The sequence below is a fragment of the Reichenbachiella sp. genome, assembly GCF_965233835.1.
Lineage (GTDB): Bacteria > Bacteroidota > Bacteroidia > Cytophagales > Cyclobacteriaceae > Reichenbachiella.
Map to the genome: position 1 here is coordinate 4537884 of NZ_OZ247585.1, position 115343 is coordinate 4653226.

Genomic DNA, 115343 nt, shown 5'->3' on the forward strand with positions numbered 1-115343 from the left:
GGGCATTACTCAACCACTCTCCATCCTTGGTATAAAGTCCTAGAGAAAAATCGTTGTAGCCTACTTTTGGGCTCGTACCTTCTGCCATGTACATCACCACTTTGAAATCTGAATCGGGAACCGCCGCAAAAGCTATTTCCACCATGCTGCCAGCGGGATTAAGAGCATCGTCGTCGTTTGAACAAGCTTGGGTTAGCACTAAGGCAGTTAATATTATTATGTATTGTAATTTCTTCATCGTTTGAATCCTTGCGTAGTGTAAAGGCAATGAACCACACTACTTGTATTTGAATAAATAGTTATTGAGTTTCTCTATTACAAAGAGAAGCTGTTGATAATCCCTCTAGGGAATGTTGTAATTAGAATTTGGTTATCCAAAAAGACAACCTCAAACGATGGGCGGATGGAAGATACCTGCCAAATATCCGTCAATAACATTATGGCTAGTATCACCTCTCAGGGCTATAAAATTTGAATTGAAGAAGTCGAATTTCGTCGATTCATGAATATTCATTACATCTATTTTACTCAGCTGAGTCAACTGTTTGGCCTTGTGCTCACGTGTATCATTCATTTGTTTTCTGAGTTTGGTCATCAAAAAACACTTTCCTTGACATTCTAGCTCTGGTCTGTTTTGATTTTCGCAAAGGTAAGAGGCTATGTAATCTCTATTCATGGCGAAATCCACAACAGTCCATGTGCACAAGATGGGCTTGTACATCATAACAGAAATGAGCAATATGGCTGTCAATCGCAAAGGCATGATGCAAATGTAGGGAAGTATCTCTATTGAAATATGATCTAGGTCATAGTTTTAAATGAAATTGGTCGTGATGGACTAAATGAGTAGATTCACGATGATTTAAACCCAATCAAAATGACATTATCCGCAGCACAAGAGCGATTCAGAAAGCGCATGCTCAATTCCTGGATTTTTAGAACCTTCCTATTTTTGAAAATTCCATTGGGCTGGGCGTCTGGAATGAAGGTAATCGAATTGGAACCAGATCATGCCTCTACTACAGTAGCACACCGATGGCTCAACCAGAACCCTTTCAAATCCATGTACTTCGCTGTGATGGCCATGGCTGCTGAATTGTCTACAGGCGCACTGGCATTGATGGCCATTGAAGGACAGAGTCCAAGTGTAGCCTCAATCATAGTAGGAATGGATGCCGAATTCGTAAAAAAGGCAACTTCAAGAGTAAAATTCACCTGCAGTGAGGGAAGTAAAGTACTAGAAGCGGTTGAAAAATGTATGATTTCTGGTGAATCAGAAACAGTAAAGCTAAGAACAGAAGGTAAAACCGCTGATGGAACCTTAGTCGCAGTCTTTCATTTTACCTGGTCCTTTAAGCAAAGAAAAATTAAGGTCTGATCCCATCATTACAGAATCAGACCTTCAATATTTTTATCCCTCTTCTTCAAACAAGTCTCCCGTGTAATACTCGATTTGTCCAATGACATCATCGAAAAAGCTTTCAAAATAATTGAAAGCATCCTCTTGAGAATCATCCTTGAATATTAGGTAAAGAATATCCTCCGTACCATTGTATTCTACGTCGGCCACTTTGAAATTATTGACTAATAAATCTAAATCTACCAATTCATTAATTTGAGCTTCAGTGGGGTCCTGAAGAGAAAAGAGCGGAGCTAAATCTGAGGCAGTCACTACCGACAAATGCTCCAGATGAATGCCAGCTGTAAGTGATTTAATATCGTTATCAAAGTCTATATCGTCATATTGATTGTGGGCCAGTTCTAGATCTACTTCTATTCCATAACCACAACCTTCTTCATTAGACACCTCCAGATCCAGTGCAAACTTCGTATCTACCGGACTCTCAAGCACTATGTGAAAATTTGAGGGTTTTAAGAAAATTTCAACATCTACCTTGGTTGGCAAAGGCACATTTCCTGTTCCATAAGCCACTTCATTGATAGTTAAACCAACCACTTCAGTACCATCAACCGTTAGACTCAAAGCCGCGGATGTCGGCAAATAATAGGTACTGTCATCAGTAGTAAACTCTTTATCTGTATAGTTGTCTAAAACCAATGACGCATTATTATTTCCTCCTTCAATGGTAGGAAACTTTAATTCAACCTTTGAAGTTGATGCACTCGTTTCCGTCCAACTACTGTCTGATTTATTGAATTCGAATACACCACCTATATCGGCCATCACTAGTCGGAAGGACTCATCTTCTTCTCCCGTATCAATGATGGATCCAAGGTTTTCCATAACTGCATCCATCCAAGCTTCATCAGGAGTTTCTCCGTTGTTGAGACCAACCATGTCATCTAAAACAACACCCATGGCATCGCCATTCTTTAGATTTCTAATGCAATTGAAAGTACCATCCAAAGCAGTTTGAATATGAGCCTGATCCTCTTCTACCGTGGTCTCATCACATGCATCTCCAATACCATCTTCATCAAAATCCTCCTGTTCGGGATTGGCGGTTTCGGGACAATTATCCAGATAGTCCTGAATTCCGTCCTCATCACCATCACCTTCACAAACATCTCCGATACCATTTTCATTAATATCTGCCTGATCTGCGTTTGCCATGGTGGGACAATTATCTAAATCATCTATGACCCCATCTTCATCGGTATCGGTCTCGCAGGCATCACCAATACCATCACCATCTGCATCGGCTTGATCGGCGTTCGCCACTTCAGGGCAAATATCTACCGCGTTTTCGATACCATCTCCATCATCATCGGGCGTATCGTCTGTAGCATCTAATTCACATGATTGAAAAATTAGCGTTGAGCATAAGACATATATGCTCCAACGCAGAGTTAATTTGGGGAATTGCTTCATTGTTCCTTTCTTTTAAAATTCACTGTCGCTGGTTACGTAAATATAACTATTTCAACAAAGAATTATATTATCGGAGAGTAACTATATATCCTTAAGTAATTTATTTCCAGAGGATTTGCCCAAATCAGCACTTAATTGACTTAGAGATTTTTCGATAGTGTCCACTGCTTTCACTTTGGATTCATGCAGCTTTCTATCACCATCTTCATTGAGTCTTTTGAAAACCAGATTAATATCAATTTGATTGATATCTAATGCTGGTAGGTATATGTAATTCACGCCCTTATCACTAAGGCTCCTTACCAAAATACCAACGTTCACCAGTCTATTCACTGCATTGCTGACAAATCGATGTGGAATTTGTAGTTTTATTGACAAAGCTCTTTTGGTCCAGGGCTCTTCATCCTTTTCAAATGACTTTACTACCGCATGAACAATGAGCAACGCGATTTTGTTCTTCTCTGCCATGCTGAACTTGATATCGGTCTCATCGGGAATGTATTCATCTACTTTCTGTATAGCATAAGACAACTCGCCTCCAATACAAACAATGACCCAACTGAGTTGGCAAAATATAAAGAACAAGGGCAATACAGCTAAACCTCCATAGACTGCTCCATAGTTACCCATAAGAAAAGAGAACATAATAAACCCTTTTTGAACCAGTTGGAATAATGTACCAGCAATCACACCTGCTATGAGGCCATTTACGAATTTGACCTTCGTATTAGGCATGATTACGTAGATCATAGTAAACAACAACCAAATCAGCACATAGGGTGAAAGTTGCACAAAAAATGCAGCTACTGGCGTTACCAGCGCCTCCATTTCATCATTTTGGCCTATCACCTGAAGTTGATTTTGAATGAATATGGTAACTCCGCTGGATAGAATGATGAGTATAGGAGAAATCACTATGAGGGCTAAATAGTCGGTAAACTTTCGAATCAAAACCCGAGCTTTTTGTTTGCCCCAGATGCTATTGAACACTACTTCTATATTATTCAATAGCTTCATAACAGTGAAGAAAAGGACTACAATAGAAACACCGATAATCACTCCCCCTTTAGCATTGGCTAGCAAATTCTGAGCAAAATCGAATATGGTTTCTTTTACTACCTCCTGGCCAATGAAAATTTTATCCAGCTCTTTCCGAATAAGGTTCTCGATGCCAAATCCCTTAGCAATACCGAATATCATAGCTACTACCGGAACGATAGAGAGGATTGTTAGATAAGTGAGTGCCGAGGCCTGAAGTACAATATTGTCCTTCTTGAACTCTTTCGCAGCGATGACCAAAATTTTGATCACCTTGAGCCTAAAACCTTTCCAACCTTCCGTTTCGGTGGTCTTCCAAATTTCGCTTTTTATAAAATCGGCGGCTTCTTTAGTTTTTGAAACTATCTTCTTCAAGTCTTTAAGATACTATATCTGTTTGTTTAAGACATTCTTATCATAAAGATAACTGATAATACCATCCTTTAAGCCCACATCAGGTACCATGATTTTTTTTGCTCCAGCCTTTTTCATTATAGTAATGTAGATTTCAGAAGCAGGGATAATCACATCCGCACGATCCTCATTCAATTTAAGATTAACTATCCGCTCCTCGTAAGGCATACTCTTTAACATTTCAAGTTCCTCTTCAAGCTTCTTGATACCTATATATTTACCTTTTTCCTTATTGGTTAGTTCGTAGAGTTTACGAATGTTACCTCCTGTCCCAATGGCTATAAAGTGCGACTTTTTCCCCTTATTCTCCTGAATCCAACGAAGCATTTCTTCCCAAGCATCTTGATGCTCTGATTTTTTCAAGAGACGTACCGTACCAATTGGAAAAGACTTCGAGATCACTTTTTCTTCACCATGATAAATCGTGAGCTCCGTGCTACCACCACCAACATCTATGTGAAGATATTGTTCCTCTGATTGTAGATTTAAAGCAATCACTCGATTGATAAGTTCAGCTTCCAAATCGCCGCTGATGATATTGATATCTAAATCACATGCAGCCTTTACAGCCTGAGCCAAAGCATTGCCATTCTCCGCTTCGCGCATGGCGGATGTCGCGCAGGCATAGTATTCATCGACCTGATACAGATCTATCATATTCTTGAAGGCCTGCATCAGTTTGACGAACTCACGAAATTTTTCGTCTCCTATCTGGCTATTTTCAAATACATCAGAACCCAACCTCAATGGAAAACGAATGTATTGGAGTTTTTTAAATATAGTCACCCCATCGTAGGTGATCGGGCGGTTGATTTGGAGCCTTACGGCATTCGAACCAATATCAATGGCTGCTAATATCATTTAGTCGGTTTCTTGTCCCTGACCCATTAAAAAAGCTTTGATGTAATCTTCCAAATCACCGTCCAACACATTCTGTACATCAGTACGCTCTACACCAGTTCGAGCGTCCTTTATCAACTTATAAGGGTGTAATACGTAATTTCTAATTTGACTTCCAAAGTCGATTTTCATTTTACTACTCTCAATCTCATCGCGCTTTTCGTTGCGCTTGTCTACTTCAATTTGATATAATCGAGATTTGAGCATTTTCATTGCATGCTCTTTATTGGCCAGCTGAGATCGTTCGATAGAGCAGACTATCACAATACCAGAAGGTTTGTGTGTGAGTTGTACCTTGGTTTCTACCTTATTTACATTCTGACCACCTGCACCACCAGATCTAGAGGTCTGCCATTCGATATCTCCTTGGTTTACTTCAATTTCAATAGAATCATCCACAATGGGGTATACATAAACCGATACGAAAGAAGTATGCCTCCTTCCTCCGGAATCAAACGGAGAAATCCTGACCAATCTATGCACACCGATTTCAGACTTCAGATAACCGTACCCAAATTGGCCATCGAATTCCAGAGTAGCCGACTTCACACCTGCCGTTTCACCAGCCTGGTAGTTCAATTGCTTTACCGAGTAGCCATTTTTTTCGCCCCACATGATATACATCCTCATCAGCATAGAAGCCCAATCCATACTCTCTGTTCCGCCGGCACCAGGGTTGATTTCCATGACTGCACCCAGCTGATCTTCTTCACCGCTCAGCATACGCTTGAACTCCAGCTCTTCTAATACGACCATGAATTTTTCGTATTCGGTGTCGATCTCCGACATCTCTACCTCGTCGGCTTCATAGAATTCATAAAGCGTTTCCAGATCTTCGCACATGGTATTCACCTTAGCAAAACCATCCGTCCAAATTTTCTTGGCTTTGATTTGCTTCAGCATCGCTTCAGCTTGTTTTGGGTCGTCCCAAAAATCTGCCTGAGTTGTGATAGACTCTTCTTCTTCTACTTCTTTTACTTTGATATCGTAGTCAAAGATAGCCCCGGAGATCACTCACTCGGGCCTTTGCTTCTTTCAATTGATCTGATGTCATTGAATTTGGTTTGTTTAAATAGTTGGCAAATTTATCAAACCCTTGCATTTCCTTTCATCTATTATTGACTTTTTCATTCGGATCATACTAGTTTATCTTTTTCATTTGGATTAATTTTGCGCTCCGCCTTTCTCAGATTTTAGAACCAGAAATAATATTTCTTATGAAAACTCTTTTTGAAGCAGAAGACGCTATTTTTCAATTTGATGAAGACAACACCACTTTTCAGTTTGGATGGAAAGGAACGGTAGGATTAGATTCAATGCAGAAGATCATGCGTATGGCTTCCGAAATTGCCAAGGAACATGCTAACGTACATTGGCTCGTGGATAGAAGAGCGCTTGAAGGATACGATGGTGAATGTAGAATTTGGATAAAGAATGATTTTGTAAGCAAAGAAGGCACAGAAATGCTAAAGAAGATAGACAAAATTGCTGTTTTGGAATCAGAATCTCCGATGGCCACAATTTCTTCTAATGTACTCGCTGAAGCTATTAAGAAAGTGAACCCTTCTATCGAATCTAAAGTTTTTGACTACACCCAACCAGCCTCAAATTGGCTAGCAGGAATTGTTGTAGAAGAGCCTGTAGTTGAGAAAAAATCAAAATTGAGAAAGCTCTTTGGTAAGAAATAAGTACGCAGTACAAAGACATAAAAAAAGCCATCTTGATATCAATCAAGATGGCTTTTTACTTTAGATCGAATAAGTAATTATCCGATAGTAATTCTTTTGAATTCAGCCACTGTCAAACCTTTGCTCACGCTATCAAGGTATTGTGAGATACTTAGCTTGTTGTCTTTTACAAAAGCCTGGCTCAACAAAGTGTTCTCTTTGTAGAATTTATTCAATTTACCTAGAGCAATTTTTTCCAGCATAGCCTCTGGCTTGCCTTCTTGTCTTGCCTGATCTTTTCCGATCTCGATTTCCTTTTCAACTACAGAAGCATCTACACCTTCTTTATCCAAAGCGATAGGGTTCATCGCAGCGATTTGCATTCCTACGTCTTTACCAGCTTCTAGTACATCTGTACCATTCGTGTTTTTCAAAGAAACCAAAACACCCAATTTGCTACCCGCATGGATGTAAGGAACAACAGCCTCACCTTCCATTACTTCATAAGCTACGATGTCCAGTTTTTCACCAATTTTTCCGATCAACTCAGTGATTTTATCTGCGAAAGTCAAATCTCCATCAGCTTTCAAAGCCTTCAAAGCTGCAGCGTCAGCTGGCTTGTTAGTAAATGCAGCTGTAGCCAATTGCTCTCCTAAAGCTACAAATTCATCGTTCTTAGCTACGAAGTCAGTTTCACAAGAGAATGCCACCAATACACCTACAGTGTTGTCTTCGTTAGTTTTAACGATTACAATTCCCTCATTAGTTTCTCTATCTGCTCTAGAAGCAGAAACTTTTTGACCTTTCTTTCTAAGAATTTCGATCGCTTTGTCGAAATCACCTTCAGCTTCTACCAAAGCCTTCTTACAATCCATCATACCAGCTCCAGTCATCTGACGCAGCTTGTTTACATCTTGTGCAGTAATTGCCATTATTAATGTATTTATGTCTTTTAAATCGATTTAAACAAAAATTGAACACCGAGTAGATCAATGTTCAATTTTCTTATATTGTGACGAATATTTACTTAGTAATTATTCTGCTGTCTCTGCTTTTTCGTCAGCTGCTGCTTTGGCTGCTGCCTCTTCCTGATCCTTCTTCTCGTCTCTATCTTTCTTTCTCTCAGCAAGTGCCTCTTCCATTTCTTTACCAATGTGACTGATAATCAATTGAATTGATTTGAATGCGTCATCATTTGCAGGAATTGGAAAGTCCACCTGATTTGGATCAGAGTTTGTATCTACCATCGCGAATACAGGAATGTTCAATTTCTGAGCTTCTTTGATAGCAATATGCTCTCTTTTGATATCTACTACGAAAAGTGCTGCAGGTAGTCTTGTCAAGTCAGAAATTCCTCCAAGGACTCTTTCCAATTTGATTTTCTCTCTGCTAATCATCAACTTTTCTCTCTTTGCAAGATTTTTGAAAGCATCGTCTTTCAACATCTTGTCCATAGAAGACATCTTCTTAAGAGATTTTCTAATTGTCGCAAAGTTGGTAAGCATACCACCTAACCATCTGTCGGTTACGTAAGGCATTCTTAGTCTCTTTGCTTCCTCAGTTACGATTTCACGCGCTTGCTTTTTAGTAGCAACGAACATTACTTTTCGTCCTGATTTCACGATCTGCTTGAGTGCATTTGATGCTTCTTCGAGGCATTCAAGCGATTTATGTAGATCTATAATATGGATACCATTCTTCTCCATGAAGATGTAAGGCGCCATACGTGGATCCCACTTTCTCGTCAAGTGTCCAAAATGAACACCAGCATCAAGTAAGTCTTTGTGCTTTAATTGAGCCATTAAGTTTACTTATATATAAAAATAAAATATGATTAACGCTTGCTGAACTGGAACGCTCTTCTCGCCTTTCTTCTACCTGGCTTCTTACGTTCTACCATTCTAGGGTCTCTAGTCATAAACCCTTCTTTCTTCAATGCCGGTCTGTGTTCAGGATTCACTTCTACCAATGCTCTTGATATAGCTAATCTGATCGCCTCAGCCTGGCCCTTATAGCCACCGCCTCCAACATTCACTTTGAAATCAAAGTTGCTATCTTCTTCAACCAATACTAATGGCTGCTTCACGATCGTTTGATAGATTTCAAATGGGAAATATTCTTTCAACTCTCTATTGTTGATTTTGATCTCACCTTTTCCAGGTGTCATAAACAATCTGGCTACAGATGTTTTTCTTCTTCCAATGGTGTTAGTTACTTCCATCTAGATTATAATTTTATCTCTTTAGGACTTTGAGCTTCGTGCTTGTGCTCAGCGCCTTCATATACAAACAAGTTACCAAACAAGGCTCTACCCAGTCTGTTTTTAGGAAGCATACCTCTCACAGCTCTTTCAACAAGAATAGTCGATGATTTAGCCAACACTTCGTTAGGAGTTTGCTCTCTCTGTCCTCCTGGGTATCCAGTGTGTGAGATATATTTCTTATCTGTCCACTTTCTCCCAGTCATTTTCACCTTATCAGAGTTGATAACGATCACATTATCTCCACAGTCGGTATTAGGTGTGTAGCCCGGCTTGTGCTTTCCTCTTATCATCTTGGCCACTTCACTAGCCAATCTTCCCAATACTTTTCCATCAGCATCTACAACTACCCAGTTTTTACTGGCAGTTGCTTTGTTGGTCATCGCTGTTTTATAACTTATTGAATCCACTTTTTTATCGATTTTTTCTAGTCAAAATCCTACTCCCCTCAAAAAGGGACACAAAAATAGAAGTTTAATTTTTGAAATGCAAAGCCTTGCAAAGAAAAAGGCTTAAATACAGAGATTATCGAAGAATACTCCAAGCAATCAAAAGTTCCTTTAACCAGAGTATTGAAAAATAAAAAGCCTGGAAGTGACTTCCAGGCTTTTCAAATCTACATGTATATTGATTACAATTAGTTATGACCAATTGCAAAATTTCCATCCTTGTCATAATGGAAACCAGTACTATCTACTGTTCCTGCATTACCTAAGGCATCAACGGCAATCCAGAAAATATCATAGCTTGCAGAATCTGTTGACATCAACAAATCCATGTCTACAGCTCCAGAATATGAAGTCATCGGCTCGCTTGAAAAATCAGCCAATTTAGTTGGCCCCAATACTGGATCACCAGTTGCAGTAGTATCACTACCGTACTCTCTGATGTAATAGTAAAAGTTAGACTCAATCCCTGTAACACCAATACCACCATCAGTAGCAAAAGCCCCGAAACGCAACCACGCATCAGAACCATCAGTTCTTGCGTTCGCGGTTTCGATCACTTGATCGGCTGTTGTGGTAGGCCCATCTCTATCAATGGTTAAGTCACCCGGTGACACTATATCATTTACAGTCTCATTTCCAGCTAAATCAAGGAACTCGCCTACTATTTTATCGAATGAAATGACTCCTCCGTCATCGATACTATCAGGAATAGTAAAGTTCATAGTCCAAGACAGCATGTCCTCAGAAACCATAACGATCGAATCGTGTACTGCACTATCCTTAGCTGCAAAATTCAAAGTATAATCCCAATGTATCCATACCGCAGTATCAGCAGCATCGGACATTTTAGGTCTCATAGCTTCGCTAAAAGTAACCTTAACAGAGGCATCACTTCCCCAGTTCACAAAATTTGACGTAGGGGACTCAACGTCAGCAATCAAGGCCAGAGTATTATCGACATTAAACACAGAAACTGCTACAGAATCAGCTGTTTCGCCACCAAAGTTAGCTGCCACTTCAATACCCTTCAAATAACCAGTGTTAGCACCATCTCCAGCACCTCCTCTGAAGAAAAGAGTATACTTATCGTCACCCCCTTCAATTGTACCAACAGAATCAATTCTTCCATTAGCTAAAGTTGCCGAATCCAATGTAAAAGTTGGAGCTTTTGCCAAAGGTGCATCAAATGTGAAAGTTGCAGTTCCAGTACTATCCTCACGAATTACACCATAAGAAGAAGTAGTCACAGTAACTCCTACGCCTATCGCAGAAACACGAACATCTACATATCCAGATTCCGATCCAATAGTCGCTGTAACTCTTACATCACCCGGACTTAAGAAAGTTACATTCGCTGTACTGCCACTTCCTGAAACAGATGCCACAGCAGCATCACTTACAGTCCAAGTTGCAGATCCAGCATCTCCTACGCTATACTCTTCAACTGCAGTTGGCAGAGCCGTTGTAGCGCCAGTCACATATATCTGAGGAATGCCTTCCCCAGCGGGTAAATCATCCTTACAAGACACTATAGTTAGCACAAGCAAGGCCATAATCACATGAGTAAATGTTTTTTTCATAATCATTTAAGTCTTAGTTAATCGTGTTATTTCGTGCATAAGCTAAATAAAATAATCTCAGTAATGAAAAAAACAGACATTTATATTAAACGTCAAAAACATCACAGTTCATCTATTTTTTATAATTATAACTTACTAGTCATCAACTACTAGTTTTAAATAACAACTATGATACTACCTATTACTAAGGATTAAGTCGTCATAATTCATGACAATCCAAGAACAAAAAAAAACCGAAAGACGAATCTTTCGGTTTTTCAATTTATTTAGGCTAATAGCCCATCTAAGCTTTTAGTCAATAGTCAATACTCCAGTGTTAGAGTATGTCAATCGTGTACTATCAACATCGCTTTCATAACCAAACTCATCTACTGCAATCCAGAATACATCATATGCAGCAGAATCAGTAGACATCAATTTTGACAGCATTCCATCGGCATCGATTTCACTACTAAACTCCTCCAATGATTTAGGTCCTAAGTTGTGGACACCAGCATCAGTTGTATCGCTTTCGTAAGCTTCCTTAATCAAGTAATGATATCCAGCTACACTACTTGCATCGGTAGCACTAGCCGTAAAATCAACCCATCTCATCTCTCCAACACCTGTTGGTTCAGACTCAGGTTCATTTACACCAGTTGGATTAATAACAGGCCCATCTAGGTCCATTGTATAATTCATCGGCGCTGAAAGGTCATTTACCGGCTCATTACCAGCTAAATCAAGGAAATTTCCTTCAATTTTCACATAGCTAAATGAATTTCCACTTGAAATACTATCTGGTACTGTTAGAGTAGCAGTCCATGTGATCATATCATCAGAAACCATTGCAACAGAATCTGTTTGAGCGGTTGCCCCAGCTACCATATCACGAGTATATGTGTAATATACCCATATCGCAGTATCAGCAGCATCAGTCATAGCTGCTCTTACAGCCTCGTTGAAGGTAACAGATGCAGAAGCATCAGAACCCCAAGTAGCCGTTCCCGAAAGATTTCCTTCCTGCGAAAACTCCGTCATTGTTGGTTGAACATTATCAATAGTAAACAAAGCCACTTCAATTGTGTCAGCTTTATCTCCACCATAATTATCAGCAACAATCACGTCTCTCAAGTATGCCATAGCGGTACCGTTTCCAGTCCCACCTGTAACGCCAACTGTATATTTGTCAGCACTTCCAGCTAAAGCTCCTACTGTCACCAAAGCAGCATCAGCTGTGCCTTTCAATCCAAACAAAGGATCAGAAGCCAAAGGTGCATCAAAGCTGAAAGTAACAGTACCTGTACTGTCCTTTCTCAACAATCCATCTTTATCATAAGAAACGCTAACACCGGCTCCTACACTAGAAACACGAACATCTACATATCCAGACTCAGATCCGATAGTTGCTGTAACTCTTACATCACCAGGACTTAAGAATGTTACATTAGCTGTACTACCACTTCCTGAAACAGATGCTACTGCAGCATCACTTACAGACCAGGTGGCAGACCCAGCATCTCCTACGCTATACTCTTCAACTGCAGTCGGTAGAGCGGTAGTAGCACCAGTCACATATATTTGGGGAATACCTTCCCCAGCAGGTAAATCGTCCTTACATGACACAATGGTCAATGTTAGTAAAGCAACGATTGCTATATTAAGTATTTTTTTCATTTAATCTTTATTTAAAAGTTAGTGATGATTTATTCAACTTCTGGATCGTTTAGTTTAATCCAGAAGTTGAATAAAAAATTGGAATATTCAAACTTAGTTATCCCAACCCACAGGAGTACCCAAATCAACTGTTCCTACCGCAGCAAGATTATCACCGTTAGTACCGTCTTCAGTGTTAGGGTACAACATTCTTACAGGAATGCCTGTAACACCAGGTGCCATATTTGCACTAGGTGTCAAAGCAGGATGGTCCAATCTTCTCCACTCAGCAAATGCCTCAACACCGTTAGTATAAAGTGCAATCCACTTCTGAAGTGCAATGGCATTTAATTTTTCAGCATTAGAAGATCCATAAGCAATAGAAGCGCCATATCCTGGGCTAGAAGCACCCCACTGAGCAACCGAATGATCAATTGCCGCAGCAAATGCAGTAGCATCATTACCTGTGATATACCCACTAACAATCGCCTCAGCTCTAAAGAACTCAAGTTCAGCCATAGAGAACAAATAAGCAGGTGCAGTAGGATCATCCTCGATATTAGTATGGATATCTGAAGTAGAGTTTTTCAACGTAAACGCAGCTCCATCACCAAGGCCGTAAGGCATACCAACTATCTCAGTCGAACCTGGAGCAGGCATCGCATACATAGCCAATCTAGGATCTGATTGAGCGTTCATCGCAGCTACCAATTCTGCTGAAATTCTAAAGTCATCTCTAGAAGAGATTACTTTGTCCTGATAGAATGGGTTCGCTACATCTTGATTTGCATCAAAAGTAAGCATGATATCTGAAGTAGGAAGTGTACCTCCAAATCCAGCTGCAACAGCCGCTGAATTACCTACTCTCATACCCATTCTAATCAACAGCGCGTTACCAAATGCTTCCCAAGCAGCCATGTCGCCACTAAAAAGAATGTCACCCGAGGTAAATCCATCTACAGACGTATCAATGCTATTCACAGCATTGGTAACAGTACTAATCATACCTGTATAAATGTCTGCCTGAGCATCATAAGCAGGGAATGGATATTCTCCAGGCTGGAAAGCCTGAGAGTAAGGAACATCACCCCACAAATCTGTAATCGTTTGGAATCCGAAAGACATGTAAATGTCAATCACAGCCAACTGATTTGCACGCTGCGCGTCAGATAGGTTCTCATTTTCCTCTACCAACGCTCTAGCCACTGACAAGTCATATAGACCTCCAGTTGGAGCCGCCACATTTTGTCCAGAGTAAAGGTTACCCCATCTGAAGTTAAAATCTGATGTAGCAAACGAATAGCGCTGCTCCTCAGTATACTCGTTTTGAGCCATGTGCTGAACCATTAGTTCACCAAACTCAAAGTTTAAATCTCTGTCCCAATAAGTATATCCCACATTGAATATACCATTAGTCAAAAGTGTACTTGCCGGCACCTCAACTGGAGAGTTTGGATCAGTATTGATATCATCAAACCCCTCTTCGCAGGCACTCACAAAAAGCGTGAGCATAGCAAGTCCTATATATTTTAATTTATTTACTATTTTCATAATCTTCGATTCTAAGAATTAAAGTTTAAAGTTAACGGAGAATCCAACAGAACGAGTAGAAGGAACCTGAGCATTTTCAAGACCTTGTCTGTTACCTGTACCTGTAGTAGCCTGAGGATCCAAGTATGGAAGATCGCTGCTCAATACAGCCAAGTTTCTACCAAAAGCTCCAACAGTCAAATCTCTAATTGGGAATCCACCAAGAACGTTATTAGGAATTGTATAGCTCAAAGAAACTTCTCTCAACTTGATAAAGCTGGCATCATATACGTTTGGTGCAGCTACATTCCAGTAAGATTGGAAATAACCTTGTGCATCAATCGCTGTAGTATTTGCACTTCCATCAGCATTTACACCAGGGAAAATGTAGCCATTCTCTCTAATATCCACACCGTCTTGCCATACACTTTCAGGAGTCATACCTGAATAATTAGCCCACTGCAAAGAAGTTGAGTGAACCACTCCACCTTTTTGGAAGTCAATCAAAGCAGATGCAGAGATGCCTTTCCAAGTGAAAGTGTTTCTGAATCCTCCAGTGTAATCAGCAATAGCTGAACCTAAGAAAGTTCTATCATCTTGAGCGATTGGGTTTCCGTCAGCATCAACCAAAACACCACCGTTCTCGTGTCTTTCCCATGCCTGACCATAAAGTCCCATGTAAGACTCACCTTCTACAATTCTCAAGTCAGCTGCCCAAGTACCGCCCATTGCGATTTCATCAACTCCTTCAGCCAATGATACAACTTCGTTGTTGTAAGTAGCCATGTTGAAGTTAACATCCCACTGGAAGTCACCCATTTTCAAAGGCACAGCATTAATCATCAATTCAATACCTCTGTTTCTCATAGAACCAGCATTTACCCACTTAGCAGTGTAACCAGTTGTAGAAGAAGAAGCTACTTGCATGATTTGATCATCAGTAGTTCTATCATAGTATGCTAAATCGAATCCAACTCTGTTGTCCAAGAAGCTCATTTCAACTCCTACTTCGAATTCAGTAGTCAACTCATTAACCAAGTCAGGGTTGTTTCGCGTATCTGGAACAGTATATCTAGAATATGGCCCAAAGTTCGGAGCTAATGGGTTGTAAACATCATCTAACTGGTATGCATTCGCATCGTTACCAGCTTGACCGAATGCCACTCTAACTTTACCCATTGACAACCATGAAGGCTGAACAATTTCAGAGAATACGAAACTAGTCGTAGCTGATGGGTAGAAGTAAGATCTGTCAGTCTTGCTCAATGCAGAAGACCAGTCATTTCTAGCTGTCAAATCCAAGAACACAATGTTTTTGAATCCAAGAGAAGCTGTAGCAAATACAGAATTAATTTTCTTCTGATCTTCATAAGTATCTATTTTAGGTGACTGAACTGAGTTTCCTAAGTTCCAGAAACCTGCTAGTGCCAAACCTCCAACAGTCTCGTTGATTGTTCTGTTGTAGTTCTGCTTCATGATGTTTCCACCTAGACTTGCACTAATAGAAAGATCATCCAACGTTTTGTTGTACATGATCATACCCATATAGTTCATTTCAGCAAAGTGACGAGTAGTCTCTCTGTACTCAGACTGGTCAACCCCACCTGGAGCAATACCTTCGTAAGCCTGAGAAGAATAACCATCTCTCATTACTTTACCACTTACTTTGATATCGTCAGTGATGTCATAAACTAACTCCATGTTTCCATAGAATCTATTACGATTATCGTTCTGAAGGTTTTTGTATCGTACCCAGTAAGGGTTGTCAAAGTAGTTAGGAGCGTGGTTGTAGCTCAACAAGTTACCAGAAGCATCTTTAGTGATACCTCGAGCATTCCAAGTTTGTTGTGTTACACCATCATCCAACGTATAATCCTTCAATCTGTCCATGTCCAATTGAACCTGGTACCATTGAGTAAATGCTTGCATTGGGTTTTTGTTGTCATACCCAGTTACGTTTCTACCTCTCACATCAGTATAAACATATGATCCCGAGAAATTAGCTGTTAATTTTTCGCTCAAGTTTTGAGTTGCACCAAATGTGATTGTATTTCTACTCAAATTAGAATTTGGAAGAATACCATCTTGGTTAACATTAGTATAACTCAATCTGAAAGATCCGTTGTCGTGTCCTGAAGTAATAGAAACAGAGTTGTTCATAGTTACACCAGTCTCAAAGAAATCCTTGTAATCTCCCTCTGCTGCAGTCCATGGTCTTGTTTCACCATACTGAGCATTATTAGGATCCCAAGAATCCCAGTGTCTTACGTATCTTGTTCCATCATACTTAGGTCCCCAAGAACCATCTTTACCGTACGCAGGAGCATAGTTTAACTGTCCATTTTCGTAGAATTCATTGAATCCTGAAGCAGTTCCATAAGAAGCACCTCCACCATATTCTCTCTGGTGATCGATCAATCTGAAAGCATTGTCGAATGTAACAGCAGAGTTAACACTTACTCCAATACCTTTTCCTTTAGATCCTTTTTTAGTAGTAATAACAATTACACCATTACTACCTCTAGATCCATAAAGAGAAGTTGCCGCAGCACCTTTCAATACAGACATAGACTCGATGTCAGCAGGGTTAATATCAGAAGCAGAGTTACCATAGTCGTAAGAACCGCTACCAAATCCTCTCTGTTGAGAAGAAGTTGCAAAGTTTCTGTTGTCCATTGGCACACCGTCAACTACAAATAGAGGCTGGTTTCCACCAGTCAAAGAGTTTACACCTCTAATAGTAATTCTAGAAGAACCACCCAAAGAACCAGTAGTACCATTAATCTGTACACCAGCTACTTGACCTTGAAGTGCGTTAACAATGTTTACCTCTTTTGCTTTTTCGATATCATCTCCGCCAACTTCTTGAACAGAGTATCCTAATGAAGCTTTTTCTCTAGAAATACCCAATGCTGTAACAACAACTTCCGTCAATTGCTGAGCATCTGGTTGCATCACTAGATCAATTACACTTCTAGAACCAATTTCAACCTCTTGAGTCGCAAGACCCACAAAAGAATAAACTAGAGTTCCACCTTCTGAAGGAACTGATAACTTATAGTTACCATCCAAATCGGTAGTGGTACCGGTTGTTGTACCTTTAAGTACAACCGTCACGCCTGGAAGGGTAGAATCGTCTTCTGCAGACGAAACCTTACCAGAAACTGTCCTGTCCTGTGCGGAAGCTTGAACCATCAAGCCCGATACGAACAAGAAAATCAGTAATAGTTTTCTCATAATAAAATATGGTTTAGTTAAAAAATAAAATAAAAAATCTTCGCCCATCTCATGATGTTAGAAGTTGGTTTAATTCTTTATTTCAAAAAGCGAACTAACTGCCCTGAAATTGCTAATATCTCAATACAGCCAATTCTAGTAATGGCAATATTACTATTTTGGCAACATTTATGAAACTTTATTGACAATATTTAAACTGATGTTGCATTTGGCGACATTTCTAAAACAACCAGGAAAAAGATAATATTTTTCCATTTTTTAAAAACTAATTGAACTTATTAAGTTTTTTCATAATAATATGCATATCCTTTGGATAATCGCATATTTTCAGAATAATATTTTTATTAACATTTGTTAGTTTTATTGAATAAGAATGCAATCCTACCCGGCTGAACAATGGCCTTTCTTCTTCGTGCTGCTTTTTCTTGAAATCCTTTTTCAGTGAAGAAAGGAAAATAGCTTCTCCACCATACATCGTGTCTCCACAAATTGGAAAGTCAAGATACGATAAGTGAGCCCGGATCTGATGAGTACGCCCGGTCAATGGTTTTGCTTCAACTAATGTGTAATCTCTAAAGAACTGTTTAGGCCGAATCAGGGTTGTTGCTTCTTTACCTCTGCGCTTATCAAAAACCACCTTCCCTGACCCAGAAGTTCTAAGCGGAACATCAACTTGTATCGCCTCATTCAAAAAACGACCTTTGACCAAAGCATGATATATTTTCTCTACATCTCTTTCTTGAAATTGTAAAGCTGCATGTCTGTAAGACTCATCATTCTTTGCTAGAAGCAAAGCCCCGCTTGTTTCTTTATCCAATCGGTGACATACTTGATAATTACTATCAATTGCTCTAAAAAGGCTTAATACATTTGATTGATCGTTTCTATCCTCAAGTGTAGATAAATATGGGGGCTTGTTGATAATAGCATAATTTTCATCCTCATAAACAATCATTTCATCAGCATTCCAAACATTCTTCTTCATGATGGCAATGTAATTAGTGAATTCTAGGAATAAGAAAAGATGTCCAAAAAAATCTACTTCGATTGATAAAGCTCAAGCTCAAAACTAAAAGAGGAGCCTTGGCCAATATTGCTAACCACTTTAACCTCGCTCGAATGGGCCTCTACAATATGTTTGACAATCGAAAGTCCCAATCCAGTACCTCCTTGAGCCTTTGACCTACTTTTATCCACGCGATAGAATCGTTCAAAAATACGATTAAGGTGCTCAGGTGGAATACCGATACCATTATCATGAACTGAAATATCAAGTTTTTCTTTGTTTGGAGTTAATGTCACAACAACTTCTCCATTTTCATCCGAATACTTAATAGCATTAGAAATAAGATTGACAAACACCTGATGAATTCTCTGGTTGTCCGCTAAAACCAAAATTTTATTCTCTTCTCCACTATTCAATTTCAACTCAATTCCTTTTTTGGCAGCACGATCTTCTAGTTGATCAAAAATTTCCTCAACAACCTCACAAATATTTGTTGATTCGAATTGCATAGTAATATCTCCCGCCTCCATATGAGATACCGTAAGCAGGTCCTGGACCAGCGCATCTAAACCGTCGAGATTTTTAGCCGCCTTTTTTAAGAATTTCATTCGAATAGACTTATCATCTATTGCTCCATCCAACAAAGTGTGCACAAATCCCTGTGCAGCAAAAATTGGAGTTTTCAATTCATGAGATACATCAGCTAGGAATTGACGCCTGAATTTGGCCATCTGTTTTAATTCATCTATCTCCGACTGCTTGACGTGCGCATAAGAATAAATCTCTTGTTGTATTTGATTTAGGGAACTATGACCGTAAGATCTTTCTGGCTTCAAAGTGGCCAAATCATTGTTTCGAATTTTCTCAAACATTTCGTAAATGTTTCTCAGCTCTTTGAAAAACAAAAATTCAAGTACGACATTAATAAGAATGTAGCTAGTACCAAAACTTATAATTGGCACCATCCAAAAAACGAAATTGGGAAGCTCCGGGATCAGAAGAAGACTTACCCCTATAATAATGGCAATACTGGCGGCCAGTATCAGAGCGAGCCCTTTGGAATTCAATAACATCGAGCGATAATTAGTCTAACTCAAATTTATACCCTACGCCTTTAATAGTGGATATATAACCATCGCCTATTTTCTCACGAACCTTTCTGATATGAACATCTACAGTTCGGGCTAATACAAAAACGTCAGTTCCCCAAATATTAACCAACAGATCATCTCTGCTAAAAACTTTACCCGGGTGCTGGGCTAAAAAGAACAAAAGTTCAAATTCTTTTTTTGGTAAAGTGAATTCCTTTCCGTCTTGAGATACCACATAACTACGTCTGTCAATCACCAAGTCGCCTGCCGTGATTTTTTCATCCTCGTCCACTTCTTTTTTTGATCTTCGAAAAATGGCATTGATTCGACTCATCAGTGCTCTTGGCTTGATGGGCTTGGTAAGGTAGTCATCTGCACCGCTATCAAAAGCAGCAATTTCGGAGTACTCTTCTACCCTTGCGGTAAGAAACAATATAAATGTACTCGCTAGCGATTTGACTTCTCTCAACTGACGACAGGTCTCCACCCCATCTTGACCCGGCATCATGATATCCAATAGAATCAAGTCTGGGACAAAAGACTGAGCAACCTCTACTCCCTTAATTCCATTATCCGCTACCTCTACCTGATATCCTTCTTTCTCAAGATTATATTTCAATAGGTCTAGAATATCAACCTCATCATCTACAACTAGGATTTTTTTATTACCTGACATAACTAGTAAGTGATTAAACTTATATGCATGAAATTTAGATTAATAATTTCTTCACGCAAATTCACAAATAATATTTGCTTAACCTGCCGATCCTTGAAGACATAACAATTATTTAATACAAAGGAAATATAACTAAAGCCCCTCACTATTCTCGATGTAAAACTTAATGAACCCCTTCAGATCACCATCAAACTCATTATAAAGTTGTAGATCGAAGGACTCCTTCTTAGAATCATATCTCTCAAAGGCCATAAAAAAAGCATTATTCGGGAGCTTATTTTTAAATCTACCAGTATACGCCTTGGAGTTGTTGAACGGTATAGAGTCTAACTCTCTCACCCACTCTTTAATGTACGATTCCTTTGCTTTTTCTTTTTCTAACAATATCATTTCATTCGTAAAGCCAGCGTATAACTCATTCAATTCTGAAACTCCTTTTAAGCAATGTTTAACAAAATTTTGTGCGTCATTTTCAGACTTTTTGTACTCATCAAATAAAGTACTTTGTTTTCCATATTTTTTTATCAAGAACAGCATGGCTCCTTGTTCGCCAATAAACGATGCCAAATTCTCATTGAACGTTAAAGAATCTTTAAGAAAGACGTTAGCATGTGTGATTTCATGTATAAATAACTCAGCCAACTGTCCTTCGTTGCGCTCCAAATTATTTGATAAAATAGGGTCTTTAAACCATCCCAATGTTGACCATGCATTAACTGGTCTAATGCGAGTATCGAACCCTTTTTCTTTCAGCTTTTGCTCTTCATATTTTGCCTTTTTCAAGTCAAAAAAACCCTTGTAAGAAACATCCCCAACTATTGGAAAGGACCACTCCATTGAGTGCAGGGCAAATGGCTCACAAGCGGTGAGATTCCATAAAATATCCTCTCCCTTTTGATCATAAATAGTTGTGTAAAGTCCCTCTGAGTCTTAGCCCAATTCCTCTTTTGCGAAAGCCTTAACCTCTTCTACCTGTAGCAATTTTGCCTTCAATTTTTGATCCCCTGATTCTTTTAGAAATTCATCCACAGGCCTGGCATTCCAAAGTACCTCTAACTGACCTTGTCCCTGCATGAGAAGATAGCTCACAAGAGGAGCTTTAGATACTAAAAAAAACACTGCTACTACCAGAATCAACCACTTCCAATTTTTCTTCATTCGGTTTGTCAAAACATGCAAAATTGATTCATTAATTCAGTACAATTATAGACCGCAACTTCCAAAAGTGAAAGAAATACTGATTTACTAATTTTTTTAGTATTTACTTTAATTTGTCAATTAAATCAATATATATTTGCTAATATTTTTATAATTAATGTGTCGGGCAGAATATTCGAATAGTCATCATTTTCAAATAACTTGCGCTTCCATTTAGAACCTGAAAACAATCTCATCATGAGTGAAAATAACGAAAAACTAAAAGCGCTACAGTTAACCATAGATAAGTTGGAGAAATCATACGGAAAAGGGGCCGTTATGAAATTATCTGATGAAAGTGTAATAGACATCCCTTCTATCCCAACTGGCTCTGTAAGCCTAGACATTGCACTCGGAGTAGGCGGTGTCCCCAGAGGTAGAATCGTTGAGATTTATGGTCCGGAGTCTTCAGGTAAAACTACCCTTACGCTTCACTGCATTGCCGAAGCTCAGAAGCAAGGAGGCATGGCTGCATTTATTGATGCAGAGCATGCTTTTGATAAGGTATATGCCGAAAAACTAGGAATAGATACTGAAAACCTCCTTATCTCTCAACCAGACAATGGAGAGCAAGCTTTAGAAATTGCCGAACATTTGATTCGCTCGGGAGCTATCGACATTATTGTAATTGACTCTGTAGCTGCTTTGGTGCCAAAAGCTGAACTAGAAGGAGAAATGGGCGATAGCAAAATGGGACTTCAGGCTCGATTGATGAGTCAGGCCCTAAGAAAGTTAACCGGTGCGATTAACAAAACTGGTTGTACTTGTATTTTCATCAACCAGCTGCGCGAAAAAATTGGCGTGATGTTCGGAAACCCTGAAACTACAACAGGTGGTAATGCCCTAAAATTCTACTCTTCGGTTAGACTAGATATCAGAAGAATTGGTCAAATCAAAGAGAGTGCTGACAACGTGTTAGGAAACAGAACCAGAGTGAAGGTGGTGAAAAACAAAGTAGCTCCACCATTCAAAGTTGTAGAATTCGACATCATGTACGGAGAAGGTATTTCTAAAGTAGGTGAAATTATTGACTTAGGCGTAGAACTTGGGATCATCAACAAAGCTGGCTCATGGTTCTCTTACAAAGGCAATAAACTTGGTCAAGGTAGAGATTCTGTGAAGAACTTACTTCTTGATAATCCAGAATTGATGGAAGAAATGGAAATAGGAATCCGTAATAAAATCAATGGTGTAGAGGAAGAAGTTTCGGCTGAAACTGAGGCATAACCCATATAATATATCAAATTGAAAAAGGAACGCTTGAAGAGTGTTCCTTTTTTATTGCTCCTTATGTCAAAATAGCTCAGACATTAGCTACTAAAAAAAATGGCTATGCGCCGAAATTTTATAATTTTGCCGTTCAATTTTTTTAATGACGAGCAATGTCCATTTCTACAAAATATAATCCAGCGGAAGTTGAAGGGAAAATCTACCAAGAATGGCTAGATAAAGGTTTTTTTCATTCAGAGCCAAATCCTGAAAAAGAGCCCTATACCATCCTCATTCCTCCTCCAAATGTAACGGGTGTGCTGCATATGGGGCATATGCTCAACAATACCATCCAGGATGTATTGATCAGGAAAGCCAGAATGGAAGGAAAAGAGGCTTGCTGGATCCCAGGCACGGATCATGCGTCTATTGCAACCGAGGCAAAAGTAGTAGGCATGTTGCGTGAACAAGGCATTAAAAAATCGGATCTAACCAGAGAAGAATTCCTATCACATGCCTGGGAATGGAAAGAAAAATACGGTGGTATTATTCTAAATCAGCTACAAAGACTAGGTGCTTCTTGCGACTGGGATCGAACTTTTTTCACCATGGATGAGAAAAACTCAGATGCTGTACAAGAAGTTTTCATCAGTTATTTCAAAAAAGGATTCATATACCGCGATTATAAAATGGTGAACTGGGATCCCACAGCCCAAACCACCATTTCAAATGAAGAAGTAATTTATAAGGATGTAGATGCTGCCCTTTATCATGTCAAATATGCGATTGAAGGGTCAGATGAGTTTGTAACTATTGCAACTACTCGTCCTGAAACCATCTTGGGTGATTCAGCAATTTGCATCAACCCTAACGACGAAAGATATACACATCTCAAAGGCAAAAAGGCCATTGTCCCTTTAGTAAATCGTGTAATTCCTATCATTGAGGACGAATACGTGGACATCGAATTCGGGACGGGATGTTTGAAAGTGACACCCGCGCACGACACCAATGACTATGATTTGGGGCAAAAGCACAATCTGGAGACTATTGACATTCTTAATGACGATGGTACACTGAATGAAAAAGCTCAATTCTATGTGGGTGAAACCCGAGAAAGTGCTAGAAAGTTAATTTCTAAAGAATTAAAAAACTTAGGCAGCCTAGTCAAAACTGAAAATCTAAGACACAAAGTAGGTTTCTCCGAAAGAAATCCTGATACGGCCATCGAGCCTAAGCTTTCTCTACAGTGGTTTGTAGACATGCAAAAACTAGTGACACCAGCACTAGAAAATGTAATGAATGACAACATTGAATTTTTTCCTGAAAAGTTCAAGAACACCTACAAGCACTGGCTAGAAAACATTAAGGATTGGCCTATTTCTCGCCAACTATGGTGGGGGCAACAGATTCCTGCTTACTACTATGGAGAAAACGGAGTAGCCGTTGGTAAAACACCAGAAGAGGCGTTAGAAATGGCTAGAAAAGACACTGGAGACCAATCACTCACGCTTGATGATTTAAAACGAGATGAAGATGTTGTAGATACCTGGTTTAGCAGTGCTCTGCTACCCATTTCGGTGTTTGATGGATTCAGAAACCCAGACAATGAAGAATATAAATATTATTACCCTACTCAGGTTCTGGTAACAGGATGGGATATCATCTTCTTTTGGGTGGCTAGAATGATCATTTCAGGCTATGAATTTGGTAAAGACAAACCGTTTGAAAAAGTTTATTTCACAGGAATGGTGCGTGATTTACAACGAAGAAAAATGTCCAAATCTCTGGGCAATTCTCCTGATGCTCTTGGTCTTATTGATCAATATGGAGCTGATGGCGTAAGGGTGGGTATGCTCTTGAGTTCAGCGGCCGGCAATGATTTGCTATTTGACGAAAAGTTGTGTGAACAAGGACGGAACTTCTCCAATAAGATTTGGAATGCTTTTAGATTAATTAAATCATGGGAAGTTCAGGATATTGCGCAAGACCCAGCAGGAGCCGTGGCTGCTTCCTGGTTTGAAAACCGATTTAACGAAGCACTTGAAGAGATAAACGATTTATTCTCCAAATTTCGTTTATCTGAAGCTTTGATGGCCACCTACAAATTGGTTTGGGATGATTTCTGCTCTTGGTATCTGGAGATGATCAAACCGGCCTATCAGCAGCCTACCGATCCGAAAACAGTTGATCAGGCCATTGGATTCATAGAGCAGTTGATACGTGTTTTGCATCCATTTATGCCATTTATTTCAGAAGAAATCTGGAAAAGTATCAAGCAACGAAATGAAGACGATTACTTGATTATAGCGCAATGGCCTACGCAAGCATCATTTGACAAAAATGAGTTGAAGCAAACTGCTGAAATATTTGAAATCATTTCTAACGTAAGAAATGTAAGAAACAGTACCGGCATCTCACCAAAAGATGCACTTGACCTGTTCATCAAAAAACAAGAGATCGTTGAGTTCAGCGCTTATGAAGTTGTAATTAAAAAACTGGCTAACGTAGCTTCCATTACAGCTACCGATGAGAAAGTTGAAAATGCTGCTAGCTTCATTGTAAATAGAACGGAATTCTTCGTTCCACTTGGAGAGCATGCAAATGCAGAAGACCAGAAAGAGGAAGCTGAGAAGGAAATCAAAAGACTGAAAGGTTTTATAGTGGGTATTGATAAAAAGCTCAGCAATGAAAAATTTGTAAATAATGCCCCAGAGCAGGTAGTGGCTATGGAAAAAAAGAAAAAGGCTGATGCTGAAGCAAAAATTGCAATATTAGAAGCTCAATTATAAATTAAAGCCAAAAGCAGGTGTTTTCATTGGAAGTATTCTAATTTATAACTACTTTAAAGAATTATAAAAATCAATCCTTCTCAGAATGAATATTAAACGCACCGTCCTGGCACTAGCCTTAGTTACCGCTTTCTCATTATCTTCTTGCACTGGTGAACTTGAAGCCGAAAATGCACAACTGAAAAAGGAACTCGAAGAAACAAAACTGCAGCTTAAGGAGCAGACTAAACTATCTGAATTTGCTAAGGAGCAGGCCACAACCGCCAAACGCAGAGCTGATGAGGCTGAAAAAGCATTAGCTGAATGTAACGGGGAAAACTAAGCCTAAAATCTTGCGGCCATGAGCAGGTTAAGGTCTTTGAACCTTAACTTGAACTTTTCAGACAAATGATAATTGGTCATATACCCTTTATAAGTATATACTCCTTTCATAAACCATTTATTTTCGAAGATCATCTGATCCACCCCTCCATTATTGGCAATACTATTCAATATTGGGGTGAAAATATTGCTAAGTACTTTCGTCGAAGTTCTTGGGACTTTTGAAGCTATGTTTGGTACACAATAGTGCTTCACGCCAAACTTTTCAAAAACTGGGTTTTTAAGATTAGTGGGACGGGAAGTTTCAAAACACCCTCCCTCATCAATACTCACATCGACCACTACCGCACTACTTTTCATGGCCTTTACCATGTCTTCGCTCACAATTTTCTTAAGTACGCCCTTATCCGCTCGCACCGCCCCAATCACTACATCAGCTTCCATTAGAGCCTTCTTAAGCGCTACCTGATCTATCGTAGAGGTAAATATTGGTGACGAAAGGATATGCTTGAGTCGATGTAGTTTGTACAGATGTTTATCAAAAACTTTTACCGAAGCTCCCAATCCTAGTGCTGTCCTAGCGGCGTATTCGGCTACAGTGCCTGCCCCCAATATCACTACATTGGTCGGAGGCACGCCAGTAATGCCACCAAGTATTATTCCTATTCCACCTTGATTGGTCGTGAGATACTCAGCTGCTGTAGGTATTACAACCGCTCCTACTATTTCACTCATTGCTCTAACGATCGGCAGACCTCCTATTTGATCTTCAATAAACTCATAACCTATTGAAGTAGCTTTCTTTTGATTCAATAGAGACAACCGTTGCCCAAGATCTTTATCCGCATGAATGGTAGAAATAATAGTTTTACCCATGCTCATCATTTCTATTTCCTTCTTAGTTGGAAACTCTACTTTGATGATCATATCAGATTTAAATACCTCACTCGCACTCTTGGTGATATTGGCGCCAGCCTCAGTGTATTCTTTATCAAAAAAATTAGCTGCGTTACCTGTCCCAGCCTCGATGAGCACTTTATGCCCCTGGCTTGTTAATGCTCCAACTGCTTTTGGTGTGAGGGGAACTCTGTTTTCGTAGGTTGAATTTTCTTTTGGAATGCCAATATTCAATGACTTATTGGACGTTCGGATTGCGGCCAATTTTTCCTGAGGATATAATTTAGATTCTTCTACCAGCGCGGACACGCTACTTCCCATCAAATGCTTATTCATGCTTACTGAGGCTGATCATACGATTCCTTTCAGCATCTAAGTTAATACTAATTTTTAGGTTTTTTTGCGGAGTGAGTGATGGTATCTTCTCAGACCATTCTATAAAGCATGGACGACCGGAGTAGAAATACTCATCCGCTCCAATATCGATAGCTTCTACCTCATCATTGATTCTATAAAAGTCAAAATGATAAAATTCTTCTGCTTTTTCATTTTCATACACATTAACCAAGGCAAAAGTGGGTGAACTGGTTTCATCTACAATTCCCATTTGTTTACAAATGGCCTTTATCAATGTCGTTTTACCAGTCCCCATTTCACCCTCAAAAAGCCAAATAGATTCATTATCGGCATAATCAATGATTTTCTGAGCGACGGTATCTATTTCTCCCAGATCAGATAGTATTAGTTGCACTGTTATTAACTCTTAGGTGTTAGGTGAATCAAAGGAACAATCATTTCTTCCATAGAAATCCCCCCATGCTGGAAGGTATCCTTATAATAATTTACAAAGTGATTGTAATTATTTGGATATACAAAGAAATCATCCTTCATTCCAAAAATATAGGAACTTGAAACATTTTCTTTAGGCAGATGAAGTTCCTCAGGGTTTCTACAGATAAATACCCCTTCAGTATCATCCACATTTAGATTCTTACCTACCTTATATCTGAGGTTTGTGTTGGTTTTTTTGTCTCCCACAATCTTGTATGGCTTCTTGACGCGAATGGTTCCATGATCCGTGGTGATAATTACCTTCACATCCTTTTGGGCCAAAATCTGAAGTAGCTCCAATAAAGTAGAATGCTTGAACCAGGATAAAGTCAGAGACCTGTATGCCGGCTCATCTGGTGCCAACTCTCTGATCATTTTCATATCTGTACGAGCATGAGACAATACATCAATGAAGTTATATACAATCGCATTCAAGTCATTGTTGAGCAGATTGTTTACGTTGGTAACAAGCTGCCTACCTTGCTGCTTTTGCAAAATCTTGTGATAGGAGAAACTGATATCATGATTGTTTCTTTTCAAATTTCTTCTGAGAAATTCCTCTTCCTGCATATTCTTCCCTTCTTCCCCATCTTCCGAAATCCAAATATCACTGTGCTTCTTGGCCATTTCGTCTGGCAACATGCCACTAAAAATTGAATTTCTTGAATACGCTGTTGTTGTTGGGAGTGTGGCGTAAAAAGGCACTTCCTTTTCTACATTGTAGTATTCAGAAATGATAGGTTCAAGGATTTCCCACTGATCGTATCTCAAGTTGTCGATCAAAAAGAAAAACACCGGCTTCTTTTCTTCCAATAAAGGAAATACCTGTTCTCGCATAATTCGATGAGAAAGCAGCGGTTTTTCGGCATTTGGATCATTGAGCCAAGTGGCATAATGAGAAGTAATAAATTCACAAAACTCCGAATTGGCCTCATCTTTTTGCATGTTAAGCACCTCGGCCATCGCGCGCTCTTCGGTATCGTCTATTTCAAGTTCCCAATAGACCATTTTCTTGTAAACATCAATCCATTCTTGAAAATCGAGATTTTCGTTTACTGCAGAACTTATGTTTCTAAAATCCTGCTGGTAACTCATGTTGGTTTTTTCAGTCACCAAACGCTTGTTGTCGAGGATTTTCTTTACAGAAAGTAATATCTGATTTGGGTTGAGGGGTTTGATTAGATAATCAGCAATCTTTGCGCCAATCGCCTCCTCCATGATATGTTCCTCTTCACTTTTCGTGATCATCACCACGGGTACGTTGGGGTGATGGGTCTTAATCTCTGCAAGCGTCTCCAGACCAGTAAGTCCAGGCATATTTTCGTCAAGAAAAACTACATCAAAAACATTTTTGTTCATTTCATCCAATGCATCCGAACCACTGTTGACCGGTGTCACATTGTATCCTTTGTTATTCAAAAAAAGTATATGAGGCTTTAAGAGATCAATCTCGTCATCGGCCCATAATATTTCATAATTTCGCATATTGTGTATTTCTTTGAATAAATCGAATGTCTAACTTGACTAAGGTTCAAAATAAGGGAAACCGGAAACAACTACCTACTAATCACATCTCAATTTGATGACTAATAAAAACAAAATCATTAATGATCCGGTCTATGGCTTTATTACTATTCCCAACGACCTGATTTTTGAAATCATAGAACATCCCTTCTTTCAACGCCTACGTCAGATCAAACAGCTAGGTCTTACGAGCCTTATTTACCCAGGGGCATTGCATACTCGTTTTCACCATGCTATTGGGTCAATGTATTTGATGCAGCAAGCGTTGTATAGCTTGCGCTCAAAAAGGATAGAAATTTCGGACGAAGAATTTGAAGCATGCCTGATTGCTATTTTGCTGCATGATATAGGACACGGTCCATTTTCTCATACATTGGAATTCAATCTGCTCAACAATGTAACTCACGAGAAAATATCTGTTCTCTTTTTCGAACGTTTGAATAAAGAATTTAACGGTGCGCTGACCACAGCGCTACAAATATTCACCAACCAATACCCAAGAAAATTCTTTTACCAATTGGTCTCCAGCCAACTGGATATCGACCGACTAGATTATTTAAAAAGGGACTCTTACTTCACGGGAGTATCGGAAGGACACATTGGATCAGAACGAATCATTAATATGCTCAATGTGTATGATGATGAAATCGTAGTGGAAGAAAAGGGAATCTATAGTATAGAGAACTTCCTTAGTGCCCGCCGATTAATGTATTGGCAAGTTTATCTTCACAAAACAGCTGTAAGTGGAGAGGAAATGCTCATAAAGCTCATTACCAGAGCAAAATACTTAACGCAAAATGGGATTGATGTAGAAGCCACCCCTGCGCTGAAAATGCTACTCGAGCGAAACATAGAATTGAAACATTTCGAGGAAGATCCAGAGATACTGGATTTGTTTGCACTTCTCGACGATAGTGACATTTGGGGGTCTATGAAGTTTTGGAGAGAGCACAAGGATACTGTCCTATCGGGTTTAAGCACCAAACTCCTCGAACGAAAGATTTTCAAAATCATCTTGGCCAGCGAAAAGCCCCTAGACGAATGGGTTGAAACACTCAAAAGCCAAGTCCAGAAAAAATATAAGTTAAACAACGAGGAATTAGACTTTTATACTGGATCAGGACAAATTAGTAATTCGGCCTACATATCCAGTGGACAGAAAATCAAGATTTTGACTAAGAAAGGACTTGTTTTGGATATTGTCAAAGCCACAGACCTACCGAACATTAAAGCCATGAGTAAAATTGTAACCAAACACTTCTTTTGCTGGCCGGAGGTATGAGGCGTACCAAGGTTTGACATTCATTAACGCCACCATCATAAAATGGCCTCCGTATCCTGATGTGCAATCCAATTATTGAAAGCCAAGTCTCCTTTCTTTCACGAAGATTTCTCCGCTGCGCTGCGAAATGACTTGAGTATAGAACTTATGAATCATCTCACAGTTCGCCTATCGGTAGACAAGATTTGTGGAGGAGTTTATGCAAAATCAAATTTCAAACAGTGCCTACGTATCTTGAAGAAATTTCCACTAAATTGCCACCTTCAAATCAAATCAAACAATTGTTAATAATATTAGAATGGAAAAAACCGAATCAGTAGTTCCGGCATATGATCCAACGATGCCAGCGGCTTTTGACATCAATCAAATCACAAAAATTTTACCTCATCGTTATCCTTTTCTATTAATAGACAAGATCTTTTATAAAGATGATACGACAGTAGCTGGTATCAAAAATGTGACTTTCAACGAACCATTTTTTCAGGGGCATTTCCCTGACAATCCAGTGATGCCTGGCGTGCTTCAAATTGAAGCTATGGCGCAGATCGGAGGTATCTTGGTATTGACTTCCGTACCAGACCCTGAGAATTACTGGGCCTACTTTATGGGTGTTGAAAAATTCAAATTCAGAAAAATGGTATTGCCGGGTGATACATTGGAGATTACTTGTGAATTGCTAGCTCCCATCAGAAGAGGTATCGCTAAAATGAAAGGCACTGCTAAAGTTGGAGGCAAACTTGTTTGCGAAGGAGAAATGACTGCCACTATCGTAAGAAAAGATGCCTGACCCAAATTGACAACATCACAAGCCTAAGATTTCCTCTACAAAGAGAGAATATTGATCGAAATGTGAGGAAGTGATTAGGTATAATATCCAAAATGATATATTTTTGATCAATTAGGATTTTAATTATTTTAAAACACACAACAACAATGAAACATTTTTTAAACATTTTAAAGTACTCGCTGGTTCTATCACTCGTAGTAACTATGGCGAGTTGTGGAGGTGGAGATGACGACGACGGAGGTACTGACGTAGATCCTACGATCGCCATAGCGGAAGCTCTTACCAAAGGTCAGGCTTCTTTTAGCAATGTTACACCTCCAGATGGTGCATCTACGCTAGACTGGTCTTCAATGACTTTAACATTTACTGGCAGTGTAGATGGAGGAACATATGCAACTACAAACTCTCCCAATACTAATGTTTGGCCTGCCAATGGCAACTGGGCATTTAAAGAAGGTACAGATGGCAAAGTAATTGTGAGAGATGGCACAACAGATGTTACTGTTTCCGTAGGAACTGCTGAGCTGACTACGACTTTCTCAGTTGATCAACCTGCCACAGGCGGAAGAATAAAGCAAATTGGCGGAGAATGGGATTTTGAATTCGCGTTCCCTCAATAAATAATATTCAAATTGACTAGTCCTAAATAAGCGTTACAGATTTTAGGATAAAATATTAGATAGCATCGGGTTTTAACTCGATGCTATTTTTGTTTCTATAGTTTCTGATCTTGACCTTGTTTTGCTGATGCATAAAGGCTGGTGTATTCATCCAACAGCTCCAATGCGGTCGATCATGGTTGTAAATATAAATACTTTGCTTGATGAGTTTGTCCATCAGTTCTACATCTGAAGTGGTGATACCTAAGATAAATTCGTGTTTCAATATTCCATTGATTCTCTCTGCCACAGCATTTTGATATGGGTCATAAGTTTCTGTCATACTACAAGTAATTGTTGCCTGATCAAGTAACTGCTGATAGGCATCGCAACAGTATTGTAGACCTCTATCAGAATGGTGTATTAATTCTCTCTCAGGATATTTCCGATTGACAATCGCCATTTTAAGAGCCGACAGAGCACCTGAAGCATCCAGGCTTGTCGATACATTATATCCCATGAGCAGCTTTGAGTAGGCATCGGTAACCAACGATAAATACATCGGGTTTTCTCGTGTACCAATGTAGGTGATATCTGAGACCCAAACCTGCTCTGGGCACTTAACTACCAATCCATCAACCAGGTTTTTGTGTTTTCTAAAACGATGATGTGAGTTTGTGGTGATGTGGTATTGCTTCTTTGGCATTATCTGTAAATGATTAGCTTTCATAATGGCAAATAATCTGTCTCGTCCAACATTTAGCTCTCTGAGTTGCTCGTAGAGTAAATGATATAATTTTCGAGTGCCAATACGCGGCATTTTCATACGTACTTCTTGAATCATAGCTACTACTTGAGTGGCTATTTCTTGTTTTTGTTTTGTCCTTTTAAGGGAACGATAATAAACCTGTCTATTGACCCCCAACAGCCTACAGGCCAGGGTTACCCCTTCTTTTTGTTCAGCTTTGAATCGATCAACTGCTGAGGTAAGGACTTTTTTCTAATAGGGATCTTCAACTCATCTTCTGCGATATCAATCATCATATCGAAAATGATAGCCTTCTTATCTGTGAACTCCAGCTTCTTTTCCAGAGAGGCTTTTTGCTTCTCCAGTAGTCGCACTTTGGCTTCAAGTTCTAGTAGTTTTTGTTCTGGTGATTTCTCCAAGGGCAAACGGGATTTGTGTTCCCAATCTAATCCCCCATGCTTTCTTAACCAATCGCGAACAGTACTTTTTGCCTGAATGCCGTATTTGTTTGCAGCTTGCGTGATATTAAGTAGTCCACTTTCTACTTCTTCAACCACTTTTAGTTTAAAACTCAGCGTATAATCCTTCTGAGTTCTTTTTACGTAAGGCTTGTCTTTCATTTAGTTACACTCTTTGTGTAACGCTATTTCAGGACGAGACAAATAAAACATTAAAAACCTCTTGAGTTAACTCAAGAGGTTTTTTTGTGTCTGTACATTTTTAGGTAGTATAGAAAATACTGCTTATCGCATCCCGATAATATCGGGGATCAAAAGTGGGACAACCCTGCTGCTTTAAGTGTTCCGCAAGGATCACTTGAAACAATTAATCTTCATCAAGTCTCCAGACTTGATAAACCTAAAGAAAACAAATCTTAACCAACCCTTTTCCTCCGCTATAATCAATAGCACTTGAATATCTATAATGTTCCGGCTCGTTCACCAACCCTGCTTCTACCGGATTCAGATGAATGTAGTTTAATTTCTCATCTTTAAATTGATTAGTCTCTAGTTCTTTGGGCTGATTATTCTGCCGAATCGTCGTACCGCACCAAAATTGGTAATGCTTGTTATTAGCATTTTTCTTACCAGCCGATCTAAATAGCCAAAGCATCCAGCCCCTTCTACTTTCCTAATTGTTGTTTTCTATAGATGACAATATAGTAGAAGCCGTGTATTTCTTAAAATCTCGAAGCGTATCTGACAACCTGCCCTCTTTGGATGCAATGATAAGATGAAGATGGTTTGACATTAGGCACCAGGCATATATTTCTAATCCTTTATCCTTTTGGCAATAGTTGAGACTATCTACAACTATCTGCGCATACTGCCGTCTGGGAAACACATCGATCCATTCGACTACTGCAAAAGTGATAAAGTAAATGCCAGATTAATTTCTGATTTTATATCCTGATGAATTCATGGTATAGGTTGGTATTAGACCATCAAAATAAAAAATAATTGCTTAACAAGTCTGAAGACTTGATTTTTGATTTCTCCTTTCAAGTCTCGCTTCGCTCAGACTTAAAAGAGCTGGGATCGAAAGTGGGACAACCACTCTATTCTTCCTTGTTGATTGTTTTTCCAACCACAAATACAAACCGTTCATCATTTCTAATGATGAACAGAGTGTCTGAATTTCTTTTTTTACTGATTACATCTCCAACATTTAAGAAATCTCCTAAGAATTCTGCTTTAAATTGAAAGTTTCTTGTATATGGAAGGCATATTTTTTGATTGTTGGCAAGGCTAATAAGAATAAATCCCATATGGCTAAACACCGAATCAACCAGATTCGGTGTTATCATATCCTCTTTATTAATTTTTTTGTATTCACTAGAATATGCATTACTGCTAAATTCTTCATCTGAAATTTCTCTTAAAAAAGAGAATGTCGCTCCAATAAATAAAACTATAAATACGACACGTATCAAAACAAGTCTGGAGTTTTGTGTCTTCATTTAAGTAAAATTTCAGTTCTGCCTTCGTTATAATTAAAATTAAATGGAATTCCTTTAAAAGGGAATCCTACTCCTCCACTTCCCGAAATAGCAATTGTTCGTCCACCATCGAAATCAGGCTCACTAACTGCAATACTAACTCCAATATCTATTAACTTGTAAGTTGCTGCAACAGAAAATTCCTTTCTCAGGCTTTCAAGTGAACCCATATTAAAATTATCCATATCACCAGTATAATAAATTAACCCGCCCTCTATAGCTAAGGAACCATCAATTCCAAACATTCCTCCTCCAAAATCCAAATACCAATTAAACTCACCCTCCGAGTTACCATTTACAATACGTACCATTCCAAAACCTAAATCTGCACCAGGTCCTGAAAACCAGTCAACATCAAACCCTCCGAATACAGCTGCGGGCTTCAAATATCTAAAAATAGCATATAGTGCTTCGGCCGTTTCCAAACTGGTTCCTGCAGTCTCGACCATAGATTTAATAAATCTTTTTCGTGATCTATTCTCTTGCCACCTTTCGCCATAATGATTAAACATTAACACATAAGCACCAGTAACAGCGCCATCCGCAAAATTGCCTCCGGCAATGGTGGCAGAAGCCCCCCCAGCAGTAGATGAAATGGCTAGTTCTGCTCCAAAACTATCCATACTTGAACTCGCTGATGCCGCCAAACTACTTATGCCTCCTGAGGAAAATCCATGCCAGAAATTGCCTCCTCTTGAAAAACTCATAAACCCTTGTGCTGTGGCATGCGAGGCTGCGCGGGCCAATTCATTTCCAAAACCTTGCCTGGCCGCATTATCAAATGCCGTCCCAATTCCGTGAGCTAACGTGGCTCCAGCGACCCCATAAATGCCACTGACCGTGGCGGCAAACAGTGCATCTCCCAAGCTAGCACCATCAATGAGAGAACCAGCAAAAGTACCTATAAAGGCTCCAGCTCCAGCCGCTAATTGATATCCAATAATTGGTGTTAAAAATATTGTTGTTGCTATATTTAAAACTGTCCCTATCGCACTTCCCCATGATAAATATCCGCTTGGATCCGTCAGCGACAGTGGATTATTCAACACATAGCTGTAGCGGTTGTAGCTTTGCAGATTGTCCGGGAACTGGGTAAACGGGTCCGCACTTAAAAATCTTCCCAGTACCGGGTCATAAACCCTGCCGTTCATGTTGATTAAGCTGAAGAGGTGCAAGTGTTCATGACCGGTATAGCCTCGGTCGTACTCCTGATCTACCGAACCGGCCAAGACATCCCAGGTATCTGCATCCCTGCGCTGGCCCCAGGCGTCGTAGCTGTAGCGTTCCAGTACTGTAGCCGAGGCATCCATGATACCGGCTACCGAACCCAAGTGGTCTTTTAACAAATAGTGGGTTTCACTGTTGGGGCCTACAATGGTATGAATGGCTACTGTCCCGCTACCGCCTTTGATATAGTGTAGTTCGCGGTCTTCGCCCTCTTCATTGATTTCCTTTTCATAAATCCCACCCACAAAAACCTTGGTAGTAGTCAATGACCCATCGATAAAAGTCTTGGTCACTTTTCGTTCATGACCTGAACCGTAGATAAACTCTAAGGCTGAAAAGCCCTCTGTAATCAATGATACTTTGTTGAAACCCGTATAGGTAATGTTTTGAACGGTAGATGGGATTGAGCCACCTATGTTATCCACACTGCTTACCGCATGGGGTTTAGTGCCATCATAATGATAGTACCCTACATCAGATTTGTAAGTCAGGTTGCCCAATTCATCGTATGACATATCCAAAGCCCCATAGGATTTGCCTGTAATTTCTGACTTGATCAGCCGATTAAGGTTATCGTAATTGAAAGTTTCGGTAAGCCCTAAGCCACCATCTGCCAAGTGATCTGATCTTGAGGTAAGATTCGACAGCAGGTCGAAGGCGAAACTCATATCTTGCAGCAATGTCTGGTTGTATGATACCTGAATTGAATTTAGCTGGCCTGTTTTAGGGTTAAACCCATGCGATACCGCTGCGCCATTTCCAAGCACATAGCTCTCATACTGTCCTCTGGCGTTTTGATAAGTCGCTTGCCAGTAAGTGGTAGGTCCGCTCGGGTCTTTTACACTAGACAGGAACCCCTGGGCATTGTAAATATGCTTCACTTCAAATCCCGAAGGGTAAGTCAATACATCCAGCTTGCCATCTGACAGATAACTATAATAAGTACTATACGCCTGGCCTTCTATTTGCTCGGTCTCTTCTATGACCTGGCCGTTGCTATCATAGACATAAGATTTTGTAATACCATTGCTTTGCACCACACTGGTCAATGCGCCTTTCCATTGGGTATCATACACCCAATTGGTGCTTTCCACCACACCCGCTTTAGTTATCGTTCTGGTCAGCGGTCTACCTAAGTTATCATAAGTAAACTCTGTCACGGCCCCTTCTGCATCTGTTTGCTTGAGCAACTGGCCAAAAGCATCGTAACTATCATAAGTAATGACTCCCAAGTCCGGGTCAATAACCTTTGTCTTATTACCCAATAGATCATATTCCAGTGTTGTGGTATTCCCTTTGGAGTCCGTTGCCGTATGCAACAATCCACTGGAATAATAAGCATAAGTGAGGGCTTTCCCTTCATGATTTGTACTTGTCACCAGTTGATCAAAAGCATCTACTGTAGCGGAATTATTCTGTTGTTTGGCATTGGTAGTAATGCTGGAGTAAGCGGCATATTCATTTTTGGTTACCCGATCCCCAGGTGACTCAGTCTTAGTGACCCTGCCAAAGTCATCATAAGTAGGGTAATGCCAATATTGACTGGCTCCCACAAAATAAGGATCCGACTTCTTTTCAACTTGTCCCTTTCTATTATATATCTGATCGACTTGAATGAACTGACCATCAAAACTTTTGGCTTGACTCCTTAGCTCTCTGCCTAGACGATCATAAAAGGTTTTTTGCTCTCCCCCATCGCTAGTAGTAACCGTAATCGAGTATCGCGATCCTGAGGGGCCACCTGACACGTCCCAACTATAGGTAGTTTCAGCAGTATTTCCTAATGGATCTATCACCTTGATCAGGCGATAGAAGTTGTCATACTCCTGAGTGGTCACCAGTCCATTGGCATCAGTACTTGAAAGCATGGTGCCAGACACCTGATGGTAACTAAATGATGAACTATGCCCGATAGCATTAGTCACATTCATCAGCAAGCGGCCATGAGTATCATACTGCGATTGATCTACCCGGGTACCTCCAACACCTGTTACAGTAGACGTAATTACGTTACCAAAAGCATCGTAAGTATAGGTGGTGCTTAGCGACAGGGGGTGACTTGGTTCAATCGTTTCAGTTTTTAAAAAACCAAGCCCATCGTAGGTAAAAGAAGAACTTCTGGTAGATGGGGTTTCTCCAGGAGCAGTTTTGGTCACACTGGCACTTTTCAGACGACTTATGAGCCATTCACTTGTATTTGCCGTTTGGTATTCATTGTCGGTAACCACTGTATGCCCGGAGCTATAAGTCTGGGTCATTTTTGTTATGTTTCCATACGCATCATAGGTGTCATATTTTGTAGTGAGCCTTGAAGTAAGACTCCCAGATCCCGAATCATACTTTTCGACGATCACCTGATCCTGAGCCAGAACATAAGTTTTGGCATGACCATCATCCAAATTTTGATAGGTGATTTCCTGAACAGAAAGTTTATTGCCGTTGTTTATGGACGAAACCACCTGCTTGTCCAGTTGAGGCACATAGAGACCATGCTTATCGTACGAATAGTATTGTTCTGTTTTAGTTTGACTGGTGATGTTTTTGGTAGTCACTTTTTGAAAACCCAAGAAACCGTTGCCCTTTCTATGAATGGCTCCGCCCTCATATTGGTAAGTGGTTTTGCTCAATCCACCTAAGCCATCATCTGCATAAACGCCACTGACCAGAAATACAGGGAACTGAGCACCAATGACAGAAGCATTGGTCAAGGACCTGTCTAACACATGAATATCAGAATTAGTCATTGGGAGGTAATCAATAAGCATCATAGCGCCACGGCTATTGACGATAGATTTCACCAGACTCTTCTCCTTCTTAAAATCCGTCAAAAAACGATAGGGTCTATCCACCTGAGCGCCTGCCCCATGAGAAACCAGCACACCTTTTTTGAACTCAAGAAAATCAGTCGTTCCATTTCCTGTAAAGTCACCTGTAACCAACTTGCTTTCATCAGATTTCGAAAATGACTCAATTTGACTCCAGGAGGCGTTGTTGAATCGATAGATTTTAACTGTTCCAGAACTAGAGGTCGGAAAAAAGCTCAGTTCAGTTCTGCCATCTCCATCAACATCTACAGGAGAAACATGATAGTCGTCCAAGCCTGAAATAACATTCACCTCATCCATTTCGAAACCCAGTCCGGTACCATAATAGATGTGCCAGTTGTATTGGTATATAGGTTCTACACATTCACCATCTTGATTGCAGGTACTGCCATCCGGACAATCATCACAATCTAAGGGTGGCGGTCCACCTCCGGTACATGGGGTACAACTGCCAGTTACCGTTTCTCCCGTCTGAGTGGCATAGGCATGCCTGACCAAAAAGTCTGCTTTCCCATCTCCGTTGAAATCTCCCTGATGAACATTACCAGCTATATTGTCATTGTTAATTTCAGGCAGGTTTTCAGATTGACTAAAACGAAAGGCCTGACCTCTAATTCTTGAACCAGTAGAAAAGTAAATACAAGACTCATTTCCTACCAATGGCTTGTTAAAATTGTCATACATCGTTGAATTCAATTTGAGACCAACATAAATATCAGTCATACCGTCACCATTGTAATCGCCCAGCTGCAACTCATTGCCGTGCAATTTGGTATTGACAAAATCGGGACGGAACTCAATTTGATCATTGAAATTTTGAGGAAAAATGGTGTTGTTATTGAAGAAGACGAGAGCCAGCCAGGCCGGAGCCTGACCTTCAGGTTGGCTCAGGGTGTTGTACATTAAATCAGCATAGCCATCCCCATCAAAATCAGACACGTACATCCAATCATGTTTTGATTCAGTATGGGGAATCCTTAGGTCTGCAGAAGGAGTCGGTGTAAAGCTGCTACCAGTTGCTTCGAATATTTTGTAAGACCTATATTCTCCTGTAGTATCAATTTCAATAAAATCAGTCAGACCGTCTGCATTAAAATCTCCCACATAAAAATCGTGTTCTGGTCCTGATACATTGCCCTCCGCAATAGATACCAGTTCATTTTTTTGATATTCAAACAATCGCCACTTGTGTACCTGAGTATTTAAATCTACATATTCATCAGGCGAGATGACCAACACATCGGCAATTCCATTACCCGTAAAATCACCAGAAAATTGTTTGACCTCCAAGTCCAAATTGGTAGAAAATTCGGCCATCTGCAGACTTCGATCCGATGAAACCTGTAGATCATTGGTTAAATTATTCCAATCAAATTTTATCGGGTTGTATGCCTCTCCAGCACCGTTTTTTTCGGTCACACTTGCCAGATGTGGCACATTATCATAGGTGTCATAACTCAAAGCATACTCTCTGAAAATAGTAGCCCCATATCTACATTTAATCGTAGACATCAACTCGGTGATTTGTTGTCTATGTCCTCCTACGTAGTAAAATGGATCGTCTGCTCTGCCCTGATATTCAAATTCAACTGAAGCGTATGGCTCCATACCCGTTAGATCATTTCCGGTATAGTTTATTTTTTTGGGGAAATAAGATTGGTAGGATTTGGTATACTCAACAGAAATAAAATTTCCTTTGCGATCTTCGACTCGATTGAGCAGCCAACTATGATAACCAATATCGTCCTCTCCAATTTGGGAATCTGCTGTATATCCGTAATATTTTATCAAGCCTGACTTTTCCCACACCTTGAATTTCTTAGGAAAGCCCGAACTTCCCTGCGATTCATACGCCACCACCTTTGCAAAGCGGTTATTCTCAGTTCTGTATTCTGATCCTGCAGCGCCATAAGTACCACTAACCAAGATCAATCTTTCACCATCAATGGCCAGTTTATCTGTTCCATCGAAATCGACCGGATCTTTGACATTATTATCCAGATATTGTTTGGTTGGCGCTCGGGATATAGAAGATAGCCCTGAAAGTGTAAATCCGTACCCCATTATTCCATTCTTGGCCTGACTGTTATAGCTTATGCTTAAGTTCGGCTCCATATCTGCCGTTCCCGGAGATACCAAAATAGGAATGTTATAGGCTGCACCACCTGTAGAGCCTACATTGAATGATCCAGGGGTTGTCCCGGCCACCCCATTGTTGTTACTTCCTCCTTGCGAATTGGTCAGGGTAGATTCATACAACGCTTTGAGTTCAAAATTCCGTAGCTGCCCATTGAATTGTTGGGTGGCATCTGATTTGTAAGAAAATCCATTTTTCAGTTTGATAGATTCTCTGGCTATATAGTGTCTGGACTCACCAGACATATTCTCTTCTAACTCATGATGGATGGCTCTTTCCTGACAGAGTCCTTCACTAGATAGGAAAAGAGCGATAAATAGGTATAATATATATTTCATGGTCGGCTGGTCTTATCTTTTGAGGACTTTTTCTATGTATGACTTTTCACGATTTCTCCACTTGACCACATAAAGTCCCGAAGGTTGTTCAGTGATGTCAAATCGAATTTCAGATTGATCATAATTGTCTTTATAGATCATTCGACCACGTATATCAAAAACGTACAACTCCACCACACCTGAGTATTCGCCCATTCTAATGAAGAAAAGTCCATCACTGGCATTTGGATACAGCATAGTTTCAAATTCTTCTGTGGCAACCTCCTCAATCAACGTACTATCACTCTGCACCAGACTTCTAGACGAAGAAGGAGAATTGCTAATAGAACGCTCCGTTCTGTTACCCACATTGTCATAGTGGAAGTATATGGTTTGTGCTTTAATGTTCCCAAGCGAGAGCACGACCAGCACTACAATTGAGAAAAATATTCTTGTTGAATAATTCATGGCTAAAAATTTAAAATCCAACAATTATTTATTCTCTAATTGAAGAAGTCGCTCCTCGATATCATCGATTCGTTTGTTTTCCTCTCTCAGGCTTGCTATTTCCTTGTCTTTTGCTATCAAATGCAAAGTCAATTCTTCAATTTTCTTCAATAGAATGGCATTCATTTGGCCGACTTTGATGCCGTTTTCTGACACTTCTTGAGAAGAGGGCACTTCTGGCAGGTGCTTATTTTTAGCTATGAATGCCGCCGTTTCTTCCAGGCTTTCTAACTCATAGCCGGCCTCAAAAACATAATCCGGCCACTCGCCTTCGTTCTGGATAGTGACTTCTTCGGCACCTACCTCTCCGGCTACGGATAAAGCAAAAGTGGAATGTTTTGTTGTTCCAATAGCCAAACTTCCATGATATGAAATTTTGTCGGGTCCATCTTGCACAAAGTCTGATTCGATTTCACCACTGCCGTTGAGGTGCAGTCCATCACCCAGTTTGACATCCAGATTTTTGCTGATCGGGTCCCAAACCAGTCCCTGATTAGCGTTGACACGGCTATCGTAGGCGGTTTTCCAATCCACAGCACTTCCATAAGAACCGGTCAAGATATTGGAGCTGCCCAGCACATTCAGGTTACCAGTGATATTTGCATCCTGTAAGAAGTCTGCCGAAAGAGAGAACACTGAGCTTCCACCTACATTTAGATTGCCGGACAGATTGGATACGCCTTCAACAGTCAGATCACTTGAAAAAGTACCACTTCCAGTAGATCCATTTAAAGTGATTCTATTAGGGTTACTTGAATCCCCAATATCCGATGAAAAAGTAGCCACACCATCCTTATCAACATAAAACAATCCGAACCAGTTGGTTTCATCGTTTACATCCTGAGTACCTCTTCCCACTTTGAAAATGGCATCCTCTCCTGTATTGTCTGTATCCATGGCAAAATTCATTGCATTTGGCGAGGTATATGATGAAGTAACAAAGCCATTGTTAAAGGTTACCCTGTCCGCAAAAGTGATCTGGTTTTTCTCCGCTGGGACACCGGTTCCAGCTTTCATGAAGTAGTCAGCATCAGGAGTAGAATTGGTTGAATTTGAAAAATAGCTGATGCCATCGTTGTGGAAAAAGTTCAGGAATTTTCCTGAACCTACGGCATTATCCAAAAGTACCAAGCCTCTAGTGGTGCTACTGGAACTAAACTCTATCGACTCCTGGATTCTAATGTAATCGTCATTCACCGTCTTTTCTCCGGTACCCTCATCCAGGTTGGGTCCGGCCACTTGATCGTTGTCAATAAAGCCCTGATCACCTATGGCCAGGTTACCTTCAATATCTATCACATCGCTCGCATCTATGGTGACATGAGCACCTTCCGGGCAGCCACATTCTTCCCCTTCCGCATGCGGACTACAAGAAAGTACATCTACTGTATCTGCCTCTTGGTAAACCTGGCGAATGACCCATGGCGTCAAGGATTCCACACTTCTGCGTCTTATCTCATCTCCTGCTCCTAAAGACAATACGTATTCATCCTCATTACCCAACTCAGTATTTGTAAGGTTAAAATTTCCTTCCAATTCGAAGCCATTATGAATCACTACGGTACCATCATCTTTTATGGTCAAATCACCCAGTGGGTCAGCAGGATCTGGCACATCTGGTAGTGCTCTACCCCTGAGTACCAGTGGCTGACCATAAGAATGAATTCTGGTAACGGCAGTATTAGCCAACTGTTCAGCCACCAGGTATTTTTCATTTCCTTTCCTAAAATGCAGCGCCCCTTCTTCGGTACTGACGTTAGCCTCTCCGTCATGGTAGAGTCGGATGTAGTCGATGGTTTCGTCTGCTGTGTTGGCTAAGCTTAACTTGCCAATTACAGACAACTTTTCGTCGGGAGAGGTGGTGCCGATGCCAACATGTCCACTTTGCTTAATCACAACTCTATTGTCATTCGATGCTCCCTTTGGTCTAAATTCTAAGTAGTCATTATCGCCGTACTGACCTATATCCCAAAAATTTGAACCACTTCCTTGAATTCGCATAAATGCCCAATTGGTTGCGCTGGTATTTTGAATATAGAAATCAGCGCGACTGCCTCTGAGGTGTAATTTTGCTGTTGGAGAAGTTGTGCCAACACCTACTTTTCCATCATCCCTCACATAGAAATGTGTTTGATTACTATTTCTTACCTCTAAAGCATATCTACTAGAACTATTCGTTCCACCTGTATTAATATGCATACCATAGCCGCTACTATGAGCCAAATACACATTGGAAGAACCGTTTTCAAATCTGGACTGCCAGCTACTTGAATGAGTTTTCTTTACATGTAGTGGGTAAGAAGGTGCTGTAGTTCCTATTCCCACTTTTCCATCTGTTTTAACCAAAAATCTAGATCCACCATTGCCGACTTGAAATGTTCCATCCGTTCTCATCGTTCCGGTGTTATGATAGAAACTCTTATTTCCATATGTTCTTATCCAAGTCGCATCGGTCATGTAAAGGCCTCCGCCATAAGATTGAAAATAAATGCCTCTTTGTCCAGATACTCGCATCCAGCCACCATCCGCATAAATATCACCCTTGGCGTGAAGTTTATAACTCGGAGAAGTGGTGCCTATTCCAATGTTTCCAGACGAGTTGATGAAAAGTCTATCTGCATTGTTTGTCCGAATTCGAAATTGATCATTCCCTCCAAATCCAAAGTAAGTATTTTCATCACCATTGTGTCGGATGTAGTCATTGATATCTATACCTCCTGAAACGTCTAGCTTGTTATTAGGAGTCGTTGTACCGATTCCTAATTGTCCTGAAAAGTTTAAGGTCATTTTTCTTGAACCCACATCGTTATGAGAACTGCTTTGAGAAAAACTAAAATGAAGCTTCCCATCCTCTCTTTCATTAAAAATATTCCAACTTTTATACCCAGCATATAAGGTAGTCAATCTGATACCAGCGTCCACATTGGTATTCCTATCATAGTTTATAATATAAACATCCTTATCCATTCCATATAATGAACCATCTATTGTATTATTTTGGGCTGTAAGTTGATTAATCAAGAAACTTGAAAGGAGTAGGGCAATAATTTTTTTCATGATCGAATAGGTTAAAAAGAATCATCATCAAATCCCTCTTGCTAGAAGTTTTTGAATGACTATCTCAAGAAATTGTAGTGAACTTTTATCTAAAGCCTTGAAGGCCTTTTTTAAGAATTGTATTTAGGTGACAAGTCGGTTTTGATTCATTTATTTGTAACGTAAAATGAATCTCAAAATGCTGGCGCAATGATAAAAACAACCAGGCCTTTTCCAAACCGTTAGTTGAGAAATTTTTACGAGTCAATGACATTAATGAAAATCTTTCTGACAAAAAACTAAATTGTTACGTAGCTTTAACCAAAGCCCTAAAATCATGAAAACATACACGCTCAGCAATGGAGACCAAATGCCAGCCCTTGGTCTGGGAACCTGGAAATCAGAACCAGGAGAAGTTTACAAAGCTATTCGTACAGCTATTTCTGTTGGGTACAAACATTTTGATTGTGCCTATATCTATCAAAATGAAACGGAAATAGGTGCCGCACTGAGTGACGCCATCATGACGGGCGAGGTGAATCGCGAAGAACTATGGATTACCTCTAAATTATGGAATACTCATCATCGTCAAACAGATGTGAAGGAGTGCCTGAATGTGACCCTTAAGGCATTGCAACTAGACTACCTTGACCTATACCTTGTCCATTGGCCTGTTGCGCATAAAAAGGATGTGATTTTTCCTCAAGATGGAAATAGTTTAGTCAGTTTAAGAGATATTCCTTTGGAAGAAACCTGGAAAGGTATGGAAGAGGTACAAAAAGCAGGTTTGGTCAAGCACATTGGTGTCGCCAACTTCAGCGCTAAAAAAATAGCTCAAGTCAATCAATCCGCGTCCCAGAGAATTGAGGTCAATCAGGTAGAACTACACCCACTACTTCAGCAAAAAGATTTGTTAGATTTTTGCAGAAAAGAGGAGGTTATCCTTACAGCTTACTCACCTTTAGGGTCTCGAGATCGTATTCCGCAAATGAAGGCCGAAGATGAGCCAGATCTATTCGAAATTCCTACGGTAAAAGCTATAGCCGAAAACCATAACTGCTCTCCCGCACAAGTGCTTGTTGCCTGGGCAATCAATCGAGACACCGTAGTTATCCCAAAATCTACGAATGAGGCCCGACTAAAACAAAATCTGAAAGCCGCCAATATTCAACTATCTACAGATGAAATGAACAAGATCAGTAATTTGGACAAGCATTTTCGGTATGTAACAGGTGCTTTTTTTGCATTACCCGGCTCCGATTATACCTTGGCCAATCTGTGGGATGAATAGTTTCACCAATCAATAATTAGAAAAGAAACGCATTCAGAGTACTATTTCTACCATTGAGCGAATTGCTTTTTGACTGAAAGTTGTATGATTTACCTTCCTTGCTGAAGGCATGATTATTCCATTTTTTCATTCTAAAAAATCATACATGAATCATTTAAAACATTTACTATTCCTCAGTATTGCCATATTTTGGTCCGCCTGCAGTCCGAAAGAGTCTACAACACAAGAGTCAACTGAAAGCGCAAAACCACCCCTGGATATCATCGCCTATTATAGTGGTTCGGGGTCTAGCATTAGTGACTATCCGATTGACAAGCTGGATCAGATCATATTCAGTTTCATGCACCTGAAAGGCAATCAACTTACTATTGACAATGCCGAAGACAGTATTTCTCTACTACAAATAACTTCGCTAAAAGAGCAATATCCAGACCTTAAGGTGCTTGTATCCCTAGGCGGATGGGGTGGTTGTGAAACCTGCTCTTCTGTCTTCTCTACAGAAGAAAACAGAAAAGCATTTGCAGCTTCAGTTGTCGATGTACTAAAGCAGTACAACGCCGATGGTATCGATCTGGACTGGGAGTACCCGGCCATTGAGGGATTCCCGGGGCATGAGTACAAACCGGAAGACAAACAAAACTTCACGGCACTGGTTCTGGAACTTCGAACCGCCATGGGTGAAGGCTACGAACTGAGCTTTGCTGCAGGTGGCTTCGATAAATTTCTCATCGAATCTGTCGAGTGGGATAAAGTAATGCCATTGTTCAACAGAGTGAATCTCATGTCCTACGACCTTATCAATGGCTTCAGCACGGAGACCGGACATCATACGGCTCTATTTTCTAATCCATCCCAAGAGGTCTCAACAGACTACGCGGTACAGTTTTTAGATTCCATTGGCGTTCCGCTGAACAAAATTGTTATTGGCTCAGCTTTTTATGCTAGAGTTTGGGAGAATGTACCTCCTGAAAACAATGGATTATACCAGTCAGGAAAATTCCTTAAGGGTATTGGTTACCCCCAATTGGACAGTACACTTTCTGCTGAAAATGGATTTCAAATCTACTGGGACAGTGTAAGTATGGCTCCTTATGCCTATAGTGAATCTTTAGGGCAATTTGCTACTTATGACAATCCTCAGTCGGTAGCAGCCAAAGTGAAATATGTAAAGGATAAAAAATTGGGAGGAATAATGTTTTGGGAGTTAAGAAATGATAAAAAACAAAATGGCCTTTTGGATGAAATCCACAAAGCTGTGAACAACTAATTCCAAGACTGACATCTAACTAGATTGACCAATCTGAGCAAAGCCAAATCAAATTACTGATTTGGCTTTACTTTTCTAATCCAATTCTTTTAAATTGCCTCCATTGTTAAGAGACGATCATTAAATCAGTACTATGAAAAATATACTAAATATCGTGTGTATCGCTGTGCTTGCTGCCAGTATTGCAGCTTGTAGCTCAGGTAAGAAAGCCGAAGAAGCCGACAAGGCAACCTTAGAAAACGTAAAAGAAAAAGTAGAAAAGGAATTTAAATACCCAATCCCAACTTCTTTTGAGGTGACAGAACTTCTCCAGGATGCTGGAGCCGCATTCGTTTGGAACATTACTAATCCGGTCGAAAATGTGGATAAATATGAAACACAAAGAGATAAAGCGCTGAATCTGGGTATCTATGGTGCTGATTTGAGTTACGCATGTACGTACAATAGTCAGGAAGAAACTATGGAAATGCTCAAAGCATCTAAAACGCTGATTGACGGATTGGAAATTCCAGGTGTTTTTGACGATGAGATGGTAGCAAGAGTGGAGACAAATCTTGATAACAAGGATTCTTTAATACTTATTGTAACTAAATCTTTTTACAACACTTACTCTGAACTCAACAAATCTGGACAGGACAAAATGTCTTTCCTTGTCGTAGCAGGTAGCTGGATTGAAGGTATTTATATCACTTGTCAATTGGCCATTTCTAGTGACTACGATCCAAGAATGTTGAACATAGTGGCAGAGCAGAAAAACTCAGCAAACAAGTTGGCTGAATTTGCAACCAAATATGCCGACGATCCGGATATTGAGTCTGTGAGACCTTTGTTGCAATTCATGCAAATTATCTATGAAGGTATTGATCCCGCTACAGGAATTACAAAAGGTCAGCTTGACGATATTTCTAGCAACGTAGAAAGTACAAGAAACGAGATTATTGGCTAGTCCAAACAATCAATTCGATTAATTAAAAGGCATCCTGACAAATCGGGATGCCTTTTTTTCTATATTTAAATTCTAAACCCATAACAAAGAACTATTCTGCATGAGTGAATCGATTATCAACGCTTTGATGCGCTTGTTTGCTATTATTGAGAGTGTAAAAGATGAAGTGGTTGATTCAGGCCATATTATCGTGGAGCCCTATTTGGAAGCTCAGCTCAATCACGACCTTGCAGAACAATACCTAAACCTCTATCAAGATTATGTCGAGTTCTATAGACGCGAAGCCTCCTCGTCAGAAGAGGAATTAGAGAACGAAACAAAAAACATCATTCAGGTTACCAAAATCTGTCAACAGCTCAATAAAGAATTACTTCAGCACGAACGTGTCATTGTATTTATTCAGCTAGTCGAACTGATCAATACAGACAAGAAAGTCTCTGATAAGGAAAATGATTTCATGCAACTGGTGGCGTTAAATTTCAACTTACCCAAGCAAGAAATCAACGACATTACCTCTTTTATCCTGGATCCTGAAATAAAGGAGCTATCTAAAGCCAACGGAATGATCATCGACAACAAGGTGACCGAATGGCCTGAAGAGATTGCCTGGATGATGAAAAAGAAAAAAGAGCCAGGCATCAATGAGTTTAGACATATCCATGTTGAAAATCTTTTTGGCCAGATCAAAGTGCTGTTTATTCAGAGCATTGGCACTTTTGTCATACAGTATGACGGCCCACTCAATTTGTATTTGGAAGGAAATAAAATTTCTAAAAACAAAACTTACATTCTAAAATCTGGTGCCATCATCAAGGGTAGCAGTATCGAGCCAATCTACGAATCTGAAATCAGTAAAAAATTCTTGCTTGACCTTAAAAAAGTCAACCTTGTATTGCACGGTGATGACATGCAGTTCAAGTTCAAAAACAGCAACAACGGCATTCAGCCTTTCAGTTTTTACGAAGAGTCCGGTCAGCTCATAGGTATCATGGGAGGAAGTGGTACTGGAAAGTCCACACTTATTAATTTGCTGAATGGAAAATTGGAACCATCTGGTGGAAAAATTAAGATCAATGGCCACAGTATCCCTCGCTGTGTACAATCAGGGGTAATTGGATATGTACCTCAAGATGACCTTTTGTTTGAAGAACTGACTGTCTATCAAAACTTATACTTTAACGCTCGCCTTTCCTTTAGTGATTTTTCTAAAAAAAGACTCGACCAGGCAATTAACAAAGTACTTGAGGATCTGGACATTGATGAAATCAGAGACCTCCAGGTAGGTAGCCCGCTCAATAAATTTATTAGCGGTGGTCAGCGTAAGCGACTTAACATTGCCCTTGAACTGTTGCGTGAGCCCTCCGTTCTTTTCGTGGACGAGCCTACTTCCGGACTGTCTTCTATGGACTCCGAAGTGGTCATGAACTTACTCAAGGAGCAAAGTAGAAAAGGCAAACTGGTGATTGCTATTATTCACCAGCCCTCATCGGATATCTTCAAACTGTTCGATAAGCTCTGGCTGTTGGACAAAGGAGGATACCCAATCTACAACGGCAATCCAGTGGATGCAGTGGTGTATTTCAAGACCATGAATACACAAGTGAATGCGGCAGAAAGTGAATGTAGGACTTGTGGCAATGTGATCCCAGAGCAAATTCTGCATATCATAGAAGCCAAGGAAATCAATGAGGTCGGTGAGGCTACTAAGCAACGGAAAATTTCTCCCGCACAATGGTATGACAAGTATCTTGAAAATTTGGCACCTAAGCTTAAAAAAATTAAGTTTCAAACAGCGCTCCCTCCTTCCAACTTCTTGATTCCGAATCTAGCACAGCAGTCGAATATTTTCCTGCAAAGGATCTTGCTTTCTAAAAAAACCAACTTACAATATATCCTCCTGAATCTTCTTGAACCGCCGCTATTGGCTTTGATTTTAGGCGTGCTAGCTAAGTACTCGATAGGTAATGAATATATCTTTAGTGAAAACAAAAACATTCCGGTATATCTCTTTATGACCGTAGTAGTGGCACTTTTTCTAGGACTATCAGTAAGCGCGGAAGAAATTTTTAAAGACAAAAAAGTACTGGAACGAGAATCCTTTCTGAATCTCAGCCGATTCAGTTATATCAATTCCAAAATCATCTTTTTATTCTGTCTATCGGCGCTGCAGATGTTCATTTTTGTTTGGTTTGGAAATTACTTGTTGGAGATTCAAGACCTGAACTTTAGCTTCTGGCTGGTCCTCTTTTCAGCCGCCTGTTTTGCCAATATGGTTGGACTCAACATTTCCTCTGGTCTAAACTCCATTGTGACAATCTACATTCTCATCCCGCTGATTTTAGTACCACAGCTGTTATTAGGTGGTGCTATGATCAAGTTTGACGAACTACACTATAAAATAGGAGACAAAAAACATGTGCCGCTAGTAGGTGATGCCATGGTTTCTCGTTGGGCTTATGAAGCCTTAGCCGTAGAGCTTTTTAGTAATAATAACTATGAAAAGCATTTCTTTGATTATGACAAGCGTATGAGTGATGCCAGCTTCAATTTTGCCTATCTCATTCCCAAAGTTCAAACTAAACTTCGTTTGGTTTATCAAAACATTCAGGCAGGTAATCGATCAAGTGCTCTTCAACATGAAATCGATATTTGCAGAAAAGAATTGGAGAAAATGCAAGCCAAAGACGCTAATACCCAATTTTACCGTCTTCGATTCTTGAACATGGAAAAATATGATTCCACTTCCCATCATCAAATTATTGCGCAGCTCAATCTGCTCAGAAAAAAGTATAAAAACCTGAAAGACGAAGCCGTAAAAGAACGAGAGTCTCATTATTACGAAATGGTAGAAGCGATGGGGAAAGACGGACTTTTGGAACTTAAAAATGCCAGTCACAACAAAACCCTAGAAAACCTCGTCACTAATCGAGATGAAATAGAAAAAATATATGAGGCTGAAGATGAGCTAATTCAAAAGAAGGACCCCATATTCAAAACACCCGATTCGAACATCGGAAATGCTCATTTTTATGCTCCGGTCAAAGTCTTTGGAAACGTTCAAATCGACACATTCTATTTCAATATCATTATTATTTGGCTCATGACGGCATTTTTCTACATGACCTTATATTACGATGTACTTCGAAAATGTCTAACTTTTATTACCAACAAATTCACTAAATACTAACCACAACATACTCAAATGAAGCTCAATTATTTACTCGCATTGTTTGCAGTGCTGTCATTAAATGTCAGTGCTCAAAAAAAGAAAAAAAATAAATCAACTGCCCCTACCCTGGAGGTATCCGAAAATATCACTGCCGGATTTATTGATTACTCAATAGACAAAGAGATTGATCGCATTTACTTTCATGTATCAAAATTGGATGAAGAGTTTTTATACCTCCCCTCGCTATCCTCTGGGGTCGGCTCTAATGACATTGGCTTGGATCGAGGCAAGCTGAGCAGCGAGAAAGTTGTGAAATTTAAGAAAGCTGGTAATAAGCTCCTACTCATCCAACCTAACTATGACTATCGTGCCATTAGCAACAATCCAGATGAATCTCGTGCCGTTGAGGAAGCATTTGCCCAATCCATTATCTGGGGATTTGAAATATTGGAAAACCAGCATGGGGTTTATAAAATAGACATCACAGATTTTGTTATAAGAGACGCCGTTGGCGTGGCCAGTACCTTGGCACAAACTCAGCAAGGTAATTATTCACTAGACCCAAACCGGTCTGCGCTAAACACGGAAAGAATTAAGAATTTCCCAAAAAACACTGAACTCGATGCTATACTCACTTTTACTGGCAATCCTCAAGGTGACTGGATTTACTCCGTTACCCCTTCTGCAGAAGCAGTAACCGTCACTGTTCATCACTCCTTCATACAGCTTCCTGACAATAATTATAAAAAAAGAAACTTCGATCCAAGAGCTGGTTTCTATGGTATTGAGTATTACGACTATGCAACACCTATTAGTGAATCATTGTCGAAGAAATATACCTGCCGACATAGGCTGGAAAAGAAAGACCCGTCAGCGGCGGTTTCTCAAGCAGTAGAGCCCATCATCTATTATCTAGACAGAGGAGCGCCAGAGCCTATCAGAAGTGCATTGCTGGAAGGCGCCTCATGGTGGAATCAAGCCTTTGAAGCAGCCGGATTCAAAGATGCCTTTCAGGTCAAACTATTGCCCGAGGGAGTTGATCCTATGGATGCCAGATACAATATTATTCAATGGGTTCATCGGTCCACCCGAGGCTGGTCCTATGGTGCTAGTGTAGTAGACCCAAGAACTGGTGAAATTATCAAAGGACATGTAACGCTAGGCTCTTTACGTGTCAGACAAGATTATTTGATTGCAGAGGGTTTGCTCTCACCGTACGCCAATGATGCTATAGATCCAACTATGGAAAAATTAGCACTGGCCAGGCTGCGACAATTGTCTGCTCACGAAGTAGGGCACACTTTGGGGCTTGCTCATAGCTACGCTTCCAGCTCAGAAGGACGAGCCTCAGTGATGGACTACCCCCATCCAAAAATCGACCTGTTGAATGGAAAAATAAATTTGGACAATGCCTATGACGATAAAATTGGTGCATGGGATAAAGTAGCCATCACCTATGGGTATTCGCAATTCGATGCTAATACTGATGAGCAAGACACACTGAATAAAATCATTTCTCAGTCCATTAAAAACGGATTGACCTTCTTATCGGATCAAGATGCTCGACCACAAGGTGGTTCTCACCCTTTTGCTCACCTATGGGATAATGGACAGGATCCAAGTACAGAACTCAACCACCTCATGAACGTTCGAAAGGTGGCCTTGAACAATCTCGGCGAAAACTCTATTCGTACAGGAACACCCTATGCTCAACTTGAGGAAGTTTTAGTTCCAATGTATTTTCTGCATCGCTATCAGGTAGAGGCGACAGTAAAACTGATAGGAGGACAAAATTATAGATATGCGCTCAAAGGTGATGGTCAACTAATTACACAGCCTGTATCAGGTGCCACTCAAACTAAGGCAATCAACTCCTTGCTGAATACAGTACAACCAGAGGCATTAGCCATTCCCGAAGGCCTACTGAATATTTTACCCCCACGCCAGCTTCACAAAGGAAGAAGCAACGAGGTAGTAAATCTAAGAACTAGCCCTAACTTTGATGCATTAGGTGCTGCGGAAACGGCCGCCGACTTAACTTTTTCACTCATGCTCAATTCTGCTCGAGCTTCTCGAATGATCGAATATAACAGTCGAAACAATACTCAGCCGGGCCTTGATTTTTTACTAAACAAAATACTAGAGGCCACTTGGTACCAAAAACCAAAAGCAGGCTACCTAGGAGAAATCCAACATGTAGTAAATCTAAACGTGCTAGGTCACATGATGAATTTGGCCACTAATGAAACTGCTAACCCACAAGCCAATGCTTTAGCGTACCAAGCCATCGATCAATTAAAAACTAAATTAGAGGCCAGGTCGAGTGTTAAAAATAGCACCTTGGCGAACCGTCAATATGCTTTGAGATTGATTCGTGAATTTTACCAAAGTCCTACGCAATTTAAGGTAACACCCGCTCAATCGATTCCTGCAGGTTCACCTATCGGAGCAGGGTTTAGATGCGAGTTATAACTGCACTAGTGGATGTTTGATCCTGTCAAGACCTGCACAATCACTATTAAAATTGATGAACATGACTAAAAAAATCAACCTTCTGATAATTGCCGCTTTGTACCCTTCATTTTGGCTTCTCGCTCAGGAATTATATGTACCCCAAGCCAGTCCAAAAGCGGCCATTGAACAAACTGTGGGAGTTTGTAATATCCGTGTTGAATACAGCAGACCCAGCGTAAAAGATCGCCCCATATTTGGTGGACTTGTTCCCTACGGTAAAGTTTGGAGAGCCGGAGCTAATGCCGCTACAGTACTATCTTTTGATCAGGATATCAATATAGCCGGAAACAAGGTGGCTGCCGGCCGATATGGTCTCTTCATCATACCAACAGAAGAAAAATGGACTATCATTCTTAACAGGCAATGGAATCAATGGGGTGCCTACAACTATGATTCCAATGAAGATGTGCTAAGATTTAAGGTGCATCCATCCATAAAAACGTTCACAGAGATGTGCACCTTCAGTTTTCTCTCAGTAACTAAAACTTCGGCGATACTACAATTGGCCTGGGAAAAGACAGCTATTCATCTACCAATAGAAACGTCCACTCAAGCACAAACATTAGCTGAGATAGATCGAACTACACAGGTGCTAAAAAATGGATGGTACACTTTTTCTGCGGCAGCTCAGTACCATTTCTATGAATTAAAGCAAAACCAAAAAGCTCTAGCATATATTGAAATGGCAATAGTTCTAGATGCTCCTAATCCATCGCCATGGATGCTCAAATCCCAAATACTAGCTACGCAAGGCAAATATGCCGAAGCGATAACTACCGCAGAACAGGCTATTCAAATTTGTAAAAAAACAAGTCACGAATTTGAAATCGATGAGAATGAAGAAAACATACGATTGTGGAAATCACGATTGTGAGAAGTATTCGTCAAGTCAATGCACCTTATGCTAATTAAAAACTATACTTAAACCTTCCAAAAATCATAGTCCCACCATCACCATAGAGGGTCATAGGGTCTCCCCTGAATAACTGAGCGGCCACAAGGAAATCGAAGTTTTCAGCGACAGACCAGGTCACATTAGGTCCAATAAAAAGAGAACCATCCTTCGGGTTGAGCATAGTCGCCAAAGCCGTATTTAATATGGGTGATAATGCGCCAGAAAGCTGAAAGAACAAATTGTGCATGGCAGGGCTCAAGGTCTGCGCACTCAGACTTCGATCCAGATAAAATGCTGCGTAGTCCCCTGATTTCACATTGAGACCTCTGGAGTTGAACAAATAGGCAGTTTGAAAATACAACCCATTAGTGAAAGTATAGTCAAACTCCACTGAACCTACGAATTGAGTTTCCCCAGCTTCATCATTCACTGGCAAGAAATAGGTACCCTCTCCTCGAAAGCCTGCTCCCTTTATATCTCCAGCCCAACCAACGCCGACCACAAAAAATTCCTTCTGATAGCCTGTCATAAATTGGATATCGTAGGTGTTGGTATTGAACTTGTACTTGGCCGCCAAAGTGCTTCCCGAAAGGCTATCCGCCAAAGCGTAAACTAGACTTAAAGACGATGCGGCACTGGTATAATAGTTCACTTGAACAGCATCCGTGCCTGGGCGCTCCTCGTAATCAAAATCGAAGAATGAATATGAGTTGAAAATATCATTTGGATTCCATATTAAGGTTGTGCCCCAGTTCACACGCTGTCGGCCAACGATCACCTCCAGGTCATTTTTCTGATAGGTAAGATTCATTCGATCAAATATGGTATGTAGGACGGTACTAGAGCTATTCGCCCAGACTATGCTCATATCAAAAAATCCAGGGTCATCTCCCAAAGAACTGTAAGCCAACGGAACATCTCTCACCAGCTCGCCCCAGAAAAATCGGTTTCTCATGGAAGTCTTGAAGGTCAAGTTATCATTCCAATACCAGGTATAATTCAAACGGTTATGAAGGAAGTTGTCAGTAATCATACTACTATCTCCTGGCGGTATGATCACCGTATGCATATACTTCATATAACCGTTCAGGGTCATATTTTCATCCTGCGCCTGTGAGGGGGCGCCGAATAAACATGTAATAGCAAGAATTAAATATCTACCCGTTTTCATTGGCTATTTTGCCGTCGTCCAATTTAATCAAACGTTTGGCACGTTTCATTACTCGGTCATCATGAGTGGAGAATATGAAAGTTGTTTCCTCTTTTTCATTCATCTTGAACATCAAATCCAACAGATTGGTGGTTGCCTTGCTATCCAGATTGGCCGTTGGTTCGTCAGCCAAAATAAACTTTGGTCTTGAAGCCAATGCTCTGGCTACAGCCACTCGCTGTTGCTGCCCTCCTGATAGTTGATTTGGTCTTTGGTGGGCCTTATCAGCTATCTCCATGGCTTCCAAAAGTTCCATGACACGCTCTTCTATGCTCTTCTGAGGAAACTGCTGCAACTCCATGATAAAAGCCACATTTTCATAGGCGCTCATGACCGGAATAAGGTTATAAGCCTGAAATACAAAGCCGATATTGTGCAATCTAAAATCAGTCAACTCCGTACTGCTCAACTGAGATATATCTTGCCCATCTACCTTTACAGCACCTGTAGTTGGCGATTCCAACCCGCCCAACAAATTCAAAAAAGTGGTTTTTCCACACCCTGACGGTCCAACGATGGCCGAAAATTCCCCTTTCTCAAAAGAAAGTGAAATGCCGTTGACCGCATGTACTGGTACAGTATCGGGATTATAAACTTTTGTTACGTCTAGGGTCTGAATAACGCTCATAACTAATCTCTTATCGCTAATGCGGGGTTTAACTTAAATGCCCTGATGATTGGAAAAATAGATGAAAAAACGGCCGTGCATACTACCATACCAGTGATTATCACATAGAAACTATAATCAAGTGTAGGATAAACAATAGCCGACATGCCAAACTGCTCCATTCCTTCTTTGAAACTTTCGAAATGCATACCTACTCGACCAAAGTACTCAATGGCGCCCAGAGCGAGTAAATTCCCAATTACTCCTCCCACTAAACAGAGAAATATAGTTTCCAATGTGATCATTTGAGCAATTTTGTTTTTTCTCATACCTAAAGACCGAAGCATCCCTATTTCTTTGGTACGCTCCAAAATCACCATCAACATGGTGTTGATGATTCCAAATATCAAAGCGATGAGCACAATTCCCACAAGAATATAATTGAACATTTGTATCAAAGACCCACTCATGCTCAACGTGGGGTTAATGTCCTTCCAATCCTGCGTTTTGTATTCGGTGAAAGTATGCTGCAATACATTAACTGTACTTGCTAGCACCTCCTGATCTGTAACTCGGATGGCCATTTCGTGTACTTGACCATCATTGATTTTGAGAATATTTTGAAGGTCACATTTCCTAACAAACACATTCCGATCATCGAACATCGTACTGTTGGTGTCAAAAATTCCATTAACCTTAAAATTCTCATACACCATGTTACCTGTCTTATCAGCCAGTGTAAATATGATCTTTGATTTTAGTCTGACCTTCAATTTTTCAGCCAGTCGCTCGGAAATGATGATTGGTTTAAACCGCGATTCAGTTTCTAAATATTGACCGTCGATCATTAGGTTATATACTTCCGTCACTTCTTTTTCCTGAGCAGGATCAATGCCGTAGAGCGTAACCTGAGCACTATTATTGGCGGTCATGGCCATTGCTTCTGTTTTGATTCTTGAAGTGAATGACTTCACATGATCATTATTTTCTAAGACACTTTCCAGCTCCTTCTCGTCCAGGGTCAGTTCCAATTCTTCCATAATCAGATACTCGGCATTATGAATCTGAATATCCGAGATTTCATTTTCAATGGTGCTCTTTATCCACTTGTCCACCATGCCGTTGGACATGCTAGCAATAAACAGTGCACCAAACAAACCGACGGTAAGTGCCAATATCACTGCAGCACTACGTGTTTTATTTCTCCATACGTTTCGCCAGGCAAGTGATATGATCATTGTCTTCCTCGAATTATGTCCACAATATTAAATTTCATAATGTTATTGAGCGGAATCACTGATGCCACAATGCTAACCCCCAACACAATGGCAAACTGTAATAACATGTAGCCTGGTTTGATAGAGATTTGCAGAATAGGCTCCATATTCATCTGACGATACATATCAGCACTTTCTTCTGGCACGGGAATAGGGTTGAGGAAATAGAAATAGACCACTGGAAAGCTGATGATTAAACCCGCCAGTGCGCCCAATCCCGCAATCATTATGGACTCCAATATAACTTGTGTCAAAAGTTTCGTCCTCCTCATGCCAATGGCAATCATGATTGAAAACTCCTTCTTGCGCTCCATGGTCATCATCAAAATGGTTCCGAACAAGCCAAACCCAATCACCATATATAAAATACCGATCATGATTTTTCCAAAGAAATTGTCCGACTCTATGCCTGAAAGGATTTCCCTATTCATGGACCTCCAGCCTCTAGCCTCCAACAACGTAGTATCCATTTTTGATTCGTAGTAGGCCTGTGTCTCTTCTACCTCATCATTGTCCTTAAGCACCAAATTCACATTGGTCAATCTCCCCTCCATGAAAAAGAGATACTGAGCAGCAGCCAATGGTAAAAAAATCATCCGCTTGTTAAACTCCGCCATCGGGTGATCAAATATGCCTTTGATAGGATACTTTCCAGCGGCTGTTACTCCCATATACCCTTGTCCGAGTAGTACTAAAGTGTCGCCTACACCAATTCTTAAAAATTGAGAAAGCTCCTTTCCAATTAATACAGCGTCATCATTATCCTTTAAGTACTCGCCTTCGATAATCTTATTTGCAAGTCCAATCTGACGGTCTTGCACAACTGGGTCTACGCCTTGAATCAAGACACCACGAGTATGTGGTCCAGATGAGGCTAGCACACCACTAGACAATTGTGGCACCCAAAAATCTATGCGTTCGTCTTTATTTAGCGTCTCTTCCAACTCCTCTGGAAACTCCATGCTGTTGAGCAATGTTTTGTCATCCCAATAGAGCTTATCCATCAGTGCTACATGACCAGTGGACGCAGTAATGGCATCATCCAGCATTTTATCGTAGGTTCCTAGTTGCAGACCACGCATCATGGTGGCAATCACTACAGCAAAAGTTACCGACCCTAAAGTGATAAAGGTTCTCTTCTTATTGCGCCACAGGTTGCGCCAGGCCAGTGTAATCTTTCTTCTCATCTCACCCTTTTCATGTTTTGTTGAGAAAAGAAGCTTTCTTTCAAATCGGTATTGAATTTCAGATTCCTATTGACCATGATGGTCTGGTTACCGGGTTTGTTGACAGGTGTCATAACCATTTTGGCCGGTAATTTCCGATCGTCAAATTGGGTAATTTCTGAGGCTTCCATAGTACTGACTAATTCGAAGTCTTCATCATAATATTCGGTCTTCATCTGATAGTATTCGTCCTTCCCTATCCAAATATTGATCTTCCCCCAAACCACAGAGGAGTTTGGCTTGGGAATCATCTCAATCTGGTAGCAGTCAATCCCATCTACTTTCCGTTCTCCAAGCATTTTATGTGTATAATCATCTACCAAACTGTTCATTTTCACCAGATCATCATTGGTAAAATCCGAACCCATCCAGTTTTGCCCCATCATGGACGGTGGCAACTTAATCATACGGCTGATATTCGGAATCCAATTCCACATGTCGGTCTGACGTTTTAAAAATACCTGCCCTTTGTCTCTTGCTGGTCCGGTGATATAGATCAAAAAATACTCTCTTCCCAAACTCCATGATTTCATAGTCATAGTCCGTGTATACCTCGGTCGAACAATTGTCATTTCCATTTCTCCCTGGCTGCTTTTGCCATTTACTTTATCCAGAGATTTTTGAATGATGTCTTTGGGGTCTTGTGCTTGCGCTGTAAAGATCAAGGCACAGATTAGGCTGAATGCTTGGATTGCTTTAATCATGAAATGAATTTAAATCATTTTGTTTAATTCCTTAGTCGTAAGGATTTAGAAAAGGTTCTAATATTCTTGATTAAATTTAATGTTTCTCGAATCATTTCTAAACAACATGAAATCTCTACTAAACCTTCTTACATTACTCATTTTATTCAGCTGCTCTAAAGCACCGAAACAGGAGAGTCAGTCTGAACCCAATCCATCGAAGAAAATTCAAAGACCCCTAGCCGCAGAAAATGGAAAGTTCTTTGAAATGCAAAATACTAGGGTGCTATTTGGAGGAGAAGATAGTACACTGCACTTCGATGTTTCCAACCTTACACTCCAAGAAAATCAATTTCACTATGGAATCGGAAGAGAGGCTTTTCCCGCGCTACTCTCTCCAGAGTTCATAACTATGGAAGCCGCTGATACGATCTGGGCTGACAGTACTCGTTTTTTGGTTGGCTCACTGAATGGAGAGACCAAAGCCTATTCAGTACCTGACCTCACCCGTCATGAAATTGTAAACGACAGCCTGGGAGGAAGGCCTATAATGGCAGCCTACTGTATTCTCGCAGATTTGGGTGCTATTTATGAACGTGACTACAATGGTAAATTGCTGACTTTCGGACTGAGTGGCTATACCTACTTTGACGAACAAGTATGGAACGGACTGGATGGATTCGTGTTTTGGGACAGAGAAACTGAAAGTCTTTGGTGGCCACTGATTGGCAAAGCAGTATCTGGTCCACTTGAAGGGGTAACTTTATTAGAAATGGATCAACAGTATTGGGAGGACATTTCCTGGAAAGAAGTGAAAGGGAAATATTCAGATGTCAAAGTGCTGGCATCCGGTCAGGATTTTGAACGACCTAACAGTTGGCCAAAATATGGAGACGTACAATCTCTAGTCGAGCAGTTCAGAAAATAGGCAGGTAAGGTTATTTCTTTTCCAATGACTATCTTAGACTAAATATTTAAAACCAAACCATGAAAAACTTCACTTTCTTAGTTCTCATCGCTGCTATGTTCATGAGCTGCGAACCCGTCAAAACCAAAGATATGATTAGTGGTCAATTTGCCCACTCTGTCCTCATCTGGCTCAATAATCCTGACAGTGAGGCTGACCGACAAAAAATTGAGAAGGGATTAATGGAACTGATCGAAAACTCAGACTACATTAGATCTGCTCACTTAGGGGTACCAGCTCTTACAGCCAGAGATGTGGTAGACAATTCATATACCTACCACCTTATGGTCACCTTCGGGTCTAAAGAAGAACAGGATAAATATCAGGTAGAGCCTGCGCACAAAAAGTTTCTGGCCGACTGCAAAGACCTATGGAACAAAGTGCTGATCTATGACTCCATGAATGTTCTCGAAGAAGGGGGGAATTTGAAGTAGAAGGGGTGAAAACTTTCGGAGACTAAGCATTTACCCTTAATATAGCTTACCTCCCTTTCCATATAATTCTTTTTTTATCCCGAGGTTACTCCTAGTTCAGATAGTTGAGATAAAATTTAAGTACTTTATAGATAAAGGCCACAAACCTAACTCCAATCACAATTTTATCAATTTTAAACAACCTGATATGTCGCCGCTAAATCGATACTTATTTGTCTTCTTTTTAATGATATGGGGTCGTTCTTTATTCGCTTTTCAATCTTCCGACAGTTTACAAGCAGAAATACTTTACAATAAGGCTCGATCCTTTTTCAACAAAGCACAATACGATAGTTCAGCATATTGTGCGGAAAAAGCAAGCAAGGTCTATGCTCTACTAGGAGATTGGGAAAAACACTTATTTTGTCGAAATACGCTTGGATATTGCAAGACGTATTCCAGAGACTTGGAAGGAGCGGCGAAAATATTCAAAGAAAACATCGAGATAGGGTCTGAAAAGTTGGGCGAAACCAGCTCAGAATATATCATGACCTATGCCCACCTTTCACATCCATTAAAAAAAATGGGGCTTCTCGACAGCGCTCTTTATTGTTCAGAGCTCGCGGTATCATTGGCAGAAAATAACCCTTCCATGGACAGTACGATGTTTGCACGAGTCTATTTAGCAGCAGCCAATGCCCAGTCAGCCAAATTACAGCTCGACGAAGCCATGTCCAGCGTAAAAAAGGGGTTATGGATCAAGAAAAATCAACAGGATAGTATAGACAGTTATACTCAAGAACTTCACAATTCGTTGGCCATTATTTATTATTATAAGAACAACTTCAACCGAGCAATTAACCACTACAGAAAGGCACTTGAAATTGCTTCAGAACTAACACCAGACAACCTCTCCTATCCTGCAATGTACCTAAGCAATATTGGGTTATGCTATATGGTAGACCGCAACCTGGATTCAGCCAGCTACTTATTCGAAAAATCTCTCCAAATCCGAATTGAACTTTTTGGTGAGGAAAGCCTGCAAGCTTCGCGTATATACGAAAACCTTGGGTTCGTTCATAAGGAGAGAGGAGCCTTTAAAAAAGCACTGACCTATTATCAAAAAGCGCTCTCCGTCTACCAGAATAACTATCAGCCACTTCATCCCAGGATTGCCTCTACCTTTGGCAATATGGCCTTTGTGTTTAGAGAAGACAAAGAATACGAAAAGGCAGCAAGATATCTTAGGCAGGCGATTGAATTAAATCAAAAGATTTATGGAGTCGTTAACCGACTGGCAGCCAACTACAAAGACCTTGGTACGGTTTTGATGAAAGCCAATAGGCTTCATGAAGCCAGGTCAGAATTAAACCATGCCCTCGAGATTATATCATCTCAGAACCAAATAGATAGCATAGCTCTGGCAGACACACAAACCAAGATGGCGGAGTTAGAGATACTGGTGGGCAACTATGTTCAGGCAAATGAGTTGTTGACGGACAACCTAAAGATATATTTAGAGAAGTACGGCCTGAAAAATTTTAATGTGGCGGATATGTACATTGAATTGGCCAGTTTAAAAATAAAATCTCAAAAATATGACGAAGCACTATACCTAATACAAAAGGGACTATCCGCTGTTGTCACCAATTTCGAGGAGGATAATATTCATCAAAACCCGAAGTTAGAGGATAATATTCTCAGAGAGAATACCCTACTAAACGTACTGAGAGTTAAAGCCATAGGACTCCATAAAAAATACGAACAAGAAGGAGACCCTCAATTTCTAAACTCCAGTTTAGCAACCTGTGAGTTGGGTGTATCTCTGGTAGGAAAGATCCAAAATGGATTTGTAGATGAAGAATCGAAATTAAGTGCGCTAAAAAGTTCCGAAGAGCTGATTGAATTGGGTATTCTAAATGCCTATCAGTTGGGCAATTCTCTGAAAGGCGACGTTTTCCTAGAAAAAACTTTCTTTTTGTCAGAAAAAAGCAAATCATCTGTCCTTCGCCAGACCATGCTCGAGTCCAAAGCTAGGTCTTTTGCCAACATTCCTGACAGCTTACTTCAAAAAGAAAATGACCTGAGAGCAGACATCTCCTTTCTGGATTCCAAACTACGTGAGGAGGCAGGCAAAGATCCAATCAGATCAGGTGACGAGAATTTAAGGTCTCAACTCTTTGACCTTACAAGGGAGCATGAACAATTGATTAAACGTTTCGAGCAAGATTTTCCAAAGTATTTTGACCTTAAGTACAAAAACCAACCGGCCTCAGTAGAGCAAATTCAATCCGTACTGGCACATGATCAAAATATTATAGAATACCATGTGGGTGACAGCGCAATGTTTGTTTGGGTTTTAAACAAAAAAGGGCTGACAGTAAAACAAATTTCGTTATCGAGATCCACAATTTCCGAATCGGTAGGAGAGTTTAAGCAATCAGTTGTGCAACAGAACCAGCAGAATTACGTGCATCAGGCCAAACAACTGTATGATTTATTGATCAAGCCAATCAGAAATGACCTAGTTGGTCACCGACTAATCATTATACCTGATTCCGAATTATGGGAATTGAATTTCGAGACCCTTCTCAGCTCAGCACCGACTTCTATTGATTACCAGACCTTTGACTATCTCTTAAAGGAATTTGCCATTAGCTATGCGTATTCCGCCAACCTTCTATATTCACAATTCAACAACAAGTTGAGCAGGGATACACGACAGGAAGTACTAGCCTTTTCATTCAACAACAAGGATGAGACTGGAAAAAATTTGACTCTGCAAACACTCAGAAGTGACAACCTGGAAGATCTTCCAGGTTCCAGAAAAGAAATCCGGATGATATCAGAGTTTTTTGATGGCGACTATTTCTTTGGTTATCAGGCCAGCGAAGCCACTTTCAAAGCCCTGGCAGCAGAATATTTCATTTTACACCTGGCCTTACATGGACAAGCCGATAGTGATCACCCTAACAGTTCAAATCTCAAGTTCACCACAAAATCTGACTCAACCGAAGATGGCCGTCTATATGCCTACGAACTCTATAACCTCTCTCTCCCAGCAGAGCTGGCAGTACTTAGCGCCTGCAATACAGGCGTTGGGAAACTCATCAGTGGAGAGGGTATGATGACTCTTGGCCGAGCCTTTACCTATGCTGGATGCAAAAGTCTGATCTATACGCAATGGGAAATTCCCGATGAATCTGCTCCACAATTAATGCAAGGTTTTTATAGTGGTTTAGAGCAGGGTAAGACCAAAGATGTAGCTCTAAGAGAAGCCAAACTAGCTTATTTAGCACAAACCAACCCTGCTCAGGCCAGTCCATTCTTTTGGGGGGGATTTGTACTACAAGGCGTAACCGAACCTTTAAGTGAATCCGATGATAAGTACACAATCATGCTTACTTTAGCCGCTGCACTTGGACTAGGTGCGCTTTCTTATAGACGGTTTAAAGGTTAGCGCATCTTATATTTCCAGTAAATCAATGTTTAACCCTCTAAGGGTAGATTGCATCTACACTTTAATATCATTCCTGCTCTTATCATAAAAAGGTGTAGTCACAGACATACACCTAGATTCTACTTTTTATTTCATTCTACGCCTAGTGGGGTTAATGTGCAATGCTAATATCGTCAATCGGGCGGACGCCCTTTCCTAACATAGGTCCTAGGATCGCTTCGCTTAACCTACGACCAGGAGGTCAGTCATTTCTATAGTATTATATAGTCTTATCATTCACTGCAAATGAGCATTTTAAATACCTCCCAAGATTGCAGTCGCAATACAATTGCGACCGGGTTCAATATTTTCCCTTACTATTACTCTATTTTAAGCAGAACCATTAATATCTAGATCAAACAGGCTCTTCTTATTCAAATCAACTTTGACTCTCCAAAAGTAACTACACCCATCCAACATAAGCCTATACTCATATTTCATACTTTCGAGAGCTTTTAAATTCTTAGACCAAAATAAATTAATAAATATCACTTTCGAGCCTTCCGAAGTTACATAACCTATGTACTGGCGAGTGTACTTTCTCAAGCTCTTATGTACGACAGGACAACTGCCATCTTGATTTATTTCATCCTTATTCAAGGATTCTATTTGATCTTTTAAAATCCCTTCCGCTTCTCGTATTTCGTCAATTGTTGGCACAAACCAATCTACCTTATCCTCTTCATACAATTCTATATCATTGACTACAACAAAACCCTTATACGGAGATTCTATATCATATACTGCTTTCTGAGTTTGGCAACTTCCAATTGCAGGCAAAAGCAATAATGTCAGTATTAATCTAAAATCCAATTTTAATCGGTTTAATTCCATTCTGAGGTAGTGTTTTTGGTTGTACTCTATTAATTGTGGTTCTATTCAAATAATCATGACCGTTGTGTATACTTGTTCCATTATACAACAAACGAGTTACACCTTTTGCAGATCGATATCTCACCCTTAGTGCTTCGCCATTTTCAGCCCTAACGAGGTTTTCCATGTGTGCTGCGTAAATTTCCCCTTGAATAGTATTATCAACTGGTGTTCTATCTATTCCACTTGAAATATTATCATCTGCATGTCCCAATTCATGCGCTAACCCAATGTAAGGATCTCTAGCTTTATTACCATCTGAATTTAAATCTCCAGTTAAACTACTTGGATCAAAATTCACTGTACTTGTTGCAGGGTCAAATGAATTACCATTTCCAGCAGTTGCTTTAGTTACCGTTACATTATACTGTGAAGATTGAAGCCCATCAACTAATTTATTACCTTCCTTACCACCAGAAATACGATTCAAATTATTTACAGCTGTCTTCAAAAAGCCAGTATTCTTTCGATTGCCATTCTTATCAACTTTTGTTCCCTTACCAGTGTACGCCGTACCATCAGCATTAGTAAGGTTTCCATCCTGATACAATGCCTTATTGTTTTTGTCTATCTGAATCCATAAGGAATCCCCATTTACATCAATATATTTTATTGGATTATTGGCGGCATATTGATAGGGGCTAAAGTCATTATACTTTTCACTAAACCTATCCTGAGTAAAGAACCTACCTAACTCTGGCATATACATTCTAGCTCCATAATCTAGAACATTGAAGTCTAGATCATCTTGCAACTCCTTCCCATTATACTTAAACCTCTGCCCCACACTCGCAGGTCTACTGTATCCACCGAAAGTCAACCCAAAAGGATAATAATCATCTTTACTGACAATCGGGGTATGATGCTGGGTCACTGTAAAATCGTCAAAGAACACATCGATGGGTGTATCTTCCTCATTCGATAAGTAAATATAGACATATCCAGTTTGCGTGATCGTGATGCTGTGCTCCAGTTTTTCGTGATCCTCACCAGTTGGATTTTCTTCTGTTACATTGATTCCTGTTTCCTTGGCAAGTTCACTGATCTGCTGATGACCTGTAAGTTCACTGATCAAATTGTAGTATTCATCAAAGACCATATAGTTGAGATAAGCCTCAGGTGCTGATGTAGGATTGGCCTTGCCACTCCAGTCTACAAAAGGATTGGCATCTGCTCCTATGCCGCCTCCATCAACTACTATCCCTCCTGCATTGGATGCAATGTTGGAAACCATGGTATTCATTGCATTTGTCCAGCCTCCCGACTCGGACTGTAAAAAGTACTTGGCATACACTTCCATGTCGATCACATCACCCGGTTTTACTTTCAGCGACTTGCTCAGCCCTTCTCTTTCGTTGGCCGAACCATTCAAGCGAATTGAGGTATTGCCTCCAGCGGTATGGTTGAACAATTCTGCTGTGATCTTTACCATGCCGTCATAGCCTGTGAAATAGTTTGCCTCATTAGCTTGTTTGTCTTGTTCGAAAGCTGCAAAAGATGGATCTATGTCTCCATCTTCTTTGAAGGTGGCTCGTACATTACCTAAATGATCCTTGAGGTGGTATTGGTATTCGTACTCCACAAAATCCCCATTCACATCTGTTTCATAAACAATCCTGCCCTCTTCGTGTTGGATAAATTGAAGCTGACTTGTATCCGTGCCTTTGGACTCATAAATGAAAGCGCCTTGATAGTCTGTTCGTTTGGTTTGGGTACCGTCTTCGTAAACAATCTGGGCGAGTTTGGTGCCGGCTGCATCGTAGATGTAGTCGATACGATCAGACCCATCAGCATTCATTTCCAACCTGATGGGCAGATTCAAATGGTTGTACTCTATCTTTTCGATGCCTTTGTTGGCGTCTGAGATCATGTTGCCGTTGGCATCATACTCATATTCCGTGTTTGCACTGGCGTCATCTTTGAAACCTAAATCTGTTGACCCACTATCATCCACCTTGGTCAATTGATTGCCGACATAGTCGTAGTCCAAATGATCCCAGTCGGTGATGGTACCTTCGTCTGTCATGCCTTTTCGCTGTAAGGCCAGAATATTGCCATTGGCGTCATAATCGATATTGGGTACAGAAAACTCTCCAGTATTGTAATCGGCCGATTTGAGTCTGTTCACAGGATCATAGGTATAATCGTAAGAATTTGTAGCTTCCTCAAATGGGTTCTTCCATGCTTTCGCACCAATGTTACCATTGAATTGACCGGCTTCATCATACTTGAGTTGCATGGCAAAATAATCCTCGGGGTCTGGAGCGATGGGATCATTGATCTGGGTCAACCAGCCTCGGATGTTGTACTGATAGTCTACTTCCTGGCTGAAGACTCCCCCACCTTCGTCATTGAGTTTCTTTTTGATCAGTTCACCCAGTTCATTGTATTCGTTTTCCAAAATCACTTTAGTGACTGCTGTAAAAGAGGCATCGCTGGTCACATCCAGGGTCTGTGTGACTTTCATCAATCGATCGGCATGGTCATGATCGAACTCCTTGGTTATCTCCGTAGTCTCTGAGGTGATTGCACTTTCATGGGTGTGAATCGTCTTTACCACCAGTGGATGAACCAAACTATAGTATTCATTCACGAAAGTGTCTTTGTTGCCTTGATAGTCTTGTGAGATCGTACTGGCCACTCGGTAGCGGCTGTCGTATAAGGTGATCGACTCGTTCCAGTCATGGGTTCCATCTGGAAGATCTACGCGTGCCTTACCGCCTGTCACATAAGTTTTAGCCTTCGGTTGACTGATGGTGACATTTTCGGCCCAATGTCCCGCACCGATAAAGTCGTAGTCGTCATAGTATGTGACGGTCAGGTAGTCGTCTGCTGAGGCTACACTTGGAAAGGCCTCGTTGCCATATCCATGCACAGCACTACCTGCAGTTTCATACCAATCAAAGTTGGCCTGCTCGAGCTGATCATTGACATAAGTCTGCATCAGTGCCCTGGTCGTTCGGGTATTGTCTGTATAAAGCCCGGTCAGCACTGGTCGGTTCAAGGCATCGTATTTGGTAAAGAACCACTGATTGTTGACTCGTTGATTCCCATCCTGAGTCAGCACCAAACGGTCTCTATTATCATAAACCATATATACCGTTCCTGCACCTGGCACTTGTTTTTCTATCATTCGGCTGTACTTGTCATACTTGTACTGAAAAACGTATCTGCTGGTGAAGGTTCCGGTCAGTTCATTGAAGTGAACTGTAATCAGTCTTTCATCTTCACTATAGCAGCCTATTGGACTTGTGTATTGGTATGTCAATCTGTATTCACCAATTCCAGCAGTTTCAGCATCGAAAGTTGCACCTGTCACATAATCACCTTGCCAAATACCTCCAGCAGGCTGTCCGCCTAATGCCACAGCATCTTCGCCATTGTTTACCACAAGATCAGCACCGGCATTAGCCGTACTTTGATCCACGTTTATAGCTATACTACTAGTGAATTTATCACATTGGCTATCTGTTACTTTTCTTCTGTAGTATTTGGTGGCATTCAATGATCCGACGTTTAAAGTTGAGACATTTTGTCCGGTGATGTTACTCCAATTTAAGTCATCGGTTGATTCCTGCCATTGATAACTGAACACACCTGTACCTCCACTGGCATCGGCCAAACTGGTTAGAGTACCACCGGTTTCATCCGGACAAATGGTCTTTTGGCCGCCAATGATTCCTGCGTCAAAATCAGAATTTACAGTAACTAGCACGCTTGGGCTATACGCCGTTAGGCCACATGAAACAACTTTTCGTCGGAAATAACTACTTGCTGTCAAACTTGCTGGTGAATAATCCGACGAATTGGTTGATTGGATATCTGTCCAGTTAACATTGTCAGTTGAAGTTTGCCACTGAAAGGAATAGATGTCATCTCCACCTGTAGGTTCGTTTGCTCCATTTAATGACGGTGAAGATCCAAAACAGACCGTCTGAGCACCAGATATTGTTCCAGCACTGAGCGGAGGCAATACAGAAACAGTAACAACAGAAGTATATTTGGTTGCTCCGCAAGAGGTTACCGCCCTACGGTAATGTGTACTAACGGCTAATGATCCAAGGGTATAAGTTTCTTCTGTGGCCCCTGTCACATTTGACCAATCAGAACCATCGATAGATTCCTGCCATTGATAAGAATAGCTTCCGTTTCCACCATTTGCAGCAGATACGTTGCCTAGGACTTGCCCTGAACTGCTGTAACAAACCGTATTATCTCCATTGATAGCCCCTGGTGTAAGTTCGTCATGAACAATGATCTGGACAGTATTTGAATGCTGGGTCCCACAACCTTCTCCGGAGGTTACCATCCTTCTATACCAGGTGGTCTCCGATAAATTCGAAGGATTGTATGTGGTACCTGATGCCCCACTAATATCCGAGAACCCTTGCGTCGAACTAGCCACGGATTGCTGCCATTGGTATACCAGTGAAGTGCCTCCTGAAGCGGATGTTGAATTTCCCAGTTCGTCAGGGTCATCATTATAACATACAGTCTGTGTGTTGTTAATAATTCCTCCTTGAAGGTTGTCATGTATAGTAACTTTAACCGCATTTGTATACTTAGTACCACATCCAGAACTTGAAGTCACTTTTCTTCTAAACCACGTGGTTTGGGTCAAGGCCGGAGGATTATAGGTGCTGCTGTTAGTACTGCCTATGTCAGTAAATCCTCCACTTGCGCTTGTCGTTGAGCTTTGCCAAGTGTAGGTACGTGTGGCTGCGCCTGAAGCTGAGGCTGTGTTGGACAATGTTGCTGCATTGCCATTGTAACATAAGGTTTGTGCATTACCTATGCTTCCTGCATTTAGATTAGACCTCACCGTTACTTTAATTACATTGGTATACTTAGTACCACAACCCGAACTGGAGGTTACCCTTCTTCGATACCAAGTGGTCTTGGTGAGACTAGGAGGATTATAAGTGCTTCCCGTTGCTCCACTGATGTTGGAAAAGCCACTGGACGAACTTGTCGTAGATTTTTGCCATCGATAAGTTCGTGTAGCACCTCCTGAAGCGGATGCGGTATTGGTTAAAGTACTAGGGTTGCCGTTGTAGCAAACCGTTTGGGCATTTCCGATACTTCCAGCTTTCAAATTACCTCTTACGGTGATTTTTTCGCTGGCGGCGTACTTGGTTTTCCCGCAGGAGGTCACTCTTCTTCTGTAATACCTGGTAGCTGTCAAGTTACCGGGAGAATATGTTTTACCGGTGGCTCCGCTAATATTTGACCAGCTCGAGTTGTTACTAGACACCTGCCACTGATAACTATAGGAAGAAAGCCCACCACTCGCACTCGAGGAGTTACCCAACGTACCAGCTGAAGCCCCATAACATATGGTTTTTGCGCCACTGGTATTTCCGGCGTTTAGGTTATCAGGATTTACACGAACGTATCCAGCATATTTATAACTTGTTCCCCATTTCAATGTTCGCGTATCATAGGAGCGTAAATATACATGCCTGGTCGAATTAAAAGTATAAGTACTACCGTAACCATAACTAAAACTAGATCCATAAGAAACTGTCTGCCAATACCATCTCACATAGCTCGGAGGGTTTGCATTTCTTTTGACTCTGGTAGACCCACAATAATACGATGTCGAAAAGGTAGTAGATGGCGTAGGTGGTGGTGTGGTATTAGAAGGTCCTCCACCGCCGCCAGAACCTCCCCCGGAGCCTCCGCCGCCATCATCTGGAGGAGCAGCCGCTGGCGATGCCGCAGGTGCTTTAAAAGTTTTAGGTTTAAATTCTTGTGCCAGGGATATATTGGAAAAGAGAAGGAATTCTAATAATAGAATTAGAAAAATTAAGGTTGACTTAAATGACATGGTTGTAATATTTTTTTGGTTGGAGGGATTAGTTATTGATCAGCTGGGTGGCTCTTGGAGGAATTACTGTTCGGAGATTCCCCAGGTCATCATAGATATAGTAGGTCTGAAACCAATCATTCTCAGATGAAGGGTCTGCTTCAGAGGCCTGTACCTTTTTGAGGACCACTTGTCCATCCAGGTTTTTAAACTCTTGCACACGACGTCCATTTTCATCCTTGGTGGTCGTTTTATGAAGTTTTCCTGGTGAATAGGTGGCGTTCTTTTTAGGTTGACCGTTTTCCAGGGTCCAGTTGATCACTTCACCTGTTGCATTAAAAGCATAGTTGATCTCAACGGGTCGATGGCCTTGTCCTTTGTTCCAGGCGAAACCTGGTGAAAATGTTTTGACCGGTCGGCTTAAAGGAGAGTTTTCATAATCCGTTTCGGCATAGGCCGTTTGCCCCTCCGATGCTCCATATTGTGTGGTATAGTAGGCCAATTGGTCTTCACCAAAATGCGATTTGTATGTTCCATCGTTTCCAGTTGGTACGGGTAAATATTGCTTTACTGCCCGACCATACTCATCGAGCTGGCCTCCGAAAACCAAGTCGGACGCGTGATGAGAAGCATTTTTTTGTACTACCTGGTTCACCTGTCCGAGCCCATCGATGTATTGAAATCCTTTGCTTATCTCACTGTAGGCAGTAGGAAGACTGGCTTCAACTTTTTCAGGTATTTTGTAAGTACTAGAAGCCACATAGTTGAGGGCGAACTGCGCCTTCGGAGCGGTCAAGTAAATCGTGTTGCTCAGCGCAGAATAATTGCTACTGGTTGTAGCCTTCAGTACGTACAATCCAGCCTGATTGGCTGTTACCAAGCTACCGTCTATGGTCGCACTTCCCTTGTACCAACCATAAGTATAGTCTTGGGAGTAATTTTCTATGGACATGCCTACGTTCGTGCCTGGCCGAACGACTGAAGAATTATCTAGTTTTAGTGTAGGAATAGGGTGAACGTTCACCTCAAGTTCGTCATCCAGAACACACCCTTCATTGTCATAATAAATTCCTATTTGGTGAGTCCCGAGTCCAGCTCGGGCCGCCACCATATTTTTTCCACTGACGCCGGGTCCTGACCAGGTACCTTTATCAGATCCTGATACCACAGCCAGGTCCAACACCGTTTCTTCAAAAACCTCCAGGGTCGTGCTGTTGATGGTTGGCATATCTGTAGGTCCAAAATGGATGATGGCGTTAAGGTTTCGGCCGCAAGCGCCTCTCTGTCCATGAACGGTATATCGACCTTCTGGCACGTTTGTCCATTTTACAAGTCCCATACCTAAATGCTCGGCTACACGATTGCCCTCTATGGTATAGGTGACATCGTTTTCCATTCCACTCATTTCAAATGCACCTGAATTCACTTCCACTGCACAAAAAGTGAAATTATCGATAGTGTTCAGTACATTGGGCATATGCGTGACCTCAACAGGCACGGTCAGCACCGAACTCAAACAACCGGTCACCAGGTTGAGAGATTGCAGCTCAATAGTACGTGACACCGATACGTTAACATCTTCCTCGAACTCAGCAAAGCGGTAATAATCTGAGGTATGTGTTTCTAGATTGTCTTTATCTGGTGGGCCATCTTCTACATTGACTAACACGAACCTTGATTTAGCCCAGGTAATTCCTAGAGGTGGATTCCCTTCTTTCACAAAAGTCTTGTCACCACATTCATTTAATGAAATTGAATAGCTCGGAGGGTCAGGCAGTCCATCTATTAGTCTGGTTTCCCTCATGGGCGTCTGACAGCCATTGTTGTGAATTGCTATCGCCGTGTAATTTCCAGATGAAGTAACATCCGAAAAAGTAATTGCGCTTCCAGATCCGGTTTTGCTCGTGACCGTCGAGCCGTTTTTCTGTAAATGATAAGTAGCATCTGTCTGACTTCCAGACAATTTGAACTGAATCGGTTGTCCACCGCAGGTCACACTTGGTTCCTTCAATTCATATTCTGCGGGATAAGGTTTTATTGTTATACTTTCAGATTCTAATGTACTCAGGCATCCTGTGACCCTATTCATGGCGCGGAAATTCATGGTTTTGGACACAGCGATATCTTCAACGGCATCAAAAGCCGTGTAAGTGTAGTAGCCTCCCGTGGGTCCCTCAAGATTGTCTTTGTCGGGTGCCTGATCAGGTACGGAACGATACGTGAAATTGCTCTTTGCCCATACTGTACCTTGCGGTGGCGTTCCTGGTGTTATTGTTTTATTTCCACAATTGTTAGAAGAGAGCGTATAGCTCGGTGGTGACGGCTTGCCGTGCAAGGTCCAGGTGTTGTTCATCTGTCTGGAGCACTTCGAGGTATTATGCACTGCAGTAACTGAATAGGTTCCTACCGCCGATACGGCTCCGAATGAAATTGAACCTCCGGTGCCCGATTTAGTGGAAACTGTGGTAGTACCCTTTTTGAGATGGTAGGTTACCCCAGTCTGACTTGCACCCATCTCGAAAGTGACAGCGCTACCGGCACATTGGGTTTCAGGGTCTTTTAAGTCATATCGATTTGGCTCTTGGGAGTGGACAGTAATATGACCTCCAGATGAACTTAATATTCGCCCCTCACTCCAATAAAGGCTTCGACGTGCAAAAATGTAAAATATATCTGAGGAGGCCAGCCGTGTAGTAACTGTAGCATTTCTACCACTAAAAGCAGCCCCTTCTATCCCCGCTGTCTTTTGTGCTAAGGTCATAATAAACCATTCAGTATCACTGGGCTCGCTTTCCGGAGCCAATATATTTACCGTTCCACAACCGGTGCCATTGATAACAAATCCGCTGGGTGGCATAGGTGGTGTAAGATTTGGTGGACTTCCACCGCCTCCATTATCATCATCACCTACATCTACAGCGCTGGCTTGATTCACAGCTCCCTGTATGGGTGCTTTGCCTTCAATCTGGGAAAAAGCCATGTGTGTGAAAATCAGAGAAACTACCAAAAACAATAGACTAGATGCTATCACTTTTTTATTCAAGTGTATATTTAAATTCTTCATGATTCTATCAGTTAAATGTGGTTGGATTATGGATTGGAGCTTTCTCCCTGGTATTTGTACTCTTGCTTTTTCAGGATATTGCCGTCCTGATCTTTCACAAAAAGTAATCGCCCAAAATCATCATAGAGATAGTAGGTGGTCATTCCCTTGGGGTCCGTAATTGAGGAGACCCCAACGTCTTCTTTGTAGGTAAATGACGAGACCATAGCCTGATTGAGTCTGCTGTCGGTTCGAAGTACGTCCAATGCTGAGCTCAATGCTGCATCAGTTTTGTCCTGCAAGGAACTGATACCCGCATCACCACCTAAAACATTTCTCACCACCGCATAACTCGCATTTTCAATCTTGGCAATCAGGTGCTTTTGATTGTAACCCCATACATAGGCTACATACATGTCGTCTTCTTTTTTACCAGACAAAATATTGCCCTTATCATCTCTCAATAGGACAGTATAATTCAGGTCATAGCCTGAAAAATCAGTACCATTGGAAGAAGGGGTGAACGTACTCCCTGTCTCTGGAAAATATTGGTAGAACCGCTTGGGCCGAACCTTCGTACCGTCTTGCTCAAATTCGACTCCCTGTGCAGAGACAACCGCACCCTCTCGTTCAACAATAGTCTCTATCGGAATAGCCACCATGTTCTGATTGCGCATCTCGGTGACGATTGCTCCGACACCAAAGTCATCTGCATAACGATATTTGGTTTCAACACTTCTTCCTTTGCTGTCGGTAGTAGATTGATTGGACAGCTGCATATGGTCCGCATTGTCGTAGTGAAAAGTCGTAGTGCTGACATTGCCTGGTGACCCTTTTTCGTAGGTAGACTCAATGCGTTCGCTGAGGTAATGCCATTGGGCACTGGTTCTATATTCGGAAACGTCATAGTATCTATAATCATCCAGGTCGAAACTAACGTTATCACCGCCAACACCTACTGAAACAGTAAAATCCATGGTAACATTCCGATATTTCCTGGCCACATAACCGCTGATCTGTGCATCATGCACGTTGTTATGTGAATAGGTATTATCCACTGTTCTGGCTATTTCCAGTTTATGGTTCTCATATTTTTCTATGGTAGTATTTTTTTCTCTTCCATTCGAGAAGCTCCATAAGTTGGAATTGGGTGTACCGGCCAATCGATCTCCATTCATCAAATTGGCTTGTTCATTGGTCTCAATGTTGTAATGGTGAGTGGTAAGGCCGTTTAAAATATTATTGCCTTGAATTTCAGTTACTGTTTTATACCCTACAGCACCAAAGGATGAAGACAAAGAAGTACTGCTATTCGAAGAAAGTGTGGCATAAATGCATTTGTCTCCCTTGAGGATGTCTTCCTTACTGGAAAGCCAAACATCTGGCTTGGGTTCATTATATATGGCTTCAGAACATTTGATGCAATTAGTTGGCCCATAATAATAATTGGTCGTTCTAGGGATGTTAACGCCGTCGTATGCCGTGACGTTCTTTACTCTCATTCCGCCCCCAACGGCGATATTTCTGGTCACACTCTGTCCTCCAATATCTCGAAAAGGGCCATCGTAGTAAGAAAAGGAAACAGCCGCATCCAGGCATTCAAAGTTCACTTTCAAACTGGCTTCATACTCAAAATCTTTTTCCAATCGAGCCAGTATTTCACTATAGGCTATATTTTGGGTAAACTCAATTTGTTTACCAATCACATGTTCAAAGGCCAGTGAATTATCTCCTTTCACATAAAAATCAACATATTCATTAGTGGTCTTATTCCTTATTTTAAAGATTGCTTTGAGCTTGTTTTCAGGAATCGCATTCAGGTCACACAGGTTGTCGGCAGAATTGAATTGAATACTGCCATTAATGATCACATCGTGATCGATTGATATCAGGCCTAAGTCCTCCTTTTTTTCGTTGAACAAACTACCGTCTCCTTCTGAAGCGTTGCCTGTGATAGCATTCATTTGGAGATGTCTTACGGGAGGAGGAACTTTAGAACTTTCTGTATTATAGGTGGCATAAGTACTGTGTGCCTCATATTGAATTTCCTTATATCCGCCGGTAGGATAAATAATTTTACTGAGTAAGCCTTTGCGGGCATTGCTTTCGCTAAAGTTTCGGTCACCGCCGATTTTGTTGAATACGCCTGCGGCAGTTGCTAACATACTCGTTCCTTCGTCAAAATCTTTCGATGAAAAGACGGATTCAACTTCGTTGGGTACCAGAAACTCATTGCTCGCTCCGTTGTAAAAGCCCCACCAGTCTTTGGCGTAGGTCGTTCTGGCTGGTAGCTGATCAGGATCTATGTAGTCGAATTGGTAAGAAGGCTTGTGTGACCCGTTGTCAGACCATTCGGTCAAAGAAGTCAAAAAGAGCCTATTAAAATCTATGTCCGAGGTATGTACGACCCGATGGTTGTTCATGCTATTGCTTTCATAGACTTGATAGCCCAGGTTGAACCTTTTGATCAGGGCATCCTCTGAGTCCAGAATTTTTATATCGTCCAGCTCTACAAAGTCAGCTGATCCACTGCCCATCCATTTGGAGTAATCAAAAACTACTACACCGTAGGCTGAAGTAGACCGAATTTTCTTCAGATTTGAGGTCTTAGTATGTACAAGCGTCTGTTTAGGGATTTTGGGTTCATTGGGATCTCCCATCCCGCAACCTGAAGGGGAAGCTACAATCACCTCGTGGATGAGCTTTTTAAACGTTTCGCTATTGAGCGAAAAGTAACGGTAATATCCTGGCTCGTAGTCGAAGTATATCTTGTCTCCTTCTGGATGAACCATTTCGCTCAGGTACCAGGCGTTTTCAATGCTATAGGGAGGCGACATTGCTCCACTTTTGTACAGGCTGTGTTCACTGGCCTCATTTGCACCAAACAGATATTGAACACCGTTTTGGTCTGTAATTTTGAACACAGGATTTGCATTGACCGCATCCAAGAAAAAGTCTGGTAGAACCTCAATTCGTAGTGCTGCAGGTTTCACCATTACCACGGCATTCGAGTGGTCCAAATAAAACTGTCCACTGTGTCCATTGAAATTGTATGAAAATAAATCCGGCTCAACGTCTGCATCTCCTGATACTATAGCACGAACAAAAGTCAGCATCTCCTCTGAATCCACCGCTGCATCTGGTTTGACTACTCGGTTTCCATCATCGGGTAATCCTCTGGATTGCCGTGTGATGACTCCACCTGCATTTAGAGACCAGCCAAGACCCACATTGGAGGCCAATTCATCCACCCTTATCCCATCGGATCGATACTCCAGCGAGATTGGCACTGACAAGTTTCCTGCCTGGAAGACATGTAGCGGAATGCTTGATTGAATGGTTCCTGTGAAGAGGCCAACGTCTACGTTACCATATTCCGCCAATGCGGCTGCATTTGGGGATAGCGGGATCTCTGGTCCGTGGTCCGGGTCCTGGGCCAAACTAGGGGTGACGCAGGCCAACATTGAAATAATGAGTAGGGAAAGGTGTTTCATAATTCTAGATGCTTATAGGTTGATAAGTGAGGACTAAACAAGCCAAGGGCTTTGATATAAAATTTGGTTTTCATTGGTGATTATCTTGTCATCACCCTATAATGTCTTATCAGCCAAAAGGTCAACACTAAAAATTCACTTTTTTAAATTGGACGGGAATCGTACGCAAAAATGAGGTAGGGATGAGTTCATAATAATTCAAAAAGTAACCTTATTTTTGGGCCTGTTGAACGGAATAATGGAATGAAACTTGACCTAAATGAAATGATTCAATCCTTAAAAAAGGATGACAATTCTTGTCTCAAGGTGTTTTTTCAAGAATATGGAGACTACTGCACAAAGAACCTGATAAAGAAAACCAGTTGTACTTCTGAAGATGCTGATGACATTTTCGTGGATGCCATCATTAATCTAAGGGAGCGACTGCTTTCTGGTAAAATTTCTTACCTAACTAATATTAAAGGTTATCTATACTCGACCTGCTATAACATGTGGTTGGTTAAGTATAGAAAACACAAGATTCACGAATCGCATGCGGAGAATATAAGGGACTTTTATGACGAACCAGCTCTTGCCTATGCAGACAAAGAAGAACTCATAAATTTGGTAACTCATGCGATTAACACCTTAGGAGAAAAGTGCCAAAATATTATTAAATTATTCTACCTAAGTAAGTTGACCATGGAGGAAATTGCATCGGAAATGGGTTTTGCCAGTGCTGGTGTAGCCAAGACTATTAAAGGCAGGTGCTACAAGAAATTGATAGAAGAAGTTAGAAAACAAACTGAAAAAAATAACGTATTCAGCGATTGATGAATAATTTATCAGATAATGATCTAAAGCTGATTGAGGGCAAAGTTGATGAAACTCTTAATGAGAATGATTCTGCTCAGTTTACTCAAAGACTGAACGAATCAGATTCTTTTAAAGAGGAATTTGAGTTGCAAAAAGCCGTGATAGATACTTTAATTAAATCTAATCAGAGAGATTTAAAGGATGAATTGAGTTCCTATCTGGTAGAACCTAGACAAGTTAAAAAAATAAAAACCAGCCAATTGCTAGCAGCTGCAGTCTCTATTTTAATCATTTCAGTCTTTGCCTATACAATCAATTCAAATTCTTCTTCCAACCATGCGGAGTTGTTTCAAGAACACTTTGAAGTGTACCCTGCTCCACCAGTGACAAGAGGGAGTAAGAATTTAGAAACTCGAGTTGAGATCTTTGAAGAATACAGAAATAAGAATTTTGCCAAAGCAATAAAAGTGTTTGAGTCAACAAACATTATAGAAAAAAGTCCTCTTTATAAAGCTTCCTGTCATTTGAAATTGAATGAAACGTTAAAAGCAATCTCCATCCTTGAGATAGCATCTTCGTCCGAAGACAAAAGTATTTCACAGACTGCTGAATGGTATCTCGGCCTGGCTTTTTTGAAAAACAATCAGTTAAAAAAATGTAAAGAGGTTTTGAATAAAATAGTGTTGAATGAACAACTTTTCCATAAGGAAGCGGAGTTAATTCTAGGCGAACTGGGAGATTAATTCGCCGTCGCAAAAACAGCTAGTTTTTCTTTTTTGTCAAAAACTTCGGAGGATTAAATCTTTTACCCACAAAAATCTTGGCATTACTAACGCTACGCTCTAGATAGTCCTCGGTTTCATCGCGCTCTCCGGCAAACACACCTGCCGCAGAAAAACCACAATAAAACTTGGGCGCATTGTAGCCCATAGCTATTCTAGTAGCTACTCTTCCTGTGAACTTTGCTTCGGTATCGGCAGGAACACCATTAAGTGCCTGTGATTTTTTAATTTCTGGGCCCAACCCAATCACCAAGCTTAGCGATATAAATACACGATGTCCCAAGACCAGATTATAACCATACCCTCCAGCTAAACCATATCTAATATATTCACTACCTCTAAAATCTTGAGACAGGTCAAATTCGCTTTCCGCTTCGGAAATTATTAAACTGGAATCTGCATCCATACGGAAGTAACTAAAAAATGGGCCCGCCAAAAATGATCCTGTACTCTTTATCTGACGCTCATTATAGATAAAAGCAGACCTGAAGGAAAACTTCCCATGATTGAATACATACAATAAGCTTGCTCCATATCTACGGGTGCTTATATCAGGCCGTATCGGATACGGGCCTTCGGGGTCGAAATTAGGAATATAGTCTTCGGGGTTATCTAGATAGTAGCCTTTGTATTTTTGAATCGTGAGATCTCCTGCAAATTTCCTGGTATAAATACTTGATTGAAAATCAAATCGTTTCGTTTTTCCAAATTGATCATTGTCATTATTAACTCCTCTAAAATTGAAGGCAACATCTAGCCCAAACCATCTATATCCTACTCCAAAACCTAGATTAAGACTCTCATTGGGCTTATACTCTAGTTTATCTTCTGTTTCATGATTAACATGCGCAATGGTATTGGATTTAAGGCTTCCAAAAAGCTTTACAGATAGCTTATCAGAATAGTCTACGATGAACTTATCGTTGACTGGGCGAGTCTCTAGAAAACTGAAATCCTCTTCTTGAGCATATAAGCTAAGAGCACTAAAGAGAAGCAAATATGTGAGAGTGGCCTTGCACATTTCTTTGTTCAAATAATATTGAACAATAAAAATACAGTGTCCAATGCTACTATCCCAATTCTTAATACTGCCCGGTACTCAACATCACCAGCGTGCAGCCAAAAACAGTCTCTATCCCTTGTGCCTGAGCAGCTTGTGCCAGTTCCATATTTTCTGTGCCAGGATTGAAAATGATACGCTTGGGCTGAAGACTCAGCACATATTCGATCCACTCCTCAAGTCGAGTTGTTCCAATATATAAAGTAACCGTATGAACATTTTCAATTTTTGGCTTCGTTTTCAAATCCAGAAATTCTTGTTCAAATAGTTCGCCTTTCTTGATACTTACCAATTCAAAAGATTCACCTTGATTTCGTAATCTTTCAGCAGCTAAATAGGCATATCGGGAGGGATCTGTGGTCGCTCCTAGCACCACGGTCAATTTCTTGTTTTCAGACATTTATGTATTGCTCAATTAACTTTTCAGCGCACTTTTCTCCATCAATGGCCGCAGACATAATGCCTCCGGCATATCCCGCGCCTTCTCCACACGGAAACAATCTTTTGAGCTCAATATGTTCCCACGTGTCTTTTTTTCTTGGAATATGAACTGGTGAGGAGGTTCTGCTCTCTACTCCTACCACCACGGCATCATTGGTTACATAGCCTTTGGACTTTTTACCAAAATCCCTAAACCCCATCTGAAGGCGTTTGAAAATAGTATCTGGCAATACTTCAGAGAGCTGCGTAGATACCAGTCCGGGCTGATAAGAACAATCAGGAAGGTTCGATGAAAGTTTACCTCCGATAAAGTCATTCAATCTTTGAGCTGGTGCTTTTTGTTGTCCTCCTGTTACTTCGCAGGCCTTTTTTTCTATCTCAGATTGAAAGGCCAAAGCAGCGAAATTACCATGCTGTTGATAGTCCTTCAAATCGGTATTTTCTACTGCAACCACAATACCGGAATTAGCAAATTTCGAATCTCGTCTAGATGGGCTCATACCATTCACCACCACTTCGCCCGGAGCCGTAGCAGAAGGAACTATAAAACCACCTGGGCACATGCAAAATGAAAATACGCCTCGTTGTACATTGTTGAGTCTGGTTTGTGTGGTCAGTGCGTAGGGAGCTGCGGGCAAATACTTACCTCTATGGTCACAGTGATATTGTATGCTATCTATGAGCTGCTGAGGATGTTCTACTCTTACGCCCAGAGCAAAAGGTTTTGATTCTATGGTAATGGCTTTCTTTTCAAGTAATTCGAAAATATCTCTGGCCGAATGGCCCGTAGCCAGAATCACACCTTCCCCCATGTGTTTAGCTCCATTCTCCAGAACTATGCCCTTGGATTCACCATTTTGAATCACGAAGTCAACCACGCGACTATTAAAATGAATTTTCCCTCCTCGAGATTCAATAGTATCCCGAATATCAGCTATCACTTTTGGCAGTTTGTTGGTTCCAATATGTGGATGGGTATCTTTCAAAATATCTTCACTCGCTCCATGAGCTACCAACATTTCTAGAATTCGACGAACGTCACCCCTCTTTTTCGATCTGGTATAAAGTTTACCATCCGAATAGGTACCAGCTCCTCCTTCTCCGAAGCAATAATTGGAGTCGGGATTGACAATATGCTCTTTGTTTATTTTGGCTAAATCTCTTCGTCGATCTTGAACGTCCTTACCTCTTTCAAAAAGTACTGGCTTTGCTCCCATCTCCAAACAACGCAGTGCTGCAAATAGTCCCGCCGGACCAGTGCCTATAATCAGAACTACGGGTCGATTCGACACATTGGTTTCTGGCTTTTGATACGTTAATGACCACGGATCATTTTCACCTTCATATAAGCCAATTTCCACATCGACCGAAACTTTCTTTCCCCGGGCATCTATTGACCGCTTGAGCAATTTCCACTGGGCACCTCCTTTTATTTTAGGAGAAACAAAAGCATCCAAATGGTTTTCATCTAAGGCAATTTCCGGCTTTAGTCTGTATTTGAGAATTTTATTCATGAGAGGAATTTATCGGGACGAAGGTATGGGATTCTTGGTCTTTTTGAATCCGAGATAACCAATATTTATTCCAAAGAAGATCGGTACATAGGTACTCGATTGCTCCACCTCTTCGAATATAGGATCGTAGGTAGTTCCGCTGTATTGTGCCGAATAGTTGCGCTTACCAATTCCAACACCAAAATATACGTCTATGGTTAACCCAGCATTCGCAGGATCTTTTAGCCAGCGATCACCAATGAAAACGCCATAGTAGTATCTATTCTCTTTTGATTGAACTTCAGAAGTGGTTAATGTACCTCCATCACTCACATTCGAGCCATGATTGATAAAATCAGCACCAATGAGATGTCCAAAATAAAACATACCCAAAGTTTGATCTTCGCTGTAGAATTTTTGTCTGAACGCGAGACTCGAGCCTCGTGAGAACACATCTCCAGTTGGCATATTCCCATGATTTTCAAAAAATGGCTTTCGATGATAGGTGTATATCAGCTCATACCCCTGTCTCTCCTGCAAATAATATTCAACGGCAAGTGGCATATATCCCAGCAGCGAATAGAGTGGATTTGATCCAAAAATTACACCTTTGTATTCGTTGACTCTTGGGGTGAAATACCGTGATTTTTTGTTCTTGAATTTATACTCTGGCTTCTCATACTCTTCGTCGTTGGCCTGCTTAACAAAAGTCTCGCTTTTCAAAAAGACAGGATTGTTTTCTCCATAAACAGGCAAATAAGTACCGGCCACTTCACCATTTCGTTTATACAGTGTCCATTCCCCTTCTCTTCTTCCTTGGGATAACTGACCCTTCATTTTTAAGTTGCCATTAAGGTAATACCCCTCATATTGACCTTTACCATTCTCATCAAAAATCGCAGAACCTTCTATGTTTCCCTCTTCATCATAATAAGTCCATTTTCCAAAATTGTAGTCTCCTTTAAACTGCCCACTGACTTTGAGATTTCCACTGATGTAATATTCTTTGTACGCTCCAGTACCTTCATCAAATTCCCCCACACCTTTAGTCTCCCCAGACTCATAAAACATTTTCCAATAGCCATCTTTGATGCCATTTTTTTGAAGACCTTCGGCACTTTTTGCGCCATCCGGATAGTAATAAATCCAATTACCTAAGGTCTGACCGTTTTCATACCCGCCTTCAGCAGAAAGATTACCATTTTTATAGTAGTATTTCCATGGCCCGGTTTTGAGTCCTTGCTTGAAATAGCCTTCAGCCATTTTCTCACCTGAATCAAAGTAATAGACCCAAAGACTGTCACTTTTCCCAGCCTTATTGAGCCCTTTCATCTTCAATTGACCCGATACATAGTATTCCTTGTATATGCCACTTCCGTTTTCGAAATCAGCCTGTGCTTTCAATCCACCACCTTCATAGTAGTAACTCCAAATACCAGTTCGAACACCGTTGTCATACTGACCTTTACTCTTTAGGCTACCTGCTTCATAATAGTAAGACCATTCTCCTCCCTTCTTGTTATTGGATAAAATTCCTTCTGAACGCAGATTTCCATTCTCAAAATAGTCAGACCAGATACCAACGGTTGTACCATGCAAAAACGAACCAGTTTGTCGAATCTTGCCATTTTCGAAATAGTAAGTCCAATCCCCGGAAGCTTTATTATTCGAGTAACTACCTTCAGACTTTTTTGTACCTGAAAGATAAAAAGAAGTATAAGGGCCATTAAGCTGATTCGATATGGTATCGTCTACCGTCAATATTTCCTTGATCACTTTGTTGTCTTGATCGTAGTACGTTTTGAGCACCACACCTTGAGCGCAGAGCAAAGAGCTTATCAGTGAAAACGATATGTAAAGAATTAACCTCAACCTTTTTTGTTAAATACAGTTTCGTCAACCCAGCTCTTACCCCAATTGTCCTTCTCCTCTTTGCTCCACAACTCTGGGAAGAAAATAACCCGCTGAAATCTTGGTGGCAAGTATTTTTGCCAATTGGTGCCCCCAGTAGCTGCAATGACTTCAGGATCCCTTTGTAAATAACGCACAGCAGATTTATAATGAGCTAGTCTCCATTGCACATTCGACAATTGATCCAACTTTCTAAGTGCTTCCTGAATTTCTTGAGCTTTATCTACCGACTTATAGTTTGATTCATACTTTTTCCAAATATTGGCCGGCTTGTACTTTTTGGCCAACTGTAAGAATTCTGCTGAATATTTGTTTTCGAACTGCTTTAAAGTCAGGGTCTTTTTCCCAGTTGCTAACTCAGTTGCTCCTCTTTTCCAGTACAAATGATTGTACATTTCTTCCAAATCATCCACTTTCATTTCAGGCCTTTTGGACTCCTCCACTAAATTCAGCAAATCCGTACATGATATTTCAAACATTCGAATCTGAGCAGACTGAAACCCACTTGCAGGTAATAGTGACATTCTAAAGTCCAGAAATTGTTTCTGATCCATGCCATCTATCATTACATCAAAAGAATCGACCAAATGCAATAGATACCTATTGATTCGATTGACTCTAAGTAAAAATCGATCTGCATCTACTTCATCATCAAAGGCCAATTGTTCAATTTCATTAAGGATCAACTTGAAGTAAAGCTCTGTGATCTGATGATAAATGATGAAAATTTTCTCATCAGGAAATTGGGTTTTTGGGTTTTGCAAGCTCAGCAAAGTATCCAAATGGATATAGTCCCAATAGGTGAGATAATCAGCATGCAAAAGTCCATCAAGATAGGACGATAAGTCCTGTCCCATGGCTTCATACTTTTCTTCTAGTTTCTGGAGCTGATCCAATATTTTGCTATCAAATTTCGAATTTGTCATCTGGGTATTGTGTCGTTTAATGTTGTAAATTTGGGTCTAATTTTGAACAACCTACAAAGATCAAAAGTAATTATTAGACAAACTACATGGAATCCATGTGATAATTACTCAAAAAATTGCCCTAAGCTGACATAGATCATTTTTTTCATCCAGGTTAAGTTTTTTATTGATACGATTTTAACTTGTTAGAAAGAATATGACAGATTGCTAGCAGCAAATTTCATAATTACCTAAAACGGTAATATTTTGAGCCCTGAATGATTTAGTAAACAATTTTAAACAACAGCCCTTCTTATGAAATCAAATTTCACTGACGAATTCGAATCTCCAGATTTTTATCAAATCGATGATTTATTGACCGAAGAACACAAAATGATCCGAGGCTCTATTCGGGATTTTGTAAAAAAAGAAATTACACCAAACATCGAAGATTGGGCTGAAAGAAACCACTTCGAATATCCGATGGTCAAAAAATTTGGAGACATCGGTGCCTTTGGCCCAACGATCCCTACCCAATATGGCGGTGGAGGTATGGACTATATATCCTATGGTTTGATTATGCAGGAAATTGAAAGAGGAGACTCCGGCATGCGCTCAACTGCTTCGGTTCAAGGTTCTCTGGTTATGTATCCGATCTACAAATTTGGAAACGAAGAACAACGCAATAAATATCTACCAAAATTAGCTTCTGGCGAATGGTTGGGATGCTTTGGTTTGACGGAACCAGATCATGGATCCAACCCTAGTGGCATGGTGACCAATTTCAAAGATATGGGAGACCACTACTTGCTCAACGGAGCCAAAATGTGGATCTCTAACGCACCTAAAGCAGATGTGGCAGTTGTATGGGCCAAAAACGAAGAAGGTAGAATTCACGGCTTGGTTGTGGAAAGAGGTATGGAAGGCTTTTCTACTCCTGAAACACATGGCAAATGGTCTCTACGAGCAAGTTGTACCGGTGAACTTGTTTTTGACAATGTGAAAGTACCAAAAGAGAATTTGTTGCCCAACAAAAGTGGATTGGGGGCGCCTATGATGTGTCTGGACTCCGCCAGATATGGTATTGCCTGGGGTGCCATTGGGGCAGCGATGGACTGCTATGATTCAGCTAGAAGATATTCACTCGAAAGAGTACAGTTTGATAAACCGATTGGTTCGTTCCAATTGATTCAAAAGAAATTGTCCGAAATGCTGACTGAAATCACTAAAGCGCAGCTACTTAACTGGAAATTGGGTAAAATGTTTGAAGAAGGAAAGGCCACTACTCCAATGATCTCCATGGCCAAAAGAAATGCGGTAGCGACTGCACTAGACATTGCCAGAGAAGCAAGACAAATTCATGGTGGCATGGGAATTACAGGGGAATACCCGATGATGCGCCATATGATGAATCTTGAATCTGTAGTGACTTACGAAGGGACACATGACATTCATTTGCTCATCTTAGGACACGAGATTACAGGAATTCCTGCATTCAAATAATCACTTAAAGACTTTACTCATCCAAAGCACTAAACTTTGGGTGAGTAACTAGTTAGAATCCATAAGATTCATTCTCAGACAGAAAATCTTGGTCTGTAAACGTAGGATTGATCATCACATTTGAATACTCATATTGTTCGTATAATCCGTTACCATCAATCACTTCCATTTTGAGAGGAATGAAATTTTCAGCATCGATGACGAGGTTCAGTTTCGGAGAATAGTCATTGGGTATTTTGATCACCTGACCAGCTTCAACATCTTCATAATCTTTGATTTTCGGATTGCATTCAAGAATCATATAAGCACTGAGCTTATATTTTTCAGCCACATCTTCTATTGTCTCCTCATCCCCAATCACGTAATCTATGATTTCAAAATAGGGATTATCAAAGGAGATTTTATAACCTCGCCGCTCTTGTTGATCGACCATTCCCTTGTACACCACCATTTCATCAATCTCATTCAAATATTTAGCACAGAGAAACTCCAAGATAGAAACTACATGATCGAATCCTGATTGGAAGATGGTATGGTGCTGATCATTTCGCATGATGCCATCCATCGGATTCAATTTTAAATTCAACCATGGAAAACCATTCGGGTTAATTAGTGCCTTATCATTATTTTCATTTTTCACATAAAGCACTTCCATTCCATCGTTGGGAAAAGACTGTCGCAAATAAACCTTATACGGGCTTTTCTGCATTTTGGTAAATGATACCTGTTTTGTCAGTTTACCATCTATTCGCTCTTGCTTGGTGATAGTATAGGTCAGAGATTCAATTTGACTTGAAGTATCAAACATTTTCTTGGCAATTTCATACCCTGAAAGAGAATCTGCTAATTGAGCTGAAGCAAAAAAGTTAACAAAAAGCAGAAAAAGAGAGCAGTAGCCAGTCCTTGTCATAATTGGTATTAAATAAGAAATCTGGCCCGTCCAAATTTGAATTGAGTCACAAGCTAAGAAAATTTAATGGTTCATCGACAATAGCCATAAAAAAACAGGTGCCACTGAGGTGACACCTGTTTTCATTTTTAACTGTTTTTGACCATTGGGGTTCAGAAGCGTCTCTTCTGACCTCATTTTATTATGAGTACATCTATAGGATGATACTTCTAGTCAAAAAGTTGCACTCGAGTATATATTTTTTAGATTTTTATTGGGACGACCACTTTTGTAAAATCCCAAATCATCGCCAGTTCTGCGCCATTTCCACTTTCACTTAGCTTTATTAAAAACTGCTCTGCACATGAATCAGATTGCTGTACAGGCACAGTCACCTTAGCTATATCCAAGGTATAATCCGGTTCCCACAACCCCCACTTTTCTGTTTCGGCATTGAGTACCACATCCCACTCCTGCGCTCTGGGAATAGTATACAAGCGATAGCTGCCGGCTTGAACAATATTAGCACCGAAGGTAAAGTCTTCAGAAAAAGTAATAATTGTAGGTTCGTTAGCACCAGTTCGCCAATACGTATCATAAGGCAAAAGCTCCCCGAAAATTTCCCTCCCCTTTTTATAGGGCCTACAATAATTCACATTAATCTCGAAAGTTTGAGTTTTCAGTTTTGCAGTGGCTGGCGGGCTATGTTTTCTAGTGGTGGCAATCTGATATATGACTACCGCAGCAAATAGCAGCACAACGGCACCGACCACCCAGAGTATTTTTTTAATCATAGTTTAGTTTTAGCGATATAGATAGGGTTAGTACTCCAAATCGAATCACTGAGTTACAGCTGTCTTTAAATATCTCTTCCAATTGTCCAAATCGTCCGTTTTTTTGATTGAAAAATATATTCAGTGCTATGTTATATTAATTAAAGGGTTAATTTTGAACCTTGCATAAAGCGCAAATCACATCTCATGATAGAATACAATACAATTAGAGAGGATGTCACTCTAAAAGAATACGGACGAAACATTCAAGACTTAGTCGCTCATCTCAATACGATCGAAGACAAAGAAGAAAGATCGAAAAAAGCTGCTACGCTGGTAGAATTGATGAAACAAATCAACCCAGCTATGCAAAACACTCCTGAAGTGGAACAAAAACTATGGGACGATCTTCACATCATTTCAAACTTCACTGTTGACATTGATGGACCGTTTCCTACACCCAACAAAGAAATTTTAGAAAAGAAGCCCGAAAAAATGGGTTATTCTGGAAAAGATATCACTTTCCGCCACTTCGGTAAGAACATCGAGCTGTTAGTAGACAAGGCTATCACACTTGAAGATGCTGAGGAACAAGAAGCCGCCATCATTCATATTGGCAAGTTGATGAAAACTTTCATTTATTCTTACAATAGAGATTCTATTGAAGATGACGTGGTTTACAAAAACATCCGCAAACTATCCAACAACAAATTGGACATCGATATGGAAAAAGTGAAGGCCGGAAGTCTATTTGAGCCCATCAGAAAAGAAAGACGTAACGATCGCGACAACAACGATCGAAACAGAAATCATAGAAACAAAAGAAATTCCAATCACAAAAGAAGAAGATAAATGGCTTCATTCCGGGTCGTTGGAGGTAAAGCTCTAAATGGCGAAATAACCCCTCAGGGCGCCAAAAACGAATCGCTTCAAATTTTATCGGCTGTACTTCTAACCAAAGAAGTCGTTACTATTCATAAAATTCCCAACATTAGGGATGTAAATAAGCTGATAGAATTGCTCCAGGAAATGGGAGTAAAAGTCAAGAAGTTGGGAGAAGAGTCTTACTCTTTCCAAGCTGACGATGTAGATATCCATTTTCTAGAAACGGAAAAGTATCGTCAAATGGCAAGCTCACTTCGAGGATCAATCATGATTCTTGGTCCTATGCTAGCACGATTCAAAAAAGGAAAGATACCACAACCTGGCGGAGATAAAATAGGAAGACGGCGGCTGGATACCCACTTCGATGGATTTCAAAAGCTTGGCGCCAAATTTAAATACGAAAAGAAAACAGGCTATTATAATATAGATGCTTCTCATCTGGAAGGCACTTATATGCTGCTCGATGAGGCATCGGTAACCGGAACGGCCAACATTGTAATGGCCGCCTCTTTGGCCAAAGGAAAAACAACCATATACAATGCGGCTTGTGAGCCTTATCTCCAGCAGCTTTGTAAAATGATCAACCGGATGGGTGGCAAGATCAGTGGCGTAGGCTCTAATCTTTTGACTATTGAAGGAGTAGAAGAACTGGGTGGTACAGAACACACCATGCTTCCAGACATGATTGAGATTGGAAGTTTTATTGGTTTAGCGGCTATGACCCAATCCGATCTAACCATCAAAAATGCTGGAATTGAGCATTTGGGAATTATTCCTGATATATTCAAAAGGTTGGGTATCAAAATGGACTTTAAAGGGGATGATATTCATATCCCTGCCCAAGATCACTACGAAATAGAGACGTTCATTGATGGATCTATTATGACTATTGCTGATGCCATCTGGCCTGGATTTACTCCGGATTTATTGAGTATAGCCTTAGTAACTGCAACCCAAGCAAAAGGAACCGTCTTGATTCATCAAAAAATGTTTGAAAGCAGACTGTTTTTTGTAGATAAACTGATCGACATGGGAGCTCAAATCATACTCTGTGATCCGCATAGAGCGACTGTCATTGGGTTAAACAAATCTGTGCCATTACGTGGAATTCAGATGACTTCTCCCGATATTAGAGCTGGTGTTTCCTTGCTTATTGCTGCCATGTCAGCCGAAGGCGAAAGTTTAATTCACAATGTGGAACAAATTGACAGGGGATATCAAAATATAGATCAGCGTCTAAATGCTATTGGAGCTATGATTGAAAGGGTTTAATCTAATTAAATCTTCAGTAGCGTAAAATGAGAACATTAACCTTAAGCCTGGTATTACTACTAAGCTGTCACTGGATTTATACGCCAGAGATAAAAAACGGATATCCAAAACTAGAGCTGTTATCAGTTCATCAACTGGAAAAAACCGACACGCTAAATTTTGATTTTAGTGGCATTGCACAAGTAGATAATTCCATCTATGTGGTGGCCGATAAGCCCTGGAATACATTCCTTTATTCCATATCATTCGATCAAAAAAACTGGTTTGTAGATAGTGCGAGAGACATTTCAAGTGTTGAGCGATTAGATCTAGAAGCCATTGATTATTGCCAAGGTGCCTTTTATTTAGCCAACGAATTTACGGGATCAATTAATGTTTTAAATCCTGAGTCGAACGATTTGACTAACCTGCCCATCAATTTTGAAGATTACAATCTAAAACCTGGAACCTGGAAAAATGCAGGATGGGAAGGGCTAACAATTGATTGTGACAAACAAATCATGTATTTGGTAAAGGAGCGTCAACCAAGAAACATTATAAGCGTGGATATGAACAGCTGGAAAATTTTGGAGCAGTTTGATATTCCCCAACAGGATAGCAATGATTTTTCGGATGCCAAATTTCAAAATGGATTCCTATACCTGCTTGAAAGAAACGGAAACTATATCACCAAAGTGGATGTGCTAAAAAAAGAAGTTGTTGAAAAATATCACTACAAACATATAGCAAGTCATCCCGATGGTAAACTCTACACCAACGAAAAGTACGGAATGGCCGAAGCCCTTTTACTTTTGGATGATGAAATCTGGGTAGGTCTCGACAACAACGGCCATATGGCTAGCGAGCACGCAAAAAAGACCTATCAAATGAAGGGCAATGCCCCAGTAATTTTAAAGTTTAAAAGACCAAAGGGATTTTAACAAAGCGCCTTGATATGCTTGAACAGTAAATGTGGATTGGATAAAGCTTTGAATCCCCATCCAAAAAAGTTCAAGTTTCTTGTTGATAAACAGATGTAAGCCATTTTTATACAGCAAAGGTTCTGAATCACCTTGTTTCCTTCCATTCTGATCAAGAGATTTTTATAAAAACTCATTTTTGACTTATAGCCTGCCATATGAGAAAGGCTAGTTTTCTGTATCCTATACTCGCAACCTACAAAATCTAGTTTCTTACATCGAATATCTTTGTCAACAAGGGTAAGCCAAAACATCAAGTCCTCTCCATATTTCAAATCAGTAGGAAACCGAATTTCCTGAATAACTTCTCTTCTTATCAAGAAAGTATGAATCTGAGGGGTGTATAGGAAGATGTGTTCTACAGGCTGGCTGTACATGGGATAAGTGTTGAGCAAATTCGTTTGCTGTCGATTATATCTCTTCAATTTGCTGTTAGTGAGGTCATCCCCTACCACCACTGATCTACACGAAACCAAATCAAGACGGCTTTCAGATAGCGCATCCAGTGACTTGCTCAACATGCCTGGTAATAAAATATCATCATCATCAAGAAACAAGACAAATTCACCAGTAGCCAATTCAAGCCCTTTGTTCCTAGAAGCTGCAGCACCCAGGTTTTTGTTATTTCGAACAACATTAATTTGATCGTCCCCTCTAGCTAAGCGCTCTAAACCTGATAAGTATTTTTCTTCTGAATAGTCATCAATGATAATAACCTCCAATTCCTTCATACCTTGTTTCAACACAGAATCAACGGCTGTTTTCAACAAATCCGGTCTATTATGAGTAGGAATGACGACAGATACTTTTTTCATAAAAAAGGAATGTGACTCAAAAAAAGTCAAAAAAACGAGAACCTGTTACTTTTGCGCTATGAATAGCATAGAGGAGTTTGTAGAAAAGGTAAGAGAGACCATAAATTCAAATCGGTTTACTAAACTCACACTGAGTAAACCAAGATACAAATCCAATGGATTACAAAACATATTCATTCGGGCAATAGACTTGAAAGGAGATCAAAAGCTCTCATTCAACTATCGTCACCTTACAAAAGATCTTACCAAAAATTTCGAAATAAAAGATGGACTGGAGGAACTAGAGAGCCATTTGACTGAAAAATTCAAACATGCTACTTTACTTACGGGCCAGGCCACTTGGCAGTTAATGATTAATAAAAAAGGCAAAGTTACTATCATTGAATCAGAGGCCTCAACATCGACCAAGTCCACCACACACAACAAAGAAAAACAAAAACGAGCTCCGTTAGACGCTCCGTACCTATTTGAGTTAGGCATTACTACATCCAATGGTGAACTCATTCCAAAAATGGCTGACAAATACCGCCAGATTAATAAATACCTGGAGATTATGGATCACCAGATAGAAGCCAATATCAAAAAGAAAAAACTAAAGTTGGTGGACATGGGCTCAGGCAAAGGCTATCTCACATTTGCCCTTTATGATTTTCTTCAGCGAGAAAAGGGGCTTGATGTCACCATCACAGGTATTGAACTTCGTCAAGAGTTGGTTGATTTCTGTAACCAAAAAGCAGAAAAATGTGGTTTCGAACAGCTACAATTCATCAATCAAAGAATTGAAGAATTTGAGGAAGAGAATATAGACATCTTGATCGCTTTACACGCCTGCGACACTGCCACAGACGATGCATTAGCTAAGGCCATCACGGCAAAGTCAGCACTCATCGTATGCGCTCCTTGCTGTCATAAGCAAGTCCGTCAACAAGTAAAAGGCAAGACGCAAGAAAATCCATTATTGAAATACGGTATTTTTCAGGAGCGACACTTCGAAATGGTCACTGATACGATTAGGGCACTCTTATTAGAGCAGCATGGCTATCAATCCAAGGTCTTCGAATTTGTTTCTAATGAGCACACTAGAAAAAACATCATGCTCATTGGGGCCAGGTCAAAGCAAACTAACGAGCAAGCAGCAAAAGAAAAGATAGATGCCCTAAAAAAAGAATATCATATAGACTTCCAGTATTTGGAGCAATTGATTTAAATTAGTCATAACCCATTCAACCGGCGAATTCAGCTTTTATTCTACTTGAAAAGGAAATAGCCATGTTTGCTCTGTCCAAAATAATACTACCAAGATCAACATGGTCTTTGGTACTACTACTCACGACATTAAATATCACTTCAGCTGCCCATGGTCAAACCATGGACCAGCTTAAGGCATACATTTCAAATTGTGAAGATGCCAAGTGCCTTGATACCTTGCTACTCGTTGACTTAAATTCCTTTACGAATGAGACTCACAATAGTAAAGTTCTACTCAAATCAGCACTAAATAAAGCAGATTCCTTCAGTTACAATACTATCATCCCAAAACTAGCTACTCAATTAGCGCTTATCTTCTATTATCAGGGACAGTATGACTCCAGTTTTCACTACCGAATATCTGGTATTAAACAACTTGAAGAGATGGGAGATTGGGCCATGGCTGGTAGGGAATATGCAGAATTAGGGTATCAATATAAGAGAATAAATCTAGCCAAGGGATTTGAATATATGCGATTAGGGATCTCCCTATTAAAAAGCAATCATGATTCTATTGGATTGGCTAATGCTCATAACAATTTTGGAGTTCTTCACGAAATGGATGAAAATCTTGATAGTGCATTACATTACTACAATTCCAGCTTGAACTACAAAACAACTTTGAATGATTCACTTGGAATTCCCTATAGCCTAGAAAACATAGCCAATATTCAAATAGCTAAACAGTCGTATGCACTTGCTGAGGAAAATTTGACAAAAGCTCTTCAATATAGATTAGCTGTAGATGACCAACAGGGATTGTTGGGCAATTACATAAACCTGGCAGAACTTTACTCACATCAGCAAAACTTCAATAAGGCAATATACTTTTTCAATAAAGCCTTACTAAAAGAAAAACAGATAGGACATCCATATGCTGCCCAATATTGCTATGAAAAATTGACAAAAGTATATCGTCATCTAAATCAATTTGAAAATGCGCTCAATGCCCATATTCAGTATTCAAATATAAAAGACAGTATTTCCAATGTTCAAAATATTAAAAATGTCGAGTCGCTTACAATTCAATATGAGACAGAGAAAAAAGAAAAAGAAATAGAACTTTTATCCGTCGAAAATCAACTTAAGCAAACTGAAGTTCAAATAGCCAATAATCGTTTCATTGCTACAGCAGGTACTTCTGGGCTCCTACTCCTTTCAGCCTTCCTTTTATTTAATCGATATCAACACAAGCAACGCGCCCTTCTCGCTGAAGCAAAAGCGATAAACCAAAAACTAGGATTTAAATCTCTAATTGAAGGGGAAGAGAAAGAACGCAAACGCATTGCTCAAGAACTCCATGATGGATTAGGGCAATTACTTTCAACAGCACGGCTCAACGTTTCCGCCATGGAAGACAAAGTGGAAAAACTCGTGACCAAGCAATGGGAAAATTCAATAAAGCTGATAGATGAAGCTGTGACAGAAGTACGGCACATCTCTCATAATATGATGCCTAATGCACTTATCTCTATCGGTTTTGAAGCGGCCATCAAAGAGCAAATTCACATCATCAATGATGCCGGCAAAGTGAAAGTACATGCAGAATTACCAATGGATAAAATTAATCTATCTGAAAGTGAAGCTATTGCACTGTATCGTGTGATTCAAGAAGTGCTGAACAATGCACTGAAGTATGCCGAGGCTAAAAATATTTGGCTGACCATACATCATGATCAAGCGCTTGTTGTTACCATAAAAGACGATGGTAAAGGATTCGATACTAGTATTATAAATACATCAGACGGTATTGGGTGGCAAAACATTCACTCACGAATGGAAATTTTGAACGGTGAGGTTCATATTAAATCCAATTTGGGTGAAGGTTCAGAAATCTCATTAAAACTAGCAGTCTGATGGAAAAAGAGAATTACGATATACTCATTGTTGATGATCATCAGATGTTCATCGATGGTATTGAATCATTACTCATTGGTCAGGATAAGTACAGAATAAAATATCACGCCAATGCTGGGCAAACTGCGTTGGATTTACTAGCCAACCATGAGATAGATATTCTGATCTCAGACTTGAGCATGCCAGGGATGTCCGGCGCTGAGCTGGTGAAAATAGTAAAAGAAAAATATCATGACATAAAGGTTCTGGTACTCTCCATGCACAACAATCGTGAAACCGTGGGGGAAATTCTTATGTCTGAAGCCGAAGGTTATATTTTAAAAAACACGGGCAAAAAGGAACTTCTTAAAGCACTCGACCGCATCACCGAAGGCAGCACCTTTTATAGCAAAGCAGTCATGTCCTTGATGCTGGAAAAAATACAAAAACAAAAACAAGTCGCTGAAGAAACCCGGTGTCTCACGGAGCGTGAATTAGAGATTTTACAACTCATAGTGCAAGAGTTCTCCAGTGAAGAAATTGCCGATCGTTTATACATTAGCAAGCGTACAGTTGACACGCATAGGAAGCACATTCTGAAAAAAACAGAATCTAAAACCATAGTAGGTCTGATCAAATTCGCTTTCCGAAATGAGCTGGTATCACCTTCCTAAGAAACAGTCTCTAATTGCTGCAACACCTGCTGAGCCTGAATAATGTGTCGCTGATTGTGACCTATTAAAAATCTAAACGCATCTCCCAACTTGAAAGTCACAATAGACCCTATAGCAGAGGTAATTTTGTTCTTGTTCAGGTCTAATGATTTACTCTTTTCTAGTGCATCTATCAGATAGTCCTGATCTTCAATAAATTTAGATAACGTATCATGTTGAACATTTACCTCCGGAACAAACTTTCTCATTGTTTTCATAGGTGATGGAATCGTACCGTCTTCCTTGGGCTTGATCATCTTCACAAAGTAGTTGCCCATCCATCCTGGTTTAAAGTCAGGTCGATCTGATTGAGGTGCATTGGAAAGCTTTTTATCAAACTGAGCAATATAATGTGCATCGGCAATGTTGAGGTGCTCAATACATTCCAGCACACACCACTTTTCAGGGCTCGGTTTAGCAAGTAATTCTCCTTTCCCTAAGGAAGAGAATCTTAAGGCTTCATTTTTCACCTCTTGGGTATCAGCAATGAGTGAGTTGATCAGTTCTATCTTGTTCATATCGCTTTTTTGGTAAAAGTAGTAGGTCCTTTGCTCTGAAAAATTGATCTAAATCAAGAAAGCCTATTCAATCCTTTTTTTCGAGCTTTTGTTTTCTCATTCTACTAAATGTCTCTGGTGTCATCCCTACATAAGAGGCCAAATGTTTTTGAGATACCAACTGAAAAATGTGTGGGCTTTGCTGAAACAATCGGTCAAATCTTTCTTCTGCCGAAAAGCTACGCACCTCAACCTGTCGTCTAGCTATGCCTATCAAGGCCTGAGCATTAAAAATTCTACCCCACCGTTCAACAGATTTATAGCTATCAAACATGAGCATTAGGTCTTCATATCCAATTCTCAACAATTCTACTGGTGTGGTAGCCTGCATACTCCAGTCCGTAGGTTTTTGTTCCAAAAAAGAGTCATAAGCACCTGAAAAATCTCCATCGTAGGAAAAACCAACACTCACATCAATACCATTATTAATCATAAAAGCCCGAAGCACTCCAGTATGAACAAAGTAAAAATACTTTTCTGTTTGACCGACTTGAATAATATAATCTCCTTTTCGTACAGATAGCGGTTTCCATCTAGATGAAAAATCTGCCCATTCTTCTTCAGTAAGAACTGAGAGCTGATTGACCTTTTGCTTTAAATGTGACTTTGCATCCATATATCAAGGTAAATCTAATTCGAAAAGTCTTTAAAAATACCAATAAGTCTCAGACTTAAATATCCCTATCAATACGGATTGAAGCGCATCTCATATCTAACAATCTTTGATTGTCTAATAACTTTTCTGTTGATGCAATTATCAGAACGTGAAAAAGAAATCCTGGCTTTGATTGTTAAAGAGTTTTCCTCTCAAGAGATAGCTGAAAAGTTAGAAATAAGTATAAGGACCGTAGATACCCATCGAAAGCACATAGGAAAAAAACTTCAAACTAAATCACTTATTGGACTAACAAAATACGCTATTCAAGAAGGAATGATAGACGGTTTTCGGTATTCTGGAGAGAAATAGCCTAGATATACCTACAACTAGGTATTCCATTAAGTCGATCCAAGACTTAATATTACTTAAGCAAAATCATATGAAGCATGAAAGTCTTAAAGCTGGTATTTTCAATCTTAATCTATTTGCTCACCATTACAATACTTGTATGACGTTCAATTCGGCAAATAGAAATTGATTAGTAGCTCTTAAAGTTACAGGTGGAGCTAGTGAGAACCTCCTGACTGCAAAGTCGGGAGGTATTTTTATTGCTCTGATTGCTTGTCTGATTGGCCTATAGGGGCGAAAAACATAATCAGTCCCAAACAAATAGAAGCTACTAATATCAAATACATGTAATCTTGAAAGGACATAAACTAACGCTTTGATATAAAAGTCCTAAACCCTACAATACCATTACCACGCATTACAGTACCTCATCCAATTGACAATGGAAGACATTTCGGGCAATTAAACTTTGCCTTACGATAAGGGCGATAAATTCAAATTTCCGCCATTGGTATAATAAATCCCCTCTCAGTTTTATTCCTTATCAGTTTTTATATTTTTGTCGGTCACAACTAAACAAAAAATTAATTAACCCCAGCTTATGCAGCAACTCAACGATTTTTTACTTCTCATCGATAGTTTTATAGGAAGTGCCTTTTGGTTTCCTTATGCCTTGCTTGGCACGGGACTTTTCTTCACCATTTATTTAAAATTTCCACAAATCAGATATTTCGGCTTTGCCGTTAAGGTTGTCAAAGGAAAATTTGACAAGTCTGATGATGAAGGTGACACTTCTCATTTTCAAGCCCTGGCCACAGCACTGTCCGGCACAGTAGGCACTGGAAACATAGCTGGGGTGGCTTTGGCTATTCATATTGGAGGGCCAGCAGCGCTCTTTTGGATGCTGATGACGGCTGCTGTAGGTATGTGTACAAAGTTTGTAGAGGTGACTTTGTCTCACAAATACAGAGAAAAAACAGCTGATGGCACGATGGCTGGTGGCCCAATGTATTTCATGAAGAATAAAATGAACATGAAGTGGTTGGCAGCTGCTTTTGCGGTTGCAACTGTACTTTCTTCGTTTGGCACCGGCAGTTTACCTCAGGTAAATAGTATTTCAAACTCACTAAATGCCACTTTCGGAATTGATCACATGGTTACCGGGGGTGTATTAGCCTTTCTATTAGCCATTGTTATTATCGGTGGTATTAAAAGAATTGCAGCTGTAACAGAAAAACTGGTACCAGGAATGGCTTTGATCTATTTTATTGGAGCTTTTGCTGTTATCTTCTATAATATTGGAAATGTAGGATCATCTTTTGTTTCAATTTTTGCAGATCTTTTTACCGGGTCTGCCGCCTCAGGTGGTTTCCTTGGTGCATCTATCGCATTCGCCTTCAATAGAGGTGTTAATCGTGGACTCTTTTCAAACGAGGCCGGACAAGGTAGTGCACCTATTGCTCATGCCTCTGCCAAAGGTCATGAACCAGTATCTGAAGGTATGGTCGCCATTTTGGAGCCCTTCATTGATACTATTGTTATTTGTACAGTAACTGGCCTTGTGCTACTTTCTTCCGGGGTTTGGAATGAAAAACATGTAAATGACTTTCAGGTTTCTGATATGAGCATTCTTGTTGGCTCTGAATACACCGATCAAACTGACCAAGGAAAAACAGAGTTGTTTGGTCATATCTCTGGTGAAGCACCATTGCCCGTATTTAGCGGAGAGTTGGATGTTGTGAATGGCTCAATTCAGAATAAAATCTCCATTATCAACGCCAGATCCCTAGCCGAAGACATAAACATTCTTAAGGATGGTCAGCCATTTTCAGGTACAATTAATATTCTAGATGGTAAGCCTAGTGACTTAAATGTGACCTTTACTGGAAAATCTCTTGTACATAGTGCTCCGCTTACAACTATCGCCTTTACTAGAGGTTTCTTTGGAGACTGGGGGCAATACATTGTTTCTATTGGACTTTTGCTATTTGCATTTAGTACGGCCATATCCTGGTCATATTATGGAGATCGAGCCATGACATTTCTTTGGGGGAGCGGATCAGTAAAGTACTATAGAATGGTTTATGTGGTAGCCTTCTTTTTCGCTGCTTTTACTGACACTACCATTATTTGGACGCTCTCAGCTATCACCATAGCAGTGATGACTCTTCCTAACTTGTTTGGGTTGATCTATTTGAGAAAAGACATGAAATCAACACTAGACGAATTCTGGGTCAATTTCAAAAAAGAATATCCGGACGAAAAGACGCCGGAGTAAAAAATGAACCTAAAGCCCATCGAATTTCGTTGGGCTTTTTTATTACTCAAGCAATTTAACATGGCCAAAACACATACCTATCAAAGTCAACTTATTTGGACGGGCAATAAAGGAGAAGGAACCAAAAGCTACAAGACTTATGATCGTTCTTATACGGTGCAAGCAGCAGGCAAACCTGCCATCGAAGGATCATCAGACCCTGCCTTTATGGGAGATCCTTCCAAATACAATCCAGAAGAGCTGTTTTTGTTTTCATTGACCAGTTGTCACATGCTTTGGTATTTGCATCTCTGTGCGGTAGAAGGCATTGTCGTCACTGATTATCAGGATCAAGCTGAAGGCATCATGATCGAAGGTGCAGATGGAAGTGGTGCTTTTTCAGAAGTTCTGCTCCGTCCACAAGTCACTATTGCAGACAGGTCTAAAAAGGAATTGGCCTTGCAGCTTCACCACAAGGCCAATCAAATGTGCTTCATTGCAAATTCTTGCAAGTGTGCCGTCAAACACGAAGCATTGATCCACTAAATTCCAAAATCAGCTATCTCTTTGCAGTGATTCGATCCCAGGTGAAAGTATGTACTTCCACAGGCTCACTGTCATATATATTATCAAATATTTCTTCTACTACTAAAAAGCTGGCCTTCTTGTGATCGTTTTCATACCCTAACATAAAAAACTCCCACACTTCTCCATCTAGCTCAATGTCGAGCTCATAAACAGATAAGACTTCTAAATCACCACCAAATTTATCAATGAACTCTTTTGCCTTATCCTCATCTACTGGTTTCGCCGTACTTCGCCACAGTTCCCCGGACTTTACAAATGCTCTCACATCCAAAGTACCTCCGTACTTGTGATGATGAGGATGTTGGTGTACCACAAAATGATCAAAATCCTCAAGCGCTGGTTCGCTCTTGAACTTACCTGAATAAAACTGTCCTTGGACATTTAAAATTGATATCAGGCTAATGATTAAAAATGTGGTTAAGGTCTTCATCTTCTAATGGTTTGAAAGTATTTTATCAGGCTCTCAAAACGCTAAACTAGCTACCCATTACAAATCAGGCCATTTTTTTGCATTTGCTAAGCGCGCAATCGATGAATGAGGAAAATTTTTCGACAGGAAATTAAGAAATATTAAAATAATACAATTATTTATTGTTTTATTTCTTTCTAGGCCGATTTATTGAGGGAATAGTACTGTAAATACTCTTTATTCCAGATTGCTAATTTCACCTGAATAGGAAATCAAGTTTCTTTGAGTACTTCTGACCGATAAGGTAGCTGATCTATTGGCCTGAATGGTAAAAATACAACTGAGTCCTTCCCCTCTCGTGGATTTAACTTTAAAGCTATAAACTATCCTATACTTCTTTTCATTGATCTTCACTACCTCTTCCTCGACCACCATGTTTTCAATCTTTATCCCAACATCACCGCTCATGGTGGCCACTTGAGCTTCACCAAAATATGGTAAGCTTGCATTTACTGTATCTCCTCTTTGTATATAAGAATTAGGATTACTTGTTAAGTTAATTCGTCTTCCTTTTTGGGTATTAGCCCATTCTGCCACAAAACGAAAATTTCTCTTTTCAAAAAAATCTTTTAGTTCAAGAAAGGACTTTGCTCTGAGCTCCTTCTTTTTCTGTTTCTTTTCAGATTTGGATTGAGCTTCAGCGACTTGGCTAAAACCTATTAGTAAAGTAAAGATGATTATGTACTTCATAGGAATAATAATTCACGTGTCAATAGGATACAATTTAACAAAATGTACATCCGTTTTCCAACCAAATAAAATATATACGGGTCTTGCATATAAACTTATACGCAATGAAAAAATTAACCTTTATTATTTTAATAGCCACTTTGGGCTTCGGGTGTGATGAATCAGTTTCTTCATCAGAATGGTCAGGCCAGATTGAAAGTGATTACATTATTTTCGGTCACTTCTATGGATTTTGTGGAGGCGAGAATTGCATAGAAATTTTTAAGCTGACTCGAGAAGACTTATTTGAAGACACAAATGACTTCTATCCAAATAGCGATCAGCTATATAACGGGAAATTCAAGAAACTTGATCAAGCTCAATTTGATAAACTTAACAACTTAAACTTCAACGTCCCAACAGAGCTCTTGAATCAAACCCAAACAATAATCGGAGCACCAGATGCAGCCGATGGCGGCGGTCTCTATTTTCAGCTATCTGATGGTCGTTTTTGGCTCATAGATATGAACGAGGAATCTTTACCCGAATACCTTCATCCACTTCGTAATCAAATTAGACTAGCCATTTCATTGATCAATGAGTAAGAGTTGAGCTACTTGACATTCGTTTGAAAAACCAATTTCTGTCTATCAGACTGATCTGATATAGCGTCTTCAATACAATCATGGATACTCTCTTTACCAATTTGGTCAATCAATCCTGTCCTGTAGAGTTTATCTCTGACGGGACCAATAATGCTTACCATATGAAATTCAATTCCACATTCATTGAGGTGGTTTACAATATCTTCAATTCCATCGATGCCGCTGGAGTCGATGTCGATCATACTCTGTGCATCGAGTATAAATTTTTTCATAGTGGGCTTCTCCTTTATGAGGGTCTCCACTTTTGATTTCAACGAACTCACATTGGCAAAAAACAATCTTGCGTCAAACCTCAAGATACTGACCTCTGGGTCATCAATGGCTACCTCAAAACGATCTAGGTTCCTAAAGAAATTAGTGCCAGCCACTCGACCCAAAACTGCCATATGTGGAGCTGATGTTTTGTAAATCAAGACCATCAAGGAAATTAAAATACCAAAACCAATACCCCATTCAATACCCAAGACAAGGGTTCCTAAGAAAGAGGACAATAACATCACAAAATCATAGCGATCAGTTTTCCAAAGGTTTTTTGCCAGTTTAAAATCTATCAAACCCAGTACTGCTACAAAAATAATTGCACCAAGTACAGCATGAGGCAAAAATTGAAATACGGGCATCAGGAAAAGTAAAGCCAGTATAACAATTAAGGCAGCTATCACAGAAGCCAAAGTGGTTTTCGCACCTGATGATTCATTAACCGCTGACCGACTAAAACTTGCCGTAGCCGGAAAGGTCCTAAATAGCGATCCTATTACATTTGCGATTCCTAAACTAACGAGCTCTTGATTCGGATTTATATCATATTCAGTCTTGTGTTTAGACTGAAGTCGTTGACCGATTGAATAAATCTCCACGAAACCCATTAATGCCAAAGTAATGGCTAGTGGTAAAAATTCCCTCCACGGTAAACCGCTAAGCTTTGGCAGAGAAAATTCAGGTAGCCCACTGGGCAGGTACCCCACTAAACTGACGCCTAAATTGTCCAGTTTTAGGAAATAAGAAATCCCCATTCCTAAAAGAACTACTAACAGACTTAATGGAATCTTTGATGTTAATTTTTTTCCAATGATCAAGATAAAAAGACTCCCCAATGAAATCCAAAGTGTTGGAAAATGAACTTGATCAATATGCGAGAGGTAAAACAAAAATTCATCTAGCAGGCCAGAAACACCATTCAGTGGCATACCAAGAAGATATTTAAACTGCTTGATAGATATAATGACAGCCGCTGCAAACGTAAACCCAAGGATTACTGGTTTAGAAAGAAAATTGGCTATAAATCCGAGCTTCAGAATGCCCATGCCCAATTGGATTGCACCAATCAAAAGAGTCAAAGAAACAACAATCAGAATGTATTCACCTGAGCCCTCGACAGCAAAGGCACTTGCACCCGCTACCAAGATCAAAGAATCCATGGCCACCGGACCCACTGATACATGTCTGGACGAACCAATAAGTGCATACACAATAGTGGGTATTATTGCCGTATACAAACCATAGATAGGAGGCAAACCAGCAATCATGGCATAAGCCATCCCCTGTGGGATAAGCATAACCCCTACCACCAATCCAGCAAAAAGGTCATTTTTGAACCATTCAATGGAATAGAGTTTGAGCGACTCAACGATAGGAAAAAGATTTTTCATTTACGAGTTCGGTTAACAAGGGCAAATGTAATGGTTCGAAGATTTACCAAAAGTAACCATTGTTACACTCATAGAATCTCGATCATATTACGATGTAATTCTATCTGACCTTCTTGTTCCAATTTTTTAAGTAATCTGGATATCACCACACGAGATGTGTTTAAATCTGTGGCAATCTGTTGATGTGTTTTTCGAATAGTAAAATCACCTGCGCTCTGCTTGCAATCCAGCAAATAATTCATCAATCGTTCATCTAACTTCATAAACGCCAACGAATCCACCGCATTTAACATTTCCTCAAAACGCTCATTATAAGAACCGAACACAAATTGCCTCCATGAGGTATATTTCATCCAGCCATCCATATAATGTAATGGAATCATAATTACTTCTGCATCCTCTTCTACTATAGCTTTGATTTCACTTTTCTTTTGGTTCATGCAACAAGTCAAACTCATAGCACAAGTGTCTCCTCCTCCCAGAAAGTATAAAAAGAGCTCTCTCCCCTGTCGATCCTCTCTTACAACTTTTATAGCTCCAGACAAGACGAGTGGAATATCTGTAACATTGCTACCAAAATCTATTAACACTTTGCCCGCTTTATACCTCCTTACTTGTCCCAAATGGTTGATTTCTTCAACTAACTCTGACTCAAATTTTTCAGCAAAATGATCAAGGGTTTTGTGCATTGTATTTCGTATCTCTTAGAGTTAATGAATTCGTTTCAAATTTCTGGATAAGATTTTAATTATTAACAATATATATCTAAATTTGCGCACTCATTTCCTATATAAGGAAAAATGAAAGCAGACAGACAATATAAAATCGACATTTTCGGGCTCAAAATAGGGCTTCATGAGTTTGATTTTGAGTTTGACAAGAAGCTCTTTGAAAATATTGAAGACAGTGTAATTGAATCTGGCCACGGAAAATGTACCGTGATACTGGATAAAAAAGAAAGACTGATTTCAATGGATTTTAAAATTGAAGGAGTGATTGAATTGATTTGTGACAGAAGTCTGGAATCATTTGATTACCCCATCAATATCGAAGAAAACTTGATCGTGAAATACGGTGAGGAATACGACGACAGCGAGGATGAACTTTTGGTGATTCCAGATACACAAGAAAGTCTCAATGTAGAATTAAACATCTACGAGTACTTAACGCTAGCTGTTCCGATGAAAAAAATTCACCCTGATTTTCAAGATGATGAAGACGATGAAGAGCATGAATTAGCGTTAGTATATACATCAGAAGATGAAGAAGCTGACGATAAAGAAGACAATGAAGTGATTGACCCAAGATGGGCAGCACTCAAAAATGTTAAGGATTTAAAGAAATAAAATAAAAGAAAGATGGCACATCCAAAGCGTAAAACCTCGAAGCAGAGAAGAGACAAGAGAAGAACGCACTACAAAGCAGAAGCTAAAAACTATGTAGTTTGCGCTACAACTGGTGAAGCTCACTTGCCTCACAGAGCCTACTGGCACGAAGGCAAATTGTACTACAAAGGCAAAGTAGTGATCGAAAAAGAAGTATTAGCTTAATATTTCTTTTGAACTTTTATAAAAAATATGGAGTCTGCTTTTCAAGCAGACTTTCTGTGTTTTATATGATGTATGCGCGCATACTATTTTGATAGTCCAATCAGACTACCAAAAGCCAATTAATTCATTAAATTGCCAACGCTTTTTGGCTCATTGCCAAATGGCTTGACCAGTTCAAAAGAATAAAAATTTCAAATGACTAAAATAAGAGCAGCAATTACAGGTGTTCACGGTTATGTTCCAGACTATGTGCTGACTAACCAAGAACTAGAGACCTTTGTAGATACAAGCGATGATTGGATCACCTCTCGAACAGGTATCAAAGAAAGAAGAATCCTAAAAGGAGAAGGCAAAGGAACCTCTGTAATTGGAATCGAGTCATCTAAAGCACTACTAGAAAAAACTGGCACGGACCCGAAAGACGTAGATTTAATCATTTGCGCTACGGTTACACCAGATATGCCTTTTCCTGCTACAGCCAACATTATAGCCGACGAAATTGGTGCTATCAACTCTTTCAGTTATGATATCGGAGCAGCATGTTCTGGTTTTCTATATGCACTGACTACTGGCTCACAGTTTATCGAAACTGGTAAATACAAAAAAGTACTAGTTGTTGGGGCAGATAAGATGTCGTCGATCATCAACTATAAAGACAGAACCACATGTATCATTTTTGGTGATGGTGGTGGTGCCGTTTTGCTCGAACCAACTACCGAAGAGGTAGGTGTCATGGACTCTATCTTAAGAGCTGATGGCTCTGGTGCACAATACTTGCAAATGCCCGGAGGGGGTAGCAGAATGCCAGCTACAGTAGAATCTGTTCAGGCAGATAAACATTATGCCATGCAAGAAGGATCTGCAGTATTCAAATTTGCGGTGACAAATATGGCGGATGTAGCTGCAGAGATTATGGAAAAAAACAATCTCACCGGAGACGATATTTCCTGGTTAGTTCCTCATCAAGCCAATAAGCGAATTATAGATGCTACGGCTCGTCGCATGGACGTAAACGAAGACAAGGTCATGCTCAATATTGAAAAATATGGCAATACAACTAGTGGCACCCTGCCTCTATGTCTTTGGGACTATGAGAAGCAATTGAAAAAAGGTGACAATGTAATTCTTGCTGCTTTTGGTGGCGGATTCACCTGGGGATCCATCTATTTGAAATGGGCGTACGATTCTAAATAAGACAACATTAAAAAGTAATAAAATGGCTTCAACCGCTGACTTTAAAAATGGGATGTGCATCGAATACAACAATGGGTTGTATTTCATCATCGAATTTCAGCATGTAAAACCAGGCAAGGGACCAGCCTTTGTTCGAACAAAGTTGAAAAATGTCAAAACCGGAAAGGTAGTAGACAACACTTTCACTTCTGGTCATAAAGTAAATACTGCACGTATTGAAAGAAGAAACTACCAGTTTCTTTATAAAGATGACTTGGGGTATAACTTCATGGATAATGACACCTACGAGCAAATCAATATCGAAGAAGAATTGATTGACGCCCCTCAGTTTCTTAAAGATGGAGAAAATGTAGACGTTATTTTTCATGCGGAAGAAGAAATGATCTTAGGCTGTGAATTACCTAACCACGTGATCATGGAAATCACTTATACTGAACCCGGGCTGAAAGGAGACACTGCTACAAACGCATCAAAACCTGCAACCACAGAGACTGGTGCGAGTATTCAGGTTCCCCTTTTTATTGACCAAGGAGATGTAGTGAAGGTAGAAAGCAAAACAGGAAATTATGTAGAAAGAGTAAAGAAGTAATTCTTACTCTTTTTTTATGAGCGTCATCCCATTTTTATATCAGGTGAATCTCATTAATTTTAACTAAATAAAACAATTGAGGGCTATTATGCTCTTTTTAAACATCACTAACTAATTGATTTGGTTTGATCATTCAAACTAGAATAAAACGAATAAACACTTAGCAGATGAAGGTAAAAGAAATCAAAGATTTGATAGACTTCTTGTCAAATTCAGGGCTCGAAGAAGTAAAAATAGAAACTGAAGAGTTTAAGGTTAATATCAAGAGAAGTAACGAAACTCAAGTAATAGAAAGAGCTGTTGCAGCTGCGCCTGCGCCTGTTGCAGCACCTGTGGCTGCCGCTCCTGCCCCAGCAGCTCCGGCTCCGGCCGCAGCAGCACCTGCTGCTCCTGCTGAAGACAGTGCTCCTGCCGGCAACTATGTAGAAATCAAATCACCAATGATTGGTACATTCTACAGAGCAGCCAATCCAGAGTCTCCAAACTTCGCAAATGTTGGGGATAAAGTATCTGCTGGTTCAACGGTATGTATAGTAGAAGCTATGAAATTGTTCAATGAGATTGAATCTGAAGTATCTGGTACAATTGTTAAAGTATTGGTAGACGACTCTCAGCCAGTAGAATACGATCAGCCATTATTCTTGGTTGACCCGTCATAATTGATTTTTTGAAATTAAAGACTGACACGTGTTTAAGAAAATACTAATTGCCAATAGAGGCGAGATTGCCTTAAGAATTATTCGTACTTGTCGTGAAATGGGTATCAGCACTGTAGCTATATACTCGACAGCAGACAAGGAAAGCTTGCATGTAAAATTTGCTGATGAAGCGGTATGTATAGGACCGGCACCAAGTAAGGATTCTTACTTGAACATGAAAACCATCATTTCAGCTGCTGAAATTACTAATGCAGACGCAATTCACCCAGGATTTGGTTTTCTTTCGGAAAACGCTGAATTCTCTCAGCTTTGCGAAGAGTACAACATCAAATTTATCGGAGCTAGTGCTGAAATGATCAGCAAAATGGGAGACAAGGCTACGGCCAAAGACACCATGAAAAAAGCCGGCGTTCCTACAATTCCAGGATCTGATGGTTTGCTAAGCTCTGTAGCGGAAGGTAAGAAAATCGCTAAGAAAATTAAGTATCCAGTCATACTGAAGGCAACAGCTGGAGGCGGTGGCCGTGGTATGAGAATTGTGAAGGATGAAAGCGGTTTTCAAAAAGCCTGGGACGATGCTCGTCAAGAATCTAAAGCTGCCTTTGGTAACGACGGCATGTACCTCGAGAAATTTGTAGAGGAGCCTCGTCACGTAGAAATTCAGATTGTTGGAGACAGCAACGGAAAAGCTTGTCACCTTTCGGAAAGAGATTGCTCAATCCAGAGAAGGCATCAGAAGTTGACAGAAGAAACGCCTTGTCCTGCTAATAAAATGACACAGGAACTTCGTGAGAAGATGGGTCAGGCAGCTATATTAGGTGCAGAGGCCATCAAATACGAAGGTGCGGGTACGGTAGAATTTTTGCTAGACAAGCATGGAGACTTCTTCTTCATGGAAATGAATACGCGTATTCAGGTGGAGCACCCAATTACCGAAGAAGTAACAGACTTTGACTTGATTAAAGAACAAATCAAAGTGGCAGCGGGCGTGAAGATTTCTGGCAAAAACTACTTCCCTCAACTACACGCTATCGAATGTAGAATCAACGCTGAGGATCCAGAAAAAGATTTCCGTCCTTCGCCTGGGAAAATTACACACTTACACATGCCAGGTGGCCATGGTGTAAGAGTAGATAGCCACGTATATGCTGGCTACACCATTCCACCAAACTATGACTCTATGATTGCGAAGCTGATTGTTTCAGCACAAACAAGAGAAGAGGCTATAGTGAGGATGAAGAGAGCATTGAGTGAATTTGTGATTGAAGGAATTAAAACTACTATTCCGTTTCACCTCAAATTGATGGATGACGAAATCTATAAATCCGGTCAATTCACCACTGCTTTTATGGATACTTTCGACTTGACTGATTTGTAATTATTTAATTCGAAATACAATATTTACTTTAGTAACCACGCTATTTCCATGGCGTGGTTATTTTTTTAATATGAAGATAAGATTCATTTTCTTTCTGGCTTTGCTGCTCCTACTCACTTTAGACGGTTGGTCCCAGGATTCGCTCACTCAAAAGAGAAGGGAAATTCACTTTGGTATTGGCCCAGCCTCCTACGGCGGAGACTTGGGCAAGGCTTATTCAGGTAGTTCGCTTTTGGTAAACATTGGATTTAAGCTCAATAAGGACAAAAAATTAAATGGAAACTTTAGGCTATCAATTGGCTCTGTAACTGGCCAGGAGTTAGATTATAGCACCACAGACAACACCGGTGTGCCTGCTACCCCTAATACTTTCTTCAAAAGCTCTTTTATTGGGTTAAACTACGAAGCCCATTACAACTTTCTCGACAAGAAAAAATACAAGGTGTATTTATCACAAGGTATTGGCCTATTTAGGTTTAATCCTAAGGATGAATCCAACAATAATCTTGTTGATATGCCGGACACCAGATCCTTGGGAGAAAGCTACCGTAATTTGATCATCCAACTTCCCACCCAGCTTGGCGCTAAATATTATTTACCCAATGACTTTGCCATAGGTGTACAATTTGGATTTATGAACCCCATAACGGATTATCTGGATAATTTAGGAGTATGGGGAAATAAGAATGGAAATGATAATATTCTTGTTCTTCAATTCGAATTACACGCTCCAATTTCATTCTGATTCTTATATTTGAGTCAATGAAGTGGCTACACAAAATTTTTCTTTCCTTTTTACTCTTTATCACTCTAGTTGGGATGACAAGTGCTCAAAAAGCACTTGGACTTTATGTAGGATCTGTAACCAATAAATTTGAAGGGGATCGGGTAACTAGACTCTTTGAGGTAGGTTTTAGAGTCCATAGCTCAGCATCCGCCGGCTTGGTGTTCGACTTGCCCATAAAACCTGACGTGTACATCACTTTCATTCCAGGTTATAAAAATATATCAGGAACGATCTACGAAGCTAATGAAGCGTACGATGAGCAAATTGATGCAGGCATTGAAGTACCTACAGTTCCGAAGACCGTAGACCTGTCTACCATGAACCTCAATTATTTAGCCTTACCTGTTTTACTAAAAATCATTTCAGACAATGAACACTGGCAGTTTATGGCAGGACTTGAGCCTGCATGGAATTTTAAAGCTTCCTTAAAGGATCTGAATACTGGGGAAAAAGAAGATGTCAAACACTATGTTCGAGATATTAATCTCTCAGCAATTTTTGGGTTTGGCTATCGATTTAAGATTAAAAATACCCGATGGGCCTTTGACCTGATGTATACTCAAGGGCTACTCAACATGTCGCATGGACAAAAAGTACTGGAAGGGGTTGTTCCAAGAGTAAAGTCTACGACAGCCGAAACCAGACTTACCTGGTACTTTATTAGTCAAAATAAGAAGAGAAAATGAAAAAACTAGCATTTGTTCTCACGCTATTCGTTTTTCAGTTTCATCTGGTTTCAGGCCAATCTGAAACAAAGATTCCAACATTAAATGGGCACCCATTTACGGGGCTTGGGACGATGAAATCCCCATACACCAATACTTCTTTCTTTCTTGAGTTAGGATTGGGTGAAACTGGAGTGTTTACCACAGAAGGAGTACCCGTTGGAGACAGCACCGTGTTCAACCTTAACGGCGAGTTACTTTTTGTCAACCTCAGATTTGGTTATAAGCAAAGAGTGAAAAAATGGATTTCATTTTTCTTCAATGCAGATTATTCGGCAAGATTAGGAAACAGTGCAGAAAGCATATATGTAAGCGGTGTCAATACCATGATCACTATTGAACCTGGGGTTTCGTTCTCTATTTTAGAAAAAGAAAAGTTTGTTCTCTCTGGCTATGTCAAACTTACGAATACAGAGTCCAGTATTGTGGATGTAAGTGGATTTGTAGAAGACCTATTTGCTGGAAAAAAATATGCCAGTCTAACCAGGGATGTACCTGCTCTCAACGGCGGTGGTGGACTAACAGGCATATATGCTATAGGGCCTAGTATTGCCTTTCATGTTGATGGACAATTGGTTTATGGAGAAACATTGGAGAGAACTCCTCCTGAATTGCAATACTACATAGGGTCTAACGTTTCACTGAATTTTCAGAAATGGCTGAACCTGCCCATTACTTTTACCACTGGAGGATATGCGAACACGCTCACCAATGTATTTTCCACACAGGGGAATCTTACTTCATCATTCCTAATGAAATTGACCTACACAGGATCGGAGAGTTTTGCACTTTCAATAGAGAGCTACAATGGCCGCACCCCGATTGAAAACACCAACAATCGTGTTCAACTCCGCGGGGTAAGCTTTTCATCCAGATTTTATTTTTAAACAAAAAAGGCAGCCTGATAGACTGCCTTTATCATTTCATACTTTCAATCAATTTTATCTACCCATGCTCTGCATGTTAATTTGCTGCTGTTTGTATCCTGCAGGAATCTTAAATTGATCAGCTGAGATATCTTTTTTTGCTAAGGACTCAACAATATTTTCGTTGGCCGCCTGACCATCTTTATAGGCAATAGTTTTAACGGGAATTCCTTCTTTTAGAATTGGACTACTTTCGTCGAAATTCAATTGTGAAAAAGAACCACCAGTTGGCAATAGGGCCACCACCTCTTGCAAATTCTCCTTGAAATAATTCATCATCTGCTTCATAACATCAAATTGATTCGCTGATACGCCCAAGGTACTGTATGACGCAATATTCATCTGTAACGCCTTATTTCCTTCATTCAACCCATCATAACCAACAGTCTTCCATGATCCTATTTTATCATTTTTTCCGTTCATCTTATAGGTCATCATATCCCCTGTTTTCGGGTTTAGAATTTGATCGAACTTTGCTTTTTGTTCGGCAGGCATGTTAGCTGCAAACTGCTGCATCATCTTAGCCATCATTTTTATTTGCTCCTTCAGCTGAAGTAAAGTCGGCTTGTCAAATTGATAATACTCTTTTTTCTTATTGTCGATGAACGTGAATATTTCTGTTTTTCCATCGAAGATTATTGAACTGTTATCAGAGCCTGAATTTTTTACCAACATTTTATTAGCTGTCAAATAAATTTCTGAGGTGGCTACCCCACCGCTTTCAAGCGTTTTTGTTTTGGATAAAATAAAAATGCCATCCTCTGCCATCACAGACAGACTCAAACATACGGTCAGTCCAAATACGAATAGTTTTTTTAATGCGATCATTCTTTATAAATTTTTAGTCTTTATAGTTCACTGGTTCAAACGAAGTAAATGCCTCTTTTGGCACCTCATTCAATACTTTTATATCTGTCAGCTGCCCTTTTCCTCTTCCACCAGACAGCATGATGTTTCCATACTTTTGATAATCCTCCCAGGGTGTAATGAAAGAAGGATGCGGCTGCTCAGAGGCCTTAAAAAAAGCCCATTGCGTAATCAAATTACTTTCCTCATCCACCCAAACATTATAAATATTGTTTGGAGTATCACCCACATTTTCAAAAGCCAACTGAAGCACGAAGGACTCTTTTCCTATTTCCGTGGTATCATTTCCTAAATAATACAACGATACACCAGAGTCCTTCAACTTATATGGCATCACCAACCAATACGAGTCATTGATCCAAATACTTTTTGCTTTCTTCAAATAGCCTGCCAAAGTATCAGGCTCACTTATTTCCTCTCCATTTACAGCCGCTCGTCCGTTCAGACTATTGATATTAACCAGGAGCTTCTCATCACGATCCAAATAGTCTATTCTCACATCTCCGGTATATTTATCCCAAAGTAATTGACGCTTACCAAAAAAAGTCCAGCCAATATATCTTGTTTCATCCCAGGCCTTTCGGCCTCCCATAGCAGTCATTACTTTATCCGCTATGATAATGGCCTCCGGATCCGACGCTTCGTAGTTGAATCCCTCCGCAGGATGATTAACATCTTCCGCTATCTGCATATTATTTTCGGACTCACTTTTTTTTGTACTACAGGCAGCCAACAAGGCCATAGCAATTACAACAAATAGGTTTTTCATACAGTTAAAAATTATACATTTCAGTTTTCTTAAAGACCATCCATAGGCTAAGTTTCACGATCTCGCCCATATTACGACAAGCCATAAATTTAGGTTCGTGGTAAAATTCGGACAGGTCCTTCTTCAAAGTAGCCACATTTTTAGGAAACGATATGGTATCATCGATCATCGCTCTCATCAAATCGACCACTCGATACTTCGCCACACGCAATCGATTTGCTATCAGCGATCTCTCCTCTTTTTGATATTGACGGACAGTTTCTGGAGTCATATGCTTGAGTCCCATATTGATCAACGCATTGTTCTGCTTGAAATACTGCGGCAAATAAATGTTTTTCCTGCCTTCATACGACTGTTGATCAAAATCAATGGCCTTCAATCGGTAAGATATCTGCTCAAAATCAGGAATAATATTTACGACAAAATTGCTCGAGTGCATATCACCAAGCAGGCGAACAAAACAGCGTTCATTGAACTTGACAAACTCTTTAGCTAAGCGTATCTCATTCAAATTTTTGTCCTTGAGATATTCCTTAATGAACTGATCTCCAGGAATACCTGCAATATGTTCTTCAATCAATGTGTTTTTATGCACTACATAATTGATCCGATTAGGTGACAATAAATGCTCTAATTCCAGTCCATAAATTCGTGAGGCATCAGCATTTTTGATATAGAAGTAGTCAAAATTATCATTGATACGGTTGACTATTCTTACGCGGAAAGGTTTCGTGTTTCCGTATTGACAAATATCCACTCGTTCCACCATCAAGTGATCCATCACGCTCACATCACCATCTGCTTTGATTTCAGAATAGATTTGTTTCAAATCATGATGAATCATCGCCATATCGGATTGTGGATAGAAGACGGTCTCCCACAAAGTATCTACCCCCTGATTATCATATAAGGGAATAGAATTATCATAGCGAAGCAGTGATTCATACTCGATGGGTACAGCGATTGTCCGCTTGTACTTATGCAAGTAGGTTCTCAGTTTTTGACTGATCGTGAACGGAATCTTTTTCTTACTAATAATCGCCATGACGAGGTAATCTAACCACTAATATAAATAGGGTAGTTACTTACCAGACGTATAAGATTGAAAATTATTCTATCTAGGAAAGCTAAGTGTAAACTCAGTTCCTTCATTGACAACAGACTGAACGGAGATATTGCCGTTGTGCTTTCTCATAATCTGCTTGGACAAGCTAAGACCAATACCAGAACCAGATTTTTTTGTAGTAAAGAATGGAATAAAGACCTTCTTTAGGGCCTCTTCGTCTATACCTGTTCCATTGTCTTTAATTTTTACCGTGATACGATCATCACTCTCGACAGCGGCACATACGGAAATTTCCTTAGGTTTTTGTAGCTCATCATTCTCCCCCATGGCCTGGATGGCGTTTTTGATCAAGTTGATTAATACTTGTTCTACCTGTTCTTTATCCACTCGAACCATCAATTGTTCTGGCTCCACACTTAGGTTTATTTTAATATTGTTTTGTTCGATATCAAACCGAAGTAAATTCAATATTGGATTGATCAGGTCGCAGATCAGTATGTCTTCCAATTGTGGGATTGGAATCCTAGTCAGATTTCTGAAGTCACTCACAAACTTGATAAGTCCTTCACTTCGCTTATGAATGGTCTGAAGCGCCATGTGAAAGTCTGAAAGATCATCTTTAGAAATATCCTCAACTTTGAAGTCATCAGCGTATATCTGAGACTCCAATTCTGTTTCCACTGTTGCCGCCAATGAAGAAATGGGCGTCACCGAATTCATGATTTCATGCGTCAAAACTCTAATTAAGTTTTGCCAGGCATCCATCTCCTTCTCTTCCAATTCGCTTTTGATGTTTTGGATAGAAATTAATTTGAATTCTTCATCACGACGCATCAGTTCGATAGCATATATCGCTAACTGTACTTCCTCACCTTTCTTCTCGATTTTCATCAGGTCTCGCCCACCAGTCTTTAGTTCCAATAGACTATTGACTAATTCCTCACTTACACTGCTCAGTTGCTGTACATTTTTCAGGAGGTCAACTCCCAATAACGATTTCGCTGTTGAGTTTATTATCT

General features: G+C 40.2%; 93 protein-coding genes and 2 pseudogenes (2 of these 95 cut by a window edge). 39 read left to right on the top strand and 56 right to left on the bottom strand.

The window, feature by feature from the left end:
• Positions 1-238, bottom strand: the 5' end (the start) of a protein-coding gene (locus ACO6S2_RS19205; RefSeq protein ID WP_422360181.1) for a FixH family protein. Its footprint begins 560 nt before the window's first position; only the first 238 of its 798 coding nucleotides appear in the window; the start codon lies at positions 236-238; its stop codon lies beyond the left edge, outside the window.
• A 150-nt stretch (positions 239-388) separates the two neighbouring features.
• Positions 389-763, bottom strand: coding sequence for a hypothetical protein (locus ACO6S2_RS19210; RefSeq protein WP_422360182.1), 375 nt, complete (start codon positions 761-763; stop codon positions 389-391).
• Between the two features lie 114 nt (positions 764-877).
• Between ACO6S2_RS19210 and ACO6S2_RS19215 the strand changes: the two genes are divergently transcribed.
• Entirely contained in the window at positions 878-1378 is a 501-nt protein-coding gene (locus ACO6S2_RS19215) for a DUF4442 domain-containing protein (protein WP_422360183.1), read from the top strand.
• Positions 1379-1411: 33 nt separating this feature from the next.
• Here ACO6S2_RS19215 and ACO6S2_RS19220 read toward each other — a convergent pair whose 3' ends face one another.
• The 4 genes from ACO6S2_RS19220 to prfB form a co-directional block, all read right to left on the bottom strand.
• A complete protein-coding gene (locus tag ACO6S2_RS19220; protein WP_422360184.1) occupies positions 1412-2833 on the bottom strand; it encodes a thrombospondin type 3 repeat-containing protein in 1422 nt (473 codons plus the stop codon).
• 81 nt (positions 2834-2914) lie between these two features.
• Positions 2915-4246, bottom strand: a complete 1332-nt coding sequence (locus ACO6S2_RS19225) for a YihY/virulence factor BrkB family protein (RefSeq protein ID WP_422360185.1) — start codon at positions 4244-4246, stop codon at positions 2915-2917.
• A gap of 12 nt (positions 4247-4258) precedes the next feature.
• Positions 4259-5146: a phosphatase gene (locus ACO6S2_RS19230; protein WP_422360186.1), complete on the bottom strand. Its 888-nt coding sequence runs from the start codon at positions 5144-5146 to the stop codon at positions 4259-4261.
• Positions 5147-6239, bottom strand: a protein-coding gene (gene prfB / locus ACO6S2_RS19235; protein ID WP_422360187.1) for a peptide chain release factor 2 whose coding sequence is annotated in 2 segments (ribosomal slippage) — positions 5147-6178 and positions 6180-6239 — 1092 coding nt in all. Because the reading frame shifts where the segments join, the coding sequence is not laid out codon by codon here. It abuts the gene before it with no gap.
• Positions 6240-6402: 163 nt separating this feature from the next.
• Between prfB and ACO6S2_RS19240 the strand changes: the two genes are divergently transcribed.
• Positions 6403-6873 (top strand): STAS/SEC14 domain-containing protein, encoded by a 471-nt coding sequence (locus ACO6S2_RS19240; RefSeq protein WP_422360188.1) that lies wholly within the window; start codon positions 6403-6405, stop codon positions 6871-6873.
• Between the two features lie 77 nt (positions 6874-6950).
• On the opposite strand, the gene tsf is transcribed toward ACO6S2_RS19240, so the two are convergent.
• The 12 genes and pseudogenes from tsf to ACO6S2_RS19300 form a co-directional block, all read right to left on the bottom strand.
• Positions 6951-7784 carry a translation elongation factor Ts gene (gene tsf / locus ACO6S2_RS19245; RefSeq protein WP_422360189.1) on the bottom strand — a complete coding sequence of 278 codons (834 nt, stop codon included), beginning with the start codon at positions 7782-7784 and terminating at the stop codon, positions 6951-6953.
• Positions 7785-7886: 102 nt separating this feature from the next.
• A complete protein-coding gene (gene rpsB / locus ACO6S2_RS19250; RefSeq protein WP_422360190.1) occupies positions 7887-8654 on the bottom strand; it encodes a 30S ribosomal protein S2 in 768 nt (255 codons plus the stop codon).
• Between the two features lie 32 nt (positions 8655-8686).
• Complete coding sequence (rpsI, locus tag ACO6S2_RS19255; RefSeq protein WP_422360191.1) at positions 8687-9073, bottom strand: 30S ribosomal protein S9; 387 nt, start codon at positions 9071-9073, stop codon at positions 8687-8689.
• A gap of 5 nt (positions 9074-9078) precedes the next feature.
• Positions 9079-9522: a 50S ribosomal protein L13 gene (gene rplM, locus ACO6S2_RS19260; RefSeq protein WP_422360192.1), complete on the bottom strand. Its 444-nt coding sequence runs from the start codon at positions 9520-9522 to the stop codon at positions 9079-9081.
• A gap of 227 nt (positions 9523-9749) precedes the next feature.
• Entirely contained in the window at positions 9750-11141 is a 1392-nt protein-coding gene (locus ACO6S2_RS19265) for an Ig-like domain-containing protein (RefSeq protein WP_422360193.1), read from the bottom strand.
• 291 nt (positions 11142-11432) lie between these two features.
• Positions 11433-12797 carry an Ig-like domain-containing protein gene (locus ACO6S2_RS19270; RefSeq protein WP_422360194.1) on the bottom strand — a complete coding sequence of 455 codons (1365 nt, stop codon included), beginning with the start codon at positions 12795-12797 and terminating at the stop codon, positions 11433-11435.
• A gap of 93 nt (positions 12798-12890) precedes the next feature.
• Positions 12891-14327, bottom strand: a complete 1437-nt coding sequence (locus tag ACO6S2_RS19275) for a SusD/RagB family nutrient-binding outer membrane lipoprotein (protein ID WP_422360195.1) — start codon at positions 14325-14327, stop codon at positions 12891-12893.
• Between the two features lie 18 nt (positions 14328-14345).
• A complete protein-coding gene (locus ACO6S2_RS19280; protein WP_422360196.1) occupies positions 14346-17543 on the bottom strand; it encodes a SusC/RagA family TonB-linked outer membrane protein in 3198 nt (1065 codons plus the stop codon).
• A gap of 265 nt (positions 17544-17808) precedes the next feature.
• Positions 17809-18528: an RluA family pseudouridine synthase gene (locus tag ACO6S2_RS19285; RefSeq protein ID WP_422360197.1), complete on the bottom strand. Its 720-nt coding sequence runs from the start codon at positions 18526-18528 to the stop codon at positions 17809-17811.
• A 53-nt stretch (positions 18529-18581) separates the two neighbouring features.
• Positions 18582-19622, bottom strand: a complete 1041-nt coding sequence (locus ACO6S2_RS19290) for a sensor histidine kinase (protein WP_422360198.1) — start codon at positions 19620-19622, stop codon at positions 18582-18584.
• 10 nt (positions 19623-19632) lie between these two features.
• On the bottom strand, positions 19633-20316 hold the full coding sequence (locus ACO6S2_RS19295) for a response regulator transcription factor (protein ID WP_422360199.1): 684 nt from the start codon (positions 20314-20316) through the stop codon (positions 19633-19635).
• 132 nt (positions 20317-20448) lie between these two features.
• Positions 20449-21474: pseudogene (locus ACO6S2_RS19300) on the bottom strand (aminopeptidase).
• A 237-nt stretch (positions 21475-21711) separates the two neighbouring features.
• Here ACO6S2_RS19300 and recA point away from each other — a divergent pair.
• From recA to ACO6S2_RS19315, 3 genes are all read left to right on the top strand, one after another.
• Positions 21712-22740 (top strand): recombinase RecA, encoded by a 1029-nt coding sequence (gene recA / locus ACO6S2_RS19305; protein ID WP_422360200.1) that lies wholly within the window; start codon positions 21712-21714, stop codon positions 22738-22740.
• 155 nt (positions 22741-22895) lie between these two features.
• Positions 22896-25514 (top strand): valine--tRNA ligase, encoded by a 2619-nt coding sequence (locus tag ACO6S2_RS19310; protein WP_422360201.1) that lies wholly within the window; start codon positions 22896-22898, stop codon positions 25512-25514.
• An 85-nt stretch (positions 25515-25599) separates the two neighbouring features.
• Positions 25600-25836: a hypothetical protein gene (locus tag ACO6S2_RS19315; protein WP_422360202.1), complete on the top strand. Its 237-nt coding sequence runs from the start codon at positions 25600-25602 to the stop codon at positions 25834-25836.
• A gap of 2 nt (positions 25837-25838) precedes the next feature.
• Here ACO6S2_RS19315 and ACO6S2_RS19320 read toward each other — a convergent pair whose 3' ends face one another.
• The 3 genes from ACO6S2_RS19320 to ACO6S2_RS19330 are packed head-to-tail and all read right to left on the bottom strand — an operon-like array spanning position 25839 to position 29048.
• The gene (locus ACO6S2_RS19320) at positions 25839-27068 is read right to left on the bottom strand and encodes an alanine dehydrogenase (protein WP_422360203.1); all 1230 of its coding nucleotides are present in this window, start codon (positions 27066-27068) and stop codon (positions 25839-25841) included.
• Entirely contained in the window at positions 27061-27483 is a 423-nt protein-coding gene (tsaE, locus tag ACO6S2_RS19325) for a tRNA (adenosine(37)-N6)-threonylcarbamoyltransferase complex ATPase subunit type 1 TsaE (RefSeq protein ID WP_422360204.1), read from the bottom strand. The genes ACO6S2_RS19320 and tsaE overlap by 8 nt, the downstream gene beginning before the upstream one ends.
• Positions 27484-27488: 5 nt before the next feature.
• Complete coding sequence (locus ACO6S2_RS19330) at positions 27489-29048, bottom strand: PglZ domain-containing protein (protein ID WP_422360205.1); 1560 nt, start codon at positions 29046-29048, stop codon at positions 27489-27491.
• A gap of 97 nt (positions 29049-29145) precedes the next feature.
• Between ACO6S2_RS19330 and ACO6S2_RS19335 the strand changes: the two genes are divergently transcribed.
• The 3 genes and pseudogenes from ACO6S2_RS19335 (at position 29146) to ACO6S2_RS19345 (ending at position 31776) form a co-directional block, all read left to right on the top strand.
• Positions 29146-30369, top strand: a complete 1224-nt coding sequence (locus ACO6S2_RS19335) for an HD domain-containing protein (RefSeq protein WP_422360206.1) — start codon at positions 29146-29148, stop codon at positions 30367-30369.
• Positions 30370-30688: 319 nt separating this feature from the next.
• Positions 30689-31156, top strand: a pseudogene (gene fabZ / locus ACO6S2_RS19340) (3-hydroxyacyl-ACP dehydratase FabZ); the annotation flags it as partial.
• 146 nt (positions 31157-31302) lie between these two features.
• Positions 31303-31776, top strand: a complete 474-nt coding sequence (locus ACO6S2_RS19345; protein ID WP_422360207.1) for a hypothetical protein — start codon at positions 31303-31305, stop codon at positions 31774-31776.
• 55 nt (positions 31777-31831) lie between these two features.
• Here ACO6S2_RS19345 and ACO6S2_RS19350 read toward each other — a convergent pair whose 3' ends face one another.
• The 8 genes from ACO6S2_RS19350 to pilV all read right to left on the bottom strand — a co-directional run bounded on the left by ACO6S2_RS19350 (position 31832) and on the right by pilV (position 44572).
• Positions 31832-32680 (bottom strand): IS3 family transposase, encoded by an 849-nt coding sequence (locus ACO6S2_RS19350; RefSeq protein ID WP_422360208.1) that lies wholly within the window; start codon positions 32678-32680, stop codon positions 31832-31834.
• Between the two features lie 17 nt (positions 32681-32697).
• The gene (locus ACO6S2_RS19355; protein ID WP_422360209.1) at positions 32698-33123 is read right to left on the bottom strand and encodes a helix-turn-helix domain-containing protein; all 426 of its coding nucleotides are present in this window, start codon (positions 33121-33123) and stop codon (positions 32698-32700) included.
• Between the two features lie 238 nt (positions 33124-33361).
• Entirely contained in the window at positions 33362-33616 is a 255-nt protein-coding gene (locus tag ACO6S2_RS19360; RefSeq protein ID WP_422360210.1) for a hypothetical protein, read from the bottom strand.
• Positions 33617-33634: 18 nt separating this feature from the next.
• Positions 33635-33847: a transposase gene (locus ACO6S2_RS19365; protein WP_422360211.1), complete on the bottom strand. Its 213-nt coding sequence runs from the start codon at positions 33845-33847 to the stop codon at positions 33635-33637.
• A 214-nt stretch (positions 33848-34061) separates the two neighbouring features.
• Positions 34062-34463: a hypothetical protein gene (locus ACO6S2_RS19370; protein ID WP_422360212.1), complete on the bottom strand. Its 402-nt coding sequence runs from the start codon at positions 34461-34463 to the stop codon at positions 34062-34064.
• Positions 34460-41029, bottom strand: coding sequence for an FG-GAP-like repeat-containing protein (locus ACO6S2_RS19375; protein ID WP_422360213.1), 6570 nt, complete (start codon positions 41027-41029; stop codon positions 34460-34462). The genes ACO6S2_RS19370 and ACO6S2_RS19375 overlap by 4 nt, the downstream gene beginning before the upstream one ends.
• 12 nt (positions 41030-41041) lie before the next feature.
• Positions 41042-41476 (bottom strand): T9SS type A sorting domain-containing protein, encoded by a 435-nt coding sequence (locus ACO6S2_RS19380; RefSeq protein ID WP_422360214.1) that lies wholly within the window; start codon positions 41474-41476, stop codon positions 41042-41044.
• 24 nt (positions 41477-41500) lie between these two features.
• Complete coding sequence (gene pilV / locus ACO6S2_RS19385) at positions 41501-44572, bottom strand: shufflon system plasmid conjugative transfer pilus tip adhesin PilV (protein WP_422360215.1); 3072 nt, start codon at positions 44570-44572, stop codon at positions 41501-41503.
• Between the two features lie 316 nt (positions 44573-44888).
• On the opposite strand from pilV, the gene ACO6S2_RS19390 reads away from it, so the two are divergent.
• From ACO6S2_RS19390 to ACO6S2_RS19415, 6 genes are all read left to right on the top strand, one after another.
• Positions 44889-45842, top strand: coding sequence for an aldo/keto reductase (locus ACO6S2_RS19390; RefSeq protein ID WP_422360216.1), 954 nt, complete (start codon positions 44889-44891; stop codon positions 45840-45842).
• A 145-nt stretch (positions 45843-45987) separates the two neighbouring features.
• Positions 45988-47109 carry a glycoside hydrolase family 18 protein gene (locus ACO6S2_RS19395; protein ID WP_422360217.1) on the top strand — a complete coding sequence of 374 codons (1122 nt, stop codon included), beginning with the start codon at positions 45988-45990 and terminating at the stop codon, positions 47107-47109.
• A 133-nt stretch (positions 47110-47242) separates the two neighbouring features.
• Positions 47243-48055 carry a hypothetical protein gene (locus tag ACO6S2_RS19400; protein ID WP_422360218.1) on the top strand — a complete coding sequence of 271 codons (813 nt, stop codon included), beginning with the start codon at positions 47243-47245 and terminating at the stop codon, positions 48053-48055.
• Between the two features lie 100 nt (positions 48056-48155).
• Positions 48156-51242, top strand: a complete 3087-nt coding sequence (locus ACO6S2_RS19405; protein WP_422360219.1) for an ATP-binding cassette domain-containing protein — start codon at positions 48156-48158, stop codon at positions 51240-51242.
• Positions 51243-51257: 15 nt separating this feature from the next.
• Complete coding sequence (locus tag ACO6S2_RS19410) at positions 51258-53696, top strand: zinc-dependent metalloprotease (RefSeq protein WP_422360220.1); 2439 nt, start codon at positions 51258-51260, stop codon at positions 53694-53696.
• A gap of 61 nt (positions 53697-53757) precedes the next feature.
• Positions 53758-54612 carry a DUF2911 domain-containing protein gene (locus tag ACO6S2_RS19415; protein ID WP_422360221.1) on the top strand — a complete coding sequence of 285 codons (855 nt, stop codon included), beginning with the start codon at positions 53758-53760 and terminating at the stop codon, positions 54610-54612.
• Positions 54613-54646: 34 nt separating this feature from the next.
• Here the strand turns inward: ACO6S2_RS19415 and ACO6S2_RS19420 are convergent, their stop codons facing one another.
• Genes ACO6S2_RS19420 through ACO6S2_RS19440 form a run of 5 tightly spaced genes read right to left on the bottom strand, consistent with a single transcriptional unit; the run spans position 54647 to position 59657 of the window.
• Complete coding sequence (locus tag ACO6S2_RS19420) at positions 54647-55804, bottom strand: hypothetical protein (protein WP_422360222.1); 1158 nt, start codon at positions 55802-55804, stop codon at positions 54647-54649.
• On the bottom strand, positions 55791-56471 hold the full coding sequence (locus ACO6S2_RS19425) for an ABC transporter ATP-binding protein (protein ID WP_422360223.1): 681 nt from the start codon (positions 56469-56471) through the stop codon (positions 55791-55793). The genes ACO6S2_RS19420 and ACO6S2_RS19425 overlap by 14 nt, the downstream gene beginning before the upstream one ends.
• A 2-nt stretch (positions 56472-56473) precedes the next feature.
• Positions 56474-57688, bottom strand: a complete 1215-nt coding sequence (locus ACO6S2_RS19430) for an ABC transporter permease (protein WP_422360224.1) — start codon at positions 57686-57688, stop codon at positions 56474-56476.
• A complete protein-coding gene (locus tag ACO6S2_RS19435) occupies positions 57685-58914 on the bottom strand; it encodes an ABC transporter permease (RefSeq protein ID WP_422360225.1) in 1230 nt (409 codons plus the stop codon). The genes ACO6S2_RS19430 and ACO6S2_RS19435 overlap by 4 nt, the downstream gene beginning before the upstream one ends.
• Positions 58911-59657, bottom strand: a complete 747-nt coding sequence (locus ACO6S2_RS19440) for an outer membrane lipoprotein-sorting protein (protein ID WP_422360226.1) — start codon at positions 59655-59657, stop codon at positions 58911-58913. The genes ACO6S2_RS19435 and ACO6S2_RS19440 overlap by 4 nt, the downstream gene beginning before the upstream one ends.
• Before the next feature lie 106 nt (positions 59658-59763).
• Between ACO6S2_RS19440 and ACO6S2_RS19445 the strand changes: the two genes are divergently transcribed.
• The 3 genes from ACO6S2_RS19445 (at position 59764) to ACO6S2_RS19455 (ending at position 64476) form a co-directional block, all read left to right on the top strand.
• Positions 59764-60564 (top strand): DUF3179 domain-containing (seleno)protein, encoded by an 801-nt coding sequence (locus ACO6S2_RS19445; protein WP_422360227.1) that lies wholly within the window; start codon positions 59764-59766, stop codon positions 60562-60564.
• 59 nt (positions 60565-60623) lie between these two features.
• A complete protein-coding gene (locus tag ACO6S2_RS19450) occupies positions 60624-61037 on the top strand; it encodes a Dabb family protein (RefSeq protein WP_422360228.1) in 414 nt (137 codons plus the stop codon).
• A gap of 187 nt (positions 61038-61224) precedes the next feature.
• A complete protein-coding gene (locus ACO6S2_RS19455) occupies positions 61225-64476 on the top strand; it encodes a CHAT domain-containing protein (RefSeq protein WP_422360229.1) in 3252 nt (1083 codons plus the stop codon).
• Positions 64477-64845: 369 nt separating this feature from the next.
• On the opposite strand, the gene ACO6S2_RS19460 is transcribed toward ACO6S2_RS19455, so the two are convergent.
• Genes ACO6S2_RS19460 through ACO6S2_RS19475 form a run of 4 tightly spaced genes read right to left on the bottom strand, consistent with a single transcriptional unit; the run spans position 64846 to position 77734 of the window.
• Positions 64846-65328, bottom strand: coding sequence for a hypothetical protein (locus ACO6S2_RS19460; RefSeq protein ID WP_422360230.1), 483 nt, complete (start codon positions 65326-65328; stop codon positions 64846-64848).
• Positions 65318-71218 carry an RHS repeat-associated core domain-containing protein gene (locus ACO6S2_RS19465; RefSeq protein WP_422360231.1) on the bottom strand — a complete coding sequence of 1967 codons (5901 nt, stop codon included), beginning with the start codon at positions 71216-71218 and terminating at the stop codon, positions 65318-65320. Before ACO6S2_RS19465 ends, ACO6S2_RS19460 begins: the two co-directional genes overlap by 11 nt.
• A gap of 28 nt (positions 71219-71246) precedes the next feature.
• The gene (locus ACO6S2_RS19470; RefSeq protein WP_422360232.1) at positions 71247-74261 is read right to left on the bottom strand and encodes a DUF6443 domain-containing protein; all 3015 of its coding nucleotides are present in this window, start codon (positions 74259-74261) and stop codon (positions 71247-71249) included.
• Between the two features lie 26 nt (positions 74262-74287).
• On the bottom strand, positions 74288-77734 hold the full coding sequence (locus ACO6S2_RS19475; protein ID WP_422360233.1) for a SpvB/TcaC N-terminal domain-containing protein: 3447 nt from the start codon (positions 77732-77734) through the stop codon (positions 74288-74290).
• 243 nt (positions 77735-77977) lie between these two features.
• Here ACO6S2_RS19475 and ACO6S2_RS19480 point away from each other — a divergent pair, with 243 nt between their 5' ends.
• Together ACO6S2_RS19480 and ACO6S2_RS19485 are read left to right on the top strand one after the other, a co-directional pair.
• Positions 77978-78547 carry an RNA polymerase sigma factor gene (locus ACO6S2_RS19480; RefSeq protein WP_422360234.1) on the top strand — a complete coding sequence of 190 codons (570 nt, stop codon included), beginning with the start codon at positions 77978-77980 and terminating at the stop codon, positions 78545-78547.
• Complete coding sequence (locus ACO6S2_RS19485) at positions 78547-79272, top strand: tetratricopeptide repeat protein (RefSeq protein ID WP_422360235.1); 726 nt, start codon at positions 78547-78549, stop codon at positions 79270-79272. The genes ACO6S2_RS19480 and ACO6S2_RS19485 overlap by 1 nt, the downstream gene beginning before the upstream one ends.
• Before the next feature lie 19 nt (positions 79273-79291).
• Here the strand turns inward: ACO6S2_RS19485 and ACO6S2_RS19490 are convergent, their stop codons facing one another.
• The 5 genes from ACO6S2_RS19490 to ACO6S2_RS19510 all read right to left on the bottom strand — a co-directional run bounded on the left by ACO6S2_RS19490 (position 79292) and on the right by ACO6S2_RS19510 (position 85142).
• The gene (locus ACO6S2_RS19490) at positions 79292-80332 is read right to left on the bottom strand and encodes a DUF4421 domain-containing protein (RefSeq protein ID WP_422360236.1); all 1041 of its coding nucleotides are present in this window, start codon (positions 80330-80332) and stop codon (positions 79292-79294) included.
• A gap of 61 nt (positions 80333-80393) precedes the next feature.
• Positions 80394-80771: a CoA-binding protein gene (locus ACO6S2_RS19495; RefSeq protein ID WP_422360237.1), complete on the bottom strand. Its 378-nt coding sequence runs from the start codon at positions 80769-80771 to the stop codon at positions 80394-80396.
• Positions 80764-82326, bottom strand: coding sequence for an NAD(P)/FAD-dependent oxidoreductase (locus ACO6S2_RS19500; RefSeq protein WP_422360238.1), 1563 nt, complete (start codon positions 82324-82326; stop codon positions 80764-80766). The genes ACO6S2_RS19495 and ACO6S2_RS19500 overlap by 8 nt, the downstream gene beginning before the upstream one ends.
• Positions 82327-82335: 9 nt before the next feature.
• Positions 82336-84177 carry a hypothetical protein gene (locus tag ACO6S2_RS19505; protein WP_422360239.1) on the bottom strand — a complete coding sequence of 614 codons (1842 nt, stop codon included), beginning with the start codon at positions 84175-84177 and terminating at the stop codon, positions 82336-82338.
• Positions 84174-85142: a tryptophan 2,3-dioxygenase family protein gene (locus ACO6S2_RS19510; protein ID WP_422360240.1), complete on the bottom strand. Its 969-nt coding sequence runs from the start codon at positions 85140-85142 to the stop codon at positions 84174-84176. Before ACO6S2_RS19510 ends, ACO6S2_RS19505 begins: the two co-directional genes overlap by 4 nt.
• 294 nt (positions 85143-85436) lie before the next feature.
• Here ACO6S2_RS19510 and ACO6S2_RS19515 point away from each other — a divergent pair, with 294 nt between their 5' ends.
• Positions 85437-86624, top strand: a complete 1188-nt coding sequence (locus ACO6S2_RS19515) for an acyl-CoA dehydrogenase family protein (protein WP_422360241.1) — start codon at positions 85437-85439, stop codon at positions 86622-86624.
• A gap of 52 nt (positions 86625-86676) precedes the next feature.
• Here the strand turns inward: ACO6S2_RS19515 and ACO6S2_RS19520 are convergent, their stop codons facing one another.
• Together ACO6S2_RS19520 and ACO6S2_RS19525 are read right to left on the bottom strand one after the other, a co-directional pair.
• The gene (locus ACO6S2_RS19520; RefSeq protein WP_422360242.1) at positions 86677-87534 is read right to left on the bottom strand and encodes a DUF1571 domain-containing protein; all 858 of its coding nucleotides are present in this window, start codon (positions 87532-87534) and stop codon (positions 86677-86679) included.
• Positions 87535-87776: 242 nt separating this feature from the next.
• Positions 87777-88307, bottom strand: coding sequence for a DUF2911 domain-containing protein (locus tag ACO6S2_RS19525; RefSeq protein WP_422360243.1), 531 nt, complete (start codon positions 88305-88307; stop codon positions 87777-87779).
• Between the two features lie 186 nt (positions 88308-88493).
• Between ACO6S2_RS19525 and ACO6S2_RS19530 the strand changes: the two genes are divergently transcribed.
• From ACO6S2_RS19530 to ACO6S2_RS19540, 3 genes are read left to right on the top strand one after another with little or no spacing between them, the layout of a single operon-like run.
• Entirely contained in the window at positions 88494-89138 is a 645-nt protein-coding gene (locus tag ACO6S2_RS19530) for a DUF4290 domain-containing protein (RefSeq protein WP_422360244.1), read from the top strand.
• Entirely contained in the window at positions 89139-90443 is a 1305-nt protein-coding gene (gene murA, locus ACO6S2_RS19535) for a UDP-N-acetylglucosamine 1-carboxyvinyltransferase (RefSeq protein WP_422360245.1), read from the top strand.
• 26 nt (positions 90444-90469) lie between these two features.
• Positions 90470-91363: an SdiA-regulated domain-containing protein gene (locus tag ACO6S2_RS19540; RefSeq protein WP_422360246.1), complete on the top strand. Its 894-nt coding sequence runs from the start codon at positions 90470-90472 to the stop codon at positions 91361-91363.
• Here ACO6S2_RS19540 and ACO6S2_RS19545 read toward each other — a convergent pair.
• The gene (locus tag ACO6S2_RS19545; RefSeq protein WP_422360247.1) at positions 91360-92217 is read right to left on the bottom strand and encodes a glycosyltransferase family 2 protein; all 858 of its coding nucleotides are present in this window, start codon (positions 92215-92217) and stop codon (positions 91360-91362) included. The two genes, ACO6S2_RS19540 and ACO6S2_RS19545, sit on opposite strands and share 4 nt — an antisense overlap.
• Before the next feature lie 58 nt (positions 92218-92275).
• Between ACO6S2_RS19545 and ACO6S2_RS19550 the strand changes: the two genes are divergently transcribed.
• The 3 genes from ACO6S2_RS19550 (at position 92276) to ACO6S2_RS19560 (ending at position 95975) form a co-directional block, all read left to right on the top strand.
• On the top strand, positions 92276-93424 hold the full coding sequence (locus ACO6S2_RS19550) for a class I SAM-dependent methyltransferase (protein WP_422360248.1): 1149 nt from the start codon (positions 92276-92278) through the stop codon (positions 93422-93424).
• A 107-nt stretch (positions 93425-93531) separates the two neighbouring features.
• A complete protein-coding gene (locus tag ACO6S2_RS19555; protein WP_422360249.1) occupies positions 93532-95322 on the top strand; it encodes a tetratricopeptide repeat protein in 1791 nt (596 codons plus the stop codon).
• A complete protein-coding gene (locus ACO6S2_RS19560) occupies positions 95322-95975 on the top strand; it encodes a response regulator (RefSeq protein ID WP_422360250.1) in 654 nt (217 codons plus the stop codon). The genes ACO6S2_RS19555 and ACO6S2_RS19560 overlap by 1 nt, the downstream gene beginning before the upstream one ends.
• Here ACO6S2_RS19560 and ACO6S2_RS19565 read toward each other — a convergent pair.
• Complete coding sequence (locus tag ACO6S2_RS19565; RefSeq protein WP_422360251.1) at positions 95972-96532, bottom strand: DinB family protein; 561 nt, start codon at positions 96530-96532, stop codon at positions 95972-95974. The genes ACO6S2_RS19560 and ACO6S2_RS19565 overlap by 4 nt on opposite strands.
• A 67-nt stretch (positions 96533-96599) precedes the next feature.
• Entirely contained in the window at positions 96600-97187 is a 588-nt protein-coding gene (locus ACO6S2_RS19570) for a Crp/Fnr family transcriptional regulator (protein ID WP_422360252.1), read from the bottom strand.
• Positions 97188-97319: 132 nt separating this feature from the next.
• On the opposite strand from ACO6S2_RS19570, the gene ACO6S2_RS19575 reads away from it, so the two are divergent.
• From ACO6S2_RS19575 to ACO6S2_RS19585, 3 genes are all read left to right on the top strand, one after another.
• Complete coding sequence (locus tag ACO6S2_RS19575; RefSeq protein WP_422360253.1) at positions 97320-97538, top strand: response regulator transcription factor; 219 nt, start codon at positions 97320-97322, stop codon at positions 97536-97538.
• Positions 97539-98118: 580 nt separating this feature from the next.
• On the top strand, positions 98119-99795 hold the full coding sequence (locus ACO6S2_RS19580) for an alanine/glycine:cation symporter family protein (RefSeq protein ID WP_422360254.1): 1677 nt from the start codon (positions 98119-98121) through the stop codon (positions 99793-99795).
• A 60-nt stretch (positions 99796-99855) separates the two neighbouring features.
• Positions 99856-100320: an OsmC family protein gene (locus ACO6S2_RS19585; RefSeq protein ID WP_422360255.1), complete on the top strand. Its 465-nt coding sequence runs from the start codon at positions 99856-99858 to the stop codon at positions 100318-100320.
• Positions 100321-100333: 13 nt separating this feature from the next.
• On the opposite strand, the gene ACO6S2_RS19590 is transcribed toward ACO6S2_RS19585, so the two are convergent.
• Positions 100334-100792, bottom strand: a complete 459-nt coding sequence (locus ACO6S2_RS19590; protein ID WP_422360256.1) for a hypothetical protein — start codon at positions 100790-100792, stop codon at positions 100334-100336.
• Positions 100793-101008: 216 nt separating this feature from the next.
• The gene (locus tag ACO6S2_RS19595) at positions 101009-101521 is read right to left on the bottom strand and encodes a DUF4251 domain-containing protein (RefSeq protein ID WP_422360257.1); all 513 of its coding nucleotides are present in this window, start codon (positions 101519-101521) and stop codon (positions 101009-101011) included.
• A 104-nt stretch (positions 101522-101625) separates the two neighbouring features.
• Here ACO6S2_RS19595 and ACO6S2_RS19600 point away from each other — a divergent pair, with 104 nt between their 5' ends.
• On the top strand, positions 101626-102105 hold the full coding sequence (locus ACO6S2_RS19600) for a hypothetical protein (protein WP_422360258.1): 480 nt from the start codon (positions 101626-101628) through the stop codon (positions 102103-102105).
• Between the two features lie 8 nt (positions 102106-102113).
• On the opposite strand, the gene ACO6S2_RS19605 is transcribed toward ACO6S2_RS19600, so the two are convergent.
• Positions 102114-103814 carry a SulP family inorganic anion transporter gene (locus ACO6S2_RS19605; protein WP_422360259.1) on the bottom strand — a complete coding sequence of 567 codons (1701 nt, stop codon included), beginning with the start codon at positions 103812-103814 and terminating at the stop codon, positions 102114-102116.
• Positions 103815-103882: 68 nt separating this feature from the next.
• The gene (locus ACO6S2_RS19610; protein ID WP_422360260.1) at positions 103883-104503 is read right to left on the bottom strand and encodes a Crp/Fnr family transcriptional regulator; all 621 of its coding nucleotides are present in this window, start codon (positions 104501-104503) and stop codon (positions 103883-103885) included.
• Between the two features lie 111 nt (positions 104504-104614).
• Between ACO6S2_RS19610 and ACO6S2_RS19615 the strand changes: the two genes are divergently transcribed.
• The 9 genes from ACO6S2_RS19615 to ACO6S2_RS19655 all read left to right on the top strand — a co-directional run bounded on the left by ACO6S2_RS19615 (position 104615) and on the right by ACO6S2_RS19655 (position 111583).
• Positions 104615-105160, top strand: a complete 546-nt coding sequence (locus ACO6S2_RS19615) for a YceD family protein (protein ID WP_422360261.1) — start codon at positions 104615-104617, stop codon at positions 105158-105160.
• Positions 105161-105172: 12 nt separating this feature from the next.
• Positions 105173-105364, top strand: a complete 192-nt coding sequence (gene rpmF / locus ACO6S2_RS19620; protein WP_084371710.1) for a 50S ribosomal protein L32 — start codon at positions 105173-105175, stop codon at positions 105362-105364.
• A 195-nt stretch (positions 105365-105559) separates the two neighbouring features.
• Entirely contained in the window at positions 105560-106558 is a 999-nt protein-coding gene (locus tag ACO6S2_RS19625) for a beta-ketoacyl-ACP synthase III (protein ID WP_422360262.1), read from the top strand.
• Positions 106559-106580: 22 nt separating this feature from the next.
• Positions 106581-107147, top strand: a complete 567-nt coding sequence (efp, locus tag ACO6S2_RS19630) for an elongation factor P (RefSeq protein WP_420582847.1) — start codon at positions 106581-106583, stop codon at positions 107145-107147.
• 167 nt (positions 107148-107314) lie between these two features.
• Positions 107315-107806 (top strand): acetyl-CoA carboxylase biotin carboxyl carrier protein, encoded by a 492-nt coding sequence (gene accB / locus ACO6S2_RS19635; RefSeq protein WP_422360263.1) that lies wholly within the window; start codon positions 107315-107317, stop codon positions 107804-107806.
• A gap of 28 nt (positions 107807-107834) precedes the next feature.
• The gene (accC, locus tag ACO6S2_RS19640; RefSeq protein WP_422360264.1) at positions 107835-109184 is read left to right on the top strand and encodes an acetyl-CoA carboxylase biotin carboxylase subunit; all 1350 of its coding nucleotides are present in this window, start codon (positions 107835-107837) and stop codon (positions 109182-109184) included.
• 70 nt (positions 109185-109254) lie between these two features.
• A complete protein-coding gene (locus ACO6S2_RS19645; RefSeq protein WP_422360265.1) occupies positions 109255-109929 on the top strand; it encodes a hypothetical protein in 675 nt (224 codons plus the stop codon).
• A 17-nt stretch (positions 109930-109946) separates the two neighbouring features.
• Positions 109947-110657, top strand: coding sequence for an outer membrane beta-barrel protein (locus ACO6S2_RS19650; RefSeq protein ID WP_422360266.1), 711 nt, complete (start codon positions 109947-109949; stop codon positions 110655-110657).
• The gene (locus ACO6S2_RS19655; RefSeq protein ID WP_422360267.1) at positions 110654-111583 is read left to right on the top strand and encodes a hypothetical protein; all 930 of its coding nucleotides are present in this window, start codon (positions 110654-110656) and stop codon (positions 111581-111583) included. The genes ACO6S2_RS19650 and ACO6S2_RS19655 overlap by 4 nt, the downstream gene beginning before the upstream one ends.
• Before the next feature lie 54 nt (positions 111584-111637).
• Here the strand turns inward: ACO6S2_RS19655 and ACO6S2_RS19660 are convergent, their stop codons facing one another.
• The 4 genes from ACO6S2_RS19660 to ACO6S2_RS19675 form a co-directional block, all read right to left on the bottom strand.
• Complete coding sequence (locus tag ACO6S2_RS19660; RefSeq protein ID WP_422360268.1) at positions 111638-112450, bottom strand: hypothetical protein; 813 nt, start codon at positions 112448-112450, stop codon at positions 111638-111640.
• A 13-nt stretch (positions 112451-112463) separates the two neighbouring features.
• Positions 112464-113258, bottom strand: a complete 795-nt coding sequence (locus tag ACO6S2_RS19665; RefSeq protein WP_422360269.1) for a hypothetical protein — start codon at positions 113256-113258, stop codon at positions 112464-112466.
• Between the two features lie 4 nt (positions 113259-113262).
• Entirely contained in the window at positions 113263-114303 is a 1041-nt protein-coding gene (locus ACO6S2_RS19670) for a hypothetical protein (protein WP_422360270.1), read from the bottom strand.
• A 69-nt stretch (positions 114304-114372) separates the two neighbouring features.
• A protein-coding gene (locus ACO6S2_RS19675) for a sensor histidine kinase (protein WP_422360271.1) crosses the window boundary here: on the bottom strand, positions 114373-115343 show its 3' portion. The gene runs 409 nt beyond the window's last position; only the last 971 of its 1380 coding nucleotides appear in the window; the start codon falls outside the window, past its right edge; the stop codon is at positions 114373-114375.

Coding starts and splice junctions, on each gene's coding strand:
- ACO6S2_RS19210 (WP_422360182.1), bottom strand. CDS start 763: ATGCCTTTGCGATTGACAGCCATATTGCTCATTTCTGTTATGATGTAC.
- ACO6S2_RS19215 (WP_422360183.1), top strand. CDS start 878: ATGACATTATCCGCAGCACAAGAGCGATTCAGAAAGCGCATGCTCAAT.
- ACO6S2_RS19220 (WP_422360184.1), bottom strand. CDS start 2,833: ATGAAGCAATTCCCCAAATTAACTCTGCGTTGGAGCATATATGTCTTA.
- ACO6S2_RS19230 (WP_422360186.1), bottom strand. CDS start 5,146: ATGATATTAGCAGCCATTGATATTGGTTCGAATGCCGTAAGGCTCCAA.
- ACO6S2_RS19240 (WP_422360188.1), top strand. CDS start 6,403: ATGAAAACTCTTTTTGAAGCAGAAGACGCTATTTTTCAATTTGATGAA.
- tsf (WP_422360189.1), bottom strand. CDS start 7,784: ATGGCAATTACTGCACAAGATGTAAACAAGCTGCGTCAGATGACTGGA.
- rpsB (WP_422360190.1), bottom strand. CDS start 8,654: ATGGCTCAATTAAAGCACAAAGACTTACTTGATGCTGGTGTTCATTTT.
- rpsI (WP_422360191.1), bottom strand. CDS start 9,073: ATGGAAGTAACTAACACCATTGGAAGAAGAAAAACATCTGTAGCCAGA.
- ACO6S2_RS19265 (WP_422360193.1), bottom strand. CDS start 11,141: ATGAAAAAAACATTTACTCATGTGATTATGGCCTTGCTTGTGCTAACT.
- ACO6S2_RS19270 (WP_422360194.1), bottom strand. CDS start 12,797: ATGAAAAAAATACTTAATATAGCAATCGTTGCTTTACTAACATTGACC.
- ACO6S2_RS19275 (WP_422360195.1), bottom strand. CDS start 14,327: ATGAAAATAGTAAATAAATTAAAATATATAGGACTTGCTATGCTCACG.
- ACO6S2_RS19280 (WP_422360196.1), bottom strand. CDS start 17,543: ATGAGAAAACTATTACTGATTTTCTTGTTCGTATCGGGCTTGATGGTT.
- ACO6S2_RS19285 (WP_422360197.1), bottom strand. CDS start 18,528: ATGAAGAAGAATGTTTGGAATGCTGATGAAATGATTGTTTATGAGGAT.
- ACO6S2_RS19290 (WP_422360198.1), bottom strand. CDS start 19,622: ATGTTATTGAATTCCAAAGGGCTCGCTCTGATACTGGCCGCCAGTATT.
- ACO6S2_RS19295 (WP_422360199.1), bottom strand. CDS start 20,316: ATGTCAGGTAATAAAAAAATCCTAGTTGTAGATGATGAGGTTGATATT.
- recA (WP_422360200.1), top strand. CDS start 21,712: ATGAGTGAAAATAACGAAAAACTAAAAGCGCTACAGTTAACCATAGAT.
- ACO6S2_RS19310 (WP_422360201.1), top strand. CDS start 22,896: ATGTCCATTTCTACAAAATATAATCCAGCGGAAGTTGAAGGGAAAATC.
- ACO6S2_RS19315 (WP_422360202.1), top strand. CDS start 25,600: ATGAATATTAAACGCACCGTCCTGGCACTAGCCTTAGTTACCGCTTTC.
- ACO6S2_RS19320 (WP_422360203.1), bottom strand. CDS start 27,068: ATGAATAAGCATTTGATGGGAAGTAGCGTGTCCGCGCTGGTAGAAGAA.
- ACO6S2_RS19330 (WP_422360205.1), bottom strand. CDS start 29,048: ATGCGAAATTATGAAATATTATGGGCCGATGACGAGATTGATCTCTTA.
- ACO6S2_RS19335 (WP_422360206.1), top strand. CDS start 29,146: ATGACTAATAAAAACAAAATCATTAATGATCCGGTCTATGGCTTTATT.
- ACO6S2_RS19345 (WP_422360207.1), top strand. CDS start 31,303: ATGAAACATTTTTTAAACATTTTAAAGTACTCGCTGGTTCTATCACTC.
- ACO6S2_RS19355 (WP_422360209.1), bottom strand. CDS start 33,123: ATGAAAGACAAGCCTTACGTAAAAAGAACTCAGAAGGATTATACGCTG.
- ACO6S2_RS19360 (WP_422360210.1), bottom strand. CDS start 33,616: ATGCTTTGGCTATTTAGATCGGCTGGTAAGAAAAATGCTAATAACAAG.
- ACO6S2_RS19370 (WP_422360212.1), bottom strand. CDS start 34,463: ATGAAGACACAAAACTCCAGACTTGTTTTGATACGTGTCGTATTTATA.
- ACO6S2_RS19375 (WP_422360213.1), bottom strand. CDS start 41,029: ATGAAATATATATTATACCTATTTATCGCTCTTTTCCTATCTAGTGAA.
- ACO6S2_RS19380 (WP_422360214.1), bottom strand. CDS start 41,476: ATGAATTATTCAACAAGAATATTTTTCTCAATTGTAGTGCTGGTCGTG.
- pilV (WP_422360215.1), bottom strand. CDS start 44,572: ATGAAAAAAATTATTGCCCTACTCCTTTCAAGTTTCTTGATTAATCAA.
- ACO6S2_RS19390 (WP_422360216.1), top strand. CDS start 44,889: ATGAAAACATACACGCTCAGCAATGGAGACCAAATGCCAGCCCTTGGT.
- ACO6S2_RS19395 (WP_422360217.1), top strand. CDS start 45,988: ATGAATCATTTAAAACATTTACTATTCCTCAGTATTGCCATATTTTGG.
- ACO6S2_RS19400 (WP_422360218.1), top strand. CDS start 47,243: ATGAAAAATATACTAAATATCGTGTGTATCGCTGTGCTTGCTGCCAGT.
- ACO6S2_RS19405 (WP_422360219.1), top strand. CDS start 48,156: ATGAGTGAATCGATTATCAACGCTTTGATGCGCTTGTTTGCTATTATT.
- ACO6S2_RS19410 (WP_422360220.1), top strand. CDS start 51,258: ATGAAGCTCAATTATTTACTCGCATTGTTTGCAGTGCTGTCATTAAAT.
- ACO6S2_RS19415 (WP_422360221.1), top strand. CDS start 53,758: ATGACTAAAAAAATCAACCTTCTGATAATTGCCGCTTTGTACCCTTCA.
- ACO6S2_RS19420 (WP_422360222.1), bottom strand. CDS start 55,804: ATGAAAACGGGTAGATATTTAATTCTTGCTATTACATGTTTATTCGGC.
- ACO6S2_RS19425 (WP_422360223.1), bottom strand. CDS start 56,471: ATGAGCGTTATTCAGACCCTAGACGTAACAAAAGTTTATAATCCCGAT.
- ACO6S2_RS19430 (WP_422360224.1), bottom strand. CDS start 57,688: ATGATCATATCACTTGCCTGGCGAAACGTATGGAGAAATAAAACACGT.
- ACO6S2_RS19435 (WP_422360225.1), bottom strand. CDS start 58,914: ATGAGAAGAAAGATTACACTGGCCTGGCGCAACCTGTGGCGCAATAAG.
- ACO6S2_RS19440 (WP_422360226.1), bottom strand. CDS start 59,657: ATGATTAAAGCAATCCAAGCATTCAGCCTAATCTGTGCCTTGATCTTT.
- ACO6S2_RS19445 (WP_422360227.1), top strand. CDS start 59,764: ATGAAATCTCTACTAAACCTTCTTACATTACTCATTTTATTCAGCTGC.
- ACO6S2_RS19450 (WP_422360228.1), top strand. CDS start 60,624: ATGAAAAACTTCACTTTCTTAGTTCTCATCGCTGCTATGTTCATGAGC.
- ACO6S2_RS19455 (WP_422360229.1), top strand. CDS start 61,225: ATGTCGCCGCTAAATCGATACTTATTTGTCTTCTTTTTAATGATATGG.
- ACO6S2_RS19465 (WP_422360231.1), bottom strand. CDS start 71,218: ATGTCATTTAAGTCAACCTTAATTTTTCTAATTCTATTATTAGAATTC.
- ACO6S2_RS19470 (WP_422360232.1), bottom strand. CDS start 74,261: ATGAAGAATTTAAATATACACTTGAATAAAAAAGTGATAGCATCTAGT.
- ACO6S2_RS19475 (WP_422360233.1), bottom strand. CDS start 77,734: ATGAAACACCTTTCCCTACTCATTATTTCAATGTTGGCCTGCGTCACC.
- ACO6S2_RS19480 (WP_422360234.1), top strand. CDS start 77,978: ATGAAACTTGACCTAAATGAAATGATTCAATCCTTAAAAAAGGATGAC.
- ACO6S2_RS19485 (WP_422360235.1), top strand. CDS start 78,547: ATGAATAATTTATCAGATAATGATCTAAAGCTGATTGAGGGCAAAGTT.
- ACO6S2_RS19490 (WP_422360236.1), bottom strand. CDS start 80,332: ATGTGCAAGGCCACTCTCACATATTTGCTTCTCTTTAGTGCTCTTAGC.
- ACO6S2_RS19495 (WP_422360237.1), bottom strand. CDS start 80,771: ATGTCTGAAAACAAGAAATTGACCGTGGTGCTAGGAGCGACCACAGAT.
- ACO6S2_RS19500 (WP_422360238.1), bottom strand. CDS start 82,326: ATGAATAAAATTCTCAAATACAGACTAAAGCCGGAAATTGCCTTAGAT.
- ACO6S2_RS19510 (WP_422360240.1), bottom strand. CDS start 85,142: ATGACAAATTCGAAATTTGATAGCAAAATATTGGATCAGCTCCAGAAA.
- ACO6S2_RS19515 (WP_422360241.1), top strand. CDS start 85,437: ATGAAATCAAATTTCACTGACGAATTCGAATCTCCAGATTTTTATCAA.
- ACO6S2_RS19520 (WP_422360242.1), bottom strand. CDS start 87,534: ATGACAAGGACTGGCTACTGCTCTCTTTTTCTGCTTTTTGTTAACTTT.
- ACO6S2_RS19525 (WP_422360243.1), bottom strand. CDS start 88,307: ATGATTAAAAAAATACTCTGGGTGGTCGGTGCCGTTGTGCTGCTATTT.
- ACO6S2_RS19530 (WP_422360244.1), top strand. CDS start 88,494: ATGATAGAATACAATACAATTAGAGAGGATGTCACTCTAAAAGAATAC.
- murA (WP_422360245.1), top strand. CDS start 89,139: ATGGCTTCATTCCGGGTCGTTGGAGGTAAAGCTCTAAATGGCGAAATA.
- ACO6S2_RS19540 (WP_422360246.1), top strand. CDS start 90,470: ATGAGAACATTAACCTTAAGCCTGGTATTACTACTAAGCTGTCACTGG.
- ACO6S2_RS19545 (WP_422360247.1), bottom strand. CDS start 92,217: ATGAAAAAAGTATCTGTCGTCATTCCTACTCATAATAGACCGGATTTG.
- ACO6S2_RS19550 (WP_422360248.1), top strand. CDS start 92,276: ATGAATAGCATAGAGGAGTTTGTAGAAAAGGTAAGAGAGACCATAAAT.
- ACO6S2_RS19560 (WP_422360250.1), top strand. CDS start 95,322: ATGGAAAAAGAGAATTACGATATACTCATTGTTGATGATCATCAGATG.
- ACO6S2_RS19565 (WP_422360251.1), bottom strand. CDS start 96,532: ATGAACAAGATAGAACTGATCAACTCACTCATTGCTGATACCCAAGAG.
- ACO6S2_RS19570 (WP_422360252.1), bottom strand. CDS start 97,187: ATGGATGCAAAGTCACATTTAAAGCAAAAGGTCAATCAGCTCTCAGTT.
- ACO6S2_RS19575 (WP_422360253.1), top strand. CDS start 97,320: ATGCAATTATCAGAACGTGAAAAAGAAATCCTGGCTTTGATTGTTAAA.
- ACO6S2_RS19580 (WP_422360254.1), top strand. CDS start 98,119: ATGCAGCAACTCAACGATTTTTTACTTCTCATCGATAGTTTTATAGGA.
- ACO6S2_RS19585 (WP_422360255.1), top strand. CDS start 99,856: ATGGCCAAAACACATACCTATCAAAGTCAACTTATTTGGACGGGCAAT.
- ACO6S2_RS19590 (WP_422360256.1), bottom strand. CDS start 100,792: ATGAAGACCTTAACCACATTTTTAATCATTAGCCTGATATCAATTTTA.
- ACO6S2_RS19595 (WP_422360257.1), bottom strand. CDS start 101,521: ATGAAGTACATAATCATCTTTACTTTACTAATAGGTTTTAGCCAAGTC.
- ACO6S2_RS19600 (WP_422360258.1), top strand. CDS start 101,626: ATGAAAAAATTAACCTTTATTATTTTAATAGCCACTTTGGGCTTCGGG.
- ACO6S2_RS19605 (WP_422360259.1), bottom strand. CDS start 103,814: ATGAAAAATCTTTTTCCTATCGTTGAGTCGCTCAAACTCTATTCCATT.
- ACO6S2_RS19610 (WP_422360260.1), bottom strand. CDS start 104,503: ATGCACAAAACCCTTGATCATTTTGCTGAAAAATTTGAGTCAGAGTTA.
- ACO6S2_RS19615 (WP_422360261.1), top strand. CDS start 104,615: ATGAAAGCAGACAGACAATATAAAATCGACATTTTCGGGCTCAAAATA.
- rpmF (WP_084371710.1), top strand. CDS start 105,173: ATGGCACATCCAAAGCGTAAAACCTCGAAGCAGAGAAGAGACAAGAGA.
- ACO6S2_RS19625 (WP_422360262.1), top strand. CDS start 105,560: ATGACTAAAATAAGAGCAGCAATTACAGGTGTTCACGGTTATGTTCCA.
- efp (WP_420582847.1), top strand. CDS start 106,581: ATGGCTTCAACCGCTGACTTTAAAAATGGGATGTGCATCGAATACAAC.
- accB (WP_422360263.1), top strand. CDS start 107,315: ATGAAGGTAAAAGAAATCAAAGATTTGATAGACTTCTTGTCAAATTCA.
- ACO6S2_RS19645 (WP_422360265.1), top strand. CDS start 109,255: ATGAAGATAAGATTCATTTTCTTTCTGGCTTTGCTGCTCCTACTCACT.
- ACO6S2_RS19650 (WP_422360266.1), top strand. CDS start 109,947: ATGAAGTGGCTACACAAAATTTTTCTTTCCTTTTTACTCTTTATCACT.
- ACO6S2_RS19655 (WP_422360267.1), top strand. CDS start 110,654: ATGAAAAAACTAGCATTTGTTCTCACGCTATTCGTTTTTCAGTTTCAT.
- ACO6S2_RS19660 (WP_422360268.1), bottom strand. CDS start 112,450: ATGATCGCATTAAAAAAACTATTCGTATTTGGACTGACCGTATGTTTG.
- ACO6S2_RS19665 (WP_422360269.1), bottom strand. CDS start 113,258: ATGAAAAACCTATTTGTTGTAATTGCTATGGCCTTGTTGGCTGCCTGT.
- ACO6S2_RS19670 (WP_422360270.1), bottom strand. CDS start 114,303: ATGGCGATTATTAGTAAGAAAAAGATTCCGTTCACGATCAGTCAAAAA.